Origin of the sequence: Cellulomonas sp. NPDC089187 (assembly GCF_040685135.1) — a bacterium.
Classification (GTDB): Bacteria; Actinomycetota; Actinomycetes; order Actinomycetales; family Cellulomonadaceae; genus Cellulomonas.
On record NZ_JBFBHI010000003.1, the window covers coordinates 528,408 to 643,750 of the forward strand.

The window sequence follows — 115,343 nt, forward strand, 5'->3', positions numbered from 1 at the left end:
GGTCCAGACATCGTCGAGGGAGTAGGTCCACAGCCGGTCGACGAACTGGTTCTCCCACGCGTGCGACCCCGTGGCCAGCGGGGTGTGATCGGCACCGATCAGGCAGGCCTTGATCCGGGTGGAGCCGAGCTCGATGCCCAGCCAAGTGGTGTCCTGCGCCATCGCCGATCCCTCCGTGCAGTCGATCCCCGCGCCGGATGCGACGACGGGCAGCGGCCGCTGACGGACATCGGCGGCCACAGGTGATGTTAACGCTCACATCCTGCTGCGTCGAGGGCTCGGGGTGACCTGCTGCCGAACCACGCGCAGAGTTGAGCACGGACCCTCGGAGGGGGCCACCGAGACTACGGAAATCGACGCTGGGAGGGGGCGCGAAGGTCGATTTCCGTAGTCTCGATGCGGCAGGCGTGCGCGGGGCAGGTCGGACGCGGGGGGCGTGCCCGGCACGGGGCGGGGCATGCCGGGCAGGTCAGGCGCGGGGCGGGGCGGTGCTGGCGCGGAGGACGACGGTGGCCGGGAGCGCGAGGTCGGGCGTCGGGTTGCCCGCGAGCGCGTCGACCAGGGCGGCGACGGCGGCGCGGCCGAGGGCGGCGAAGTCCTGGCGGACGGTGGTCAACGGCGGGGTGTAGAACCCCGCGCCGACCTCGTCGTCGAATCCGGTGACCGACAGGCGACCGGGCACGTCAATCCCGTGCTCCCAGCAGGCGCGCAGCACACCGAGGGCCAGTTGGTCGTTGGCGGCAAGGATCGCGGTGGGCAACCCGTCGGCGATCAGGCGCTGGGCTGCGCGGTAACCGGACTCGGCGGACCAGTCGCACCGGATCGGGTCCGGCGGGGTGAGACCGGCGGCGCGGCACTCGTCCTGCCAACCGGTCAGGCGGTCGCGGGCGTCGAACCAGTCCTGCGGACCGGCCAGGTGCACGATCTCCCGGTGCCCGAGGTCGATCAGGTGGCGGGCCAGATCGCGGGCACCCGCACGTTGGTCGACGCCGACACTGACCAGGCGCGAAGTCGCGGGGCTCAGGCTGCCACCGGAGGTCACCATCACCGTCGGCACCGGGGCGGCGAAGGCAGTGACCGCCTCGGCCACGTCGACCTGCGGCGCGATGATCACCACGCCTTCTACGCCCTGATCCATGAAGTGGTCGAGTGCGGCGTGCAGGGTGTCGGGCTCGAACCGGTCGACGGCCGCGACGCTCACGTAGTAGCCGACCTCACGGGCGGCGCGCTCGACACCGAGCAGGGTGCTGGCCGGGCCGTGATGACCGGTGGCGGAGGTGAGCACCCCGAACGCGCCGGAGCGCCGGGTGACCAGCGCTCGGGCGGCACTGTTGCGGCGGTATCCCAGCTCGGCGATAGCCGCCAGCACGCGGTCGCGGGTCTCGGGCCGGACGCTCGGGTGGTCGTTGAGCACCCGGGAGACGGTCTGGTGCGACACCCCGGCGCGGGCGGCGACGTCGCTCATCGCCGGGGGGCGCGGGTGATCGGTCATCGTGGTCAGTGGTCGGCCTGGCGGGCGGGGTCAGCGCTGAGGTCCGCGGGGTCGGGGGTCGACTGGGCGGGGTCGGCGCTGGCGTCCACAGGCTCGGGGGTCGGCTGGGCGGGGGGTGTCGCCGGTCGGGTGGCCTCACCCAGCTCACGGGAGCGATCATGGGCGGCGCGGGCGGCAGCCACGATCCCGGCGCGGACGCCGTGCGCGTCGAGCTGCGCGACACCGGCGACCGTCGTCCCACCCGGCGAGGACACCCGCTCCCGGAGCACGACCGGATGGTCACCGGTCTGGGCGGCCAGGGCCGCGGAGCCCTCAACGGTGGCGACCGCGAGCTGGGTGGCCAGGTCGCGAGTGAGTCCGAGCAGCACACCCGCCTCGGCCATCGCATCGATCAGATAGAAGGCGTACGCCGGTCCAGAACCGGAGATCGCGGTCACCGCATCCAGGTCCTTCTCCTGCACACGGACGATCAGACCGGTGGCGGCCAAAGCGCGCTCAACCAGGGCCAGGTGGTCATCGGTGGCGTGCTGTCCGGGGGCGATGGCCGAGGCACCCTTGCCGACCAGCGCGGGGGTGTTCGGCATGACGCGGACCACCGGGGTGCCCTCGGGCAACGCCTGCTCGTAGACGGCCAGCGGCACACCGGCTGCGACCGACACCACCAGGGTGCCAGGGGCGAGCGCATCGGCGATCTCGGCCAGCACGTCGGGCACTACCTGCGGCTTGACCGAGATCAGCACCAGACCGGCAGAGCGGACCGCCTTGGGGTTCGGGTCGGCGGAGCGCACGCCGTAGCGGCTGGACAGCTCATTGGCCCGAAGGGCACTGCGCTCGGTGACCGCCACATCGTCCATATCCCAGCCCGCCGTGAGCAGGGCCGAGACCAGGGCCTCCCCCATCACACCCCCGCCGAGCACGGCGACGCGGGGCTGTCCGGTGGTGGTCTGGGTCATGGTGAGGGCCTTCCGGTGGCTGCGGTCCGACCTGGCGGAGCCTAGTCCGCTGCGCGACGGCCCGGCGCGCGACGATGCCATGCCCGGTGCGTGGGGACGGCGCACCGGGCACGGCAGCTCGTGCGGAACGACGGGCCGATGGCCGCCCGTTCCGGGACCGGCGGTCGCTACCCCCCGAAGCCCTCGGGCAGCTGCCCACCGGGGAACGCTCCCCCGTCCGGCGGGGTAAATCCGCCGGAGCCGAAGTCGGAGTCGGAGGAGCTGCCGCCCAGACCGGTCAGCCCGGTCGATTCCTCGTCGCTGCCGGTGGACAGGGTCTGGCTGAGGTCCGCCAGCACCACCTCCTCACCCTCAGACAGCCCCTCGGTGATCTCGGTCAGTTCGGAGCCGACCGCACCGCGTTCGACCTCAACGTCCTGCACCGCACCGTCGCGCAGCACCTGGACCGTGGCCGTGCTCCCGTCCAGATGCACGGCGGAGGACGGCACCGTCAGAGTGTCCTGCGAGGCGGCGACCGCAATGGACACCTGCGCGGAGGACCCGTTGAACAGGGTCAGGTCTGGGTCGTCGACGGCGATGTCCACCGTGTAGGCGGGCTCGGAGGTGGTCGAGGAGTTCAGCAGACCGATGGAGCTGACCGTGCCGGTGAAGTCCCCGTCGACCGCGGTCACGGAGAGGGTGGCGGACTGGCCCACCTCCACCAGATCCACCTGACTGAGCGAGACAGTGGTGGAGACCGTGTAGCCGTCGTCGCCGATGATCGTGATCACCGCGGTGGCCGAGGAGGCGGTCACCTCATCCCCGGCGGCGAGGGAGACCGCCGCGACGGTGCCATTCACCGGGCTGGTCAGGTCGACCAGGGCGAGTTTGCTCTGCGCCAGGGCCAGCTCTGCTTCCGCCTGGTCGATGGCGGCCTGGTCGGCGAGCAGGTCCGCTGCGGTGGCGGTGGTGGAACCCCCGGCGGCACCGGTGTCGGTGCCGCTGCCGGAGCTGCCCGAGGGGGACGCCCCCGAGGCACCCGTGGAGCCGGTCGGGCCAGAACCAGACACGGCGGAACCGGTCGAGCTGGACCCGGACGCACCGGAATCCGTCGTGCCGGAGTCGGAGGCACCAGAGCCGGATGCGCCGGAGCCGGTCCCGCTGGAGCCAGTCGACCCGGAGCCCGTCGAACTGGAGCCCGTCGACCCCGCGTCAGAGCCGCTTGAGGCGGTCGCGGCGGCGGCGGTGAACGCCTCCTGCGCGGCCGAGACCGCCGAGTTCAGCGCATCCGCCGCGGCGGTCAACGCCTGCTGCGCCTCGTCCGCGGTGGTCTGCGCGGTCAGGACGGTGGTGATCGCCTCCTGGCATGCCGCCAGGCTATCCGCGGTGCTGGTCGTGGACGCCGCGGTCGAGGTGCTGAGGTACGCACTCGGGACGACCACTGCCTCGGTGGCGGCGGTGCTCTGGGCGTCGTCCTCGGTGGCACCGGCACCGCTCGTGTCGGTGCCCCCGGTGCCCGAGCCAGTACCCGTGCCAGGGCCGGAGCCGGTACCCGTACCCGCGCCGGTGTCCCCGGTGTCCGGGTCAGTGCCCGTGCCCAAGCCGGTGGACGAGCCCGCATCAGTCCCGGTGTCAGCGGTGGCGCTGAGGAACGGCTCGCAGATGGTCGCCGATTCACTCACCGCCGTGCTCGATGCCGCGAGCGCCGCCTGCGCGTTCTGGTACTGGTCGAGCAGGGTCTGCTGCGCGGCGGTGACCGCAGCGACGGCCTCGGTGAGCGCGGGGTCGACCTGCCCCGTGCCGGACCCGCCGGAGGAGCCGACCCCCGCGCCGGTGCCGCCCTGGCCAGTCGACGGGCTCTGGTCGGTCGACGGGCCCTGGTCGGTGGGGGTGGACGCATCGGTTGGCGCGGACTCGGTCGGCACCCCGCCGGAGCCACCGTCTCCTGCCGTGCTCGACCCGCCCGTCCCGCCGGTGCTCGTCGTGGTGGAACCCGTCGACGACCCGAAGGTCTGCGAGTCCTTGTCGTCCTGCAACCGCTGCTCCGCGTCGACCACTGCCTGCTCGGCGTCGTCCACGGCCTCCTGCAATGAGGTCGCGTCCAAGGAGGCGAGCACCTGCCCGGCGGTCACCGTGTCCCCGACCGCGACGTTCACGCTGCCGACCGTCCCGGCGACGGAGAATGCCCGGTCCAGGCGGGTGCTGGATGCGACGGTGCCGGTGGTGTCGATGGTCTGGTCCACGCCGTCGACGGTGGCGACCGCGGTGCGGTAGCCGGTGCTGCCCGAGCGGGTGGCGAGGGCGACTCCGCCGCCGAGCAGGCAGAGCACCAGCGCACCGGCCACCCCGCCGGTGATCAGGCGTCGACGGCGTGACACCCGACGGCGGGATGCGGAACGGCCCGGGCGGTGTCGGCGCAGCAGGTCACGCATCGGAGCCACCACCCTGCGGGCGTCCGCCGCCGAATCCGGTGGTGCAGCTGCCGTCGGTGGCGTCGGAGAGCATGAGGGTGCTGGCGGACATCTGTCCGGAGTCGTCCTGCTCGCCCTGGGCCTGCACACAGCGGCCGACGGTGATCGCGGTGGCATCGGCGTCGACGCTGGTGGTGTACGTGGTGGCGTCACCGACGGTGAGCGCGGTGGACTCGGTGGTCGGCTCGGTCGCCTCGTCGCCGGGCTCGCCCATCGACACCGCGTCCACGGTGATCGTGCTGCCGTCGACGGCGGTGACCAGTCCGGTGGTGAACTGGCCGAAGCCGCCGCCCGCCGCGCCGTCGGGCCGGTCGGTGGGCATGCCCTCTGGGGCCTCACCCTCGGGCAGGTCGGTGGGCATCCCACTCGGCACCTCCCCCTGCCGGAGTCCGCCCCCGCCGCCACCGAATCCGCCGACACAGGATCCGTCCACGGGCTGGCTGATCACGATGCTGGTGGCGATGTCGTCGTCGCCGACCGTCGCGGAGACGCACACGCCCACGGTGACATCTGTGAGCGCGGCGGAGACGGTCTGGGTGATGGTGGTGCTGTCGTCCCAGGTGACGGCGGTCTGCCCGTCGTCGCCCTGCACCTGCATCAGCGCGTCCGAGACCGCGGCGATCTCACCGGAGACACCCCCGCCGCCCTGGGGCAGCTGACCGTCCTGGGCCGGCGGGGCGCTGGCGGTGTCATCGGAGCTGGTCGTGGTGTCGGAGCCCGAGGAGCACGCGGCCAACAGGACCAAAACGGCGGGCAGTGCGAGCAGGGCGCGGGTACGGGGGATGGACATGGTTCTCCTCACAGATGGCGCGGTCACTGCGACCGCAGGGCGTCGATGGGCGCGAGCTTGGCCGCGCGGGTGGCGGGGTAGACCCCGAAGACGATCCCGATGGCGATGGCCACGGCGACCGAGCCGCCGACCGCCGCACCGGAGACGACGATGGAGGTGCCCAGCACCGAGGGGAGGGCGTAGGCACCGACGATCCCGAGCACCGCGCCGAGCAGACCACCGGCGAGGCCGAGCACGGCGGCCTCGACCAGGAACTGCCGCCGGATCGCCCAGGGCGGGGCCCCGAGAGCCTTGCGCAGGCCGATCTCCCGGGTCCGCTCGGTGACCGACACCAGCATGATGTTCATGACCCCGATCCCGCCGACCAGCAAGGACAGCGCTGCGATGCCGGTGAGCAGGACGGTCAGGGTCTGGTAGACCGAGGTGGCGGTGCTGACCAGCGAGTCCTGGGAGTCGATGGTGAAGTCCGCGGAGTCGGCGTCGGTGATGCCGTGCAGATTGAGCAGCAGAGTCTGCGACTCCTGGTATGCGGCGGAGAGCTGATCGGCGGAGGCCGCCTGCACGTAGATGGTGCTCAGCGCGTTGCGGTCCAGCCCACCGGAGACGGTGTTGGCGGCGGTAGTGAGCGGCACCACCACGATGTCGTCCAGGTCGGAGTCGGTGCTGGACCCGGCGGCGTCGAGCACCCCGATGATCTGGAAGTCGATGTCGGCGATGGTCAGGCTCTGGCCGACCACATTCGTGGTGCCGAAGAGCTCGGTGGCGGTGGTCTGGCCGATCACGGCGACCAGCGCGCCGGAGTCGTCGTCCTCGGTGGTGAAGAACTCCCCGGAGGTCATCGACCGCGAGCGCACCTCCAGCCAGTCGACGGTGCTGCCGACCACGGTGGTGGTCCAGTTGGTGTCATTGGCCTCGACGGAGGTCGATGTCTCCTTCTCCGGGGCGACCGCGCCGACATCGGGGGCGTTCACCGAGGAGGCCAACGCCTGCGCATCTGAGCGGGTGAGGGTGGACGCGGTGCCGAAGCCGCCGCGCATGCCGTCGGCGTCGGTGCTCGACCCGGGAGTGACGATCAGCAGATTGGAGCCCAGGGAGCTGATCTGCTCACTGACGTCCTTCTGGGTGCCCAGCCCCAGTCCGACGGTGAGGATCACTGCGGCGATCCCGATCAGGATGCCCAGCACGGTGAGCAGCGAGCGCAGCGTGTGCCCGCGCACCGCGGACCAGCTGGTGCGGAGGGTCTCGGACCAGCTCATCGCGGATTCACCTCATCGGACTGGACCAGGCCGTCCCTGACGAACACGATCCGTCGGGCCCGCTGGGCGACCTCCAGCTCATGGGTGATCAAAACGATGGTGCGGCCGTGCGCGTGCAGCTCGTCGAACAGCGCCAGCACGTCCTCGGTGGAGACCGAGTCCAGGTTGCCGGTGGGCTCGTCGGCCAGGATCAGCGCGGGCTCACCGACCAACGCCCGGGCCACTGCCACCCGCTGCTGCTGACCGCCGGAGAGTTCACCGGGGCGGTTGTCCAAGCGGTCGCCCAGCCCGACCCGTTCCAGCGCGGAGACGGCCCGCTCCCGACGCTCCGGGGCCGGGAGGTTCCGGTAGATCAGCGGGAGTTCCACATTGCGCCAGGCGGACAGCGCCGGCAGCAAATGGAACTGCTGGAAGACGAAGCCCAGTCGACGATTACGGACCTCGGCCAGGTCAACCTCGTCCAGGTCACCGACGTCCTCACCCGCCAGCTGATAGGTGCCCGCGGTGAGCACGTCCAGGCAGCCGATGATGTTCATCAGGGTGGATTTGCCGGAGCCGGAGGGCCCCATGATCGCCACGTACTCCCCGGTGCCGATCCTCAGGTCGATCCCGCGCAGCGCCTCGAACTCGATCGCGCCGGAACGGTAGGTCTTGCGGGCACCCGCCAGATCGATGACCGGACCGTCGGGGGTGCCACGTTCGGCGGTGTCGGCGTCCAGCAGCAGCTCAGCCATTGACGCCACCCATCGGACCGCCGCCGGGCATGCCGCCGGAGAAGTCGGGCATCTCACCGGAGCCGAAGTCCGGCAGCTCGCCGCCGCCGGGCACCTGGCCCTGCTGGCTGTCGGAGTCGTCGCCCGACCCAGCCCCGGGGGTGAAGGTGGTGACCAGCACCGTGTCGCCCTCGGTCAGACCCTCGGTGATCTCGACCATCGTGCCGGAGGTCTCCCCGACGGTGACGACGGTGGTGGTCTGCTCGCCGCCCGCGCCCTCCTGGGTGACGACGGACTCACCGTCGACCGTGGTCACCGCCGCGCTGGGCACGGCCAGGACGCCGGTCCGCCGCTGGTAGATGATCTCCGCGGTGACCGAGGTGCCGTCGCGTAGTCCCTCCGGGGAGCCGGTGACCGAGATCGACACCGGGTACGCGGCCACACCGGTGGTGCTGGTGGAGACCAGGCCGATCTCCGCGACAGTGCCGTAGAGGGTGTCGTCCAGCGAGTCGCCGGTCATCTCCACCTGGTCGTCGACGCTGATCGACGCGACATCCGTCTCATCAACACTGACGTCGACGGTCCAGGCGTCGGTGCCGATGATGACGAACTGCGCGGTGCTGGTGGTGGTCGTCCCGGTAACACCGGTGCCCATCGCACCCTCCGCGCCGCCGGTCGAGGTGGACCCCGATCCGGTCACGGCGTCACCCACCGCCACGTCAACCGTCGTCACCAGTCCGGCCACCGGCGCGGTTAGGGTGGCCGCTGCCATGTCGGATTCGGCATCGTCGTAGGCGGACTGGGCCACCTCCACCTGCGCGGCCGCCGCGGCGATCTGCGCATCCGAGCTGTCCGTGCCGTCCGCCTCCGCCTGGGCGTTGCTCAGACTCGCCTGGGCGCTGACCAGATCAGCCTTGGCGGCGAGCAGGTCAGCGTTGAGTTGCAGGGTGTCGACAGTGGCCAGCTGCTGCCCGGCAGTGACGGTGTCCCCCACCGCGACATCCACCGAGGTGACCGTGCCGGAGACCGCGAAGGACACCTCCTCCTGCACCGCGGGGGTCACCGTGCCGGTGGCGGACACCGACTGCTCGAAGGTGGTGGTGCTCGCGGTGACCGCGGTGGTGGTCGAGGTGTCAGCGGCGGATGCGGTGTCCTCACGCAGGCCGAACCAGTACACCCCCGTCCCGGCCACACCGACCAGCACCACCAGACTCACGACCCGCACCCAGGGGCGGGTCCGCCTCCACAGCGACAGCATGTTCTCCCTCACGACGATCCGGCGAGCACCGCGAGGACGATCCGGCGAGCTCGATGACCGGCACGCTAGGAACCGCCGCTGGGTCCGCCGTAGCACGACGCTGTGCCCGACCTGTGGGAGCGACCGAGCTGGTCGCGGCACCGTCCGGGCCGACGGCAACGCTGCTCAGACAGGTCGGAAGTGACCCCCGGTCGCGGCCCTTGATCACTCAGATGTCGTCGAATGGGCACTGCATCCTGCCCTGGGGGGTGAACATCGCAGCAGTCGACGCGTACGGTCACGGCAGCCCTCCCCCGGCTGTCAGCCCGGTGGAATCTCCTCCGTCAGCGTCCCGAGGTACCGCATGTCTGCCCCCGGTGGAATCGATCGCGATCCCCTGCGCCATCTCGGCCAGGACGACGCGACCCTCGCCGACCTGTGGCACCGGCACCACGACGCGATGCTGGCCACTGCGCGCGCGATCACCGGCGACCAGGACGCGGAAGACCTGCTGCAGGAGGCATTCGCCGACCTGACCGCGATGGTGCAGGCGGGGAGCGCACTCCCGGTGTCGGTGGAGCTGTTCCTGGTCGACCAGATGACCGCGGCTCACGCGCACCGTCACCTGCCCGAGCCGCCCGAACTGGACCCGGTGGCCCCCGCCGCGGACCAGGTCGTCGCCGCCCAGGCCGACCGCCACCACCTACTCACCGCGTTCCGCGCACTGCCGGAGAACTGGCGCACGGTGCTGTGGGCGGTGGAGGTGGAGGGCCGCACCGCCTCCGATCTGGGCACCGAGCTGGGGCTGTCGCCAAATGCCACCGCCGCCCTGACCTATCGGGCCCGCGAGGGTCTGCGTCACCGGTGGCTCCAGACGATGGCCGACGCCGATCAGCTGCCCGAAGAGTGCCGGGCCGCCGCCGAGCTGATGCCCGCGCTGATCCGCGGTCGGCTGTCCCGCTCCGTGCACTCCCGGCTGGAACGCCACCTGGACGGCTGTGTCAGTTGCACCCTGCTGCTGGAGTCGATGCGGGAGGAGAACTCCCGCCTCCCGGTGCTGCTGCTGCCGCTGCTAGTCGGGATGACCGTGCTGCCGGTGACCGACATCTCCGAGCCGCGGGCGACGGCCTCCGCCCGCCGACGTGGCACCACCCGACGCCGGACACCGTTCTGGACGTCCATGGGGGCGCGGTGGGCCGCCCGCGCTCTGCCCTGCGGCGCGCTGCTCGTCGGCCTGCTGGTGCTCGGCGCGCTCCTGCTCGCCCCCTCCGACCAGGGAACCGGCCCGACCACTGCCGCCACCCGCCAGGCCACGACTGTCGACCGCACCACCCCCGACACCCCCGGGTCCACCACCCCGGACAACCCGGTGCCGCCCGCCTTCACCCAGGTCGCAGCGGCCTGGGCCGAGGCCATCGCCGGGGTGGAGCTGGACACCGCCCCGGCGACGACCGGCCCGACGACGACCACCCCGGTCGCACCCGGCGACCCCGCTGTGCCGGCGGTGCCGGGGGTGCCGATCGAGACCCGGTACCTGACCCCGGCGGTCACCTGGAGCCTGCTCGATCCGACCGCGGATGTGGTGCTGGATGCCGAGCGACGGCGGGTCTACTCCACCCGCCCGGAGAGTGACACCGTGGTTGCCGTCGACGTGGACACATGGCGGAGTCCGCCTCGGCTGCACTTCTACGGCCCTGCTGCCTCGACGCCCGGGGCGTTGGCCGTCGACCCGGCCACTGGACGACTCCTGGTCGGTCTCACCGGTGGCGGCGCATCCGCGGTGGCGATCGTCGACCCGGACACCTTCACGGTGACGTCGACCGTACCGATGTCGACGGTCCCCGACACCCTCACGGTCAGCGCAGACGGCCGCACCGCCTGGGCCACCGAGGTCGGGAGCAGCACACTGACCGTGCTCGACCTGACCGGTAACCCGACCGTCAGCGGCACCCGGTCCCTGCCCGGCGCAGTCGGCACCCTGACCGAGGACGGCAGTGTCCTGCACGCCACCGCCGCGGACGGCACCGCCGTCTGGGTGCTGGACCCGGCCACCGGCGCGGTGCTGCACACCTGGACGGGCACCGGCATCCGCCAGGTGCTGACCCTGGACGACGGCACCGCCCTGATCGTGACCGCCACCAGCCTCGACCGGGTGCAGGCCGACACCGGAGCAGCCCTGGCATCCTGGCCGGTCACGGGGGCGTCGGCCGTCGATGTCGATCCGGTCACCGGCAGCATCCTGATCGCGGTGCCCGGACTCGACGGCGGATCAGTGCAGGTGCTCGACCGCGACACCTGGGAGTGGAAGCAGACGGTCGCCGTGCCAGGCGCGCAGGGCATCCTGGTCGACCCAGATGGCACCCACGTGTGGCTGGTCACCGCCGGTGCGCGTCCCTCCCTGCTGCTGATGAGCCGCGCCTGACCGGGGCTCAGCCCAGCAGCAGCCCATCGGCGAGCAACCCTCGCACCTCGGGCAGCACCTGCGCCGCCACCGCATCGGCCCCCACGCCGAGCAGCGCACCCAGCGCCCCCACGATCTGCCCGACCGACAGTTCCCCGTCGCAGGCACCCACGAACCCGGCCAGCGCCGTGCCGACCTGCACCGTCCGCCCGAAGCCGCCGCCTTGGCGCAGCAACACGATCTGCGGGTCGACCGCGCCCGGCCGCAGGTAGCGCTCCTCGGTGACATCCGGTGCCACCCGCAGGTGCAGGTCGGCCAACGCCGCGTCATCGAGGGCCAGTTGCCGGTCCTGAGCACCCAGCGCATCGGCGATCACCGGACCGAGCGGCTGCCGCACCGTGCCGGTGATCTCCTCCAGTCGGTGCCACTGCGGGCGGTCGCCGGTTGGCCGGTGCAGGACGACGATGCCAAAGCCGATCCCCTCGACATCCCGCCCCGCGAAGTCGTCCAACCAGGCGCCGTACCGTTCCCGCCAGCCAACCGGATCACGATCCGGAGAGGTGCCGCCGTCCCGGATCCAGGTCTCCGCGTACTGCGCCGGGTCCTGCACCTCGCGCTGGATCACCCAGCCGTCCAGTCCAGACTCGACCAACCACTCGCCCACCCGCTCGCGCCAGTCCTCACCGCGACGGATCTCCCAGTTGCCGAGCAGCTGCGCCACCCCGCCGGGTGCGAGCACGTCGCCCACCCCGGTGATCAGCTCCCGCACGATGGCGTCGCCGGCGCGACCGCCGTCCCGGTACTCGTACTGCGGCACATCGTCCCGGCCGCGCGGGGTGATCACGAACGGCGGGTTGGAGACCACCAGGTCGAATCGCTCCCCCGCCGCCGGTTCCAGCATCGACCCCAGCCGTAGATCCAGCTGTGTCCCGGCGAGCGCGGCGTTGAACCGCGCGAAGTCCAGCGCCCGGGCTGAGATGTCTGTCGCCACCACCTGGCCGCTGTGCCGGGTGGCGTGCAAGGCCTGAATGCCGCAGCCGGTGCCCAGGTCGAGGGTGCGCGCCCGGTGATCGCGGACAGTGACCTGCGCCAGGGTGGTCGACGCGCCGCCGACGCCCAGCACGTGATCGGTGCGCAGCGCACCACCGGTGGCCAGTTCGCCCAGGTCGGAGGCGATCCACCAGTCCACCCGGCCCGCACCGTCCGCCGCCTGGTACGGGCGCAGATCGACCCGGGCGCGCACCGCATCCTCCGGTCCGGCCCCGGCGGCAGCGACCAACCTGAGCCGGTCCGCCCCGTCGACGCCAAGGGTGGGCAGCGCAGCGGCCAACCGGTTACGGGGCACGTCGACGCCGAGCACGAAGGCGCGGACCAGGGCAGCACGGGGGTCGGCTACCTCGGTTTGCCCGTCGCTCACAGTGGCGCGCAGCGCAGGCAGCGGCTCCTCACGGTGCAGGGCGGCGGCGGCCATCGGGCCGAGCAGGTCCTCCACCCCGTCGACGGTGAACCCCGCCACCGTGAGGTCGGCGCGCAGGGCGTCGATCAGGGCGGGGTCGGCTGCGAAGGGAGCATCGTCGGGGCGCACAGGGACATCCTCCCGGATGCGAGGCCCGGACGGTCAGCGCACCGGCTGCGGCGCGGGTTGTCCCCCCGGACCGTCGCCCGGTGTCGCGGAGGTGTGCGCCACCAACTCGTCCTGCCACTGGGTGACCTGCCACCCGCCGGGTGCGCCGATCAGGCTGACCACGCCGGTGTTGTCCAACCAGCGGTCGGCGGCGGTGCTCGCGTCCAGGTTGTCAGCCCGCACCATCGCCCAGAACCGGATCATCGCGCCGTGGCTGACCAACGCCACCTCCTGCGCGCCGGTCGCGGCGACCTCGGACACCACCTGATCGAAGCGGTCCAAGGTGGCCTGACCCGATTCACCGCCGGGCAGCACCAGGTCCAGGTCACCGGCCGCCCACCGGACCATCGTGCCCAGGTACCGGGTCACGGACTCGTCATCGGTGCGCATCTCCAGCTCACCGGCCAGGATCTCCCGGAGGCCCGCCCGGATGTGCACCTCCAGACCGTGCGGCTCCGCGATGGCTGCGGCGGTCTGCCGGGTCCGGGTGAGCGGGGAGGCGTAGACCAGATCGAGTGGTCGACCGGCGAACGCCGCCCCCACCGCAGCCGCCTGACGCTCGCCCTCGGCGGTGAGCGCCGGACCGGGCTCGTCGGTGTCCAGGGCGTGGATGAGGTTGGACGGGGTCTGGCCGTGCCGGATCAGGTGCAGACGCATGGTCACTCGGTGCAGTTCTCGGCGATGTAGCGGGACACCCGGTCCGAGGCGTCGGCCAGCGAGGTGGAGTTGGCCTGCTCGGAGAAGCCGGTCAGCGCCGCCGCGACCGCGTCCTGGTCCTCGGGATCGACGGCCTGCAACTGCTCGTCCAGATCCGCGAACACCCCGCCCAACGTCCGCCAATCGTCGGCGATCTCGGACGGCGGGTCCGCCTGGGTGAAGCCATCGCTGATCTCCGACACCGCGTCGACGAACCCCGCGGTGTCGTCACCGAGCGTCCCCGCAGCGTCGACCTCGGCCAGCGTCGACTCGCTCTGCTCGCAGAAGGTGGTGGCATCGTCGCCTCCGCCGGTGCAGGCGGCGAGCGGCAGAAGCAGGGCGAGGCAGGCGGTGGCGGAAGCGAGGCGCATAGGGCCAGCCTGCCTCATGCGGTGAGCACTGTCGCTCAGGCCCGCGAGTCGACCGGGGGCAACGGATCGGCGGTGACCTCCGCGGCGGTGTCGACCCGGGCCGCACGCAGGCGGGACAGGATCACCGCCCCGAAGGCCACCGCGGCGGCCACCAGTGCGATGCCCAGCCGCAGCGCCTGATTCGCGTCGTCGCCGATGCTCACCGTGACCACCGCCGGGGCGATCAGCAGCGCCACCAGGTTCATCACCTTGATCAGCGGGTTGATCGCCGGTCCGGCAGTGTCCTTGAACGGGTCTCCGACGGTGTCCCCGATCACGGCCGCTTCATGCTCCGGCGACCCCTTCCCGCCGAACTGCCCGTCCTCAACCAGCTTCTTCGCGTTGTCCCACGCGCCACCGGCATTCGCCAGGAACACCGCCATCAGCACCCCCGCACCGATGGCCCCGGCCAGGAACCCGGCCAACGGACCGACACCCAGCCCGAATCCGACCGCGATGGGTGCGGAGGCCGCCAACAGTCCAGGGGTGGCCAGCTCACGCAACGAGTCGCGGGTGCAGATGTCGACCACCCGGCCGTACTCCGGACGCTGCTCTCCGGTCATGATCCCCGGCAGCTCACGGAACTGGCGCCGCACCTCCAGCACGATGGCCCCCGCGGCCCGGGTCACCGCGTCGATGGCCAGACCACTGAATAGGAACACGGTGGCCGCGCCGAGGATCACCCCCACCAGAGTGATCGGGCTGATGATCTGGTAGTCGGTCATCGCCAGCACGATGTCGCCGGGGATCTCGGACAAGCTCAGCCCGGCGACAGCGGTGCTCACCGCATCCGCGTAGGAGCCGAAGAGCGCGGTCGCCGCCAACACCGCAGTGGCGATCGCGATGCCCTTGGTGACCGCCTTGGTGGTGTTGCCCACCGCATCCAGGTCGGTGAGGATCTGCGCGCCCTCCTCAGTGACATCACCGGACATCTCCGCAATGCCCTGCGCGTTGTCACTGACCGGCCCGAAGGTGTCCATCGCGACGATCACCCCCACCGTGGTCAGCAGCCCGCATCCGGCGAGTGCGACCAGGAACAGCGACAGGGCGATCGACCCACCCGCCAGCAGGAACACGCCACAGATCGCCGCGGCGATGATCCCCGCGGTGTAGACCGCGGACTCGAACCCGACCCCGATCCCGGACAGCACCACGGTGGCCGCACCGGTGCGGGTGGTCCGGGCGACATGGATGGTCGGCTTGGAGGTGGTGCCGGTGAAGTACCCGGTCACCCACAGGATCAGCCCGGCGAGCAGCACCCCGATCAGCACCGCACCGGCCGCGATCCACCGCGGGTCACCCGGGTGGTCCTGCAACCCCGCCGTCCCGGCGAACTCCGCGAAGCTGGACGGCAGGTAGAGCAACGCCGCGACCCCGGCCAGCACCGCACCGGCCACCGCCGCGATGCCGAAGCCCCGGTTGATCGCGGTCAGTCCGCTCTCGCCACCGCGGACCCGGGTCACGGCCACCCCCAAGGCCGCGACCACCGCGCCGATGGCGGTCACCACCAGCGGGAACACCAGGCCGTACTCCCCGAAGGCCGCCCGCCCGAGAATCAGCGCCGCCACCAGTGTCACCGCGTAGGACTCGAAGAGGTCCGCCGCCATTCCCGCGCAGTCGCCAACGTTGTCCCCCACGTTGTCCGCGATGGTCGCAGCATTACGCGGGTCGTCCTCCGGGATGTGCTGCTCCACCTTGCCCACCAGGTCAGCGCCGACATCCGCGGCCTTGGTGAAGATGCCGCCGCCGACCCGCATGAACATCGCGAGCAGCGCCGCCCCGAATCCGAAGCCCTCCAGCACCGCCGGGGCCTCACCCCGGTAGAGCAGCACCACCGCCGCGGCACCCAACAGTCCGAGCCCGACCACGCTCATCCCGACCACACCGCCGGTGCGCAGCGCGATCCGTGCCCCCTCTGCACGACCGCCTGGACGGGACGCGGCGGCTGCCACCCGGACATTCGCCCGCGTGGCCAGCCACATCCCGAGGTAGCCGATGGAGGCCGAGAACGCCGCACCGAGCAGGAAGAACACGCACCGCCCGATCCGGACACCCGCATCCCCCGGCAGGATCGCCAGCAGCACCAGCACCACCACCGCAAAGACACTCAGGGTGCGCAGCTGCCGGGACAGGTAGGCCTGCGCGCCCTCCTGCACCGCGGTGGCGATCTCCCGCATCGAGGGGGTGCCCTCATCCGCCGCCAGCACCTGACGTCGCAGCACCACGGCCACCACCAGCGCCGCAATCGCGACGGCGGCGACCACCGACACGATGACCAGACTGCCCGGACCGAGATCGACCATCGTTCCCCCTCGCGCCGCGGCGACGGGCTGCTGCCGCTGTCGCGGATCGAGCTCGGCCCCGTTGCCGAGCAGATCAGCACTGTAGGACGAATGGCGATTTTTCGCTGTGGTGCGGTTCAGTCCCCGGTGAGGCTGGCCGCCGCCAACGCCTCGTCGCGGGTCTCCCGGATCGTGAACACCTGATCCAGGGAGGTGATCCGGAAGACCTTGAGCAGGCGTTCGGCATCGATCACCAGTTGCAGCTGGCCGCCCAGGCCACGCACCCGCTTGAGCACGCCGACCAGCAGGCCGAGCCCGGTGGAGTCCATGAACCGCACCTGAATCAGGTCGACCACCAGGTCGGTGCGCCCCACGTCGACCAGGGCGTTCAGGCGCTCGCGCAGAGCCGGTGCGGTGTAGACGTCCACCTCTCCGGTGACGTCGACGACGGTGCGGCCGTTCACCGTCGTGCTGGACACGGTGACATCCATGAGTACCCACCCCCTCCCTGCTGGGAGCATTCAAACAGACGACAGGGCACTCAGTCTGCGGTACTCAAGCACCTCATCGTGAGTGTCGGAACGCTCACGACCGGGCCACTACCCCCCGACTGGCCCCCACGGGTGAGGATGGTGCCGTGAGTTCCCTCCTGGACCGGCTGCTCGCCGACGGACGCCGCGACGGTCGACTGACCCACCTGCGGGAGCTGCCCCGACGGGAGGGCCGCACCGCCCCGTGGCCGCAGTGGGCGGACCCCGCGCTGGTGTCCGGGTACCAGACGCTCGGCGTTGCCGAACCCTGGCAGCACCAGGCCGATGCCGCACAGGCCGCCTGGTCCGGCACCCACACGGTGCTGTCCACCTCCACCGGCTCCGGTAAGTCACTGGCGTTCTGGCTGCCGTCGATCACCGCGGTCCGCGCCCACCGGCAGCTGTCCGCCGCCGACCGCGGACGCATCGAGACCGTCAGCCGCCGCGGCTCCGTGCTGTACCTCTGCCCGACCAAGGCGCTGGCGGCGGACCAACTGTCGGCGGTCGACCGGGTGCTGGGCGCTGGGGGGATCACCGACGTGCGGGTGGCCACCTGCGACGGCGACACCGCCCGGGAGGAACGCCGCTGGATCGCGGACCACGCCGATGTGGTGCTGACCAACCCGGACTTCCTGCACTTCGCGCTGCTGCCACAACACCGGCGCTGGTCCCGGCTGCTCGGGTCGCTGCGCTACGTGGTGTTGGACGAGTGCCACGCGTTCCGGGGCGTGTTCGGGGCGCATGTCGCCGCCGTGCTACGTCGGCTGCGTCGACTGGCCGGGCTGTACGGGGCGGAGCCGGTGTTCTTGCTGGCCTCCGCCACCACCGCCGACCCGGCTGCGAGCGCCGGACGACTGATCAGCGTCGACCCGGAGCAGGTGCACTCGGTGCACGAGGACGCTTCCCCCGCCGGTCGCAAGACGATCGCGCTGTGGCAGCCGCCGGAGCTGCCCGGGGCGACCGGACCGTGGTCCGACCTGCTGCCGGAGGAGGACCCGTGGGCACTGCCGCTGGCACCGACTCCGCCGCAGGTGGATCGGGGTGGGGAGGACAGTGCCGGCGATGCGGATGGCGATGTGCACGGACGGGTGGATGCGGCGACCGGGGCGGTCCCGGCTGACCCCGGTCCTGCCGACCCTGACCGCTCCGCCCACGGCCCGGTCGGCACCGGTGAGGACGTCGTCGCGGAGGACACCGACCGTCCCCGCCGCTCCGCCACCGCCGAGACCGCCGACCTACTCGCCGACCTCACCGCCGCCGGTGCACGGTCCCTCGCCTTCACCCGCTCCCGCCGCGCCGCCGAGTCCGTGGCCACCGTCACCCGCGAACACCTGCGCCCCATCGACCCCCAGCTGGCCGCAGCGGTGGCGGCCTACCGGGGCGGCTACCTGCCGGAGGAGCGCCGCGAACTGGAGGACGCGATCCGCACCGGACGGCTGCGCGCCCTGGCCACCACCAACGCGCTGGAACTGGGCGTGGACATCTCCGGGCTCGACGCGGTGGTGATCGCCGGATGGCCGGGCACCCGGGTGTCGCTCTGGCAGCAGGCCGGTCGGGCCGGACGCGCCGGGGCGGACGGCCTGGTCATCCTGGTGGCGCGGGAGGACCCGCTGGACACCTACGTGGTGCACCACCCGGAAGCTGTGCTGGACGCCCCTGTGGAAGCGACCGTCTTCGACCCGGGCAATCCGTACGTGCTCGCCCCGCACCTGTGCGCCGCCGCAGCGGAGACCCCGATCCGGGCCGAGGAGCTCGACCTGTTCGGCCCGCACACGCGGGAGCTGTTGGACGTGTTGGTGGCCCAGGGGGCGCTGCGTCGTCGACCCTCCGGCTGGTACTGGACGCACCCGGAGCAAGCGACCCGTCTCACCGATCTGCGCGGCACCGGCGGGGACCCGGTCCGGGTGGTGGAATCCGCCACCGGTCGGCTGCTCGGCACGGTGGACGCCGCCTCCGCCGACTCGACTGTGCACGAGGGCGCGGTCTACGTGCACCAGGGCGCAAGCTACGTGGTCTCGGAGCTGCACCTGGCCGATGGCATCGCCTTGGCCGAGCGCCGCGATGTGGACTACGGCACCTGGTCGCGCTGGCTGACCACCGTGGAGATCCAGGAGACCACCCAGGAGCAGCGCTGGGGACCAGTCACCTGGGGCTTCGGCGTCGTGGATGTCACCACTCAGGTGATGAGCTACCAGCGCAAACGCATCCCCGACCTTCAGGTGCTCGGTTCCCAGACGTTGGAGCTGCCCGCCCGCACCCTGCGCACCACCGGCGTGTGGTGGACCGCCCCGGCCGAGGTGTTGGCCGCCGCCGGTGTGACCCAGGAACTCGCTCCCGGTGCCCTGCACGCCGCCGAACACGCCTCCATCGGCCTGCTGCCGCTGCTGGCCACCTGCGACCGGTGGGACCTGGGTGGGGTGTCCACCGCGATGCACGCCGACACCGAGCAGGCCACGGTCTTCGTGCACGACGCCTACCCGGGTGGGGCGGGATTCGCCGAGCGCGGATTCGACCTCGGGGCGACCTGGCTGCGAGCCACCCGGGATGCGGTGGCGACCTGCCCGTGTCGCACCGGCTGCCCGGCCTGTGTGCAGTCCCCCAAGTGTGGGAACGGCAACAACCCGTTGGAGAAGGCGGCGGCGGTACGGCTGTTGGACGCGGTGCTCTCCCACACCTGAAGCCCGCTCGCTCACCGCTACGGCCCACCGGTCCGGGCGCTGGCCGGACCGGCCCTGGCCTGCGCCGTGGCAGTGCCCATCACGGTGCGCACCGACGCACTGACCCGCACCTGCCCCGCGCCCACCAGCTCGCAGCTGCCGGGGTCGGCCCGGTTGCGCCGCACCACCTCGGCAGCGCGGGCGCAGGGGTCATCAGCCGACCGCGCCGCCGTGGCCCCAGCGAGCGCCCCCAGGTCCGCCGCAGCCTGTGCCGTGCCCCGGGCCACCTGCGCCTGGGCGAGCAGCCCCAACCATCCGATCAGCACCCCGATCACCGCGACTACCAGCAAGGCCACCACGGAACCCGAGCCGCGATCCGAGCCCCCGGAACGCCGCCGAGGGTGGATCTCCGGGTCGGGCACCCTCACGGCTCCACCCATGCCGTCGCCTCCCCTCGCACCGTGATCCCACCAATCACCGGCAACCGCGGACCCAGCTCCCGGTGCACCTCGACCTGCACCCACTCCCCGCCCCGGGCCACCGCCACCACCACGTCACCGCCGACACGTTCGGCCGTCTCCACCACGACCGTGTCCGACTCCCCGAGTGCTGCGCTGCGCGCCCCCGCACGTGCCGCGTCCGCACATCGCATCTGCGCCGACGTGCAGGTGGCGATCACCAACACGGCGGCGATCAACAGCGTGACCACCGGCAGCAGCACGGCGAACTCGGCGGTCACCGCGCCACGGTCGCCGGTGGGCACCGCACGCTCGCTCACACCGTCAGGGCGTCGCGGACCAGACCGGTGAGCATCTCGCGCACCTCCGAGGAGCTCAGGATCACAATCAACAGCCCGGCGAACCCGACCGCGGCGAGCAGCACCACCGCGTACTCCGCGGTCGCCATCCCGGCATCCGCCACCCCACGACGGAGCCGTCGACGCCAGCGTCCCCTCCGCTGCACCCCGGCGGGCTCCCGCACCGGGACGACCTCGGCCAGCTCCTCCTGCGCCACCGCCACCAGCTCGTTCGACATCTGTTCCTCTCCCCGCTCCGGCACCCTGCCGGTCGACATCGACCCTCGCCGGTGCGGGCCGTCCCGCACAGTGCCGCCGTCGACGGTTGGGGACCGACAGAGGGTGTCCGTCCCTGTGGACAGTCGAACCGCGGGTCACCCGAGCCGCCCCACCAGTGACATCACCACGGGCACCACCCCCACCAGGACGAAGGCGGGCAGGAAGCACACACCCAGCGGCACCACCAGCCGCACGCCCAGCCGGGAGGAGGCCTCCCGCGCGCGCCGCCGACGCTGCTGCCGTTCCTCCACCGCCGCAGCCCGGAGCGCGGGCACCGCCGAGGCCCCGGTGGTCCACGCGGAGCCGAGTGCGCCCATCACCGGACGGACGGCTGGGGGCGGGTCCTGGCCCCATGCCGCGGACCACTCCGCGCCCAGCAGCAGCCCCGCCGACACCCGTCGCAGTCGGTCGCCCGCCACGGCGTCCACCGCATCACCGACCACCGCCAGCGCGCGGGGCAGATCCGCACCGGACTCGATCGCCACGGCAATCAGGTCGAGTACCGCCGCCGGATCGACCACGGTCACGGTCTGGTCGACGGGTGCAGCATCGACACGAACCGAACGTCGTGGCCCACCGGTCCACAGCAGCACCGCGACCAGGACCAGCGCCGCCGCGAGTTCACCCATCACCCGACCCCGGCTCCCCGGCCGCCCGCGCATCCGCCACCAACCCCCGTACCCAGCGGCGACCGGCCAGCGCACAACCCGCGCCACCGAGCAGACACAGCGACCCGACCCCGCCATCCAGCAGCACTGTCACCGGGGAGGCACCGACCAGGATGCCCAGCAGCACACCCCACAGCGGCAGCCAGCTCAGCAGACGCACCGTCTGACGGGGTCCGGCCAGCGCCGCGGCGGCCTCAGTGGCAGCCTCCTGCTCCGCTTCCAGGGTGGCGATGGCCCGGTCGAGCACCGGCGCGAGCGGGGCACCGAGCTCGGTGGCGACCCGGCAGGCGGCGATCACCTGCGGCAGCTGCGCCATCGCGGCGGGCAGGTCGGGGGCGGCGGCGCTCACCGCCTCCAAGGTGGGTTCGGGACGGCCCACCGTGGACAACCACACCTCCTGCGGGGACCGCCCAGCCCGCAACCCCGCCGCCACCGTGGACAGCAAGCGCACCAGCGCACCGGTGACACGGCGTGTCCGTCGACTCCCCGATCGGTGGCCAGGGGCTGGTCCTACCCGGGCCGGTGGCGACGCGAGCAACACCGCGGCAGCGGCCAGCGCGGCAGCGGCGATCAGCACCGTCGCCGCCCCACCGGGCAACGCCACCGCACACCGGCGTGCCTGCGCACCTGGGCGCGCGGCCCCACCCGTCGGTATCTCCACGGCCTGGGGCAGCCTCGCAGTCCCCGCCACCACCGCAGCTGAGCGGTCATCCGCCCCACCCGATCCGCTCGGCAAGTCGCGCCCAGCCCGGCCCCACCGTGGCCTCCGCTCCAAAGGGTGAGAGCACCGCCGTCTGCACCCCCAGCACCGGGCTGCCGGGCTCGTGCGTCACCACGGCGATCTCGGTCACGCGCCGTCGCCCGTGTTCGCGCCGCAGGTGGATCACCGCGTGCAGGGCACTGGCCGCCTGCGTCGCCAGCGCGTGCGGACTCATCCCGGCCAGGGCCCCCAGTGCGGCCAGTCGCGCCGGTACATCCTCGGCGGTGTTGGCGTGCACCGTGGTGCAGCCGCCGTCGTGCCCCGTGTTGAGCGCGCCCAGCACCTCGCGAACCTCAGGCCCGCGGCACTCACCGAGCACCACGCGGTCCGGTCGCATCCGCAGCGATTCCCGGACCAGGTCCTCCAGCGTGATCGCGCCCGCGCCTTCCACATTGGCCCGGCGGACCAGCAACCGCACCACATGGGGGTGCTGGGGATGCAGCTCGCCGGACTCCTCGATGCAGACGATCCGTTCGGCGGGGTCTGCGAGGGACAGCAGGGTGGACAGCAGTGTTGTCTTGCCGGTCCCGGTGGCACCGGAGATCAGGAGATTCGCCCGGGCATGGATCAGTGCCTCCACCACCTGGTCCACGCCGGGTGCGAGCGTCTGCCCGGCGACCAGATCGGCCAGGGTGAACGGGCGATGCCGCACCACGCGCAGTGACAGCAGCGTGCACCCGTCCGCCACCGGTGGCAGCACGGCGTGCAGGCGGGTGCCATCCGGCAATCGCGCGTCCACGGTGGGGCGGGCATCGTCGAGCCGCTGCCCACCGGTCGCCGCCAATCGCACCGCGAGCATCCGCACCGCCGCCGCATCCCCCAGGTCCACCTCGGTCGGCTGCAACACACCGGCACGTTCCACCCACACCTGGCGCGGCCCGTTCACCACCACATCGGTGACCTCGGGATCGTCCAGCAACGGTTGCAATGGGCCGGCACCGAGCAGCTCGGCACGCAGCACCTCCGCCACCTGATCGGCTGCTGCACTGCCGACCACCGCTCCGGTATCGCGCAGCGCCGCTGCCACCCGGTCGGGGGTGACCGGCCCCGACTCCTGGGCCAGGCGTTCGCGCACAGCCGCTACCAGGGAGCCGTCGTTCCCGCTCATCCGGCACCCGCGCAGACCCGGACCGCCCGACGCAGCCACCGCGCCGTGCGTGCACCGGGCACCGGCCCGACCCCGGCGTCCACCGACCGTGCCAGTCGTCGCCCCCCAGGCAGGTCACCCCACCAGCCGCGGTCGAGCGCCACGGCGATCTCCGCCCCACCGAGGCCACCCGGTGCGGGACCGCGGGTCACCACCCCCACCTCTGCGGTGTCCGGTAACTGACGCAGCACCGCCCGCGCCCCCGCCACGGCGGGAATGTCGCGCGGGACCATCAGCACCACCCGTTCGCAGAGTTCGACCGCGGGCCGTGGCTTCCCGCTCAGCAGCCCCGGACGGTCCAGGTCGACCACCACCCAGTGATGTCGGCGTCGCAGGGCGGTGAGCACGTCGCCCTCCACCTCGGCGTCGACCGGCTCGGGCTGCCGGTCGTCCGGGGTGAGCAGACCGCATCGCCCCCACCGCCGCAGCCGCGCACCGAGCTGACCGGGATCGACCTCACCGCGCGCTTCGCGCAGGTCGGGCCAGCGCAGACCCGCCACCTTCTCCGTCCCCAACACCGCGTCCATCGACGGCCCGGTGCCGACCTGGACCAGCACCGTCTCACCCTCCCGGGCCAGCGCATGGGCGAGCAGCGCCGCCACTGTGGACGCCCCGGCCCCGCCGCGAGCGCCCAGCACACCGATCACGCCCATACGTCCCTCCCCAGCTGCACGCGGCCACCCTCGGCGGCTGCTGAGTCCTGGTCACCCGTGGCCCCGCGGACCTGGGGACCACCGCCCGCCGAGCCGCGCTGTGGACAGGTCGTCGCCCCGCGATCACGCGGATACGCTCGACCGGGACCGACAGGAGCTCCCGCATGGCCACCGCCGCCGCGTTCTTCGACCTGGACAAGACCGTCATCGCCACGTCCAGCGCCACTGCCTTCGCCCGCCCGTTCCTGTCCGGCGGACTGCTGACCCGGCGTGCGGTGCTCCGCTCGGCCTACGCCCAGGCGACCTTCCTGTTGGGCACCGCCGACGAGGGCCGGACCGAACGCCTGCGGCTCGCACTGTCTCGCACGGTCACCGGCTGGGAGGTGGCCCGGGTCGAGGAGCTGGTCCAGGCGCATGTCGACCGCGCGATCCGTCCCGTGCTGCATGCCGAGGCCGTCGAGCGGATCGCCGCCCATCACGCCGCGGGCGAGGACGTGGTGATCGTCTCCGCCTCCGCCGCGGAGCTGGTGCGTCCCATCGCCCGCCTGCTCGGGGTGGACCGGGTGATCGCCACCGAGATGAGCGTCCGGGACGGTCGGTACACCGGGGAGATCGACTTCTACGCCTACGGCCCGGCCAAGGCGGTGGCGATGCGGGCGCTGGCGCAGCAGGAGGGGTACGACCTGGCGGCGAGTTCGGCGTACACCGACTCGACCACCGATGCGCCGATGCTGGCCGCCGTGGGGCACGGCTACATGGTGAACCCCGACCGGCGATTGCGGCGGTGGGCGCGGGAGCAGGGCTGGGAGTCGCTGCGATTCCACACCGCGCGGCACCGGGCGGATGTGCGGCGGCAGCGGACCGGTGCCGTTGTTCTGGTCGGCGTCGCGCTCGCGGCGATCGGGGTCGGCGCAGCCCGCCGTGCCCGTCGTTGATCACTCTCCGAGATGTCGTCCCAGCACGTGGTCAACGCCGGACGACGACCTGCGACTTCACCGCGACCCCTTCCGCAACGCCACCGCGCGTGCTGTGATCGGCCTCACAACTGAAGGTGCCGGAGGCACCCACGCGCGATCCGTCCACGCATAGGACGCGTCGACCGGGCTGGTCCCGTCGCGACGACTGCACTGCACGCCTGTTCACCTCCGGGACCCGACGTTCAGCGACGGCGCCTCTCACCGGGCGTCGTCGTCTGTGTCCGCACTCGGCACATCCCCGCCGGGCACCGGAAGGCCGACTCCGTCTGGCCGCTCCGCGCGGTCGTCCACCGACGCATCCCCGCGTGACGTTTCCGGGAGGCCGTCCCCCACCGACACCTCCCCGCCAGGCGATGCAAAGCCGTCCCCCACCGGCGACTCCCCCAACCGCCCCACCAGCACCGCATCGGCCACCTCGCGCCCGACCGCCGCCCCCGCCACCACGGAGCGGGCGCAGAACGCGACCCATCCGCCCACTCCGGCCGGGCTCCCGGTGGCGAACCCCGCAGCCGCAGACAGGTACATATTCGGCGACTGTGCCCACCCGCCCTCAGCCACCACCGCACCGGTCGGGTCGAGCCCGCGCACCGCCAGCACCAGCCGAGCCGCCGCCCGGGCCACCACCCCGTTCCCGGCGACGAACGGGCGCAGCGCCAGCACCTCCCCGTGCAGCACCGCAGCCGTGACCATCGCCGGAGCCCGGGTCTCGGCCAGCGTCCGCGTCAACAGTGCGATCCGCTGAGCCAGCAGCGCGCCGGTCGGTGCCGGGCCGAGTCCCGACAGGTCACGGGGCTGGTCGGTGCCCCGCAACCGACCCAGGTCAGCAGCGGGCAGCAGATCACGCATCGTCGCGGTGTGCAGTCGGGCCAGCAGCTCACCCAGCGGTGGCACCGGCGGACCACTCGACGCGCCGAGGTCAGGTCGCCACCGCCCGGCCAGCACGGTCGCCCGCAACGCCCCGGCCACCAGCCCCAGGTCCGGGCCGTCCACCGGGGAACCCACCGCCAGTCGTCGCACGGCGGTCAGCGGCACCCGCGCCCCGTCGACCGCGGCGGACCCCCGCGCTGCACGCAGATCAGCCTCGGCCCGCACCTCCCGCCACCGGCGGCGGAAGCCCTCGTGCCAGCGCAGCTCCTCGCAGGCGGTCCGGGCGGCGTCGACGGCGGCGGACACCCCCGCCAACTCCAGCAACCCCGCCAAGGGGTCCGGGCCGACCGGGCGGGCGGCGCGCGGTCGGCCGAGTCCACCGGGCATCCCGAGAGCAGCAGGTTGCGTCACCCGGCCACCCTAGGTCCGGATGCGCGCAGCGTGACACGGGCCACAATGGCGGTCATGTCGACGCCGACCGTGTCCTCCTCCATCACCGCCCGCCTGCACATCGAGGCCCGACCCACGGCGGTGAGCGAACTCACCGGTGCCATCGAGCGCACCGGCGGCATCGTCACCGCTCTGGACGTGACCGCCTCCGGGCAGCAGCGCCTCACTGTCGATGTCACCTGCGCCACCAGCGGTCAGGAGCATGCCGCGCAGATCGTCGAGGCGGTCCGCGCCCTGCCCGGGGTGGACATCGAGCGGGTCTCCGACCGGACGTTCCTCATGCACCTGGGCGGCAAGCTGTCCATCGAACCCAAGGTGCCACTGCGTAATCGTGACGACCTGTCCATGGCGTACACCCCCGGTGTCGCACGGGTCTGCGAGGCCATCGCGGCTCGTCCCGACGACGCCCGACGGCTCACCATCAAGCGCAACACCATCGCCGTGGTCACCGACGGCAGCGCCGTGCTCGGGCTCGGGGACATCGGTCCGCTGGCGTCGCTGCCGGTGATGGAGGGCAAGGCCGCACTGTTCAAGCGCTTCGCCGGGATCGACGCCTTCCCGCTGGCGCTCGACACCCAGGATGTGGACGAGATCGTCGAGACGGTGGTGCGGGTGGCCCCGGTGTTCGCCGGGATCAACCTGGAGGACATCTCTGCGCCGCGCTGTTTTGAGGTGGAGCGTCGGCTGCGCGAACGCCTGGACATCCCGGTGTTCCACGACGACCAGCACGGCACCGCCATCGTCGTCACCGCGGCCCTGACCAATGCGCTGCGAGTGGTCGGCAAGCGGATCGAGGAGGTGCGGATCGTGCTGTCCGGGGCCGGAGCGGCCGGCACGGCGGTGCTCAAGCTGCTGCTGGCCGATGGCGCACGGGATGTGGTCGTCGCCGACATCGACGGCATCGTGCACCCCGACCGCCCACTGGCCTCCCCGGAGCTGCACTGGATCGCCGAGCACACCAACCCGCGTCGCCTGACCGGCAGCCTGCGCGGCGCGGTGGCCAGGGCTGATGTGTTCATCGGGGTCAGCGCCCCGGACATCCTGTCGGGTGAGGATCTGGCGACGATGAACCCCGGCTCCATCGTGTTCGCGCTCGCCAATCCCCGCCCGGAGGTCGACCCGACGGTGGCCGCGCAGTACGCGACGGTGGTCGGGACCGGCCGCTCCGATGTGGCCAACCAGATCAACAACGTGCTGGCCTTCCCCGGGGTGTTCCGCGGGCTGCTGGACGCGCAGTCGCACACCATCACCGACGACATGCTGCTCGCCGCCGCCAAGGCGCTGGCCTCGGTGGTCACCGAGGAGGAGCTGAACCCGGCGTACATCATCCCGAGCGTCTTCCACCCGGATGTGGCTGGCACGGTCGCCTCAGCGGTCACCGAGGTCGCGTCGGCTGGAGCCGAACCGCGTGCGGACACCGGAGCCATCGCCGCACTGCCGGGGGTCTGAGGCTCCGTACGATGGCGCGGTGTCCCGCCTGATCTGCCCCCACTACGACGCCCAGCGGTGCCGTAGCTGCACGCTGATCGAGCTCGACGACGACCAGCAGCTCGCGGGCAAGCAGCGCCAGTGCGTGGAGCTGCTCGGCCCGGGGATCGACTGGTTGCCGCCGGTGCGCAGTGCGCCGAGCGGGTTCCGCAACAAGGCCAAACTCGCCGTCGCCGGGACCGTGGACCATCCGACCCTCGGCATCCTCGACCCGGGCGGCGCGGGGGTCGACCTCCGCACCTGCCCGCTGTACCCGGCATCGATGCAGGCGGCCTTCGACCCGCTGGCGCGCTTCATCACTCGGGCGCGGCTGGAGCCCTACAACCTGGCGACCCGTCGCGGTGAGCTGAAGAACCTGCTGGTGACGCAGTCCCCGGACGGCGAGCTGATGGTCCGGTTCGTGCTGCGCAGCACCGAGGCGCTATCCCGCATCCGCAAGCACCTGCCGAGCCTGCGGGACGAGCTGCCCGCGTTGGTGGTCGCCACCGTCAACGTGCTGCCCGAGCACAAGGCGGTGTTGGAAGGTGAGCGGGAGATCGTGCTCACCGACACCGATACCCTGCGGATGCGTCTGAACGGGTTGAACCTGCACCTGCGCCCGCAGAGCTTCTTCCAGACCAACACCGAGGTCGCCGCCGCGCTGTATCGCACCGGACGGGACTGGGTGGCGGAGGCGAATCCGCGCACGGTGTGGGATCTGTACTGCGGCGTGGGCGGCTTCGCCCTGCATGTCGCCGCCCCCGACCGCGAGGTGACCGGCATCGAGCTGAGCGCGGAGGCGATCGCCTCCGCCGAGCAGACCGCCGCCGACTCCGGGCTGCCCGGTCTGCGATTCGCCGCCGGGGACGCCACCGACTACGCCCTGTCTGCCCCGCACGCACCCGATCTGGTGATCGTGAACCCGCCCCGGCGCGGCATCGGCCCACGGCTGGCCGCCTGGCTGGAGGGCTCCGGGGTGCAGAACGTCCTGTACTCCTCTTGCAACGCGGTCTCGCTGGCCACGGACCTGGCGGCGATGGGGTCCCTACGCCCGGTGCGCGGTCAGCTGCTCGACATGTTCCCCCAGACCGGTCACTACGAGGTCGCGGTGCTGCTGCGCCGGATCTGAGGGGCTTTTCGTCCCATGTCTGGCGGCTCCGGGTCCGGAAGCATGGAACCCGTGCTGACCGTCTCCGAGGCCCTCGACTACCAGACCGGTGCTGCGCGGACCAAGACCGAGCTGGCCCGCCGCCCTTGGGTGTACCTGGTGAACACCATGCTGGCCGGTGCGTATATCGGCATCGGGGTCGTCATCATGACCACCGCGGGCGGCCCGCTCAAGGACGCCGGCTCCGGCTTCGCACCGCTGGTGCAGGGCATGGTCTTCGGCATCGCGTTGACCCTGGTGGTCGTCGCCGGTGGCGAACTGGCGACCAGCGCGATGATGGTCTTCGTCCAGGGGGCGCTCAAGCGGACGATCAGCTGGGCCCGCGCGGCAGTGACCCTGCTGGCCTGCCTGGCCGGGAACCTGCTCGGTGCCCTGGTGTTCGCCGGGATCTTGCACTTCTCCGGACTGTGGAATGCCGACACCCCCGCCGGTCGCGCCATCGCGAGCATGATCGAGCACAAGGCCGCGGAGTCCAACACCGAGCTGTTCTTCCGCGGCATCCTGTGCAACGTCATGGTCTGTCTGGCCATCTGGTGCGCTGGACGGCTACAGAACGAGGTCGCCAAGATCCTGCTGATCTTCCTGTGCGTGATGGTCTTCATCACCTCCGGCTTCGAGCACGTGGTGGCGAATATGACCACCTTCGGACTGGGCCTGTTCGACGGGTTGCCCGGTGCCACGGTGGCCGAGTTCGCCCGCAATGTGCTGTGGGTCGGACTCGGGAACCTGGTGGGCGGTGGCCTGCTGGTCGGCGCGGCCAATGTGGTCGCCGCTTCCCCCGCGCCCGCCACGCCGTTGCCCCGGCCGCATGAGCCGGTCGACGCCCCCGCACCCGCGACGACGGGCCGCTGAGCCCTCTCGCGGACACTCGGCCACACCTGGCTGTACCAGCCACCCCGTCCGCGACGGCCGCTCGGTACCGTTCCGAAGCGCCCGATCCGGACGAACCCGGGCGTGCCGCCGCGCATCGCACCCGTTGCCGACCTACCGTCGTGGCAGCACAGGACCTCGGGCACGCAGCCGACCCGGGGTCGCGATCGGCCCCGGGGATGCCCGGCGGCGACCCGAGGAGCCCGAGATGAGCAGCACCCCGACCCCGCCGCCCGGCCAGGACGATCGCCCCGCGGGCGATGAGCCCGTGACTGACAACCCCACCGAGGAGACCGGCACCGAGTCCGCCGAGCCCAGCGCCACGGAGCAGTCCGACACCACGCAGTCCGGCACCGCCGGACGCCGGACCACCTCCGCCCCCATCACACCCCCGTCGGTCGACACCCCGGGCCGTGGTGCCCACCTGCGCAGCCGTCAGTCCCCGGTCCCGCCGGAGCCCGACGAGGACGACGTGCCGCCCATCCCCCGCCTGGCCGGACCCGCCGACACCGCACCCACCACCACCCTGCCCGCGCTGGATGACCCATACCGATCCGGCACCGCGGACCCGTACCCGACCTCGGCGACGGACCCGCTGCACGACCCGCTCGCGACACCCACCCCGGACGCATTGCCGGACACCAGTGGTCCGATCCGACGCACCAGCTTCCGCACCGGTCAGGACGTCCCCGCGGCGACCGCCGCCCCCTTCGCCGCGACCCCGCCGCCCGCCCCGCCCTACGGCACCGATCTGCCCGGCACCGGCCCTGCGGACGACCAGGTCCCGCCCGGCGACACCACCGCGCCCACGCCGGAGCCCGCCCTGGCACCGACTCCGCCCCAGCCGGTGCAGGAGTTCCACGCCCCGGAGCGTTCCCGGGGCGGCGTGGGGCGGCTGCTACTTGGCATGCTGATCGGCCTGCTCGCGGGTGCGGTCGGGATCTGGCTGGTCGTCTTCGGCCAGTCGCGGATCCTCGGTGTCCAGGCACCGGGCTGGGACGCCTCCTACGACCCGCTGGGCGTGGTCCTGGTGACCGTCGGGGTGCTGATCCTCGCCGCGCTGATCGGGGTCGGCACCTGGTCCTCGGCTGCACCGTCGACTGCCGGGCTGTTGGCCACCGTGATCGGCGTGGTCTACCTCTACGTGCCCGCCACCACCCATGCGGACACGGTGTCCTGGATCGCCACCGACTACACCCGTGGATCGGTGGAGCGGACCGTGGTGGCAGCATCCTCGGGCACGGTATTCGTGATCGGAGCCCTGCTGCTGAGCGCAGGAATCGCCTTCGCCGCGCTGAATCGCCGTCGCACCCGACGCGGCTGAGCATCACGATTCGGACGTTTTCCCGCGCATAGGACGTAAGTCCTACTAAGGTGCAATCGGCGGTCGACAACGACCGTCGATCGGCCGCACGCGCTGGGAGGACACCGTGGTCCTGAACACCGACGACGCCACCGGGCAGACCACCCCTGCCCGCCCCGGGCTGGAGAACCTGCTCGCTGAGGATCGCCGCTTCGCCCCTGATCCCGCCTTTGCCGCGCAGGCGAATGCCCACGCCGAGCTGTACTCCTGGGCCAATGCGAACCGGCTGGACTTCTGGGCGGACCAGGCGCGCGCACTGGTGACGTGGTCGACCCCGTTCACCCAGACCCTCGACTGGTCTGACGCCCCGGTGGCCCGCTGGTTCGCCGACGGTCGCCTGAACGCCGCCTACAACGCGGTCGACCGGCACGTCGAGGCCGGGCACGGCGACCGAGTGGCGCTGCACTTTGAGGGGGAGCCCGGCGACACCCGGACACTCACCTACGCAGATCTGCAACGTGAGGTGTCCAAGGCCGCCAACGCGCTCACCACCCTCGGCGTCCGAACAGGCGACCGCGTGGCGATCTACCTGCCGCTGATCCCCGAGGCCGTGATCGCGATGCTGGCCTGCGCCCGGATCGGCGCGCCGCACTCAGTCGTCTTCGGCGGCTTCTCCGCACAGGCGCTACACACCCGAATCCTGGATGCTGACGCCCGGGTGGTGATCACCGCCGACGGCGGCTACCGACGTGGAGCCCCCAGCGCCCTGAAATCCACCGTCGACGAGGCCTTGGCCGCGGGCAGCGGCGAGATCGTGCGCAACGTCCTGGTGGTCCGCCGCACCGGGCAAGACGTCGACTGGACCGAGGGCCGCGACCAGTGGTGGCACGAGGTAGTCGACTCCGCCGACGACCAGCACACCCCCGTCGATGTCGAGGCCGAACACCCGCTGTTCATCCTCTACACCTCCGGCACCACCGGGAAGCCGAAGGGCATCTTCCACACCACCGGCGGCTATCTGACCCAGGCCGCGTGGACCCATCTCAACGTCTTTGACCTCAAGCCGGACACCGACGTCTACTGGTGCACCGCCGACGTCGGCTGGATCACCGGGCACACCTACGTCGTCTACGGCCCGCTGCTCAACGGTGCCACCCAGGTGATCTACGAAGGCACCCCGGACACCCCGGACCGTGGCCGCTGGTGGGACATCGTGCAGAAGTACCGGGTGTCCATCCTCTACACCGCTCCCACCGCGATCCGGACCTGCATGAAGTGGGGCGAAGAGATCCCCGCCGCACGCGACCTGTCCAGCCTGCGCGTGCTGGGGTCCGTGGGCGAACCGATCAACCCGGAGGCCTGGACCTGGTACCGCCGGGTGATCGGCGGCGACCGCACCCCGGTGGTCGACACCTGGTGGCAGACCGAGACCGGCGCGATCATGATCAGCCCGCTGCCCGGAGTCACCGCCGCCAAGCCCGGCTCCGCCCAGACCCCACTGCCCGGTATCGCAGCCACCGTGGTCGACGACGATGCGCAACCGGTGCCGAACGGAGCGGGCGGCTACCTGGTGCTCACCGAACCCTGGCCGTCGATGCTGCGCGGCATCTGGGGTGACGAGCAGCGGTTCCGCGATACCTACTGGTCACGGTTCCCGGGGATCTACTTTGCCGGGGACGGGGCCAAGAAGGACGACGACGGCGACATCTGGCTGCTCGGCCGGGTGGATGACGTCATGAACGTCTCCGGCCACCGACTGTCCACCACCGAGATCGAGTCGGCACTGGTCGCCCATCCGGCGGTGGCGGAAGCTGCCGTGGTCGGTGCCACCGATGACACCACCGGACAGGCGGTCGTGGCCTTCGTGATCCTGCGCGGCGATGCGGCGACCAGCGACCCGGACAGCACCGGACAGGAACTGCGCGCCCATGTCGCCCGGCTGATCGGCCCGATCGCCAAGCCGCGCACCGTGCTGGTGGTCCCCGAGCTGCCCAAGACCCGCTCGGGCAAGATCATGCGCCGACTACTCCGGGATGTCGCCGAGCACCGCCAGGTCGGGGACGCGACCACGCTGGCGGACGCCTCGGTGATGGACCTGATCCAACAGGGTCTGGCCGCACCGGCGCCCGCCAGCGAGGAGTGATCAGCCCAGCTGAGCGTCGATCACCGCGGCGAAGTTCTCCAACGGCTGCGCGCCCTGGAGCACCTCGCTTCCGACGACGAACATCGGGGTGCCGGTGATGCCGGAATCGATGGACTGCTGCGTCTCAGCCTGCGCGGCGGCGATCAGCTCCGGGTCGTCCAGGTCGGCGGTGAACTGCGCGACATCCATGCCCGGGATCGACTCGGCGATGCCGACCAGCGCATCCCGGTCCCAGACAGTCTGACCGGTGGGCTCGGTGGCGTAGATCGCCTCGATGTACTCCCAGAACAGGTCCTGCTGTCCGGCAGCGCGGGCGGCCACGGCGGCGTCCGCCGAGGTGTCACCCAGCACGACCGCGCTGTGCCACTCGATCCGCAGCAGCCCGGCATCCACGTACTCGCTGATCAGGCCCGGCAGCGTCTCGTTGGCGAACACGCCGCAGTAGTGGCAGCGCAGATCCGCCCACTCGATCATCAGCACCGGCGCATCGATGTCACCGATCGCCATCGGGTCGTCCGGGAGGTTCCGGGCGAAGGTCGTCGCATGGACCGTCGACTCCGGGCTGGTCTGCTCGGTCGGGGTGGTCTGCTCTGCCGTGGGCGTGGTGGACGGGCTGGCCGTCTGGTCTGCGGAACCCGAGGGCAGCAGCACGATGGCGAGCACCAGCCCGATCACGATCACCACCGCCACGGCGATTCCGGTGCCGATCAGCATCGGCTTGCGCTGGTTCATGGTGCATCCCTCCGTCGTCAACGTCCCGACCACGCTAGAGGCCGCCTCCGCCCCCATCGGGGCCGACAGTCCTGCTCCGAGTACGAATCGCCCCGCCATGCGGTAGCGGGGGCACTGCACCGAGTGGTCACACACCCCCACCTGGGCGAAAAATCGCCTGAGCCGGTTCGTGCGGACCCACCCCACCCCGCCGATGTGCCAGTTTCTGAGCCGCATACCACCCGAATCGCCTCAGGTTCTGACACATCGATGCCGACGCCGACCTGCGGGTGGTGGGCGTGCGGGGGCTCCGCGCAGGGCACAGGTCGGGCGGGGTGGGTCGGGTGGGGTGGAGCAGAGCGGGTGCGCGCGGGTTGGGCGGGATGGGTGCGCGTGGGGTTGGGCGGGGTGAGTGCGCGCAGGGTTGGGCGCGGTGGGTACGCGCGAGGGCGGGCAAGGCAGTTGTGGGCGGGGTTGGGCGGGCTGGGTGCGCGCGGGGTCGGGCGGTGGGCGCATGCGGGGTCGGGCGCGGTGGGTACGCGCGGGGTCGGGCAGAGCGGGCGTCCGCGGGAGCCCGGGTGGGTGGGCGCGGACTTCGTGTGGAGTGGCCACGTAGGCTGGTGCGGCGCGCGATCGGAAGGACCGCCATGCCCTCCCCCTCTTCGGACGCCCGGTTCCGGCTGGCACTCACCCCCGGGATGACCCCGACCTCCTGGACCCGCACCTGGGCGGACCGGCTGCCCGACCACCCGCTGGACCTGGTGCAGCTCACCGCCGCTGAGGCCCCCTCGGCGCTGATCGACGGGTCGGTGGACGCCGCACTGCTCCGGCTGCCCGTGGACCGCGACCGGCTGCATGCCATCCCGCTGTACACCGAGGTCACCGTGGTCGTCCTGCCCAAGGACCACCTCCTGACCGCCCTCGATGAGCTCAGCCCCGACGATCTGGCCGAGGAGACACTGCTCACCCCCGCCGATGACGTGCTGGCCTGGACCGACCCGCCCGGCGAGCCCTCGTTGCTGCCCACCCCGGCGACGACCGCCGACGCGGTGGAGCTGGTGGCCTCCGGCGTCGGGGTGCTGATCGTTCCGATGTCGCTCGCCCGGCTGCACCACCGCAAGGACCTGACCTACCGTCCGATCACCGACGCGCCCACCTCCCAGACTGCCCTCGCGTGGTCCCGATCCCGCGAGGACGACCCGCTGATCGAGGAGCTGATCGGCATCGTCCGCGGGCGCACCGCCAATAGCTCTCGCGGTCGTGCCCGCACCGAGTCCGCGCCCGCGTCGACACCCGCATCCCCCGCGAAGCGCCCCACCGCTGGCCCCCGCACCACCGCCGCCCAGCGCCCGCGACGCAAGCCGGCCCCACCCCGGCGCGGTTCTTCCCCCCGCCGACGAGGCCGCTGACCCTCCTGCACCCACCGGGCCGCGCAGCCCGCAACCCGGGCCACGCCAGCACAACGGCGAGCCGACACCGCGTCACACCGAGCCCCCACCCGAAGCGCAACGCAGTCACACTCTGCCCGCGCCGGGCCGATTCGGGCCACGTCCACGGCCGAGTTCGAGCGCCGCACCCACACCGGGCTGGTTCGCGCCACGCCCGCGGCCGAGTTCGGTGCGGGTGTCGCTAGGTCGATGCTGCCGCCTCCGAACTCGACGCCCACGCACCGAACTCGTCGGGGGCGCAGCAGGCACGGCGCTGCGGTGCCCAGGCCTCGGGTCGGGGGTCGCAGGTCGCGGGTCACGCGTCGCGGGTCGCGGGTCACGCGTCGCGGGTCGCAGGTCGCGGGTCACGGGTCGCGCTGCGGTCGCGCACAAAAGAATGAGGCGCCCCCGCGTGTGGCGGGGGCGCCTCGGTCGTCCGGGTCCGGTCGTGGGACGGGGATGGTCCTGACTCAGGAGGGCATCGGACGACGACGACCCTGGGCACGGGCCGTCCATCGGTGGGCCAGGCTGTCCGCCCAGCCGGTGAGTGCCGCGGCGGCTACGCCACCGACCAGCACAGCGAGAGCACCCATCACCTGGGCACCCGAGAAGTCCCACTGGGCGCAGAACGCGGTCCAAGCCAGGGACAGGGCCAACACCAGCACGCCGAGCGTCGACGACCACACGCGCTGCCGCACCGGCTCGCCGCGGGTCCCGACGATCACGACCAGCGCCAGCGCGAGGTACAGCACGACCACCGTGGGCAGCACGGTCGCGCCGCAGATCGCCACGGCCACCGCCACACCCAGGGTCACGAAGGACAGCACCAGTGCCACCGCCACCCGCTCGGGGCGCAGACCGGTGCGCTGAATCCCCCGCAGCACCCGGGCCACGGTGGGCCAGGCGTCGTCGGTGTCCCGCCACCAGCGCTCGGCCCAGCGGAGCACCACGTACGCCGCGCCCAGCACCACCAGGGTGAGGACGCCGACTGCGATCAACTCACGCATCGATGGCCACCGCGAACCGACTGCTGCTGGACGATCGTCCAGCGGTGATCCGGTCGTGGAAGCCCTGGACGGCCTCCGCGTCGGCGTCAACCATCTGCGCGATCACGACCACGTCGCCGTTGAAGACGTGCACGTAGCCGAAGGCCGCCCACACCACGCGGGCGTCGTCGGACTGGATGACGGTGATCTCGGTCAGGTCGAAGATCCCGACAAAGTCGCCGTGCTCGGGCAGGATCACCCGGCGACCCTCGATGGTGTCGATCACGACCGCGTCGATGGTGCCGCTGAACTCCTCGCCGAAGGGGGAGGTCGCCGTCAGCTTCATGCCGCGTCCTCGGCGTCGTCCTCGAATCCGGTGGGCTCCTCGGTGAAGTCCGCCGCGCGGGCGTCCTCGGGGGCACCGGACAGGTAGAGGAAGTCGTGGTCGGACAGGTGGTCGTAGCGACCGGCCATGATGCCCTCGATCACGTCCAGGCTGGTCGCCAGGTCGGAGTAGACGCCGGGCTTGCCGGTGAACCGCTCCGAGACCACGAAGGCCTGCGAGAAGTACGCCCGGAGCATCCGAGCCCGGTACACGGTCTGCTGGTCCTCGATGGCCAGCTCCTCCATGCCGAGCACGTTGACGACTTCCTGGAGGTCGACATAGCGCTGCAGGGTGGAGCGGGCCGCAGTGGCCAGGTCATAGTGCCGCTGACCGACCAACTGCGGGTCCAGTGCGCGCGACGTGGTGGCCAGCGGGTCGACAGCCGGGAAGATGCCCGACGCGGCGATCTGCCGGGACAGCACGATGGTGGAGTCCAGGTGCCCGAAGGTGACCGCAGCGGAGGGGTCGTCAGCGTCGTCCGCGGGCAGGAACACCGCCTGGATGGAGGTGATCGCACCGTCGTTGGTGGAGACGATGCGCTCCTGCAGCTCGCCCATCTGCTGGGCGAGCGTCGACTGGTAGCCGCCGACGATGGGGGTCTTACCCATCTGGACCGCGATTTCGGCACCGGCCTGGACATAGCGGTAGACGTTGTCGACGAACAGCAGCACGTCGGTCTTCTGCACGTCCCGGAAGTACTCCGCCAGGGTCAGACCCGAGTAGGCGGCGTGCATCCGGGTGCCGGGCGACTCGTTCATCTGGCCCAGCACAATGGCGGTCTGCGCAAGCACCCCGGAGTCACGCAGCTCCTGGTAGAGCCCGACACCCTCACGGGAACGCTCACCGACACCGGTGAACACCGAGGTGCCGCCCATCGCGCCGAAGTTGTGGATCAACTCCTGCATCAGCACGGACTTGCCCACACCGGCACCACCGAACAGGCCGGTCTTGCCACCACGGGTGATCGGGGCCATCACGTCGAGCACCCGGATGCCGGTGGTCAGCACCTGGCGCTCGGCGGCGATGTTCTCCAGCGCGGGGGCGGAGCGGTGCACGGACCAGTGCTCGTCCGGCTTCACCGACGGTCCGCCGTCGGTGGGGCTGCCGTAGGCGTCGACCATCCGGCCACGGAGCGCGCCGCCCACCGGGAAGGTGCGCGGACCGCCCAGGGCGCGGACGACCTGTCCGCGGCGCACACCGGAGACCTCACCGATGGCGACGGCCTGCACGGTGTCCAGGCCGATGTGTGCGGCCACCTCGGCCACATACGTACGGTCTGGGGTGCTGTACTCGATGGCGTCGCCGACCGCGGGCAGACGCCCGGCCTCGAAGGTGATGGTCAGGACGAATCCGTTGACGGCGACGATGACGCCGTTGCTGCTGGTGCCGGTCGGGGTGTTCATACGGGCCTCCTCCGGCGGATGCCACCGGAACTCTGGGTGTTCACGATCTCGAGCAGGGCATTGGTGCGGTGTTCCATCACCAGGTGCTTGAGCTGGGTACGGGTGGCGCCGAGCTCGTCGTCGATCCCGCGGCTGGCCTGTTGTAGTGCCTTACGGCGCTCGGAGTACTCCGAGGCGACCGAGTAGCGCAGCAGGCTGTAGAGCATCCCGACCACGTAGCTGTCGACCAGCCGGGTGACCAGGTTGGCGGCCTCCCCCTCGAAGTCGAGGATGGACAGGCCCTTGTCGTCGTCACGCTGATGGGACTCAGAGGTGAGCGGGAGCAGCTGCATGGTGGTGGGCTGCGAGTGCATCGCGTCGAGGTACCGGGTGTAGACCACGAAGACCTTGCGGTAGGTCCCGCCGCGGCTGTGGTCGAGCAGCCAGGAACCCAGGTCGGCCATCTCCTCCAGGGAGATGTCCTCCAGGCCCTTGTCCACCGCGAGCACCACGTTCGCACCGGCCCGCTCCAGGTACTGCCGACCCTTGGTACCCAGCACCGCGAAGTCCGCCTCCTGGAAGCCCGCTCCAGACTCCGCAGCGGCGAACTCCTCCAGCTGGTCGAAGACGTTCCGGTTGTACGGCCCGCACATCCCCCGCGAGGAGGTGATCACCAACGTGAGCACCTTGCCCTCACCGGTGGTCCCCGCCATCAGCTCGCGCAGCTCACCGGTGTCGGCGATGTTGGCGAGCGAGTCGAGCACGTGGTCGTAGTACGACACCGCGTTCTCGGCCTGGCGGCGCAGCTTGGGCAGCATCGCCAGGGTAAACAGCTCGGTGGCGTGCACCCGCTTACGGGCCGAGGTCAGCGACTCGACCCGGTGCCGGATCTGCTTCTCGGCTCCGGAACTCATGACATCTCCGCCCGGGCGAAGTCGAGCAGCTCGGTCATCGCCTGGGTCTGAGCCTCGGACAGGAAGCGCTCGCCGCCGGGCACCAGCTGGGGAGCCAACATGGTGGTGAGGTACTCAGCGTTCAGCTCGGCCACCGCGACCAGGCGCTCGGTGAGCACCGCCGCGTCCGCGGAGGAGAACCCGTTGAACGCCCCGGCCCGGAACGCCCAGAGCAGCAGGATGGTGGTCGCCGGATCACGGGGTGCACCGGCGGGCTGCTTGAACAGCTCGACCAGGCACTGACCGTCGGCGACCAGGGAACGCTGGTGCTCGGAGAGCGCGCCGTCGTACATCAGCAGCTCCTGCAGCTCCGCGTACTGCGACAGCGTGAAGGAGATGCCCTTGGACAGCTGACTGATCACCGGCAACTGGGCGTCAGAGCCGACACGGGACACGGACAGGCCGATGTCGATGGCCGGCATCCGGCCCTGGTTCGCGAGCTCGGAGCGCAGGTAGATCTGACCGTCGGTGATCGAGACGATGTTGGTCGGGATGTAGGCCGACAGGTCGTCCGAGAGCGTGGTGACCACCGGCAGCGCGGTGATCGAGCCGCCGCCGTGCAGCTCGGAGAGCTGGGCCGCGCGCTCGAGCAGCGAACCGTGGATGTAGAAGATGTCACCGGGGTAGGCCTCGCGGCCCGGCGGGCGACGCAGCAGCAGCGAGATGCTGCGGTAGGCGTCGGCGTGGTTGGTCAGGTCGTCAAAGACCACCAGCACGTCCTTGCCCTTGGCCCGCAGCGCCTCCGCCAGTGCCATGCCGTAATACGGGGCGATGTACTGGCTGGTCAGCGTGGCGTCGGCCGGGGCGGCGACGACAGTGGTGTAGCTCAGCGCGTCCGCGGCGCGCAGCCGGGTCACGATAGAAGCGATCTCGGCCATCTTCTTGCCGATGGAGACGTAGAGGCAGACCACGTCCTGGCTGCGCTGGTTGATGATCGCGTCGATCGCCAACTGGGTCTTGCCGGTCTGCCGGTCACCGAGGATCAGCTGACGCTGCCCGCGCCCGACCGGGATCACGGCGTCCACCGCGAGCAGACCAGTGGCCAGCGGGCGGGAGACCCCCTCGATGGTCGACAGCGGCGGCGACGGGGCGAACACCGGGACAGTGACATCGGTGGCCGGGGCCGGCATGCCGTCCAGGGGCATCCCGGCGGAGTCCAGGACCCGTCCGCCGATCTCGGTGGAGACCGCGGCGCTCAGGGTCTCGCCGACGAGCTGCGCCGGGGCGCCCTCAGCCAGCTCACCGTGTGCGAGCAGCCCGACGCCGACCCGGTCCTCGTCCAGCTTCAGCACGATGCCGGGGATGTTGTCCCCCAGCACCACCGCGTCGTTGATCCGCGCGTCGCGCAGGCCGGAGCAGACCGCGATGCCGTCCGCCACCTCCTCGATGCGACCGGCGCTGGGGTCCAGCGCGTCGCTCTGGGCGTAGACAGCCTCGTAGCTCAGGTCAAGCAGCTCAGCCATGGCTCTCTCCTTCATCGTCAAAACCGGCGCTGAGCGCCGCATGAGCCCAGGACTCGTCCTGGTAGGTCAGGTCGCTGGTGAGCACCAGTCCGCCGATCAGCTCGGGCGAGACAGTCACCTCCAGCGGCGCGTTGCCGGCCGTCTCACGCCAGACCTGAGCGATCAGCTCGCCGGCCCGGTCGTTGGCCACCCGCGCGGTGGTGAGGGCGGTCGCCAGCGTCACGGATTCCTCCAGACGCTGGGCGAACTTGCGCAGCTCGACCGGGGAGTACCGGCCCACCAGGGTGACCAGCGCGGGCTCCAGCGTGGGGTCCACGCCGGTGGTCGCGCCGAGCCGCCGCAGCAGATCGGTCCGTTCGGGCTGCTCCAGCCACCTGTCCTCGACGATCGCTCGCGCCTGCGGATCGGCCAGCGTCTGGTTGAGCTGGGCGAGCGCGGTGGCGAAGGCGGCCAGCTGTCCCGCGCTCAAAGTGCGCAGGATGAGCGGGATCTCCTCGAAGGGCAGGGTGAAGCGGTGCAGGTGGGTCTCCCGCTGCTTCAGGTGCTCGGCCGCGGCGGAGCGGAATCGCTCCTCCTCGGTCTGCAGCAGCCGCGGCAGCACCCGGCCGAACAGGTCGGCGATCACCGGGGCGCGGTCGGCGACCAGCGCCGACGATTCCTCGGTGGCCTCGGGGGCCGCGACGGTGGTGGTGACCGTGGACGGCTGCCCCAGCGGGGTGGCGTACGCGGTCTCCAAGGTGTCGAGTTGCCGTAGCGCCCGGCGCAGCTCGCCGTCCAGCGAACTGCGCGCGACACGGCTCTTGTCCAGTGCCTCGGTGGTCGAGCGCAACTGCCCCTCCACCCCGGCCAACCGGACACGGGTGGCATCCAGCTCGGTCCGGGTGGCGGACAGCTCGCGCCGCGCCGCGGCCAGGCGGTGTGCATCGTCCCGCTCCACCGCGGCGAAGCCCCGGCGGATCGGGCCCAGCACAGCCAGGAACAGGCGGTAGATCAGGTAGCCGATGACGACAGCTGCGATCAGCTGGGTCGGGAACTCGAACCTGACCGTATCGAAGGAGGTGTCCAGCACGGCCCGGGCCTCAGTTGATGAACGGGTTGAAGTAGATCAGCACCGCGGCGATGGCCAGCGCGAAGATGATCAGCACGACCATCGTGACCAGACCGATCACCATGATGTTGATGATCTCCGGCTTCACATGCGGGTTCTTGCCCAGGGCCTCGGTGGCCTTGGAGACCGCGATGCCCTGGCCGATGCAGGCGCCGAGCACCGCGAGACCGACGGCGAGGGCGGCGCCCAGCACCGAGAGGCCGACGACGAGCTCGTTCATGACTGTGTCCCTTCAGAGGCGCTGTCCTCGGTGGACAGCGAGATGGTGAGGAGGTCGGAGCCGTCGCGCACCACGACGGCCTGGAAGGTGGACCCGCTGGTGAACGGCAGATCCTCCGCGGGGAAGACCCAGCGGGCCTCGGTGCGCTGATCGGCGGCGACGGGCTGTAGCTCGCCGACCGTGGTCCACGCCGAGTTCGCGGCCAGAGCCGCCTGCTCGAATCGGACGGTCACGCCCTCCTGGTCCGCGGCTCCGGCGGGGCCGGTGAGGACGAGTTCGGTGTCGGTCAGCTCCAGGGCCCAGCCGTCGGTCCAGGTGACCGCGGGCAGGGATTCACTGAACTGCCGTTCCTCGCCCGCCTCGTTGACGGCGGTGACCACCACGGACCCGGTGTAGGTGCCCTCGGACTCGGGCAGCAGCTCGATGGTGCCGGCGCCCTCGGCGACGACGGTGGCGGCCACGGACCGACCGAAGAGGCCAGGCGTGCTGAGGCGGACCTCGACATCGGTCATCCGGTATTCCTCCGAGGACCAGTCGTAGTCGACCGCCAGGGTGTTGACCGGTGAGACTGCCGCGGATGCCGACAGCGAGGTGACCGCCGAGGTGACCAGGTTCGGCGAGTTGGCCATGGTCAGCCACTCACCACCGGGGGTCAGCTGGATCTGCGCCTGGGTGTAGTACTTGGTCTCCGGGTCCAGTCCGCTGATCAGGACCGAGCTACCACCGGCAGCCAGGTCCGCGGCGGACAGTGCGACCTCCTGAACGACACCGTCGCTCAGGCCGAGGAAGCTCCCCGTGCGGTAGATGGTCAGCTTGGCGGCGGCGATGGTCGGCACGGTGGTGTCCAGTGACACCCGGACGCGGGCACTGGCCGACTTCACGTCGCTGATCGTGTACAGCGCGTGCACCTGGAGGGTGGTGAACGTCAGCTCGGAGCCGACGGTGCCGGACTGCTGGCCGGTGCCGTTGCCAAAGTCGTAGGTGAAGGAGCCGCGCAGGGTGTAGGTCGCGCCCGGGGTGAGCGGGCCGAGCTGCACCGCGCTGATCCCGGCCGGAGCGGTGGTCGAGTCGACCACGGTGCCGGAGGAGTCGACGACCTCGACGGTGACCGGACCCACCAACGCCGCGGACGGGTCGGCGACGGTCAGCGTGGCGCTGACATCCGAGGCACCGGCGGTCACCTGCGTGAGGGTCGCGGTCGGGGTCGCGGTCTGCTGGCGCTCAGCGTTGATCTGGTTGATCTGGTCGGCCATCTCCTCGTACCGACGCAGCGTCTCCTCGTCGATGCCACTGCCGCCGTCCCCGGTGCTCCCGCCGGTCGGGGCGGTGCCACCGGTGCCACCGGAACCGTCACCACCCGCACCCGCGGTGGACCCCGCAGGTGCGTCGGCGGAGCCGGAGTCGCCGTCGGTGCCGCTGGTGGGCTCGGCGGTCGGCTCCTGCGTGGGCTCCTCGGTGGGCTCGGCCGTCGGCTCCGCTGTCGCGCTGGGCGTGGGCTCGCCGTTCGCCAGCACCAGCATCTCGTTGTCCGAACCGCCGAAGGCGGTCAGGTCGATGGCCTGGTCCTCGACGTGGAACATCTCGGCGCTGACATCGAGGATGTGCCCCGCGTCGGCGACCAGCTGGACGTGACCGAGGTAGCGCTGACGCACGTTGTCGGCACCGGTGAGGGTGGCGGCACCGGTCCTGTCGATGGCGATCTGGGTCTGCGACGTGCTGCCGACCTCGACCCCATCCACCAGGACGGTGGCCTCCGGTGCCCAGAAGTAGCGGCGCTGGGCCAGACGCAACACGTCGTAGTGCCCGACCTCAGCGGACTCGGCGACGTAGGACTGGTCGGACTGCGCCTCGAGCACCTGCCGAGCGGCGATGTCGGTGCCCGCACCTGCCTCGTCGACGGCGACGCCGTCCTGGGTGAGCAGCAGGTCACCGTCGGCAAAGCGGACCAGCGCGGCCGCGCTGAGCTGGGTGTCATCGGACGAGGCCAGCTCGACATGCGCCGACCCGTCCCAGCTGCGGTACAGCAGGTCCCCCTCGGCCACCTGGACCGGCAGCTCATCGGTGCTCTGGCTGACGCCGTCACCGGGTAGCACCACCGGGTCGAGTCGGATCTCCTGCCCGGAACCCCAGTAGACCAGGCCACCGGCTCCCACACAGGCCACGGTCAACACCGCGGCGATCACACGAACCTTCACAGGGAGGCTCCCATCGTGCCAGCACCGGACAGCAGACCGCTGCCCAGCGCGAATCCGGAGGACACCGTGACGCCGCTGACCCGGGAGACCGTGCCCTCGGAGTCGGTGACCTGGACGGTCACGTCGCTGGCGTCGGAGGGCAGTGCCACCACGGCGGTGCCCTGATCGGCGTTGGTGGAGGTGTCGGTCAGGACATTGCCCGCCCGGTCGGTGACCACCACGTCGACGGCACCATCCGCCATGTCGTCCCCGCTCAACCAGAGCAGGGAACCGGCGGCCCGGGCCGACACCGGCGAGGCGCTCGGCATGTAGTCGCGACCGATCGAATCGCGGGTGTAGGTGTACTCGCTGCCGGAGGAGGTGTACGTCAGCACCAGGCGGACGTAGTAGATGCCCTCGGGCAGGGAGGACATGTCCAGGTCGGCCTGCACCGTGCCGCCATCGGCCGGAACCGTGGCAGGAACGGTGTTCACCAGGGTCTCCTCCTGGTTGCTGGCACCGTAGTTGTCGATCCGGTAGAGCTCGAACCGGGCTGCGGTGATCGCGTCGGCGGAACCCTTCTGGACGTTGGTGGCCCGGGCGGTGCCGGTGCTGCCGCTGATCGAGAAGGTGACCGCGTTGGTAGTCACGAACTGGTCGGCGGTGGCGAAGGCCTTGCTAATCGACCAGGACCGAACACCGTTCTCCCGCAGGTCATGCGCGGCGCTACCGATCACCAGGGTGTACCCGGTGCCCGGGGCCAGCTCGGTGAAGGTCAGTGCCGGCGGGCCGGAGGCGGTCCGGGCGACGGTGAAGCTGCCGGTGTCCACGACCTCGTCGGTGTCGGTCTTCTTCAGGGTGTAGCTGAAGTTCATCGGCGAGGCGCAGGTCAGGTAGGAGGTCGGGTCCGCGATGGTGAAGGTCGCGGTCGCCGAGTTCTGTGAGACCGAATCGATGCTCAGCGTGCCGGTGGGCGCGCTGGGCCCGGTGATGGCCAGCTGCTTGCCGGAGACCAGGTACTCCGGGGAGTCCGGCAGCTCGGTGACCATCGAGGCGGCGATCACATAGGTGACCCCGGCGTAGTAGTTCTGGTTCGAGCCGTTGAACATCGGCATTGCCGTGTTGCCGTTCAGTCCGGCGTCGAAGCTGTAGACCGGTGCCTGGCCGTTGGCTGCGATGGCAGCCTCGAGCTGTGCGGTGTTGGTCAGGTCCACGCCGTCAAAGGCCGCGGTCTTGACGTACCAGTCGTAGCGGATGCCGGTGAGCACCTGGCTCGGGTCGTCCCAGGTGGCGACGACGGTGGTCGAGCGCCCGTTGGCGCCACAGCCCTGGATCCAGGTCAGCGTCGGACCGGTCACCAGCGACGGCAGCGACTTGGCGGTGGTGATGGTGTCGGTGAACCACACGTGCTCCACGTCACCGGCACCGTCACCCAGGTTGTAGGTGCCGTGCACGCGCAGGTCGTAGTCGACGCCGCCGACCAGACCGCTCAGCGTGACACCGGTCGCCGACAGGGCGGGGACCTGCACCTGCTTGACCAGAGTACCGTCGTCGCTGCGGTAGATCGAGACCCAGAGCTGGGCCTGGTTCTGTGCGTCGCGCAGCATGGTCGCGTCGGGGTCGGACCCGGTGACGTCCAGCACCACGCTGGTGTCACGGACCTGCAGGTTCGAGGCCACCACAGTCGGGGCCTGGAGCGCCGGGATCGACAGCGGCTGGACGTTCTGACCCGTGACCTGCGCGGTGTCGTAGACGAACAGCGGGGTGGCCAGGTCGGTGGTGGTCACCAGCTGGCTGCCGGAGGTGCTCAGCGCGACGTAGCGGCCGTTGACCGACAGCACATGGGTGCCGTTGCCGAGCTTGACCAGGCGGAGCTGGCTGGCGCTGGTCGCGGTGTCGTTGAGGTAGCTGCTGTAGCCGACGTATCCGCCGGTGACCGCGTTGACCAGCTCGAGGCCGTCGACATCGCCATTAGCAGCCAGCGAGGCGGACTGCACCTGGTAGGCGGTGCCCGAGGCACCGATCTGCAAACGGCCGCTGCTGGAACCGACCAGCGAGCTGCCGTCCGCGGTGGCCAGGTACACGGTGGAACCGGTCAGGGCGTCGTAGCCGAGGTGGTTCTGGCGGTACCGGGCAGTGATCGTGGCGTCGACCTGGTAGTCGGCCCCGGTGACCATCGACCCCTGCGGCAGCGTGAAGTTCTGCGCAGCGTAGGAGCCGGTGCCCTGGCCGATGCCCGACCAGTCCGGGGTGGTTGCGCCGTCGGCGGTGACCGTGGTGGCGGTGTCCAGCGTGATGTCGGACAGGTCGGCACCGGCGGAGGGTGCCACCTGCACGATCCGGCCACCGGACCAGCTCACTGTGGCGCTGGGCTCGGAGGTGGAACCGTTGATCGGCAGCACGGAGCTGCGCTGCAGCACCTCTCCGACTGTGGGCTGGTCGCTGGCGAGCACCTGGTAGTCCGCGATCACCTGCACGGTGAGCGCACCCGGGCCGGCCGGGACGGTGACGGTCTGCGTGCCGACGACCAGGTCGACGGTGGTGCCGTTGACATCCAGAACCGGGGCCGAGGTGACGGTGGTGTCCGCGTCGACCACGGTGACGCGGACGGTGAGGTTGTCGCCGTCACGGGACAGGTAGGTCAGGTCAGCGGTCGGGCCGGACTTCGGCACATCCACCGTGGTGGAGTCCAGGGTCAGGCTGTCCGAGGCGTAGTTGTCCGACCAGTTCATCACGGCGCGGACCAGGTAGGTCTTACCGCGCCCCGCACCCTCGATGCCCAACAGGTCGAAGGTGACCTGGGAACCGCTGGCCGTGACCGTGCGCTCGGAGATCGGGGTCTGGGTCGGGTCGTCGGCGTCGATCAGTTGGTACACGATCGAGGTGACGGCCGCGTCCGGGTCGGTGACCGCGGCGGCACCGTTCTGCATCCGAGCGGTGATGGTCGCGGCGGCGACATCCGCGGACATCGCGACCTGCGTCGCCTCGGGGGCGCGCTTGCGGGTGATCAGGTCCATGCTGCCGTTCACCGGGATGGCGTTGCCACCGGAGTCGGAGCCCTGCACCACGGTGAGCTGGTACCGGTTGTTCGGCAGCAGGTTGGCCAGGTCGATCGCGGACCAGTCCGGGGTGATCGCCCCGTTGATCAGGTCATCGATGTCAAGGGTCTGCACGACCTCGCCGGTGGATACCCGGGTCACCTGGAGGCGGGCGGTGGCCAGGTTGGTGCCTGCCTCGGAGAACTGGAAGTCGACCTGCGCGGTGGTGGTGGTGATCAGGCTGCTGTCCGCGGGCAGGGCAAAGGTGACCTGCACCGGGTCCACATCCGTGGTGGTGAACACCTCGGAGGTGCCGATCACCTGGTCGACCTGCTGGCCCTCACCGATGTCGTAGGTCGCGGTCAGGACGACGCGGTAGCCGGTCAGGCGCTCCAGCCCACCGAAGGTCCAGGTGCCGCGCTCCAGCTCGGCGGCGGTCAGCAGATCGACCTGCCCCACCGGGGAGCCGACGATCGCGCCGGTGGCGTCGACCTTGTACAGCTTGGCGACCGGGTGCGTGGACCCGTCCAGGATGATCGTGCTGTCCTGGTCGTTGATCACGTACCGGATGCCGAGGGTGTCGGCACCGGCGGAGTCCAGGCTGAACAGTGCGGCCGGGATGTGCTTGGCGGCCACGGCGATGGAGTCGGAGGGCCCGACCAGGATCTGCTGGTCGTCGATGCCGTCGTGCGAGGTGATCAGCGCGACGAACAGGTACTCGCCTTCACCCATCGAGGTCGGCAGCGGCAGCACCACGTCCTGGGCGGCGCGCTCCGGACCGACCACCAGAGAGGCCTTGATGGTGGCGTTCAGCCCGTTGGCCGCGTAGTCACTGGCGGAGAAGGCCAGGTAGCGGACCTGGGTCAGGGTGCTGTCCGGGTCGCTGAGCCCGACCAGGGAGAGGGTGAACTCCTGGGTGCTCGCGGAGTACACCGCCTGCACGCCGTCAGCGGTGAGCGCGGTGGCCCGGGTGGAGACCACGGTGCTCCAGTCGGCGACCAGGTCCACACCACCGGCGCGGGCGGTCTCGACCTCGATCACGTAGGAGGACTGCGGGTTCAGGCCCGGGATGGTGACGGTGGCAGTGCCGCCGCCGCGCAGGGCGGCGGGGTCGACCGTCACGGTGCCGAGGGTCGGGGAACCCTCCGCGTTCGCCCGGTACCGGAGCACCAGCTCAGTGAGGGTGTCCCCGTTGGCGACGGCACGCAGGTCCAGCGTCGCGTCGGTGGAACCGATCTGCGTGGTGGTGGAGGTCAGCTGCAACGCACCGACGGTCAGCGGCACCGTGCCGAACACGGCCTGCTGGGCGGTTCCGGTGGAGTCGGCGTAGGTCCCGGAGGCCTGCACGACGTACTGCTGTCCTGGGGTCAGCGCGGCGCTGCTCCACGGGTGCTCACCGGAGGCGATGTCGATGTCACCGGAGGCGACCACCGCGCCGGACAGATCCGTCACCTGGATCTGCAAGGTGCGCAGTGCCAGCGAGGGGTCCACGACGGTCAGTGCCGCGTCGATGGTGTTCACCGGTGCGATGGCGGTCAGCAGGACGCTCGGGACCTGCGCGCGGCCGTCGACCAGCTCGGGCAACTCGGGCAGCTCCGTGTCGGACCCATCGCTCGGGTCCGTGCCGGCCGGGGCGTTCTGCCCGTCACCGCCCCCAGCGCCGTCCGCACCCGCAGCGCCGGCCGGGCTCGCACCCGCACCGGAGTCGTCAGCGGCGGAGACGTCCGACGTCGGGTCGTCGCTCGGCGCGGCCGTCGGCTCGGCGGTGGCCTCCTCGGTGGGCTCCGCGCTGGGGTTGCGGTCGACCGATCCGGCGGTGGGCTCGTCATCGAACTCCACCAGGACCTCACCCAGCGCCAGCTCAGCACCGGTGGTCGGGTCGATCAGGATCTCGCGGGAGAGGTCAAAGATGTAGCCGGAGGTGTCCAGCACCAGGCGCAGCCGGTCGCGGATCTGCTGGGTGGAGGTCTCTCCGTCGTAGAACGTGACCGTCCCGGAGGAGTCGAGGGCAACCAGGACCTCGGAGCCGATGGTGCCGATCTGCTCAGTGGATTCGCCCTCACCGTGCTCCATCACCGCGGTGTCCATCACCAGGTAGCGGCCGTCGGCGGTCTTGACGAGCGATCCGGCGGGCACCGGCTGCTGCTCAGCGAGAACCGGGCTGCTGACGGTGTAGCGCTCGAGCCCGTCGCGGGCGAGCAGCGACTTGGAGACCAGGTCGAAGACGGTCTGCGGGGACGTGATGGCGACCGCGGAGTTCAGCAGGCGGACGGAGCCGTCCTCGACGCGGATGACTTTGGCGGCGTCCAGCTCGGTGACCTTCTTGTCCTGCACCAGCACCGGCCGGGACTTCTGGACGTCGTAGCGCGCACCTTCGGACACCGGGACAACCGAGCCGTCCGCCGCGTAGGTGTAACCGGCGTCCTCAATGGCGTAGCCGGACTCCCGGCTGATGCCCAGGACGGCGATGGTCGCCACCAGGGCAACCACGACCGCACCGGCGATCGCCGCGTACATCTTCCTCACGAACTGCTCCTCAAGGCAGGTGTCCGCGAGGGCCGGGCACAGGGGCGCTCGTCCCGCGGATCGGGTGGTGCAGGGGTGCGGGCCGGATGCCCACCGGACTTTCCGCACCCGAGCGCAGCCGACGCTCCGAACCGCGGAGGCGGCACGGGTGGCCCGACTCCACCCGGGTGCCCCGGGACATCACGCACGACCTGCCCCGCCGATGCCCGCCCGTCGTGCGGGTGAGGGTGTCGATGGTTTCCCCGCAGGCCGCGGAGATATCTCGATGAGTGGCCATCTTCGGCCCCCCACTGAGGCTGCTCGGGACACATGGCAACTGTTGAGTAGCGCCAGGAACACCGTGAGTAAGAAACCTGCACCGTCAAGGTGGTCTGATGACCCTCGAGGGGTAGTTCGGGCTCCCAGGGTCAGCACCGTGGTTCGGGCGGATTAGGCTCTGCCGCCATGCACCAACGTCGACCCGGATCCCACCTGACCGTACTGACCGGGGCGGGGCTGTCGACGGCCTCGGGAATCCCGGACTTCCGCGGCCCGCAGGGCACCTGGACTCAGCATCCGGAGCAGGCCGACCTGCTGGAGATCGATCGTCACGTCAACGACATGGCGATCCGGATGGCCGGCTGGGCGATGTGGCAGGACCACCCCGCCTGGGCGTCCGCACCGTCGGACGCGCACCGCGCTCTGGTGGAGCTGGAGCGTGCGCAGCTGCTGGAGGCGGTGCTGACCCAGAACTTCGACGGACTGCACCACGCAGCCGGGCACAGCCCTGAACTCGTCGTCGAGCTGCACGGCGGGATGCGCACCACCAGCTGCCTGCGCTGCGGGGCGCGGCAGGCCACCACGGCCGTCCTGGCCCGACTGGAGCGCGACCGTGACCCGGGCTGCCTGGAGTGCGGAGGGGTGCTCAAGCCGGACGTCGTCTACTTCGGTGAGTGGTTGCCGGAGCAGGCCCTGGGGCGGGCGGTCGCAGCCGCACAGGACGCGGATGTGTTCCTGGTGATCGGTAGCACCCTGACCGTGCAGCCGGTGGCAAGTCTGACCGAGGTCGCCGCGGATGCCGGGGCGGAGGTGGTGATCGTCAATGCCGAACCGACGCCCTACGATCACCTCGCATCCCGGGTGGTGCGCGAACCCATCGAATCGGCGGTGCCGGAGCTGGTGCGTGAGCTGATCGCCCGGGGCTGACCTCCGCACGGGACAATGGGGTATGCCCACCCCGGTGATGTCCCCACCCGCCTTGCCCGACACCGATCAGATTCGGTTGATCGCCACCGACATGGATGGCTCCTTGCTGGACGGTGATGGCCGGATCCCGACGGAGCTGTGGCCGCTGCTGGACGAGCTGGACCGGCGAGGGATCGCCTTTGTCCCGGCCAGCGGACGGCAGTACGCGAACATCCGGGAACAGTTCGGCGAGCGCGGGAAGGATCTGGTCTGCATCGGTGAGAACGGTGCCTACGTCGGCCGTGGCGAGCAAGTGCTGTCCACCACGGCACTGCCGGAGGGCATCGTGCCGCGCGCCGTCCAGCACACCCGCGAACTCGCCGCAGCAGGCCTGCCGGTCGGGGTGGTGGTTTCGGGCGCACGTTCGGCCTATGTCGAACACTTCGACGGGGAGTTCGCGGCTCAGGTCCGCAAGCACTACGCCCTGGTGACCGAGGTTCCGGACCTCACCCGGATCGACGACGTGCTGCTCAAGGTCGCGGTGCACGATGCCGGGTTGGTGGAGGAGCGGACCGCCGGGGTGTTCGCCGATGTGGAAGGACCCGTGCGGGTGCTGGTCTCCGGGCAGCACTGGCTGGATCTGATGAGCCCGGACGCGGACAAGGGCGTGGCACTGCGTGCGGTGCAGGAGGATCTGGGGATCGGACCGGAGCACACGATGGCCTTCGGCGACTACCGCAACGACCTGGGCATGCTCGCGGCTGCCCGGTGGTCCTGCGCGATGGACAACGCCCACCCGGATGTGCGGACGTTGGCGCGCTACGTCGTCCCGGCGAACACACAGCACGGTGTGGTGGCGACAATCGCGGCGACGCTCGGACTAGGCCGCTGATAGCACGGTGGCCCGGATGCCGAAGCATCCGGGCCACCGTCAGGTCAGACGCGATGCGCCTCAGTCGCGGGCGGTCAACCGGGACCGCAGCGAACGGGCACCCACCGCCAGGCCGAGGCCTGCGACGGTGGCCAGGCTGCCGATCAGCAGACCGTGCGAGGACTCCGAACCGGTGGTGGCGAGCTCGGTGAGCGTGCCGGTGCCCTGAGTCGGAGCCGCAGGGGCCGCGGTGACCGTGCCGGCGTTACCGGGGTCGACCACGGTACCGGCCAGCACGTGCAGCAGGAACGAGGACACCGTGCCGCTGGTGGCACCCTCGAAGTACAGCAGGTAGTCCGCCGGGTTCATCCCCGCGGGAACCGCGTACGTGTAGGTCAGGCCACCGCTCGCGTCAGCAGTAGCGGTCAGCGTGTCCGCGATGCTGCCGTCGGCGGCGAACAGGTAGACGGTCACCTGCTCATTGGCGTCGAAGCCGGAGTTGATGATCGTGATCGACTCACCCTGGTAGCGCGTGTCCTCGTACGCGCCGGAGGCGGCGGTGTCGGTCCAGACCAGGTCGACCGTCTCCGCACGGGTCAGCACGGTGGACGTGACCGACTGGACGGCCGAGGCCACCAGCGTCGAGCCCACGGTGTTCTGGTAGGAGGCACGCACACCGATGGTGTTCTCGCCCTCGGCCAGCCCCTCGATCAGGAAGGTGCCGTCAGCAGCGGGGGTGAAGGGGATCTCGGTCCCCCCGTTCACGGTGTAGACGAAAGTGACATCCGCGGTCATCCCGGGGAACTGCGTGATCGTGCCATCGACGACGCCGACACCGATCACGTCGGAGATGGTCAGCAGCGCGCTGTACTCACCCGACGTGTGCCAGAACTGCTCGGCGGGCTCGATGTAGCCCTCCACCAGCAAGCCATTGATCTCCACGTCGACCGGAGCGGCCGCCTCGGTGACCTCGCTGCCCTCTGCCGGGGTCGTCTCCGCCGGGGTCGCGACCTCGTCGACCGGGGTGGTCGGCTCCTCGGCGGGGGTCTCCTCCTCGGCCGGAGTGGTCTCGTCGACCGGGGTGGTGGCGTCATCCGCCGGGGTGGTGGCCTCGTCGGCCGGGGTGGTCGACTCCTCGGCCGGAGCCTCGGTCGCGACCTCGGCGGTCTCCGCGGTGGCGGTGGCCGGCTCGGGGGCCACCTCCGCGGCGGCGACACCGGCTCCGATCGGGGCGACCAGCAGCGCCGCGATGAGCGCGCCGCCGGCACGCACGGTACGAATCTTCATTGGGGTGAGCCCTCCGTCATCCATTTTCCGACGGATGCACACCGCGCCCGCCGCCGCCCCTTGCGCTCTGGTCACCGACTTTGGTGCTCAGACAGGAGACGTCGCGCACGTTAACCGGCACGAACGAGCGCTTACGCTTGCCGTGAGTAGGAAATCGCAGTTCCTAGGGTGCTCCGTCGAGCAAAGCGTGGGGAAATCGCGCTTGGCTGTGAGATCGGCATGGGTGAGCCGTGCGTCCGGTCACCAACCGTGCAGCTCAGGCCCCTCGCCGGGGAATCGCTCGAACACCGCGCGCTCAGAATCGGTGAATGCGCGCGGGGCGAGTGTGCGCCGATCCAGCTGGACCATCCGGGACCGCGCGCGCAGGTACACGGTGCGATCAGGTGTCGTCGGTTCGGTGTCCAGGTCGACGATCTCGTAGGCGAAATCAACCGACGAGCGACCGATTCTCGGCACCCACACCTCGACGACGACCGGTTCCGGGCGGAACGCCAACGGGGCCAGGTAATCGATCTCATGTTTGACCACGACCAGCATGGAATCGGTGGGGCGTCCGGCAGGGTCGACGCCCATGCTCGGGAACAGGGCGAAGCGCGCGTCGTCCAGGAACCGGAGGTAGGCCGCGTTGTTCACATGCGCGAAGAGGTCGACGTCGGACCAGCGGACCTGCATCGGGACGCGGCCTCGGCGGGAGGTGGTGCTCACCGGATCAGGGTAGGCGTCAGCCTCCGTCGACCGCAGCGATCAGGGTGGCGATGTCGATCTTGCCCATGGTCATCATCGAGGCGGCGGCTCGGGCTGCGCGCTCGGGGTCGGCCATCAGCTGGTTGAGGATGGCCGGGGTGATCTGCCAGGACAGGCCCCACCGGTCACGCAGCCAGCCGCACTGGCTCGGGGTGCCACCGTCGGCGATCAGCGCCTCCCAGAGCCGGTCGACCTCCTCTTGGGTATCGACCTCGACTGACAGCGAGAACGCCTCGTCCAGGGTGAAGGTGGGTCCGCCGTTCATCGCGACGATGCGCTGGCCGTTCAGCTCGAACTCGACGGTCAGCACGCTGCCGGGGTGGGCGCCGGGGATCGGTTCGGTGGCGTGGACGGTGTGCAGTATCCGGGAATTGGGGAACAGCGAGACGTAGAAGGCGGCGGCTTCTTCGGCCCGCTCGTGGTACCAGAGAAACGGCGTGATGCGGGGCATGGCTGACCTCCCAGACGGCGACGGCACCGAGGGCCAGTGTGCGCCTGCGCGACGACGCCCGCCCGGTGACTGGGCGGGCGGCGGGGCTCAGCTCCGGGGAAGCAGCCGCGTCACCGGCAACGCGCCGTCACCCGCGCCCAGGAGGGCTGCCGGTTCAGGTCCGGCCCGCGCAGTCCCGACAGGTACGGACGGTGGGCAGCGCGCGCAACCGGTCGTCGGCGATCGGGCCGCCGCACCGCTCGCACACCTGGTACTCGCCCGCAGCGAGGCGACGCTCGGCGGTGTCGACGTCGGCGAGAGTCTGCCGTTGGCGTGCGCTCAGCACGTCGAGCATCCCGCGCTCGTAGGCGATGGTGGCGCCCTCCGGGTCGTGCTCGTCATCGGTGGCGGACTCCCGGGCGGCCAGGACCACGGCGGCGCGCTCGGCGGAGGTTCCGGCCAGGCGACTCTCGGCCTCCCGACGGCGCTGCGCGAGCAGCTCAAGAACCTCCGGCCTGGGGATCACTGTCGGAGCACCGCAGCCTTCGCCGCCTGGAACTCGTCCTCGGTGAGCGCACCGCTGGCGTGCAGCGCGGACAGCCGCTCCAGCGCGGTGGTGACATCGGTGGCGGTCTCGGTGGCGGCACCAGAGCTGGCGCTGCTGGTGCTCCGCACCGTGCGGGTGCCGTCAGGCCCGACGATCGTGGTGGTCCGCACGCCGTCCGGAGTGACGACGGTGGTGCGGGTGCCGTCCGCACCGGTGCTGGTGGTGGTGCGGGTGCCATCAGCGGCGACCTGCATCGTCGCGTGCTCCTGGGCGATGTCCCCGGGGAGCGGCAACATCTGCTTGACCGCGGCCAGCTGCTCCGCGCGGGCCTTGGCGGTCAGCGGCCGACCGGGCAGGCCGATCCGCAGACGGCCGAGGTCGGTGGGGGCCACCGGGTCGTAGTAGACCCGGGGTGGGCGCGCGAAGGCGTCCCGGGGCACCTCCATCCGCACCTGGTGTCGGTTGCCCGCCTCATCGGCGAAGTGCACCGTGCCCGTGCAGCGCCCGCCATCGCCGTTCTGGTAGTCGGTGACCCGTCCCCAGGCCGAGCGCAGTCCGAGCAGCACCCAGTACGCCGACGACCGGCGCAGTTCCCGGACCGAAGTCAGCACCGTCAATACCAGCGCGACGGACAGCACTAGGCCGGCGGCGATCAGCCACCACCGGATCGACTCCACGTGGACCAGCCCCTGGTCGAGTGCGGAGCGCCAGCCGAGCAGCGCCCCGGCCGCACCGGCCACGACCATCAACGGGGCTGAGGCCGTGCGCAGTGTCCGACCGAGGAGCGTCCCGGCCAGCGCCAACGCCAAGACCCCGATCATGGGCGCGACCCCTCGCGGATCATTGGTGCCGCAGGTGGCCACCGCGCACTCCCACTCGACCAGCGAGGCGTCCCGCGCTCCGATGAACAGCAACCAGGCGGCGACTACGGCGAGCACGGCACCGACTATCGTCGAGATTCCGCCGCGAGAGTGCAGCACTGAGGGGATCGGAACGTCCGGCATCCCGCCATTCTGCCTCCCGATCACAACCGGATGAGATCTATCAGCTTGTAGGCTCCGAGCGTGTCATCCGACCCGACTCCCGACGCCCGCCCGTTGCGCGCCGATGCCGCCAGGAATCGGGACCGCATCATCACCGCCGCCCGGGAGCTGTACGCCACTCGGGGGCTGAGCGTCGGACTCAATGAGATCGCCCACCACGCCGGGCTGGGCGTCGGCACCGCGTACCGGCGGTTCCCGGACAAGCAGCAGCTGGTCGAGCTGGCCCTGGCCGAACCGCTGCGGGAGATCACTGAGGTCGCCGCCGAGGCCCAGCGAGCGGCTCGCGCCTGGGACGGACTCATGCTGGTGCTGGAGCGCGGTGCCGCCCTGCTCGCCGCCAACCTCGGTCTGCGCGATGTCGCCCTGGGCCCCGATGGCGATCTGGAGGGGCTGACCCCGCATGTCGAGGGCTTCGCGGAGATCGTCTGCGGCCTGATGGACCGCGCCCGGGCCGAGGGCGACCTACGGCAGGGGGTCACCCACGACGATCTGACACTGATCCTGTGGATGGTCAGCGAGCTGGCCGCGCACAGTGTGGAGGTCGAGCCCGAGGCCTACCGGCGGTACCTGCGGCTAGTGACCGACGGCCTGCGTGAGGGTCCGGGTCTGGCGGAGCTGGCACCGGCGCTGACCACCGAGCAGGTCACCGAGATCGCACGGCACTGGGCGGCGCACTGATCGTCCTGGACAGCACGGAGGCCGGCCACCCTGGTGGGTGACCGGCCTCCGTTGTCGTCGGGCCTAGGCCTTGTGCGAGGGACCGTGCGGGTGGGTGCCGGACGGTGCCGCGTCCACCGGCCCGGCCGCATGTGCACCGACGTGGGCGGAGTTGGCCGGAGCGGTGTGGTGCGCCCGCTCCAGGTTCGCGCCCTCCACGTCGACATTCGGCAGAATCCGGTCCAGCCACCTCGGCAGCCACCAGGCCTTCTCCCCGAACAGGTGCATCAGCGCGGGCATCACCAGCATCCGGATGACGAAGGCGTCGACCAGCACACCGAAGGCCAGGCCGAAGCCCATCGGCCGGATCATCGCGGTGTGCGAGAACACGAAGCCGCCGAAGACGCTGATCATGATGATCGCCGCTGCGGTGACGACCGCGCGCCCGGCACGGACACCCTCGGTGACTGCCAGCCGCGCCGGGGAACCGTGGGCGTAGGCCTCGCGCATGCCGGAGGTCAGGAACAGCTGGTAGTCCATCGCCAGCCCGAAGAGCACGCCGATCAGGATTGTCGGCAAGAAGCTCAGCACCGGGCCGGTCTCATGCACACCGAACATGCTGCCCAGCCAGCCCCACTGGTAGATCGCGGTCACCCCACCGAAGGCCGCGAACACCGACAGCACGAAGCCCAGCGTGGCGATCAGCGGCACGATGATCGACCGGAACACGATGATCAGAATGATCAGCGACAGCCCGATCACCACCGCCAGGTACAGCGGCAGCACGTCGGCCAGCTTCTCCGAGATATCGATGCTGCCTGAGGCCATGCCGGCGACCCCAAGGGAATCGGTCGCACCGTCCGGGGTGAAGTCGCGCAGGGTGTGCACCAGGTCCTCGGTGGACTCGGACGTCCCACCGTCGACCGGGATCACCTGGAACGCGAGCATCGTGCCGGACTCGGAGACACCGATCGGCACCACCGCGGTCACGTCGTCCTGGTTCATGATCTGCTGCCCGATGGTGGCCTGCAGATGGGTGGCTGCCGCCTCATCCTGCGGTGCCTCGACATCGGCGACGACCAGCAACGGACCGTTGATCCCGGCACCGAACTTCTCCGCCGTGATCGAGTACGCCCGGTACTGAGTGGTGCTCGGCTCCTCCTGGGCACCATCCGGCAGACCCAAGCGCATGCCCAGCGCGGGCAGGGCGATCACAGCGAGCGCCGCGATTCCGGCGACCACACGCAGCACGGCGGACCCGGTGGACATCGGCTTGAGGCCGGACTTCACCGGCACCGGCTCCGCATCGCGCTGCTTCTTGGGCAGCACCCGCTTGCCGGCCAGACCCAGCAGTGCCGGGGTCAGGGTGATCGCCACCAGCACCGCGATGGCCACCGAGGCTGCCGCCACCGAGCCCATCAGGCCCAGGAACGGGATGCCGGTGATGTTGAGCGCCAGCAGCGCGATCAGCACGGTCGCCCCGGCAAAGACCACGGCGTTGCCGGAGGTGCCGTTGGCCAGGCCGATCGACTCGTGCACCTGTGCACCCTCACGAAGCTGACGGCGGTGCCGGTTGAGGATGAACAACGAGTAGTCGATGCCGACCGCCAACCCGAGCATCACGCCCAGGATCGGGGTCACGGACATCATCTCGATGCTGCCGGACAGCGCCAGAGCGCCCAGCGCACTGACCCCCACACCGATCAGCGCAGTGACCAGCGGCAGCCCGGCGGCGACCAGGGTGCCCAACATGACGAACAGCACGATGGCGGCGACCACCACACCGACGATCTCGGCCACCCCACCGATGCTCGGCACCCCCGCGGCCAAATCGGAGGAGAAGTCGACGGTCACACCGGGGATGTCCGCACCCGAGGCGGTGTCCTCGACGGCCTCCTTGGTGGCCGGGTCGACCTCCATCAGGGGCTTGTCGAAGGAGACCGTGGCCACTGCGGCGGAGCCGTCCTCGGCGACGGTGCGGTACTCGGCGGCCATCGTCAACAGCGCCTGACCGTCCTCCAGCAGCGGCGCATTGGCGTCGAGCTCACCGGCGGAAGCGTTCAGGGTCTCCTGCTGGGTGTTCAGCTCCGCCTGCTGCGCGTCGATCTGCGCCTGCTGGGCGTCGAACGGGGCCAACGTGGCGGCATCTGCACCCGCGGCCTCGGCGGCAGCCCTCGCCTGGTCGAGCTGCTGCTGACCGGCGTCGATCTGTGCCTGGCCGGCGTCGATCTGCGCCTGCCCCTGCTCGACCTGGGCGCGTCCGGCCTCGACCTGGGCCTGCCCCTGCTCCAGCTGGGTGGCCTGCTCGGCACGCTGCGCCTCGGTGGCGAAGGGGTCCACCGTGCCCGCGACCCCGTCGATGTCGGCGATCTGCGCCAGCACATCGGTGATGGCCTGCTGCTGCTCGGCGGTGAAGGCGGCGTCGTCCTCGGTGGAGAACACCATGGTCCCGGTGCCACCGCTGGCGGTCTCGAAGTCCTCGGCCAGCCGATCGGTGACCGCGGAGGTCGGAGTGTCCGGGATGTCCACCGTGGAGCTGAGCGTGCCACCCCAGGTCAGGTAGGAGCCGGCTGCGACCGCCAGGGCCAGCACCCAGCCCACGATCACGATCCAGGCCCGGCGGGCGGAGAACCGGCCCAGCCGGTAGAGCAGCTCTGCCATGAACGTCCTTCTTCTCACTCAGGGGGTCGAGGCTGTGGCAGCCTATGTGCCGATGTTGATAACGGCCATCCGCTTCATCCGGTTCCGGGTGTGAGCTGGATCATGGTGGGGCGTGTCCGGGCGTTCCGTTCAGCTCGCCTTCGAATGTCGCCAGCACCGCAGGGGAGAACAGCACGAATCGCACGAGGTCGACCTCGCCGAACCAGCTGCGAACCGCCTCCACGGCGACCCGTGCCACGTCCTGCGCCGCCCAGCCGTACACCCCTGCCGATACCGCGGGCATCGCCACCGTCCGTGCCCCCACCCGCGCCGCCTCGTCCAGGCTGTGGGCGAAACAGGCGCGCAGCAGCGCCGGGTCAGTCTGCCCCCGATGCGCATTCGGGCCCACCGTATGGATCACCCACCGGCACGGCAGGTTTCCGGCCCCGGTCGTCACTGCCTCCCCGACGGGCAGCCCATCCGGCAGGCGGGTGCGCCTGAGCTCACGGCACTCGGCCAATAACTCCGGCCCGGCGGCCGCATGAATCGCCCCGTCCACTCCGCCGCCGCCGAGCAGGGAGGAGTTCGCCGCATTGACGATGGCGTCGACGGCCTCACGCGTGATGTCACCACGGACAGCCTGAATCTGCATGGCCCCACGGTGACAGGTACTCGATGCGGAGGGCGTGGGATTCGAACCCACGAGGACGGGGTTGTCCCGCCCCAACGGTTTTCAAGACCGTCGCTTTCGGCCGCTCAGCCAGCCCTCCTGTGGTGCGCGGTGAGACTACCAGCGGCCGGTCAGGGCAGGATCGAATCGACGTAGCCGCCGTCCACGCGCAGCGCGCCGCCGGTGGTCGCGGAGGCCAATGGGGAGGCGAGGTACGCGACCATCTGCGCGATCTCCTCCGGCTCGATCAGCCGCTGCAACAACGACTGTGGACGATGCACGCGCATGAACTCCCGCTGCGCCTGCTCCCAGGGCAGCTCCCGGTCGACCAGCTCGTACACGAAGTCCTCGACGCCGCCGGTGTGCGTGGGACCGGCGATCACCGAGTTGACCGTGACCCCGGTGCCCGCGGCCTCCTTGGCGAAGCCACGGGTGACGGCGAGCAGGGCGGTCTTGCTGGTGCCGTAATGAATCATCTCCGCTGGGATCACCACCGCCGAGTCGCTGGCGATGGTCAGCACCCGGCCCCAGCCCGCGGCGGTCATGCCGGGCAGGGTGGCGCGGATCAGTCGCACTGCGGACAGGACATTCACCTCGAAGTACCGTCGCCAGTCGTCGTCGGTGATCTCCAGCGCAGGGGTCGCCCCGAAGATGCCGAGGTTGTTGACCAGGATGTCGACATGGCCGACCGCGTCGAGCACGGCGGCGGCACCATCCTCGGTCGTGACATCACCGGGGGCGGCGATCAGGTCGCCCTCCAGCTCCGCAACAACCTGCTGCACCACCTGCGGACGACGGCCGTTGACGGCGACCCGTGCGCCCGCCTGGGCCAGGGTGGCGGCGATGGCGCGACCGATTCCCTGAGTGGAGCCGGTGACGAGGGCGGTGCGACCCGTCAGGTCGAGGGTGAGGGCCATGGGGTGACGGTAGGTCGACCGTCATCGCCGCGCGAGGTCACGCGGCGAACCACTGATCAGCGAGCCCCGGACTGACCACCCGCAGGTGATACATCTGAGCCACCTGCGCGAGTCGGGCGTCGTAGGTGGCGAGGGTGTCGACCTCTGGATGCGCGGCCGCCACCCCGAGGTGCAACGCCCCGAAGGACGACAGCACCCCGGTCACCATCGACGCCACCCGCAGCGCTTGGTCGAAGTAGCGGACCTCGGTCAACCGGTCCGCGACGTCGAGTGCGCGCAGGCGGACATCCGTCGGCTGCCCGGCGGCCGCAGCACGCAGCTCGCTCAGGGACAACGACGTGACAAGGAGGTCCGCCTCCCGCTCCGCTGCCCACCGGTTCCACTCGTCGGACTGCGGAACGCCTGCCAGGTAGCGGATGAGCGCCGAACCATCGGCGTAGATCCGCACGTCCCGCAGCGTATCGGGACCGTCCGGCCTCAGGCCGCCCGCAACCGCTGCATCGCCACCTGCACCAGCTGGATCAGACTCTGCTTGGTGGCGGTCCGGGACCGGGCGTCGGTGTAGAGCACCGGCACATGCTCCGGAATGGCCAGCGCCTCGCGGACGTCCTCCAGGCGGTGCTTGGCCACCCCGTCGAAGCAGTTGACCCCCACCACGAACGGGATGCCCCGCGACTCGAAGTAGTCCACCGCGGGGAAGCACTGGTCCAGCCGGTCGGTGTCGACCAGGACGACCGCACCGATGGCCCCACGCACCAGGTCGTCCCACATGAACAGGAACCGGTCCTGGCCGGGGGTGCCGAACAGGTACAGCCAGAGCGATCCGGGCAGGGCGATCCGACCGAAGTCCATCGCCACCGTGGTGGAGGTCTTCCGGTCGGAGACCCCACCGGCGTCATCCACGCCCACCGAGTGCTCGGTCATCGCCGCCTCAGTGTTCAGCGGCTCGATGTCGGAGATCGACCCGATGAAGGTGGTCTTGCCAACGGCAAAGCCACCGGCGACGACGATCTTGACCACCGTGGGCGCGGCACCGGGCTGCTCGCCGGGTCCGGCGGTGCGGGCAGCGGGCACCGTCACATCCACGGTGCCGAGGCCGGGGTCAGAGGGCGGAAATGCCATTGAGAACACTCTCCAGCACGCGCAGGGACAGGGCGGGCGATTGGCCGGTGCGGACCTCGGCCGGGGTGGAGCCGTGTACCCGCACGTACCCCGCCTCGACTAGATCGGACACCACGACACGGACCACCCCGAGGGGCAGGTGCAGCAGCGCGGACAGCTCGGCGATCGAGATGTAGCCGTGGGAGGCGTGCTGGAGGATCGCGCGCTTCTCCGGGGTGAGGCCCTGACCGGCCACCCCGTCGGGCAGCAGCTCCACGAGCGCCTCCACCGGGTAGTCCGACCGGTCCGACCGCACCCGGCCACCGGTCACGGCATAGGGCCGGACCGTGCGGGTCTCGAACTCGTTCTCGCTCATCACGGCCTCACACCAGTCGGGTGGCACCGTCGATGGGCAGCGACGAGCGCATCTCGGTGATCAGCTGCGGGGTGAGCGTCGCCTCCGTGCGGGACACCAGCATCGCCATCTCGTAGCCGATCAAGCCGACGTCGCAGGTGGCATCGGCGACGACTGCCAGCACCGACCCGTTGGACACGCTCATCAGGAACAGGAACAGGTGGTCCATCTCCACGATGGCCTGGCGCACGTCACCGGCGCGCAGCTGACGGGCGGCGCCCCGGGTCAGGCTGGACATACCGGAGACGATGGCCGCGAGCTGGTCGCCGCTGGTCCGGTCCAACTGCTCGGACATCGCCATCAGCAGACCGTCGGCGGAGACCACCAGGGTGTGCCGGGTGCCGGGCACGGTCCGGACGAAGTTGTCCAGCAGCCAGCCGAAGTTGGCTGCCTCGGTGCTGAGCGTGGTCACGCATCCTCCTGGTGGATGGCAGCCGGGGCTGCGGTAGCGGGCGCCGGGCGAGCGGCGGTCACGGGATCGGGGTGGGGTGAACGGGTGCGGGGCCGGTGTCCGCGTCGGCGGGGCCATCGCCCTGGGCTCGACGTCCTCGACGGGTGCCGGACTGGAAGCTGGCGAGCCGGTCGCGCACCGCATCCGCGTCCCGGGGCGTGGTGGAGGCTGCCGGAGCGAAGGCCGGAGCCTCGGGCACCGCATGCGGCACGCGTCGGGTCAGCGAGCCGGTGGGCCGGTCGACCGAGGTGGGCCGGTACGCGGACAGCTGGCTCAGCTCGCTCAACGCCTGCTCCTGGATGTCGGCTCGCATCGCGAGCATGGCGGCGCCCTGCTGGTCGACGGCGGCCACTCCGGTCGGGGACTCGACCTGCTGCGGTGCCCAACCGGTGATGCTCGCCCCCTCGGCAGCGGTGGCACTCGTCGCGGGCTGTGCGGCTGGTGTGGGTTCTGCCGGCTCTGGTGCCCAGGCCTGCTCGGCGGCGACCCAGTCGGCACCGGCAGGGACCGGGTCGGTGCCGGGCTGTGACCAGCCGAGGTCGGTGGCGGGCGGGGCGAGTGCTGCGACGGCCGCGCTCGGTGACCAGGCCGAGGGGATGGCCCCGTCGGCCTGGTCGCTGCGGGGCTGCCCCCCGACTGCCTGGGACGGCTCCGGCTCAGTGGACCGCGCGGGGGACCAGCCCGACCGTGCCGGGGCACCCTGCTCGGGTGTCGGCTCGGTCTCCTGTGGCGACCAGCCCGTCGACGGGCCAGCGGCACGGCCGGCCGCGAACGGCGTCAGTGTCGGTGTCGGCTCGGAGGGAACCGTCGACGCGGGTTCAACCGTCGACGCCTCCACCGCAGTGGCCACGGAGCGGCGCACCGGGGCGGGAGCAACGGCACCGGCTGGCGGGGTGACCAGGGCGTGCGCGCCGGTGACCGCGCGGGGCTCCGTCCCCCGTCGACGACGAGCGGAGAACCACGACGCTCGACCGCGGCGTGCCCGGTCCCGACGGGGCGCAGCCGGGTCATCCGAGCTGTCACCGCGCACCACAGTGGCGAAGTCCGGCACCGACACCCGCTCGACCGGCCGCGACGGCGCTGCGGCGGGCTCGTCCTCGGCGCGCAGAGTGCTGTCCCCCGCATGCACCGCGATGTCCGCGACCGGTTCCGGGGCCGCGCCGGTGTCAGCGGTGCCGGGGCCCTCCGGCGTCGAAACCGGGACCACCGGGTCGGATGCGCTGGTCAGCGGCGGGTCGAAGGGCTCCGGGACGCTGAACGGCAGCGGACGGAACGCGGTGTTACCCCCCTCTGCCTCCAGTGGCTCGTCCTCCTCCGGCATCAGACCCGGGACGACGAACCCGTCGACCGGCACCTGCCCGGCATCGACCGACTCAATGGCCGACCCGGCCGGCGACTCCGCCGCGGTGGGACCGGTGGTGACCGCACGCCCCCGGAATCCGGCGAACAGCCCGGCGCGCGGAGCGCTCGGCACCGGTGCCGCCGCGCGGTGGGCGTCGGGGAGTGCGGTCGCCTGATCGGGGCTCTGCGTCGGCAACCCGCTGGTCCGGCTCGGGAGTGAGATGTCCCGGGTCGGCAGCCCCGGCTCTCGGCTCGGCAATACACCACCCTCGGCCGCAACCTCCGGTGCCCATCCCATGGACGCGGCGGCGACCTCGGGGGCCAGCGTGGCCGCGGCGGGGACCGGCAGCACCACCTCGGGTTCGGAGGACACCGGCGGGCCGGCCTCCCGGCGACGACGGGGCAACCCCGTGTCAGTGGCACCGTCGGTCAGCGCCGCCAGGTCGACGGGCACCGCGGCCGCAGGCGGCTGGTCGACCAGCGGCAGCGACCCGGTGGTGGTGACCAGACCTGTGGTGGCCGGCTCGGTGGTGAACAGCGCGCCGGGAAGGGCCACCGTGGCCACCGTGCCCGATCCGCCATCGGTCACCCGCGACAGCGTGACGGTGGCCCCGAGCCGGGCGGCCAACCGCGCCACCACGAACAGCCCTAACCGCTGGGCACCGATCGCGTCGGTGGCCGCGGCGGAGCCGATGGTGGCATTCGCCTCGTCGAGCTCCTCGTCGCTCATGCCCAGGCCCTGGTCGGTGATCGTGACCAGCACCTGACGGTCCCCGCTGCGCTCGGCGGCGACCTCGCCGGTCCGGACCGCCACCGGGGTGCCGGGCTCGGAGAACAGGGTGGCGTTCTCCAGCAGCTCGGCCATCAGATGGGCGGCGGCCAGGGCGTTGAAGCCGTGCATCAGCGGGTCGACGCCCAGGTCCAGCTGCACCCGGTCGTACTGCTCGATCTCCGAGGACGCGGTGCGCACCACATCGGACAGCGGCATGGCCTCGCGCAGTCGTCGCCCGGAGTCGATCCCGGCCAACACCAGCAGGGACTCGGCGTTGCGGCGCATCCGGGTGGCGAGGTGGTCTAGGCGGAACAGGTTGGCCAGGGTGGCCGGGTCCTCCTCGGAGCGTTCCAGGGAGTCGATGAACGCCAGCTGGCGACCGAGCAGCACCTGGTCGCGGCGGGCCACATTGACGAACATCTCCGCGATGGAGCCACGCAGCGCGGCCTGGTCGCGGGCCACCTGGATGGTGGTGGCGTTCACCGAGTTGAAGGCCTCGGCCAGCCGACCGACCTCGTCCTGGGACGTCACCGGGATCTCGGCCAGGGACAGGTCCGGCGCACGCCCGGGCTCCGCCACCTGCTCGACCAGACGGGGCAGCTCCGCACGGACCTCACCAGCGGCCGAGGTCAACCGGCGCAGCGGGACGACGATCCCCCGGGACACCACGAACGCGATCACGATGGACAGCGCCGTGGCAGCCACGGTCAGACCGATGGTGAACGCCGACTCCCGCTGGGCCGCCGAGGCCAACGCCCCGGCACGAGCATCCGCGGAGGCCAGCAGGTCATCGGAGGTCGCCCGCAGGATGTTCAGCTCGGTGTTGACCAGCGTGTTCCAACGGACCGGGTCCATCGACTGAATGTTCAGCTGGTTGCCGTTGCTGAGCGCGATCTGCATCGCCGTGAGGTCGGCGCTGCGCGAGGCCAATTGGATGTCGTTCAGCCGCAGGTTGTTGGTGGTGGTGCGGGCGGTGGCACGGGCCTCGTCCGCCACGGCGAACAGGGCGGACATCTCCCGGATCTCATCCGGGTCGGTGCCCTGGTCGTCCAGCACCTCCAGCACCGCGGGCTGGGTTCGCAGCACCCGCTCGATGGTGCCGGCGACCTGACCGTAGGCGCTCAGCCGGGAGGCCAGTGAGCGGTCGGACAGTGTCTCCGCCACCAGGGCCGGGACGGTGTTGTGGGCCGCGATGATGTCGGTGACGTTCGACTCGATGACCGCCGCGGAGGACACCGTGTCCGCGTCCACCTGCTCGCGCATGCTGGTGAGGCGACCGCGCGCCAGGGTCGCCGCCTCGATGGCCTCACCGACGCGTGGGTCCAGACCGGACACGTCCAGCTCGGCCAGGGTATCGGCCAACGTCGCCAGGGTGGCGTCGGTGTTGGTGCGGGCGGCGGGCAGGCTGCCGGACAGGTCGTCGCCGCTCACGGTCTGCATGGACAGCGTGCGCTCCTGCTGCAACGCCTGGATCGCGTCGGCGTACTCCGGCAGCACCTGCACCACGCGGCTGACCGCGGCGGCGGTGCGTGCCTGGGACACGGACTGCACCGCGATGTACCCGCTGGTCCCCAGCAGCACCAGCACGGGCAGCGCGAGCACCGCCAGCACCTTGGTGCGGATGCCGAGCCTGCGCAGCATGTCGACCTGCCTCCCGTTCCCCGCGCGACCCGTCGGTCGGCGGCGGGCGTCGCCAGGACACCCGTTCCCAGCCCATCGGCCGATCGGCGGGCCGACATGAGCCCTCCGCGTGGATTCATCCGTGCGTACCCTCGACGAATGCGCGTGATGCAGGTGAATGAACCCGGCGGTCCGCAGGCTCTGGTGGCGGGCGAGCAGCCCGATCCGGTGCCGGGGCCCGGTGAGCTCCTGATCCGGGTAGCCGCCGCCGGGGTCAACCGCGCGGATCTGCTGCAACGGCAGGGGCACTATCCGCCGCCGCCAGGTGCGCCCCTGTGGCCGGGCCTAGAAGTATCCGGAACCGTGGTCGGACGGGGTGCCGGTGTTGATGGCGACCGCTGGCCCGACGGGCTCGCGGTGGCGGCACTGCTGGGCGGTGGCGGCTACGCCGAGCTGGTGACCGTCCCGGCCGCGCAGACACTTCCGGTCCCCGCCGGGATCGACCTGATCGCTGTCGCCGGTCTGCCGGAGGCCGCCTGCACAGCCTGGACCAATCTGATCGACTCCGGTGGCATGACCCCCGGTCAGACGGTGTTGGTGCAGGGCGGCTCCGGCGGTGTCGGTTCGGTGGCGGTGCAGATCGCCGCGGCGTTGGGGGTGCGGGTGCTGACCACCGCCGGTGGCCCGGAGCGCGCGGATCGGTGTCGGCAGCTGGGCGCGGATGTGGTGATCGACCACCGTGGTCAGGATGTCGCCGCCGCCGTGCATGAGGCCACCGACGGGCGCGGGGTCGACGTCGTGCTGGATGTACTGGGTGCGGGCGGCCTGGAGGTCAACCTCGACTGTCTGGCCACCGGTGGGCGGTTGGTGGTGATCGGCACGCAACGCGGCTCCCGCGGCACCCTCGACCTGGCCCGGCTGATGGCCAAGCGCGCCTACGTCACCGGCTCGACCCTGCGTGGGCGGTCCCCGCAGGAGAAGGCCCGCGTGGTCGCCGGTGTCGCCGAGCACGTGTGGCCGCTGCTCGCCGCCGGACGGGTCCGCCCGGTGATCCATGCCCTGCTGCCGCTCGATCAGGCCCCGGAAGCGCACCGGCTGATGGACTCGGGCGAGGTGTTCGGCAAGGTCCTGCTGGTGCCCTGACCGCACCGACGCCCCGAGCCGCCGCACCGCGGGACGACCTGGCCGCGCGCGGTCGACCAGTCCGGGGCAGCATCGGGGCATGACCGAAGACCGCAGCCCCGACCGACCGCGGATCGTCCTGCCCGGTGACGCCCCTGTCCCTGTCGACGACCAGGACCCGGTCGTGCAGATCGATCAACCCGCGAAGGTGATGCGGATCGGCACCATGATCAAGCAGCTGCTCGACGAGGTCCGCTCCGCTCCGTTGGACGAGGCCGCCCGTGCCCGGCTGGCCGAGGTGCACGAGCGGTCGCTGACCGAGCTGGAGGACGGCCTGTCCCCCGACCTGGTCGAGGAACTGCACCGGATCACCCTGCCGTTCGGCGACGAGCAGACCCCGTCGGACGCCGAGCTCCGGATCGCGCAGGCGCAGCTGGTCGGATGGTTGGAGGGGCTGTTCCACGGCATCCAGACCGCGCTGGTCGCCCAGCAGATGGCGGCGCAATCACAGCTGACCCAGATGCGCCGTGCCCTGCCCGGCACGCAGCAGAATCCTGGGTCGGGCCCAGGCCAGTACCTCTGAGGGGAGCGGCTCACCGGGGGCGGGGCGTCAGCGTCATGCCCTGCGCCCCCGGTGGCGCGAACGCGCCTTGTGAGCGCGGTGTCCGGTCATCGGGAGAGTGGAGGTTGTCAGCGCCCGTCCCATCCCTGCGGACTGGGACGATCTTGCCTCGTCCGCCGCCATTGTGAGTGGAATCGACACGGTGGCAGTGAGTGATCGAAGCGTCATAGAGCAGTAGCTAGATGCTCCGTAGGCGGCATATGTATGCGAAGTAGGCGGTCAGCGCCGCATACCGGGGCGTGAGGTCAGCACGATCGCCGCCGAGACACAGGCCAGCCCGAGCACCTCCCAGCCATGCGGCCACTGACGCAACGCCACCGCCCCCACCGCGGTCGCCGTCGCCGGCAGCAGGGCGAGCAGCACCGCGAAGCTCGCCGCGCTCACCCGACGCAGCACCACCTGCTCGATGGCATAGGGCACCACCGACGACAGCACGGCGATCCCCAGCACCGCGGCTGCCAGGGCCGGGTCGTGCAGCACCGGAGTCGCCCCTGCCGCCAAGAACGGCGCGCCGACCAGCGCACCCGCAACCATCCCGACCGCCAGCGAGGCCAGACCGTCCGGCGCGGGCCGCACCTGCGCCGACCCACTGCCCGGTCCCTCACGACCGCCTGCCCGCGCGGCACCGACCGCCACTCGACGCCCGAGCATGATGTACCCCGCCCAGAACACCGCCGCCGCGCCGATCGCCACCAGCCCGTGCAGCACCCGCGGATCCTCTCCCGTGCCCCGCTGCACCCCCGCCAACGCCACCACACCGAGCCCCGCCACCAGGATGCCCAGCCGTTCCCGCCAGCCACGCCCGGTGATCGCCGCCACCGCCACCGGGCCCAGGAACTCGATCGCCACCGCGGTCCCCAACGGCAGCACATCGATCGCCAGATAGAACGACACGTTCATCGCCGCCAGCACCACGCCGAACAGCGCCGCCGTCCCCAGACTCCGCCCGGTCCAGCGCGCACGCCATGGACGACGCCATGCGAGCAGCACCACCGCCGACACCGCGATCCGCAACCACGCCACCGTCGGCGCGGCCACCTGGACGAACAGGCCCACCGCCAGTGCCGCACCGGCGTACTGGGTCAGGCCGGACAGGACGAACAGCACCGGCGCGGGGATGCTGGCGCGGTTGGTCACCCGGTCAGCGTAGGTGGGCGATGACCCGCGCCGCCCCTCGCCCGGGCACAGGTCGGCCCCGGCACCCACCGCGGAGTGCCAGGGCCGATCCGGGAGGTCGTCAGCCCTTGACCGACCCCGCCAGCAGCCCTCGCACGAAGTACCGCTGCAACGCCACGAACACGATCACCGGCACGATGATCGACACGAACGCCCCGGCGGACAGCAGGTGCCAGGCCGTGCCGCGGGTGCCGGTCAGGTTGAACAGCGCCACGGTCAACGGGTTGACGTTCGGCTGTCCACCGAAGGTGAGTCCGACCAGCAGGTCGTTCCACACCCAGAGGAACTGGTAGATGCCGAAGGCCGCCAGCGCGGGCTTGAGCATCGGCAGCATCAGCCGGAAGAAGATCGTGACGTGCCCGGCACCGTCCACCCGGGCGGCCTCGATCAGTTCACCGGGGATCTCCCGCATGAAGTTGTGCAGCAGGAACACCGCCAACGGCAGGGCGAACATGGTGTGCGCCAACCAGATCGGCCAGAACGTCCGGTTGATGCCCATGTCGACCCACAGCTCCAGCAGCGGGAGCAGGGTGACCTGCAACGGCACCACCTGGAGCGCGAACACCGCGACGAACAGGGTGTTCTTGCCCGGGAACTTCATCCACGCGAAGGCGTAGGCGGCCAGCGCGGCGATCAGCAGCGGTGCCAGCACGGCGGGCAGTGTGATCGCGATGGAGTTGATGAAGTACGGCGCCAGGTTGTCTTGGCCGGTGGAGCCGAGCACCGCCTGGTAGTTGTCCAGGGTGAAGCTCGGGTTGGTGAACACCGTCCACCAACCGGAGTTCTTGATGTCCGCCTCGGGCCGGAAGGACGTGACCAGCAGACCGAAGGTCGGCAGTGTCCACAGCACGGCGAGCACCACTGCGGCCAGTGACGCCCACGGGGAGGTGAGCCGCTTGCGCGCGGTCGCGGCGACCGAGCCACCGCCACGGCGACGACGACGGCCGGAGCCGGTGTCGACGCCCGGGTCGGCCGGGATGACGGGAACGGAGAGCTGGGCCATCAGTGGGCCTCCGATGCACGCAGCTGGCGGACGTTGTACACGATGATCGGCACCACCAGGATGAACAGCAGCACGGCCAGCGCCGCACCCAGACCCTGGTTACCGGCGGAGAAGGACTGGGTGTAGAACTCGTTCGCCACCACGCTGGTACCGAAGGAGCCACCGGTCATCGTCCGGATGATGTCGAAGACCTTCAGGCAGCCGATGGCGATGGTGGTCAGCACCACCACGATGGTCGGCCGGATCGCCGGCAGGGTGATGAAGCGGAACATCTCGAAGGCGCTCACCCCGTCCAGCCGTGCGGCCTCGGTCATCTCCGCCGGGATCGCCTTGATCGACGCGGACAGGATGGTCATCGCGAATCCGGCCTGGATCCAGATCATCACCACGATCAGGAAGAACGTGTTCCACGGCGAGTTGATCAGGAACTGTTGTGGTGACCCGCCCAACCAGACGATCACCTGATTGAGCAGACCGATCTGCGGGATCTGTTGTTGGCCTGGCAGCAGGTTCTCGATGTGGTCGCGGTACTCGTAGACGAACTTCCAGATGATCGACGCCCCGACGAACGAGATCGCCATCGGCAGGAAGATCAGCGCCTTGGCGAAGGATTCCCCGCGCGCCCCGTCGACCAGGATCGCGTAGATCAGGCCGATGATGGTGGCGATGAACGGCGTCACCAGCACCCAGAGCACGGTGTTGCGCAGCACGACCAACTGCTCGTCGGAACTGAAGATCGTCAGGTAGTTGCTGAGCCCGATGAACTGCGATCCGGCCGCGTCGTAGAGCGAGCGGACGACGGTGCGCCCGGCCGGGTACACCAGCCCGACCAGCAACAGGACCACGGTCGGGGCGAGGAACAGCCAGGCGACGTTGCGGCGACCACGCCGCTCGGCCAGACCGGCCAGGAACAGGATGATGCCGACCACTGCCGCGAAGGCGAGCAGGGCGATCACCATGGTGAGGAGCTTGCCGCTCGTGGTGGTGGCGGCGGAGACAGCCAGATGCACGGGCCCTCCCGGGACGACGCTGTGACAGGTGGAGTGAGGTTCGGCCCGGGTGCTGGGTGAGCACCCGGGCCGAACCTCGGTCAGATCAGGAGGCCGGCCAGGCCGCCTCGATCTTGTCCAGCGTGTCCGTGGTGGACTGGCCGGTGATCCAGTTGGTCGCCTGCTTCCAGAACGCGTTCGACCCGACGGCGGCCGGCATCATGTCCGACCCGTCGAAGCGGAAGACCGTGTTCGGGTCCTGGAGGATCTCCGCCGACAGCTTGTCGATCGGGTTCACCAGGTTCGCAGTGTCCAGCCCCTTGTTCGCGGTGATCCAGCCACCGGAGGTGATGTCCGAGGAGGCGATGGCCTTGTTGTTCGCCCAGGTGTCCGTGGACAGGTAGGTCTGGAACGCCTGCACCTCGGGGCGGTCGGAGAACGCGAGGTTGAACTCGCCACCACCGAGCACCGGCTTGTCGTCCGCGGTCTCACCCGGCAGGTAGAACGCGAAGGCGTTGCCGTCCTCGGCGACGGTCACCGAACCGTCGGTCGGGAAGTTAGACGCGTAGAACGAGGCCATCCGGTGCAGGAAGCAGGTGCCCTGCGGGATACCAAGCCCGGCGTCCTGGAAGGTGGTGGTGGCGATGGAGTTCACGTCACCGAAGCCGGCGTTCACGTAGTCCGGGTTCTTCAGGTAGTCACCGACCGCGTCCAGGGCCTCGGTCGGGGCCTCGGAGTTGAAGGCGACCTCGTGGTTGACCCACTGGTCGTAGACCTCGGGGCCACCGCTGGGCACGCGCAGGACCATGTCCTCCATCCAGTCGGTGAGCGGCCAGCCGGTGGCCTCACCCGACGCGATGCCGGCGCACCAGGGCTTCTGCCCGGTGTCGGAGATGGTGGCGGTCAGCTCGGACAGCTCGTCCAGGGTGGTCGGCACCTCCCAGCCGTTCGCCTCGAAGATCTGCGGGTTGTACCAGACCAGCGACTTCACGCTGGCACCCGACGGAGCGGCGTAGAACGTGCCGTCGACGGTGCCGTAGGCCTTCCAGTCCTCACCCCAGAACTCGTCGACGTTCGCGGCGACATCCTCCGGTGCGGCGACGGCCTTGCCCGTGGCGACCAGCTGCTGGAGCAGACCCGGCTGCGGCACGATGGCGATGTCCGGTGCACTGCCCGCCTGGGCCTGCACCAGGATCTGCTGCTCGAAGTTCTTGTCCGAGGTGTACTCGATGGTGGCCCCGGTGCACTCCTCGAACGGCTTGTACGACTCGACGTACGGCTCGTCCTCCGGTGCAACGATGCCCGAGTACACGGTCACGGTCTTGCCGGACAGGTCGCCGTACTGCTCGAAGTCGGCGCAGTCCGTAGTGGTCGACCCGCCGCTCGCGGTGTCGTCGCTTCCGGAGTCGCCGTCGCTGGAACAGGCCGCCAGGGCCAGCGCGACGCCGAGCCCTCCGGCGATGACGGCACTCTTGCGGTGCCGACGGATGCTGGTCATCCTCGTCCTCCCACATCCTCGTGGTGCTCGCCGAACCTCGTTGCCCGGCGTGATGGGGTTCATGCAAGCGTTTACACGGCTCGCGCACAAGCGGTTGCGACGATTTCAGCGTCACGATTCGGTCACGCGGGGTCGTTCTGGGCGGACCAGGCGTTTCGCCCCGCGGACGGATGCGACCGAGCGGGTGAACTCAGTCCCGTGGTGGTGCCGTCGAGCCCCGCTCCACCAGCGTCGCCTCGAACACCACCTCGGAGGGCACCGGAGCGCCGGTGATCAGTTCCAGCAGCATTGTGGCCGCCGTCGCCCCCTGGTCACCCGGGTCCTGCACCAGGGTGGTCAGCCCGAGGTGCTCACCGATTTCGATCCCGTCCACCCCGATCACCGAGACATCCTCCGGCACCCGCAGCCCTCGATCCCGACAGCCGAGCACCGCGCCCAGGGCCATCTCATCCGAGGCAGCGAACACCGCAGTGATATCCGGCCGAGCGTCCAGCAGCCGGTGCACCGACGCGCGGCCGCCAGCCACATCGAAGCCCTCATGCGCGGTCAACCCCGGGTCGGTCGGCAAACCACGGCGGCGCATCGACGCGCGCCACCCGCGCTCGCGCCGCACCCCCGGCGACCAGGCCAACACGTCATCCGGCTCCCCGGAAATGTGCCCGATCACCCGGTGCCCCAGCCCGGTCAGATGCGCCACCGCCTGCTCGGCAACGTCCTCGTCGTCCAGACCGACCACCGCATGCCCCGGCGTGCCCGGCCCGACGAACACCAGCGGATAGCCGAGCGCATCGAGTCCGGCGATCTCCGCTCGTTCCAGCGGCAGCCCGACGACCAGCACCCCGTCCACCCGACGGCGTAACGTCCCCGGGTCCAGTTCCACCCTGCGCGGACGGTGCGCCACCTCGAAGGTGTGCAGCAGCGCGTTGAAGCCCTCGGCCCGCAACGCACGCTCCGCCCCCTCCAACACATGAGCGAAGAACCACTGCGACACCCACGGAGTCAGCAGCCCAATGGTCCGGGTCTGACCACTGGCCAAGGACGAGGCCGAGGGCGAGGCCACATAGCCCAGTTCCTCGGCCACCCGCCGCACCCGCTCGCGGGTCGACTCGGTGACATTCGGCAATCCGCGCAGGGCTCGGGAGACCGTCGCGGTGGAGACCCCCGCCGCCCGGGCCACGTCGACGATGCCGTGCGCCATGGCCGCGATTCTGCATCGCCGGGCGGGGCGGGGTCCACCGGATGGGTGCTGCCCCCGAGTTCAGAGGGTCAACATCACCTTGGTCGCTCGGCGCTCGTCCATCGCCCGATACCCCGCGGCAGCCTCCTCCAGCGGCAGCACCAGGTCGAAGACCCGGCCCGGGTCGATCTGGCGGTCCCAGATCCGCTGCACCAGGTCCGGGAGGAAGCGCCGCACCGGTGCCGGTCCGCCATGCAGGTGCACCCCGGCACCGAACAGCACGTCACCGGGGATCGCGACCTCGTGCGACACCCCCACGAATCCGATGTGCCCACCGGCCCGGGTGGACGCGATGGCCTGCATCATCGCCTCCTGGGTGCCCACTGCCTCGATCACCGAGTGCGCACCGAGACCGCCGGTCAGCTCCGTGATCCGGGCCGCCCCCGCCTCGCCGCGCTCGGTGACAATGTCCGTGGCGCCGAACTCCCGAGCCAGCGCCTGCCGGTCCGCGTGCCGACTGAACGCGATGATCCGCTCCGCGCCCAGCTCCCGCGCCGCCAGCACCCCACACAGTCCGACCGCGCCGTCACCGACCACGGCCACGGTCTTGCCCGGCCCGGCCTCGGCGGCCACCGCGGCGAACCAGCCAGTGCCCAGCACGTCGGAGGCCGCCAGGAACGACGGGATCAGATCCGCGCTCGGCATCCCCGGCGTCGCCACCAACGTGCCGTCCGCCAGCGGGATACGCGCCTTCTCCGCCTGCGTGCCGATCAGCCCCATCAGGGTCCGGTGCACGCAGTAGGCCTGGTACCCGGCCTGGCAGATCTCACAGGTGTTGTCCGAGGACCAGAACGACCCGACCACAAAGTCGCCGACCTTGACGTCGCGCACCTGCGGCCCGATCTCCTCCACGACCCCGACGTACTCGTGTCCCATCGGGGCGTGATCGACATGCTCCGCACCGCGGTACGGCCACAGGTCCGACCCGCAGATGCAGGTGGCAGTCAGCCGGATGATCGCGTCGGTGGGCTCCTCGATCCGCGGGTCTTCCCGCTCCTCGACCCGGACGTCGCCGGGGGCGTGCATCACTACTCCGCGCACGTGCTTGCTCCTTGCTCGTCGATGACTTCAGCAACGACGGTAGGAGCGGCGAGCCCTCTGTGGGAGGCCCGGTCACTACCCCCCGGTCAGGACCCCGCCGGCAGCAGGTCCTCGGTCCACGGATCGATGACCCGAATCCCGAGCGGGGCGAAGTGCCGGACATTGCGCGTGACGACGGTCATCCCGTGTGCTTGGGCGGTCGCCGCGATCAGCGCATCGTCATAGGGCGCGCGTTCCGGCACCCGGTAGCCAGCGAGAATCCGGGCGGCGCTCAGTGTGAAGGGCAGCACCCGACCGGAGAACGCGGGCAGCACCGACTGAGTGAACCAGTGCCGCAGCGCAGCACCCTGGGCGGCGTCGGTGCGTTCGATGCCGTAGATCCCGCGTTCGATCTCCGCAACAGTGAGTGCAGCCACGGCGAGGTCGGCCACCGGGATCTTCGCGATCCGACCGGCCACGTCCGGGTTGCGGGCCGGCACCCTCAGCGCCGACACCACATTCGTGTCCAGGACAAAGCTCATAGGTCCACCGGGCGACCGGTCAAGCCCAGGCGACCGGGCTCGAACTCGATCGACTCGCCACCGTCCATCGCCAGCAGGTCCACCATCGTGACCCTGTCCTGCTCGAGCGCACGTTCGACGATGGCTCGCGCTTCAGCCTCCATCGACCGGTCATGACGTCGGGCCAGATCCTTCAACTTGGCCTTGGTGCCACCCGGCAGATTCCTGATCAGCAGCTGCTCCACTGCCATCACCTCCGATATCACCTCGATGATATCGGAGGCGAAGAGGGCGACACCAGGGTCATCCCTCGGCCAGCACCGACCGCAGCACGTCGACCAGCCCGTCGTCCTCGATGGTCCCGGTGACCTCGTCCGCCGCTGCCCGCACGTCGTCGCCCGCGTGGCCCATCGCCACACCGCGCGCCGCCCAGTCGAGCATCTCCACGTCGTTCGACCCGTCACCGACCGCCACTGTCGCGAAGGGTTCCACACCGAGGTCCCGACGCAAGTCCTCCAGCGCCGAGCCCTTGTTCACCCCGCCCGGGGTCAGGTCCAGCCAGGCCGACCAGCCCACCGCATAGGAGACCTGGTGCAGACCGACCCGGCGCACCAGCTCGCGGAACTCCTCCGGGGTCCGGCCCGGGTCGCGGACCACAACTCGGGTCGCCGGGCGGGACACCAGCTCCTCGAAGTCACAGACCCGCTGGTCACCGGTCAGCTCCCCCTCGGGGAACGGGCGGGTCACCTGGAATCCGCGGCCCAGGTCCTCCACCGCGAAGAACGCGTCCGGGAGTTCCATCTGCAACACCCGCAGCGCCGGCTCGGGGTCGAAGGTGGTCAGCCGGGTCACCTCGTAGCCGTCGTCCAGCTCGGGATCGAGCCGCACGGTCACCGCACCGTTGGAGGAGATCGCCCACCCGGTGGTCAGCCCCAGGTCATGGGCGACCGGCACCGTGGCGCGCACCCCGCGTCCGGTGGCCAGCACCACGTGGGCGCCACCGTCCCGCAGGGCCGTGATGGACTCACGCACCGCGTCGGAGATCACCCCGTCGTAGGTCATCAACGTGCCGTCGACATCCAGGGCGACCAGGGTTCCGGCCACGGTGCGCGGGTGGGTCATCGCGATGCTCCTCCGGTGGGCTCGAGCAGCTCCAGGCCGCCGAGGTAGGGACGCAGACCCTCGGGCACCCGCACCGAGCCGTCGGCCTGCTGGTGGTTCTCCAGGATGGCCACGATCCAGCGGGTGGTGGCCAGCGTGCCGTTCAGGGTGGCGACCGGACGGACCTCACCGTCGGCGGTGCGCTCGCGGACACCGAGTCGACGTGCCTGGAAGGTGGTGCAGTTGGAGGTGCTGGTCAGCTCCAGGTAGCGCTGCTGGCTGGGCAGCCACGCCTCGCAGTCGAACTTGCGGGCGGCGCTGGAGCCCAGGTCGCCCGCCGCGGTGTCGATCACCCGGTAGGGCAACTCGGCCAGCCCGAGCATCTCTTCTTCCCACCCGAGGATCCGCTGGTGCTCGGCTGCGGCGTCCTCAACGGTGGTGTAGCTGAACGCCTCCACCTTGTGGAACTGGTGCACCCGGATGATGCCGCGGGTGTCCTTGCCGTAGGACCCGGCCTCCCGGCGGTAACAGGCCGACCACCCGGCGTAGCGCTTCGGACCGTCGGACAGGTCGAGGATCTCCCCCGAGTGGTAGCCCGCGAGCGCCACCTCACTGGTGCCGACCAGGTACAGGTCGTCGGCCTCCAGCCGGTAGATCTCGTCCGCGTGCGCGCCGAGGAACCCGGTGCCCGCCATGATCTCCGGCTTGACCAGGGTCGGGGTGATCACCGGGGTGAAACCCACCGCGAGCGCCCGGTCGACGGCGGCGTTCAGCAGGGCCAGCTCCAGGCGGGCACCGATTCCGGTCAGGTAGTAGAACCGCGCGCCGGAGACCTTCGCCCCGCGCTCGGTGTCGATGGCGGACAGCCCCTCGCCCAGCTCCAGGTGGTCGCGCACCCGGAAGTCGAACTCGGGCACCGTGCCCTCGTGCCGGAGCACCACATAGTCGTCCTCGCCGCCGGCGGGCACACCCTCGGCGACGATGTTGCCGATCCGGCGGGACAGCTCATTCGCCTCGGTCTCGGCCGCATCGGCGTCGGCCTGCAACGCCTTGACCTGCTCGGCCAGGGTCTTCGCGCGGGACAGCAGCTCCTGCTTCTCCTCGCCCTGCGCGGAGGCGACCAGCTTGCCGAGGGACTTCTGCTCGGCCCGCTTGTTCTCGAAGTCGGTCAGGGCGGCACGGCGACGCGCATCCGCATCCAGCACCTGGTCAACCAGCCCCGGGTCGTCACCGCGGGCCACCTGGCTCGCTCGTACGACGTCGGGGTCCTGGCGCAGCAGCTTGAGATCGATCACCGGACGAGCGTACCCAGCGCGGCGACCGAGCCACCCGTTATCCACAGTCCTGGGCGGAAGCCGTCGGATGTGCGTAGATTCTGCTGTCATGACCTGGGAGGGATGGCTAGCCGTCGCCGCACTGCTCGTGGCGGTCTCCGCCCTGACACTGGCGCTGGCCACCCGTCGAGCGACGCTCCCGGCCCGAACCCCGTTCCGTGGCACCGTGACCGCGCCGGTGCCGGAACGCGAGGAACCGACCCGGCCGCTGATCGCGTTCGTGGCGAACCCGTCCAAGACCGGTGTGCCGGATCTGCGTCCCCAGCTGCGCCGCCTCTGCGCCGAGCAATACCTGCCCGAACCGCTCTGGTTGGAGACCACCCCCGAGGACCCGGGTGTCGGTCAGGCCAAGCAGGCGGTGGAGCGCGGTGCCGACCTCGTGGTGGCGCTGGGTGGCGACGGCACGGTGCGCGCAGTGGCCGAGGCACTGGTCGGCTCCGGCGTCCCAATGGGCCTGGTCCCGGTCGGTACCGGGAACCTGCTCGCCCGCAACCTGGACATCCCGATCGGCGACCCGCTCGCCGCGTTCCAGCTGGCCCTGGACGGCATCGACCGGACCATCGACGTCGGCTGGCTCCGGGTCCTGAAGTTCGAATCGGACGTCGACGACGACATCGCCGAGGCCAATGACGAGCTGCCCGAGGACACCGACATCCCCCGCGACCACATCTTCCTGGTGATCGCCGGGGTGGGGTTCGATGCTGCGATGGTCGCGGACGCCGATGACGACCTCAAGGCCAAGGTCGGCTGGGTGGCGTACTTCGTCGCCGGGATCAAGCACCTGCACGGTCGTCGACTGCGGACCCAGGTCACCCTGGACGACAGCACCGAGGAGCCCGCCCGGGTGCGTTCCCTGCTGATCGGCAACTGTGGCCGACTGCCCGGCGGTATCACCCTGCTGCCGGACGCCGAGCTGGACGACGGTTGGCTGGACATCGCCGCCATCGACACCCGCGGCGGCGTGGCCGGATGGGCGCAACTCTTCGGCGAGGTCGTGCTCCAGGGCGTCGGCGTCCACCCGCAGTTGCCTGCCAAGATCGGCCGGATCGACCACGCTCGCGCCCGTGAGGTGCATGTCCGCATCGCCGGGGGCGAGTACGTGCAGGTGGACGGTGACGTGATCGGTCAGGTCACCGAGTTGTCTGCACGGGTGGACCCGGGCGCCCTGGTGGTGCGGGTCGGCCAACACTGACCCGGGTTGTTCGGGGGCACTGTCAGGCCCTCCCTCGATCCGCACCCTCCACCTAGCGTCGAGCCCATGACCGACATCCCCACTCTCACTCTGAACAATGGCGTCACCCTGCCTGCCCTCGGCCTGGGCGTGTTCCAGAGCGCCCCGGAGGAGACCACCTCCGCCGTGGAGACCGCGCTGCGCCTCGGCTACCGCCACCTGGACACCGCCGCGGCCTACGGCAACGAGCGCGAGGTCGGCGCGGGCATCGTCGCCTCCGGAGTCCCCCGCGAGGAGATCGTCGTCGAGACCAAGGTCTGGGTCTCCGACTACGGCCGCGACCAGACCCTGCGCGCCGTGGACAAGGCCACCGGCAAACTCGGGCTGGACGTGATCGACATCCTGATCCTGCACCAGCCGCTGGCCGACCACTTCGACCGAACCATCGCCGCCTACCAGGCACTGGAGGAGGTCTACGCCGCCGGACGGGTCCGGGCGATCGGCGTCAGCAACTTCACCGTCGCGCATCTGGACCGGCTGGCCGAGCACACCGACATCGTCCCGGCGCTGAACCAGGTGGAGCTGCACCCGCACTTCCAGCAGAAGGCACTGCAGGCGGCACATGCCGAGCGTGGCATTCTCACCCAGGCGTGGTCGCCGATCGGCGGCATCACCTTCTACCCGGGCTGGGGCGAGGACCGTCAGTCGGTGATGGACGACCCGGAGCTGCACACCATCGCCGCCGACCACGGGGCCTCACCCGCTCAGGTGATGTTGCGCTGGCACCTCCAGCAGGGCCGCTCGGCGATCCCCAAGTCCACCAACCCCGACCGGATCCGGCAGAACATCACCCTCGACCTGACCCTGTCCGCCGAGGAGCTGGCCCGGATCGATGCCCTCGACGCCGGGCGGCGCAGCGGGCCGGACCCGGACCACAGGGATTCCTCGGCCCTACTCAACCGGACCATCCCGGACGCCTAATGCGCGCTCTCGGTGGTCGCCGCAGGACATACTGACCTGCGGCGATCACCGAGCAGGCACACAGGAAGGCCCTCCATGACCGACGGCGACACCCGGATCAGCGAGCGGGAACTGCAGCACGCTCAGGTGCTGGTGGGGCAGATCGGCAGCTTCTTCGACCAGCGGGTGGTCGGTCAGCGCAATCTGCGCACCGCCCTGCTCTGCACGGTCATGGCGGGCGGGCACATCCTGTTGGAGTCGGTGCCCGGTCTGGCCAAGACCACTGCCGCGCAGGCGCTCGCCGCGTCGATCTCCGGCAGCTTCCACCGGATCCAGTGCACCCCGGACCTGATGCCGAATGACATCGTCGGCACCCAGATCCTCAACTACTCCACCGGGGCGTTCAGCACTCAGCTCGGCCCGGTGCACGCCAATGTGGTGCTGCTGGACGAGATCAACCGTTCCTCCGCCAAAACCCAGTCCGCGATGCTGGAGGCGATGCAGGAGCGGCAGACCTCCATCGGCGGCGAGGTGCACCCGCTGCCCCGACCGTTCGTGGTGTTGGCCACCCAGAACCCCATCGAGGAGGAGGGCACCTACGTGCTACCCGAGGCCCAGATGGACCGGTTCCTGCTCAAGGAGGTGCTGGACTACCCGGCACCCCCGGAGGAGATCGAGGTGCTGGGCCGGATCTCCTCCGGCGCCCAGTCCGCGCCGATGACCGGCGCGCCGGTGGCCTTGGACGATGTCCGCTTCCTGCAGGACCTGACCCGCCGGGTGTACGTGGATGACGCGATCCGCCGGTACATCGTCGCGCTGGTGGCCACCACCCGCGGTGGCGGGCCCGCCCCGATCCCGGGTCTGCAGCGGCATGTGCGGGTCGGTGCCAGCCCCCGTGGCTCGATCGCCCTGATGCAGATCGCGCAGTCGCTGGCGGTGCTGGCCGGGCGGGCCTACGTGATCCCGGAGGACGTGAAGGCGCTGCGGCACTCGGTGCTGCGCCACCGTCTGGTCCGCACCCTCGACGCGCTGGTGGACGGGGTGAGCGCGGAGAGCCTGATCGACGCGGTCTTCGCCGCGGTGCCGACCCCCTGACGACGATGACCGAGCAGGAGGGCTCGCCGCTGGACGCGGTGGCCGCACGTGTCGACCAGGCCAGGGCCGTCCTGGCGCTGCCGACGGTGCGTCGTGCCCTCAGCCTGCGCGACGGTCTGCACGCCTCGACGCTCCAGGGTCACGGGCAGGACTTCGACGATCTCGCGCTGTACACCCCGGGCGATGACGTCGGGGACATCGACTGGAAGTCCTCGGCGCGCACCGGTGTGCCGGTGATCAAGCGGTTCCAGCGGGATGCCGCCGCGCCGGTGCTGTTGGTGGTCGACTCCGGCCGGACGATGGCGGCCACCGCGGCCTCCGGCGAGTCGAAGACTGAGATCACCCGCTACCTAGCCAGCATCGTCGGCACCCTGGCACTGGACCGTGGCGACCCGGTCGGGTTGATCGCCGGGGATGCCGAGCGGCTGGTCCGGGTGCCGCCCCGCAGCGGTCGGGCCAATCTGGAGCTGCTGCTGCGCCGACTGGACGAGGTGTTGACCGCGGACGGTCCGGCACCGGACTTCGGGCGCGCCCTCCAGCGGGTGCGTGCGCTGGCCACCTCCCCCGCGTTGATCGTGCTGCTCACCGATGCGGCCTCGCTCATCCCGGAGCGTGCACCGCAGATCACCCGTCTGCTGGGTGGCCGGCACCGGGTGGTCGCGCTGGTGGTCGCCGACGCCGACCCGCTGGACCCGCAGGCCGACCCGTCGCGGGACGTGCTGGACGGGTGGTCGGTGCCCGCTGTGCTGCGTGGCAGTCGCAAGGCCCGCGAGGCGCTCGGTCGCCATCGGGCGGAGCAGACGATGTTGCGTGACGGGATGCTGCGCCGACTGGGCGTGCCCCAGGCCACCGTCGTCAGCACCGAGCATGCGATCACCGCCTTGGCCTCGGCGCTGGATCGGAGGCGTCGTGGGACCCGCTGATCTGGTCGACCCGAAGCCCTACGGCGCCTGGTGGCTGTGGGGCAGCGCTGCGGTGCTGCTCCTGGTGCTGGCGTGGCTGGTCGCGGCCTGGTTCCTTGGCCGTCGCCGGTCGGACGGCACGCCGGTGGACGCCGAGCGCGTCGACCCGCTCGCCGGGGCCACCAGCGCCGACCCCTACGCCGGTGCTCGGGCACGACGACTGGCCGATCTGGACGAGATCGCCGGTCGACTGGAGGCCGAGGAGGTCGAACCCCGAGTGGCTGCCCTGGAGGTCGCCGCGGTGCTGCGCGAGTTCGCCACCGCGCGCCGTGGTGTGAAGGCCGAACCGCTGACCGCCACCGAGCTGCGCCGCCTCGGCTGGACCGGTGGCACCGGTGAACTGATCGCCGCACTGCTCGACCCCGCGTTCTCCGCACACGGGGCCACCCCCGCCTCCGCACGGCAGGCGATCGGCCGGGCTCGGGAGGTGATCAGCCGATGGTGACCTCCGGACTCGTGTGGCCCTGGGTGCTGGCCGTGATCGGCGTGCTGGCCCTGGTCGTCGGTGCCGTGGCGTGGCTGCGGCGGGACCATCGCAAGGCCGGTCCCTCGCGATGGGTCGCCGCCACCGCGGACCTGGACGCCATCCCCGAGGTGCGCACCGCCCTGCGTCGCTACACCTGGCTGCGGGCGATCGGTGCCGGGGCACTGGTGCTCTGCCTGCTGTGCGCCGCGATGCTGGTCGCCCGGCCGATGCACCAGCGGACCATCTCCGAGCGGCTGGGCACCCGGGACATCGTGATCTGCCTGGACGTCTCCGGGTCGATGGTCGACTATGACGCCGCGGTGCTGGAGAGCTTCACCGAGCTGATCGAGAACTTCCGCGGCGAACGGGTCGGCCTGTCGATCTTCAACTCGACCAGCCGCACGGTCTTCCCGCTGACCGACGACTACCCGATCGCTCTGGATGAGATCGAGCACGGCGCGCAGGTGCTCGATGGCGTCTCCGGCACCTTTTTCAGCGACTCCGCGCTGGCGGCCTACGAGCGGTGGACGGCCGGGACGGTGAACCTGGGGATGGACCAGGCCTCGCTGATCGGTGACGGGTTGGCCTCCTGCGGGCTGCTCTTCGACCAGGAGGACGACCAGCGTTCCCGCTCGATCATCCTGGTCACCGACAACCAGCTGATGGGTGACCCGGTGTACACCCTGTCCCAGGCCATCGACCTGACCTCCGAGCGGGAGGTCACGCTCTTCGGGCTCTACGGCGGACCGTCCCAGCTGCGCGGCACCGCGCTGGAGACCGAGTTCACCACGCTGATCCGTGACTCCGGCGGCAGCAGCTGGTTCGCCGACGACGCCGCCGCGATCCAGGGCATCGTGGACCAGGTGATGGCTCAGCAGACCCAGGTGTTGGACGCCGACCCGGAGATCCGGATCTCGGACACCCCGCGCACCTGGTTCTTGGCCCTGGTGCTCGCGTTGGCCGGGTTCTGGGTCCTGCAGTGGCGGGTGAAGTCGTGATGCACCTCGAACCGTTGGTCCCCTGGGCGCTGCTGGTCGTCCTGATCGTCCCGCTGCTGGCGTTCTGCGTCTGGCAGGCCTTCGCGAACCGCGCCACCCCGCGTTCGACCGGTGGCAGCCTGCACTGGACGATCCGGGCGGTGGCCGTGCTGGCTCTGGCCGTGATCGGTGCCGGTCCGGCCCGCAGCGAGGCCAGCAGCCAGGAGGTCGGTGTCGGGGTCGACGTGTTCCTGGTGGTCGACCGCACCGGATCGATGGTGGCCGAGGACTATGTGGACGGCACCCCCCGGTTGGACGGGGTGCGCGCCGACCTGCCCGGGCTGGTGCAGGCGGTGCCCGGTGCGCGGTACTCCATCGTGTCCTGGGATTCCACCGCCAGCCGTCAACTGCCACTGAGCAGCGACGGTCAAGCAGTCGCGAGCTGGGCGGACACCCTGCGCCAGGAGCCGACCGGGCAGTCCACCGGCTCCAATGTGGGCCGCCCGGTGGAGGTGCTGGCCGAGGCGTTGGAGAACGCCGCCGAGGCCCAGCCCAGCCACGTGCGACTGGTGTTCTTCCTGTCCGACGGTGAATCCACCGACGACGAGGAGGTGCCCTCCTACGCCTCGATGGCCACCCTGGTCGACGGTGGCGCGGTGCTCGGCTACGGCACCCCCGAGGGCGGTCGGATGCTCAAAGACGACGGCAGCGGATACATCCAGGACCCGAGCACCGGCACCGACGCCCTGTCCGTGCTGGATGAGACCGCGCTGCAGACCGTCGCCGACCAGCTCGGCATCCCCTACGTGCACCGCACCGGTCCCGATCAGGCACAGCTCGACGGTCTGGTCGGTGACGTGCAGGGTGAGAGCGAGCTGCGCGCGGAGGGTCGTCAGATCCAGATCTGGAACCCGGTGGTGTGGCCCGCCGCCCTCGTCCTGACCCTGATCCTGCTGATCGAGGGGTGGTTGCTGGTGCGCGGCTGGGTGCCGGTGCGCCGCCGCCCGGTCGGTGCGACTGCCCCCGCTGCGTCACACGCGGACACTCCCACCGTCGGCTCGGAATCGTCATCCGCGGACCCGGTGGTCGATGCCGTCGATGCCCGCGCCTGGGCCACCGGATCGGCCCCGGAGACTGCCGACACCGTTCCCTCGCCCGGGGAGGCACGATGAAGCGCCCGCAGCTGCGACCCCGCGACCGCCGTCCCACCCGCGGAGCCCTGATCGGCTGGTCCGCCTTCGTGTGGGCCCCCGCCCTGGTGATCGCCGGGCTGTTGTTCGGCATGACCGTGGCGGCACAGAGCGCGGTCGGTGACTACCGCGCGCAGCGGGGCGACCACGGCGCGACCACCTTCGCCTGGCTGGATCAGTGGGCCCCGATGGAGGATTGGAAGGCCCCCTTCAACGAGGGCACCGCCCGGATCGCCGACGGCCGGTCCCCGCGGCTGGCGATGTACTCCCTGGACCGGGCCCTGCGTCTGGCCCCCGAGGGCGCGCGCTGCGACGTGCAGACCAACCGCGCCGTCGGCCTGTCCGCCATCGGCGACGAGGCGAAGGCCGAGGCCACCGACTACGTGCGCTGGATCCAGGAGCTCTCCGCCCTGCGCGGGACGGGTGACCCCCTCCCGGCGAACCCAGAGTGGGGTGACCGCACCCTCGGCGAGCTGGTCGACGCCGGGCAGGGTCTCACCGAGCAGGCCCAGACCTCCTACGAGGCCGCCGCCGAGGCGCTGCTCGACCCGGCTTGCGAGGACCAGCGCTCCGATGAGGAGCAGCAGCAAGCCGAGGACCAGGCCGAGGAATTGCAGGGCCAGGCCGGTGAAGCCGGCGAGATGGGCGAGCAGATGAATCCGGACTCCGGCAACGGCGGCGACTCCGAGCAGGGCGAACAGTCCGAGCAGGAGCAGCAGGAACAGCAGCAGCAAGAGGAGCAGGAACGCCAGGAGGAGCTCCAGGAGCGCAACCAGGGCGGCGGGTCGGACTCCGAGGGGGAGGGCGACGAGGAAGGCTCTGGCGGCGGGGTGGATCGGCCGTGGTGAGCCGGGTCCGGTGAGCGGCCCGACGGCCTAGAACGCCTCGCCCGCCCGCACCGCCCGCACCCACGCCATCGCCCCGTCATACGCCTCGCCACCGGTGCCCCGGGCGACCTCGTTCGGTTTGTGGTCCGCCCGCGGGTACGACCCGAGGAATCGGACGTGGGGGCAGGTGCGGTGCAGACCCATCAGCGCCTCCGCCACCCGGGGTTCGGCGACGTGGCCCTCGATGTCGAGGGAGAACGAGTACCGCCCGAGCTCGTCGCCGATCGGCCGGGACTCGATCCGGGACAGGTTCACGCCGCGGGTGGCGAGCTGGTCGAGCATGGCCAGCAGGGCACCGGCCTCGTTGCTGGGCAGGTGCACCACGAGGGTGGTCTTATCCGCGCCGGTGGGCTCCGGGACGACGCCGGGGCGGCCGAGGAGCACGAACCGGGTCACCGCATCCGGGTTGTCCGCGACCCCGTCGGCCAGCACGTCCAGGCCGTAGTGCGCGACCGCGGGCGGCGGCACCAGTGCCGCGTCGAAGCCGAGCGCACCGGCACCCTCCGGGTCCTGGGCGATCAGCGCGGCGGGGGCGGTGTTGGAGGTCGCCGGGACATGGGTCGCGTCGGGCAGGTGCTCGGCGAGCCAGCGGCGGCACTGCACCCAGGCGTGCGGGTGCGCGCTGATCCGGCGCACGTCGCTCAGGGCGATGCCCGGGCGGGCGACCAGAGTGAAGGCGACCGGGACCAGCATCTCGCGCTGCACCACCAGCGGGCTGCCGACCGCGAGCGCGTCCAGGGTTGCGGTCACGCCGCCCTCGCCGGTGCTCTCGATGGCGACCACCGCGTGGTCGGCGACGCCGCTGCGCACCGCCTCGATGGCGGAGGTGACATCGGTCTGTGGCAGGTACTCGGCCTCGGTGTCGGAAACCACCTGCCGGAGCGCCGCCTCGGTGAACGTCCCGGCCGGGCCGAGGTAGGCGTACCGGGGTCGGGCGGCGGAGGCGGTCATCGCGGGGCTCCTGGGTGGTTCGTGTGCAGGCGGTGCGCGCGCGGTGGGACCGGCGTGCCGATGTCGTCACCGGTCACAACGGGTGACGGTGCCGAGCGTAGTGCGCCCGTAGGCTGGGCCGGTGCCGACGTCCATCCCGCCTGCCGCCATGCCCCGACGACGACTCCGGGCCGTGCTGGCTATCGTGCTCGCCGCCGTGGTGCTGGTGACCGGATGGTCGACCGGGCGGGCCTCGGCTGCGGAGACGGAGAGCGGATCGCCGGTGGTGCTGATCGGCGTGACCGGTCTGCGCTGGGACGACATCGGGTCGTTGACCACCCCGGCGCTGTGGTCGCTGTCCCGCGAGGGGTCGGTGGGCACCAGTGTGGTGCGATCGACACGCTCCTTCACGTGCCCGTCGGCGGGCTGGTTGGCGGTGTCGGCCGGGGGCCGCTCAGACGACCTGTCGGTGGCGGACGGCACCTGCCGCACGCTGCGCGACCCGCTGCCCGACGGCGCGGTCCCGGGCTGGGAGGACTACCAGGCCGCCACCAACGCCTCGGCCTACGACTCCCGACTCGGGCTGCTGGGCGAGACGGTGTCCGCCGCCGGTCTGACCGCCACCGGCATCGGCCCGGGTGCGGCTATCGCGCTGGCGGACGCCGAGGGCACGCCGGTCGGCACCCACCTCCGCACCCCCTCCGACACCGACGAGCTGCGTACCCAGGTGACGTCCGCGCTGGAGACCACCGATCTGCTGGTGGTGGACGCCGGCACGGTGCGCGACCCGGGGTATCAGACCCGCGGACGTTCCGGTGAGGACGGCGCTCCGGCCGAGGGCGAGGGTGCGGCACCGGATGTGTCCGGCACCGATGTGGTGATCGAGCCGACCCGGGCCGAGCAGGTGCAGGACATCGACGCGCAGATCGCCGCCGTGCTCACCGCGGTCCAGCGCTCGGCCGACGACCCCACCGTGTACGTGATCTCGCTCGCCGACTCCTCCCGTCGCGCCCACCTGCAGCTCGCCGCCGCCACCGGACCGGCGGTCGGCGGTGGTCAGTACGCGGGCGGGATGCTCAGCTCCGGCTCCACCCGGCAGGACGGGTTCCTTCAGGTCACCGACGTGACGCCGACGCTGCTGTCCGCCCTCGGCATCCGGGATCAGGCACCGTCCGGCGCGCTGGTCGGCAGTGTGGTCAGCCAGCGGCTCGACGACGACACCGCCACCGCGCGGGTTACCTACCTGATCGACCAGAACCGGCACGCCCAGGCCGCCAAGCCGCTGGTCAGCGGGTTCTACGTGTGGTGGGTGGCCCTGAACCTGGCGCTGTACGCGCTGGTCACGGTCGGGTTGAACAACCGGGTGCGGCAGTGGTTCGTCCGGTTGCTGGACCGCTGGCGGCCCAACCGGGTGCGTGGACGGCTGCGGGTCACGCCGGAGCGGGTACTGCGCACGCTCCGGATCGCGGCGGTCGTGGTCTCCGCGGTGCCGGTGGCGACCTTCCTGGCGAATCTGCTGCCCTGGTGGCGGTCCATGTCGCCAGGGTGGGCCCTGTGCGGGACGGTCACCGGGATCTCCGTGTTGATCGCACTGCTGGCCCTGCTGCCCCCGTGGCGCAGTAGCTTCCTGGGTCCGCTGGGCACGGTGGCCGGGATCACCGCCCTGGTGCTGGCCTGGGATGTGGCCACCGGGGCCCGCCTCGCCCTGGACTCGATGATGGGTCCGGGGTCGCTGGTCGCCGGACGGTTCTACGGCTTCGGCAATCCGGCCTTCGCCCTGTTCGCCACCGCGATGGTGCTGGTGGCCATCGCGCTGGCGAATCCGCTGGCCCGCCGGGGTCGACGCTGGACCGCCGCCGGTGTGGTGCTCCTGGTCGGGCTCATCGCCACCGTGGTGGACGGGATGCCGTCCATTGGCGCGGACTTCGGCGGACCGCCCGCGCTGGTGCCCGGCTTCGGGATCATGGCGCTGCTGGTCGCCGGGATCCGACTGAACTGGCGGCGGGTGCTGGCGGTGCTGGCCGCAGGCGCCGTCGTGGTGATCGGGATCGCGATGCTCGACTACGCCCGCCCCGCTGATGAGCGCACCCACCTGGGCCGGTTCATCGAGACCGTGCTGGACGGCGGACTGTGGACGGTGCTGCTGCGCAAGGGCCAGGCCAACCTCGGCATCCTGTTCGGCAGTGAGCAGACCCTGCTGGCCATCGGTGGGCTGCTGCTGGTGGTGCTGCTGCTCGGGCGTCCGGCCCGCAACGCGGTGGACGCCCCGGACGGTGGTCCCTACGCGTGGCTGTCCGCGGGTGCGCCGCTGCGTCGACTCAGCACGGACGCCCCGGTGTTGATGCCCGGTCTGGTGGGGCTGGCGGTGACGCTGTTCCTCGGCTTCGCGCTGAACGACTCGGGTGTGGTCGTCCCGGCCACCGGGATCGGGATGGCGGTGCCGCTGCTGGTGGCCGCGTCGGCGACCTGGATGCTGACCTTGCAGCCGAAGGGGACGGTCGTGGCCACCGCGGCGAGCTGACCGGGTCGACCTGAGGGCCCGGCCAAGCAGACTCGGCTGATCCCCGGGGTGGCCCACGAGCAGCCGACCCCGTAGAACCAGCGGGTCAGCCCTGGCGACGCGCCCCGCGACCGCCCACCGCGCGCACCCGACGGGCCGCCACCGCGAGCTGCACATCCCGGTACTGCGCCGCCCGGTGCAGCTGACCGCGCAGGTCCGAGCCGGAGGGCCGGTGCCGTAGATCGCAGGGCACCTCCACCGCGACGAATCCCTTGCGGAGCAGGTCGATGGTCATGCCGGTCTCCACCCCCCACCCGCGGGCCAGCGGGGTCGCCGCCTCGAATGCCTCGCGGGTCAGGCAGCGCATGCCGGACAGCGGCTGGGTGGGCGTCCACCCGGTCAACGACTGGATCGCCCGACGCGCGGCACCGACCACGATCCCGCGCCCACCGGCACCGGGCTGGGGCGGCAGCAGTGCGATGGACACGTCGGCGGTGCCCTCCAGCACGGGCGGAACCAGCGGTGCGGTGTTGACCGCGGTGTCCCCCAGGTCGCCGTCGATGAACAGCAGCAGACGGGGCGGACGGTCCGGGGCGTCGCGCATGGCGACCACGGCGGCCCCGGTCTCCATCGCGGCGGCCTTGCCCCGGTTGTGCGAGTGCCGGACCACCACGGCACCCGCCTCGCGGGCGACGTGCTGGGTGTTGTCCTCGGAGCCGTCGTCGACGACCAGGACCAGGTCCACATGCGGGATGGCGCGGGCGGAGCGGACGGTGGCGGCGATCCGGCGGGACTCGTCCTTGGCCGGAATCACCACGGCCACCCGCTGACGACTGCGTCCGGTGCGCGGGGCCGGATCGACAGCGGCACCCGGTGTCTGACCGCGGCGCTTGGTCGGGGAGGCGCTTGCCGCCCGGTCCTCGCGCAGGTCGTCGCCGGTCCGCTGTTCTCCTTCGCCCGTCACGAGGGTCAGCCTAGCCACGGAGCAGGCCGGAGGCTGAGACACGCGCGGTACCTTCTCGGTTCGTGCACAGACGACGACGCCGCGGCCGGATTGTCTCGGCCGCGGCGTCGTCGCGTCGTCAGTGTCGAGTGGTCAGCGCAGCGTGACCTGACGGGCCACGATGCCCGCGCGGGCCCGGCGCTCGTTGGCGTCCAGCGCGTCAGTGGTGGCCAGCGCCGCGGCGAAGGTCGGCGCGAAGGCGGTCAGCGCGGACTCGATGTCCTCCGCCTCGGAGCCCTTGGCCAGCTCCCACACCGGCACGACCAGCCCGGTGGACCGGAAGTAGCCGATGAACTTGGACCCGTCGAAGCCGGCCTCCCGCTTGGCATGCAGCCGGGCGAGAGCGTCGATCACCTGCTGCTCGTCATGCGGCTGCGCCCAGCGCAGGAACTCCTTGGCACCCATCCGCACCCAGTAGGCCGCGTCGACGCCCGGCAGCTTCTTGGTGTCGATGATCCCGGCGTCCGCCTCCTCGACCGCATGCTTGAGGTCGTCGGTCATCTCCGTGTCCGGGGCGATCCAGTAGCCGAAGGTGTCCAGCACGGTGACCTCAAAGGGGACGGTCAGGTCCAGCACGTCCTGCAGGCGCGGGCCGGGCTCGGGCAGACCGACCGTCTCGATGGCGGTGCCCGGCTCGGAGTCGATGGCCTCCAGCAGCGCGGCGGCCAGGTCCCGGCTCGGGTCGCCGGAGCCGCCCACGGTCTGCAGCGCCAGCAGGATCTCCCCGTCGGCGCGGTGCAGAGCGGCCCAGCCGTCCGGGAGCACGGTGGTCACGGTGATGTCCTTGCCGCCGTGCTCGGCGGTGGTCCGCGCGGTGGCGGTGGCGGCGGGGACCAGCTCGCGCAGGGCGACCCAGTCCGGCTCGCCGGGAAGCCCCTCGAAGGGACGCAGCACAAAGTCGATGGATGCGGTGGCCATGTCGTCCAGGCTACCGGGGCCGCCGGTCGTCCACAGGGCACGGTTCGTGACGACGGTCCCCAGGCCGGACGTTCCGCCCTGCTCGACCGCCGATCCGGTGGCAGGATCAGCCGGTATGGACCCCCGCGCCGGAACCCCAGCCCAGCCCAGTGACCTGATCGACGTCGACACGCTGCTGTCGGCCTACTACGACCGCCGTCCGGACCTGGACGACCCGGCGCAGCGGGTGGTCTTCGGCACCAGCGGCCACCGCGGTTCAGCGCTGGACGGCGCCTTCAACGAGGCGCACATCATCGCGATCACCGCCGCCATTGTGGAGTACCGGCGAGGGCAGGGCACCGACGGGCCGCTGTTCATCGGCCGGGACACCCACGCCCTGTCCGAGCCCGCCTGGCGGACCGCGCTGGAGGTGCTGGCCGCCGCGGGGGTGGAGGTCCGGATCGACGCCCGGGACTCCTGGACGCCGACCCCGGCCGTGTCGCACGCGATCCTGCTGCACAACGGCGCCGCGACCTCGGAGGGCGTGCGGGCGTCCGGACCGGGTCTGGCGGACGGGATCGTCGTCACCCCGTCGCACAACCCGCCCCGGGACGGTGGCTTCAAGTACAACCCGCCGCACGGTGGACCGGCGGGTTCCGAGGCCACCGGCTGGATCGCGGACCGGGCCAACCAGATCCTGGCCGAAGGGGTGGACCGGGTGCCGCGGGCGCAGATCGACGCCGCGCTGGCCGCAGACACCACCCGGCGGCACGATTTTCTGGGCGCGTATGTCGATGACCTGTCCTCGGTGATCGACCTGGACGCGATCCGGTCGGCCGGGGTGCGGATCGGCGCGGACCCGCTGGGTGGCGCGTCGGTGGAGTACTGGGGTGCCATCGCCGAGCGCTACGGCCTGGACCTGACCGTGGTGAACCCGCAGGTCGACCCGCGCTGGTCCTTCATGACGCTGGACTGGGACGGCAAGATCCGGATGGACTGCTCCTCCCCGTCGGCGATGGCTTCGCTGGTCAACGCCATGCACGGTGACGCGCCCTACGACATCGCCACCGGCAACGACGCCGACTCCGACCGGCACGGGATCGTCACCCCGGACGGCGGGCTGATGAACCCGAACCACTACCTGGCGGTGGCGATCCGCTACCTGTTCTCCGGCGCGCGTCCTGGCTGGCCGGATGCCGCCGCGGTGGGCAAGACGCTGGTGTCCTCCTCGTTGATCGACCGGGTGGTCCGCAGCACCGGGCGGTCGCTGCTGGAGGTGCCGGTCGGTTTCAAGTGGTTCGTGCCCGGGCTGTTGGACGGGTCGGTCGGATTCGGCGGCGAGGAGTCCGCCGGGGCGTCCTTCCTGCGCACCGACGGCACGGTGTGGACCACAGACAAGGACGGCATCATCCTGGCGCTGCTCGCCTCGGAGATCCTGGCCACCACTGGTCGCAGCCCATCGGCGCATCACGCGGAGCTGGTCGCCGAGTTCGGCGAGTCCTGGTACGCCCGGGTCGACGCGCCCGCCTCGCTGGAGCAGAAGGCCGCGCTGGCCAAGCTGTCACCGGAGCAGGTCACCGCCACCACGCTGGCCGGGGAGCAGATCACCGCCAAGCTGACCGAGGCACCGGGCAACGACGCAGCCATCGGCGGGCTCAAGGTCACCACGGAGAACGCCTGGTTCGCGGCCCGCCCGTCGGGCACGGAGAACGTGTACAAGATCTACGCGGAGTCCTTTGTCAGCGCGGACCATCTGACCCAGGTGCAGGAGGCGGCACGATCCGTGGTCGGGGACGCGCTCGGGGGCTGACCAAAACGATTCGGCCGGTGTCGGCGATGTACCGCACACTGTGCCGGTGGGTCCCTATCGCGCCGTCCTCTCCCGTCCGGGGGCACTGAACTTCTCCGCCGCAGGCTTGCTGGCCCGACTGCCGATGTCCATGGTGGGCATCGGCATCGTGCTGATGGTCCGCGCGCTCTACGACTCGTACTCGCTGGCCGGCACCGTCTCGGCGGTGTACGTCCTGGCGCAGGCGGTGTGCTCCCCGCAGATCGCCCGGTTGGTGGACCAGTACGGCCAGGCGCGGGTGATGCGTCCGGCGGTTGCTATCTCTGCCAGCGGGCTGGTGGCGCTGATCGGCTGCGCGCTGATCGGTGCGCCGTCGTGGAGCCTGTTCGTCTTCGCGGTGTTGGTCGGCTCCTGCATCGGCTCCTTCGGCGCGATGGTCCGCGCCCGGTGGTCGCATCTGGTGCACGACGGTCGCCAGTTGCACACCGCGTACTCGTTGGAATCCGCGCTGGACGAGGTCGTGTTCGTGATCGGGCCGGTGCTCGCCACCACCCTCGCCACCAGCGTCGCCCCGGCCGCCGGGCTGGTCGTCCCGGTGGTCGGCATGGTGGTCGGCGGGTACTGGTTCCTGTCCCAGCGCGGCACCGAACCGCCCGCGGTCCCCCGTCAGACCGGCACGGATGCCGCGCCCCGCCGCTCGGTGATGCGCAACCCCGGCATGATCGTGCTGGCCATCGTCTTCATCGCGATGGGGTCGATCTTCGGTGCCACCGATGTGGCCACCGTGGCCTTTGCCACCGAGCACGGCAAGGAGGGCCTGGCCGGTGTGCTGCTGGCGATCTTCGCCTGCGGGTCGCTGATCTCCGGGCTGCTGTACGGCGCGCGGCACTGGGTCAGCCCGCTGTGGATCCGGTTCGCGGTCGGCACCGTGGCGCTGGTGCTCGGCACGGCGTTGTTCGTGCTGGTGCACACGATGGTGATGCTGGCGGTGGTCATGTTCATCACCGGATTCGCCATCGCCCCGACGCTGGTCAACGGCAACGCACTGGTGCAGCACTTTGTGCCCCGGGCGCGGCTGACCGAGGGACTGACCTGGGTCGGCACCTCCCTGGGCGTGGGGGTGTCCGCGGGGTCGGCCATCGCCGGTCCGATCCTGGACGTGCACGGGTCACACGGCGGGTATCTGGTCGTGCTCGGTTCCGGGATGCTGGCGGTGGTCGCGGTGCTGGTCGCGCTGCGGACCCTGCGGGCGGGGACGGCGACGATCACCGCATCGCGCGAGGTGAACCCCAGCACTCCCCCAGCCGACGATCCCGAGCCCACCGACCACTAGCCTGATGCGGTGCCCGATGACCTGCGCACCGCGCCGCTCGACGATGCCCTCCGCGCCGCACTGACCGAGGTGCTCGCGCCACTGGGCGACGTCACCGGCCTCACCCCGCTCAGCGGCGGCATGTTCGCCACCAGCATCCGGGTGGACTTCGCCGACGGACGGGTGGCCGTCGCCAAGACTGCCCCGGCCGACGACGACCGCCTGCTGCGCTACGAGCAGGACCTGATCCGGACCGAAGCGCTGGTGTACCGACTGGCCGGGGACGATCCCGCGCTGCTCATGCCGCGGCTCCTGCTCGCCGACACCACCCGTCGGCAGCTGCCCGGCGACCTGGTCGTGGCGAGCTGGCAGTCCGGGGTCCGCGCCGACACAGTGCCCGAGCTCGCACAGGCGACGGCGGACCGGCGGGGCCGCGGGCTGGGCCGGATGATGGCCGCGCTGCACCGGCACACCACCGACCGCTTCGGGTACCCCTCCGGGCCGGAGGAGCTGCGCGGCGCGGACTGGGCGTCGACCTTCGAGTCGATGGTCGAGGCGGTGTTGGCCGACGCGGACACCTGGTCGGTGGAACTGCCGGTGTCGGCCATCCGAACCGCGCTGCGGCGGCATCACGCGGCGCTGGCGGAGGTGGAGACGCCCGCGCTGGTGCACGCCGACCTGTGGCCGGGGAACCAGTTCATCGACGCGGTCTCCGGTGAGTTGACCGGGGTGATCGACCCGGAGCGGGCGTTCTGGGGCGATCCGGTGTTCGACCTGATCGCCTGCGACCCGTTCCGGGCGGGCGCTCCGGACCCGAGCCTGCTCGCCGGGTATCGCGAGGGTGGCGGCAGCGTCGACCCGGACAGTCCTCGGCTGGCGCTGTGCCAGCTCTACCTGGCGTTGATCATGCGGGTGGAGATCCAGCCCCGGCAGTACACCGGCGACTGGCTGGCCGAGCACGTGGCCCAGGTCGACCGGTGGCTGACCGACGCACTCGACCGGCTCGGCTGATCACAGCAGCGATTTGCGTGGCACGCCCTCCCCCGGCTTGCGGCGCTCGGCGTAGATCCCCAGCACCAGCAGCAGGCCACCGGCAGACATCAGGGTCAGCAGCCACGGTCCGGCGGAGATGGCACTGCCCAGCCGGGACCCGAAGACGCTCAGCACGGCCAAGCCCAACGCGATCGACCCGATCAGCAGCGGGGCCCGCAACAGCTCACGCGCACCGGCCACCATGAACAGCAGGCACAGGCCGACCACCAGGATCGCCCGCCAGGTGACCGGGTCGGTCCAGATCGCCAGCAGCGACGGCCCGAGAGTCGCCGCCACCCCCGGGGCCAGCGTGGTCATCGACGTGGTGAAGCCGACCGGCCAACTGCGCGGGGTCGGCCGTTCCTTGGCCCCGCGCAGGGCGAGCACCCCGGCGGCGGTCAGCGCCAGCCCGAGCGGCAACGCGAAGGCCTCGACCCGCAGCTCCCGCAGGCTCCACCCGCCGATCGCCCAGGCCACGGCGACCAGCCAGCAGAACCACGCGGGCGGCAGAATCGCCAACGCCGACGACGGACCCCCGTTGCGGTGCCGGGACACCGCCAGCGCGGAGCGCACGCTCAGCACGGTCAGACCCAGCACACCCAGCTCGATCGCCAGTGCCACCCACACCACGGTCCAGGTCGGTCGCACCGCGCACAGTCCGGCGACGGTGAACACCGCGAGCGCCGGGGCCAGCGACCACCGCCGCCACGCCTCCACCCGGGGGCGCGGTCGCCGATCGGCCAGCAGCGCACCGACCATCGCCAGCAGCACGGCACCGATGGCCGCCCAGGCGAGGGCCGCGCCGAACAGTGCCGCATTGCGGGGCTCGGAGCCGACCGCGGTGGTCGCTGCCAACCAGACCGCCCGGATCGGACCGGCCAGCGCCGCCGCACCCGCTGCCCAGGCGAAGGCATCGGCCAGCACCCCGAATCGCGGTCGCAGTCGCGGCCGGTCCAGCCAGAACGCCAGCCCGGTCGCCACACCAGCACCGGCCAGCAGCGCGGTCGCGCGCAGCTCCACCCGGACACCGGCCAACACCAGCACCAGGCTCGGCACGATCATCAGCGCCAGCCCGGAGGCGACCAGCGACCACCACCGGGTGTTCCGCCGGGTCAACCATCCGCCGACCAGCACCGCCGCCACCGCCGGGGGCACCGTGTACGCCTCGACCAGGCCGACCCGGCCCCAGGTCAACGCGGTCCACAGCACGCCGGTCCACAGCGCCCCGGCCAGCCACCAGATCGCGTGCCGATCCGCGCGCACGGCCACCACACTCGCCCCGGCCGCCAGCACCGCGCAGATGATCAGCACGGTATCCGCGCCGGTGGTCGGCCAGGCCAGCGCCACCAGCAGCGCGATCCCGCCGGTGCACAGCGCGGACCATTCCCACACGGTCCGGGTGCGCGACATGCCCCGGCGGTCGAGCCCGGCCGACAGTGACGCCGCCGCCACCGCAACGCCGGCGGACAGCACCGCGATCACCGGCAGCAGCACCGGCGACGCGGAGCCCGGCATCAGCAATGCACCGGCGTTGACCAGCGCCAACGCCACCGTCGGCAGGATCAGCGCACCGATGATGACGCGCAGCTCGCGGGGCACCGGACGGGTCCGGGTGATCAGCACCATGCACTCGGTCACGGCCAGGGCGGCGCCGGTCCACGCAGCCGCCCAGCTGCGATCCGTCACGCTCCACCCACACACCAGCAACACCGGCACAGCCGCCACCGTCAGCACCGCGGCCCAGGACCCGGTGTCCACCCGGCGCAGCGGTGTCAGCGCCACGGTCAGCGCCAACAGCACCAGTGCCAGCAGCCCGGCGATGGTCGACCCCGACCAGCCCAGCCAGCTCAGCGCCACCGGGGCGACCGCCGCCGGATAGGCCACCGCCGCCGCGGTCAGCAACCAGCGCAGCGCCGGTGCCGTGCGCCCCCACAGCCGCAGGACCAGTGCGGGCACCAGCACCGCACCGATCAGCACCGTTGGGCGCGACACCCAGCTCAACGCCGCGAGCAGGACGAACTCCCCGACGGCCCCGATCAGCAGCACCGTCCACCACAGGCGGTGCCGGCCGATCCGCCGCACGGCCTCGACCAGCGCCACGGCGAGCAGCAGCTCGGCGGTCAGCAGCGCCGGGGACCAGGGCGCGAGCAGGGCGGGCAGCATCACCGCCGCGATCAGGGCACCGACCGGGGCCAGCACCCGCGCGAAGGACAATTCCAGCGCCGGACGCAGGGCAGTGTGGAACTGTGGCGTGCCCATCGGCTGTGGCACCACCACCGAGACCTCCCTCGGCGGCCACTGGCGGCGCTGCACCACGAGGGACAGCGCCAGCACGCACAGCGCCGCGACCAGGGCCTGCACCGCACCGCCGGGCACCCCGCTGAAGGCGTCGACCGGCAACAGCTCGGCCACCGCGGAGCGCTCCACCCGCTCCAGCAGCGCCAACACCACCGGAACCGACCCGAGCACCGGCAGCGCACTCAGCAGCACGGCGACCCCACCGCCGAAGACCGCCGCACGGATCCACGGTCGACTGGGCCGCCGGAGCAGGACCAGCACCAGCCACACCACGCAGGCCCCCACGGTCACCGCACACGAGGTGGGGTCGACCTCGCCGACGCACGCCCCAGCGGCCACGAGCAGGAACCCGACGAATCCCCACCAGGTGCGCGCGCCCTCGGACCACGCCTGCGCAGCCGTCAGCCCAGCGGTCACCACCAGACCGAGGGCCAATCCCAGCGCCAGCGGGATCGACAGGTTGCCCGAGGCCGCGATGATCGGGTCACGCTGCGCCACCGAGCCCGCGATCAGCCAGGGCAGCATGAACAGCAGCAGCCCTGCCCAGCAGACCAGCAGCACCGATTCCACCGGGGTCCGCGCGCCCACCGCCGGTGCGAACACCCCGCGGAACGGCCGCCGCACCAGGGTGACCGCAGCGGCGACAGCAGTCCCCACCGTGATGCCGACGAGCTGGTCGGTGGCACCACCGAGCAGCAACGGAACCAGCGGTGCCAGCACCACCACCGACGACCACGCACGCATCCCGGTGCGCCGAGCCAGCAGGACTCCGGCCGCGATGGTCACCGACAGCGCCGCCGCGATCACCACCTCGCGGCCGCTGCCCTGCGCCAGCAGACCGATCACCCAGCAGTCGACCACCGCCAACGCCGTGGTCAACCACGCCACCGCCTGGGCCGAGGCGCGCAACCCCCGGCGCAGCAGGAGCACCGTGCCAGTGGCGGACAAGCCCGTGACCAGCAGCAGCACACCGACCCGCAGCAGCGGACTGTCGTCCACCAAGAAGAACGCGAACACCAGCGCGGCCACGGCGAACAGCCCGGCTCCGGCCAGGCCGAAGACGGCGGCCAGGTCGAGCGGAGCACCGGCGGGGCGCGGGGGCGCGTGAGTTGGGCGCGCAGGTGCGGGCGGGTAGGGGGCGGCCATCCGCGGGGCGGAGCCGAGGGGGTAGCCCGGTGGGAACGGCGCGGGGTGCTGGCCGTAGGGATGGGGCGTCGCCGGCTGGTGCGGCTGGTACGACGCAGCGGGCTGGGCCATCGGCGCGGTCGCATACGGCGGGGTGGGCCGGCTGAGGCGGGGATCGACCTGCCCGGGTGCGCTCGGTGGGGCCGCGTGGCTCGGTGGGGCGGGATGCGGGCCGGACTGGGTGGGATGCGAGCCGGACGGGGTGGGCCGTGGCGGCGGGGTCGGGTGCGGGCCCAGCTGATCTGGTGCGGCGGATTGACCGGGCGCGGGGCCGGGCGCGGGGGCTGCACCGTGCTGCGGCCCGAACGACCCAGGCGTCGCGGACGCCCCGGGGCTCTCGGTGACGGACGGCACCTGCGCGGCACCCTGCCCTGCGGTCGGCACACTGGAGTCTCTGGCCGGGGCAACCACGGGCGACGACGGCAGCGTCAACGCCGTCCACGGCGTCCCACCCCGCGGGTCCAACCCCTGGTGTCCGCGTGCAGCACCGATCGTGCGGTCATGCTCCCCGAGGGCATCGGCGAGCGCCTGCGCAGCCCGGGCGATCGCGCCGCCGTCGTCGCCGTCCAGCCGCAGGCCACAGCGCTCGCAGACCGGCCCGGTCAGGGGCGCGACACAGTCCGGGCACCGGGTGTAATCGAGTACACCGCGGTGCAGGGCCGACTGCCAGGAGTTCTCTCGCACGCAGGGAGCGTCCCATCCCGACGACTCATGAACGGCGTTATCCACAGTTTCTGCCCAGGTTTGCCTGACGATTTGGCCGTTCACTGCCGTTTTGGGCGACGTGATCGCGCGGGTCGTCGTCGACCGGGGCAGGGTGGAGGGGCGAACGGGGTGACCGATCAGACACCGGCTCCGGTGGCCCCGACCCAGACATGGGATGACTATCGAGTCAGCGGACCGACGACCCCAGGGAGCACACCGTGGCACGGACCATCAGCATCGCCGACCAACTCGTCTCGCAGATCGTGGCGGCCGGAGCTCGGCACATCTACGGCATCGTGGGTGACAGCCTGAACCCGGTGGTGGACGCGGTCCGCCGCGCGCAGAAGGACGGCGTCGACATCAGCTGGGTGCATGTCCGACACGAGGAAGCCGCCGCCTTCGCTGCCGCCGCGGAGGCCGAGATCACCGGCACGCTCGCGGTGTGCGCAGGCTCCTGCGGTCCGGGCAACCTGCACCTGATCAACGGCCTGTACGACGCGAACCGCAACCGGGTCCCGGTGTTGGCCATCGCCTCGCACATCCCCAGCGCGCAGATCGGCACCCAGTTCTTTCAGGAGACCCACCCGGACCGACTGTTTTTGGAGTGCTCGGTCTACTCGGAGATGATCTCCAGCCCGGCACAGGCCAGCCGGGTGATCCGCTCCGCCATCCACCATGCCTACGGCGCCCCCGGTGTGGCCGTGCTGACCCTGCCCGGTGATGTGGCCGACATGGAGTCGCCGACCCCCGCCGCCGACATCCTGACCCGTCCCGCCCGGCCGCGGGTGGTGCCGAACGCCGCCGAGGTCGCCGCGCTGGCCGCCGCCATCGACGACGCGAAGAAGGTCACGATCCTGGCCGGTGCCGGGGTCCGCGGCGCGCACGATGAGGTGATCGCCCTCGCCGAGCTGATCGGCGCGCCCGTGGGTCACAGCCTGCGCGGCAAGGAGGTCATCCAGTACGACAACCCCTACGACGTCGGCATGACGGGCCTGCTCGGCTACGGCGCGCTGCAATCGGCGATGGACGAGGCGGACATGCTCCTGCTGCTCGGCACCGACTTCCCCTACGACCAGTTCCTGCCCACCGATGTCCGCACCGCGCAGGTCGACATCGACCCCACCCGACTCGGTCGTCGCACCCGGATGGATCTGGCCGTCGTCGGCGATGTCGCGGAGACCCTGCGCCTGCTGCTGCCCCAGATCCAGCGCAAGACCTCCCGCCGGTTCCTCGACTCGATGCTCAAGAAGCACCACAAGGCGATGTCCGGCGTGGTCGGCGCGTACACCAAGGACGTCGAGCACCACACCCCGATCCACCCCGAGTACGCCGCCGTCCTGCTGGACGAGGAGGCCGCCGACGACGCGGTCTTCACCGTCGACACCGGTATGGGCAACGTCTGGGCCGCTCGCTACCTGACCCCGAACGGCAAGCGCCGGGTGATCGGGTCCTTCCTGCACGGGTCGATGGCCAACGCCGTGCCGCACGCCATCGGTGCCGCCTTCGCCGCCCGGGACGATAGCGAGGCCCCGCAGAAGCACGTGGTGGCCATCGCCGGTGATGGCGGTCTGTCCATGCTGCTGGGCGAGCTGATCACCCTGGTGCACTACAACCTGCCGGTGAAGATCATCCTGTTCGACAACGCCACCCTCGGCATGGTCCGACTGGAGATGCTGGTCGACGGCCTACCCAGCTTCGGCACCGACTCCCCCAGCATCGACTACGCCGCCGTCGCCCGAGCGGTCGGCATCCCCGCCGTCCGGGTCGAGGACCCCACCCAGATCCGCACCGCCCTCCGCGAGGCATTCAGCCACGACGGCCCGGCCCTGATCGACCTGGTCACCGACCCACGCGCGCTGTCCCTGCCACCCAAGATCACCCGCCAGCAGGTCACCGGCTTCACCGCCGCGATGAGCAAGGAGATCCTCGGCGGCGGGATGGGTGAGGTCATGGCGATGGCGCGGTCGAACCTGCGGAACGTGCCGCGGCCCTGACTGCCCACCGCCCGTCCCCACCCCGCAGCCGCCGCCACCGAAACTACTGAAACCGACGCTTCGAGGGCCTCTATGCGTCGATTTCCGTAGTCTCGACGAGGTGGGAGCCGCGGGGAGCGAGCCGCGGGCCGGGAGTGACCGGCCGAACGCGGAGGGCCGGAGGGGCGCGGTCAGCCGAGCTCGCCCAGGGCGCTGCGGATCTCACGCGTGATCCGCCCCATCGCCGCCTCGGCCGCCTCCGGGTCGCGGGCGCGGATCGCGGCGGCGACCGCCTCGTGCGCGGACAGGGCCTCCTCGCGGGGGTGGTGCGGCATGAGGCCGTGTCGGGTGCGACCGGCCAGGACCTCGGCGACGACGTCGGTCAGTGCACCGAACATCTCGTTGCCGCTGGCGCACAGGATCAGGCGGTGGAACTCGATGTCGACGGCCAGGAACTCCGCGGAGTCGCCCGCCTCGCCGAGGGCGCGCAGTCGGGCGGCGAGCGTCACGAGTCGGTCGGCCTGATCACCGTCGGCGTTCCAGGCGGCGGAGGCGGCGGCGACGGGTTCGACCGCGGCGCGCAGTTCGGTGAGCGAGCGCAGCTGGGTGACACGGTGCGGGCCGGCCAGTCGCCAGCGGATCACCTGCGGGTCGAAGACGGCCCAATCCTGCGCGGGGCGGACGACCAGTCCCACGCGGCGGCGGGAGGTAACCAGGCCGAGGTGTTCGAGGGAGCGCATGGCCTCGCGGGCGACGGTGCGGGAGATGCCGAATCGCTGCTGGATGCCATCGAGGGTGAGGGCGCTCCCCGGGGTCAGCTCGCCGGAGGTGATCTGCGCGCCGAGCGCGTCGGTGACGCCGCTGTGCAGCACCTCTGCCACGAGTCTCCTCCTCTGAGCAGGCTCCAGCGCTGCGGCTCACCTGCATGATCGCGCGCCGACGGGCGGCACTCGGATGAGCATGCCAGGGTCGCAGCGGGAGCGCCCAGCCGATGCCCTGCAATCTGATAGCACCTTCCGGTTCCAAAGATCGTACTTTTGTGCGACAGTGACCGGCACACCGAGCGCACCGCCCGGACAATGACGTTCAGAGGAGGACACCCATGTCCGACGTCCAGCACCTTGTGGTGATGGGGGTCGCGGGGTCAGGAAAGACCACCGTGGCGACGATCCTCGCCGACCGACTCGGCTGGCCCTATGCCGAGGCGGACACGTTCCACCCGCAGGCCAACATCGACAAGATGTCCGCCGGCACCCCGCTGACCGACGACGACCGCTGGCCCTGGCTGGGCGCGATCCGCGACTGGCTGACCGAGCGGACCCGCTCCGGGCAGAGCGCGATCGTGACCTGCTCGGCGCTCAAGGTGGCCTACCGCGACGTGCTGCGCGAGGCCGAGGGCCGGGTGCGGTTCGTGCACCTGGACGGGAGCCTGGAGCAGATCGGCGAGCGGATGGCCGGACGCTCCGGGCACTTCATGCCGCCGTCGCTGCTGCCCTCGCAGTTCGAGACCCTGCAACCGCTGGGCGAGGACGAGGACGGAGTGGTCATCCCGGTCGGCGTCTCCCCCCAGTCAGTGGCCGACGCCGCGCTGCGCGAGCTCGGGATCGGGGCGACCCGATGAGCGCCGCCGCCCTGCTGATCACCGCGACCGACGGCGCACCGGTCGCCTCCACCGGTCGGCTGGTCACCGCAGCGATCATCGGCATCGTCGTGCTGGTCGCGCTGATCGTGTGGCTGAAGCTGCACCCGTTCCTGTCGCTGATGATCGGCGCGGCGGTGTTGGCCGTCGTCGCCGGGCTGCCCTACACCGACGCCTTCGGCTCCTTCACCTCCGGACTGGGCGAGACGGTCGCGGGGGTCGGCATCCTGATCGCCCTCGGCGCGATCATCGGCAAGATGCTGATCGACTCCGGTGGGGCCGATCAGATCGTCGACACGATCCTGGCCAAGACCCCGGCCAAGCGACTGCCCTGGGCGCTGGCGTTCGCCGCGTTCATCATCGGCATCCCGCTGTTCTTCGAAGTCGGCGTGGTGCTGCTGATCCCGGTAGTGATGCTGGTCGCCCGCCGGTCCAAGCTGTCGATGATCGCGGTCGGTATCCCCGCGCTGGCCGGACTGTCCGCACTGCACGGGCTGGTGCCCCCGCACCCCGGACCGCTGATCGCCATCGACGCGCTGCGCGCCGATCTCGGCCTGACACTGGGACTCGGCCTGCTGGTGGCCATTCCGACCGTCGCGGTGGCGGGTCCGCTGCTGGCCAAGCCGCTGAGCCGCTGGGTGCCGTTGGAGCCGCCGACCGAGATCCTCGGTACGGGCGACCGGGATGAGAACGCCAAGCGCCCGTCCTTCGCGATCGCGATCACTGTGGTGCTGCTGCCGGTGGTGCTGATGCTGGCCAAGACCCTGGCCGAGACCATCGGGTTCCAGGACTCCGCGGTCGGTGGCGTGCTGGACTTCATCGGGACGCCGCTGGAGGCACTGCTGATCACCACGCTGGTGGCGCTGGTGCTCTTCGGCGCGTTGCAGGGCCGCACCCGCAGCCAGGTCAGCAAGCTGGTCGACTCCTCCTTCGCGCCCATCGCCAGCATCCTGCTGATCGTCGGTGCCGGTGGCGGGTTTAAGCAGACCCTGGTCGACACCGGGGTCGGCGACGTGATCGCCAACGGGCTGGCCGACGCCCCGATCTCCCCGCTGCTCGCCGCCTGGCTGGTTGCGGTCCTGATCCGGGTCGCCACCGGGTCGGCCACCGTGGCGACCGTCACGGCCGCCGGCATCGTCGCACCGCTCGCCGAAGGGCTGCCCGCCAGCCACGTCGCACTGATGGTGCTGGCCATCGGTGCTGGATCGGTGTTCCTCAGCCACGTGAACGACGCCGGGTTCTGGCTGGTCAAGGAGTACTTCAAGATGACCGTCGGGCAAACCTTCAAGACCTGGTCGCTGATGGAATGCGTCCTGTCGGTCACCGCACTGATCGTCATCCTGCTCCTCGGTCTGGTGGTCTAACACGCCCGCAGACGAGTCGGCGGGTCCCTCGCTGGACCCGCCGACTCGCATCCGGACCACCGTTTGGGGCACGCTGGCCCGCATGTCCTTCCTCGATCGTCTGCGTCGTCAGGAACCGCAGTCGCTCCCCGCCCCCGGCGACGAGCTGCACCCCGGTTACCGTCCGCGCTTCACCAACGAGTGTCAGAGCATCTGGACCGAGCTGGTGCCCGAGCAGGGTGCCTGCACCACGCTGCAGGGTGAGCTGCTCCGGGCGGTCCAGGCGCTCGCCGAGGAGGCCCAGCAGAACGGCAACATCAACTGGGACCGTGACTTCGAGCGGTTCTGCGATCTGCTGCACACCCACCTGCATGACGAGGCCCTGCACGCCGACGAGTGGAACGCCGCCTGCCGCGACCTGGACGTGCTGCGCCGCTTCGGTCGGGTCGCCTACGCGATGAAGCCGGAGTGGGCCCGGGACGAGGACTACCCGGACCCCGCCGTGCCGGAACCGCTGCCGGAGGATCTGGAGTCGGAGCTGCCCGCCTACGTCAACGCCGACCTCTACGACCACCTCGCGGACTGCGTGGCCCAGGTCGCCCGCGCACACCCGCGCCCGCTGCACTACGCCGCGCCCGTCGACCAGCTGCGGTGATCGCAGAGGGCAGCTCAGCCGCCGCTCCCTCTGACCGGACCGACGCGTGCGCGCCTAGCTCACGCGGCGAGTTCGGTGCTCACGCGCCGAGTGACGCACCCGCGCACCCGAACTCGGTGCCGAACCCCCGAACTCACGCCAGCGGGTCAGCGCTGGACCAGCTGGCGCGGGCGGCATGCACGGTGGGACAGCCCGCTGGCAGCGTGCCGGTCGGCTGCCTGCTGCTTGGCTGGGCGCTGGGCGGCAGCCCGCTGTGGGGGTTACTCACAGTGACCGCGCTGGCGGTGCTCCCCGTCGCCTCGGTGCTGGCGTTGCGGGCGTTCGGGGTGGTCGACACCCTGCGGATCACTGGGCGGACCCGGCTGATCCTGCTGGCCGGTGGAGCGGCGTGGGAGCTGATCGCTGTCGCGCTGCTCTGGTCATGGGGCGCGCAGGCTCCGCTGCGGGCAGGGCTGATCGGGGTGTTGGCCGCACTGGTGGCCATGCTGGCCCTGCATCCGACCGGGGTGAGTGCGCACACCAGCATCCCGGCATTGTTCGCCGGGGCGCTCCTGCCCGGTGCACCGGTGTGGGGCGCATTGATGGTCGTCGCCGCCGCGGTCGCCGGCTGGGCTCGGCTGCGGGTTGGAGCGCACACGTTGGCGCAGGTGGCGGCCTGGCCTCCGGTGGTGGGGGCGGCGGGGCTGGTCGGGGCCGTGCTGGCCGGTTGAGCCTCGACCTCTCAGCCGTGCAGCGACCCCGACGGCGTGGTCCCGTCTGGTGGGGTGGTCCGCACCTGCGGCTCCGGATCGCGTGACACCGTGGACTTCACCGCGTCAACGGCCTTGTCCTTCAGCGCGGACGCCTGGTCCTTGGCGAACTGCGCGGCACCCGCCTCAAGGTCGTCGACCCGGGACTGCACCCGTGGGTCGTGCCACAGGCTGGACGCCCAGCCCTTGATCTGCTCGTAGCGGGCACGGCCGGCGCGGGTTCCGAGCACGTAGCCCAGGGTCGCACCGACCACGAATGCGCTCTTCGCCTTCACCGTGGACCTCCCTCGATTCGGGTGTCCACGCTAGGCGAGCCGCGCCGGGTGCGCGCGTTCAGGGTCAGTCGGTGACCACCAGTCGTCGGCGCAGCGCCGCGATCAGGTTGTCGGTGAGGCCGCCGCCGCGCAGCACCTCGATCAGCCCGCCGTCCTCGGCCTGTGCGGCATCCAGCATCGCGGCCATCGACCGGGGGTCGGCACCCAGCATCGGGGGCAGCTCGGTGACCGGGGTGGACATCAGGGTGGCCATCATCGACGCCTGACCCTCGGAGAGGGCGTCGGCGGCGACGGCATGCGCGGCCATCATCCGGCCGTAGATCGCTTGCAGGTTGTCCGCCGTGCGGCCGTAGTCGGCGACGATGGTCTGCGCATCGGCACCCAGCGCGGTGAGGATGCTGGCAACCAGCACCCCGGTGCGGTCCTTCCCGGCAGCGCAGTGCACGACGGTGGCACCGGTGGCGGCGGACAGCAGCCCGAGCAGCGCGACCACGGCGGGGGCGGTGGACCGCAGGATGTCCAGGTAGGCGCGCCCGACGGTGTCAGTGTCCGCCTGCGCCATCCGTGCCAGGGTGTCCTGATCGGTGCCGCCCGCACCACCCACGGTGTCGACCAGCGGGATGTGGTGGTAGCTGACCGGCAGCCGACCGAGCGGTCCCCGGCCGGTGGACTCGGCCTCCGCGGCGGAGCGCAGGTCGACCACATGCGTCAGACCGTCCGCCACCGCCTGGCGTGCCCAGTCCTCGGTGACGCAGGACATGTCATCCGCCCGCCAGAGCATCCCGGCGCGGACGGTGCCGCCCTGGACCGGGGTGCCCCCCAGATCACGCAGGTTGACCGGCGGGGACAGGACGGGGGACGTCGACATGCGGGGACCTTCCAGCTCCGGCGTGCGGCCCGACGGCGGACGACCGGGTGGTCGACGGGCGACGACGCGCGTGTCCCCAGGGTGTCAGACGGGCGGGCCCGCTCTCGACCGCGCCGCGCCCGCCCGTTACCGTCCGACCATGGCGAAGCTCTCCACCGAGGCGTATGAGGCCGAGCTGTACCGCTTACAGTCCGAGTTGGTGACGCTGCAGCGCTGGGTGCAGGCCACCGGTGCCCGGGTGGCGGTGATCTTCGAGGGACGGGATGCCGCGGGCAAGGGCGGGACGATCAAACGGATCACCGAGTACCTGAGCCCCCGGGTGGTCCGGATCGCCGCGCTGCCCGCCCCCACCGACCGCGAGCGCGGACAGTGGTACTTCCAGCGATACGTGCAGCATCTGCCCGCCGCCGGGGAGGTCGTGCTCTTCGACCGGTCCTGGTACAACCGCGCCGGGGTGGAGAAGGTGATGGGCTTTTGCACCGACGAGGAACACGCGAGGTTCCTGCACCAGGCACCGACCTTCGAGCGGATGTTGATCGAGGACGGGCTCCTGCTGCGCAAGTACTGGTTCTCCGTGTCGGACACCGTGCAGCTCAAGCGGTTCCGCTCCCGGCTGGATGACCCGCTGCGGCAGTGGAAGCTCAGCCCGATGGATCTGGAGTCGATCCGGCGCTGGGAGGACTACTCGCGGGCCAAGGACGAGATGTTTGCGCACACGGACACCGAGGACAGCCCGTGGTTCGTGGTCGAGTCGGACTCCAAGAAAGCCGCGCGGCTGAACATGATCCACCACCTGCTGTCGACCATCCCGTACACCGATGTGCCGCATCCGCCGGTGGCGCTGCCGGAGCGTCCGGTCGGGACCGGGGACTACCGCCGTCCGCCACGCGGGCAGTTCACCACGGTGCCGGATCACGCGGCCCGGATCGTCGAGCGCGACTGACCGGGAGGAGCGCACCACTCGTCGGTACGTGGCACCGCTCAGTGCACCGGGCCGGGGTGACCCGGGGATGACCAGGGATCACCCACCCCCGGGGCATGTGCCACTCAGCGCCGCGCCCCAGGCACCCAGGGGTGGGGCCATCTGCCTACGCTCACAGGGCAGTCCGGTCGTCCATCCGAGGAGTCACGTCATATGTCCACCCGCCGCACCGTCGCCACGCTGACCGCCGTCGCCGCACTGGGGCTGCTGACCGCGTGCTCGGGCACCGACGAGCCGAAGCCGACCGCGACGGTGACCGTGACCGCTCAGCCGGAGCAGCCCGCCACGCAGAGCCCGCAGGCCACTGGTGACGCCGACACCTCTGCTGCGACCAGCGACGATGCTGTCCAGGCGTTCATCGACGCGCAGACCGCCTTCATCGACTACAAGCAGAGCTGGACCGGCGGCAACCTCGGCGCGGACCCGGAGTTCCAGCGCCTGAAGCAGGAGTTCATCCAAGCCAAGCAGGCCATCAACCGCACGGATCTGTGGCTGGGAGCGAACAGCGATGTCACCGGATCGGGGATGGCGATCCCCGCCGATGAGGCGGTGCGACTCGGCCAGGAGGTCGTCCGGGCGAACGCCACCCCGGTCGAGGTGACGCTGGACGAGGACGACGGCCGGCTCACCTGGGAGATCGAGTACGACAACGGCGACGACGCGACCATCGATGCCGACACCGGTGCCGTGGTGGAGTTCGACCTCAACGACTGATCAATCCGACGGGGTGGTGCGCCGCTGCCGGTGCTCGGACCAGGCCCCGGTGGACCACAGCGCCCACAGCACCAGCAGCGGCTGGAACAGCAGACGCACTCCGCGCTTGGTGTCGGTGTCCAGCCCGAAGCCGTCGGTGTGCGTCAGGTACTGGGAGATGTTCCCGGGGAAGATCGCCACAAAGAACGCCGCAGCGAGCCAGCCGACCAGTCCACGGTGCCGGGGCGGGGTGGCGATCAAGGCCGAACCCAGCGCGATCTCCACCACCCCGGACCCGAGCACCGTTGCGTCGTCGCCGACCGGGAACCACTCCGGGACCTGGGCCTGGAACTCTTGCCGGGCGAAGGTGAGATGACTCGTCCCGGCGAACGCCAGGAATCCACCGAGCAGCACCCGTCCGATCGTGCGTCCACGCCCTGTGCTCGTCATCCGCCCATCAGAGCACGTGGGCGATCATCCCGCGCGGGCTCGGCTCCCTGCCGACGGAAGGGCGCGATGAGCGTCGGCAGCAGCTGCCGCCGGTGCACCGCCATCACCACCGCGGCGATCACCAGGTAGATCCCGGACAGGATGAACCGGCCGGTGGTGCCGGTGACCACGAACTGCACCGCGAACAGCGCCAGCAGCGTCCACGCCGACCACCGCCAGAACCGCAGCGAGAGCAGGATCGCCACCCCCATCAACGTCTGCGCGGCGGTGAGCAGCATCTCCTCGGTCTGCCGGGTGTCCAACACCAGCGCCGCGGGGCCGCCGCCAGCCAGATAGGCGATCGGCAGCGAGCCGACCAGCAGCGTCCACTGGTTGATCTTCGATGAGATCAGGGTGGCGATCGCGGCGGTGCCCTTCCCGCGCCAGGCGAACAGGATGGCGACAATGAACTCCGGCGCCTCGGAGGCCAACGGTGCCAGCCACTGCACCAGCAGAAACTCGTCGATGCCGAGCTTCGTGCCAGAGGCGACCAGTGACTCGGCGAAGGGTTCGGCACTGACCAGGATGACGGCTGCGGCCAGCACAAAGAGCGCGACCACCAGCGGGCGACGACGGCGGCGGGGCAACCCGCCGATCACCGCGGCGGTGCCGATCAGGTCCGGCTCCTCCGCCTCGCCCCGGGTCAGTCGGTACAGGTAGAAACCGAACCAGGCGATCATCGCTAGCCCGAACACCAGGTGGATCTGACCGGTGGCCGGGATGACGAAGGCGGCCACACCGGCGATCAGCAGGAATCCGAGTTCCATCCGGTTGCCGGGTTCGAGTGCCAGCGCTCGGGTTGGCTTCTTGGCGACGCGGCCTGCGACATAGATCGAGACCAGCACCACCAGCGGCCAGCCGAGGCCGAGCAGCAACCGGTTCGATCCGGTCATGTTGGCCGCGGCGTATTGCACATAGTCCGGGTCGCTGCCCGCGGTGTAGGCGTAGAACAGGTCGACGGCGTACTCGGGCAGCACCGCGATCAGTGCCAGCACGGCGATGGCGAAGCCACCGGAGACGTCGACCTGCGCGGCCTCGGCGGCCCATGCCAGCACGAAGGAGGCCGCGACCACCGCCGCGCCGTACAGCGCAAGCTGAATCAGCGGGTCCGGGTCACTGCCGGACAGCCGCAGCACAACAGCGGGGATCGCGATGAGCACCGCGATCAGCAGAGAACGGATCAACACCCGCAGCGGCGGGGCGTTCTGGGTCATGGCGGGGGCCTTTCGGGCTCCGGCGCCCAGCCGAAGCGCCGCAGGGCTCCGGCCAGCCGCGAACAACGACGGACTGGCCGAAGGTCTCGCCCACCGGATCGGCGCGATGACCGGGTGCCTGAGCACCAGCATGTCGATCATCGCTGCCGGTCAGGAACTGACCGGCCGGGCTACTCCCCTTCGCGGCGCACACAGTAGGCAGACATTCTTAAATTGCGCAACGCTCATGTTGCCCTATTTCTACGGGCTGATATCCGGACATTCGTGATCGGGTGTCCGAACTTGATTCAGCGGGTCACCGTGAGGGTCGGCAGCTGCAACGGCGCGACGTTCTCGATCGGCTGCGCCAGCTCCTGGACCAGACCGGAGAGGTCGTTCACGACCAGACCAGTAGTGGCCACGGCACAGGGGGTGACCGTGATCAGCGCCTCGCCGGACTGACCGGGCTTGATGCTCTCGGTCACGAACCGCTGGGCGGTCGCCTCGCTCGGCGGTGTCGGAGCGGTAGGCCTCACCGCGCGTCGTCGTCGGCGTCGGCGTTGACCACGGTCGCGGTCGGCGCGTTGGCGGCGGGCCACGACCCGGCGATCAGCGAGACGCTGGCGGGCATGGTGACGTCCACCGACGCATTCGACGCCACACCGGTGGCCCCTCCGGCACCGTCGCCGCGGGCTGCACGGTGACGGTCCGGATCACTCCGGGGTCGGAGGTGGCCACGTCCCCGGTGATGTCGACCGAGGCCTCCGTTACCGCGATCAGTGCGCGACCGCCGGTACTCGCGGCGGTGGTCGTCTCCGGGACGACGTTCGACTTGACCAGGGCAAAGCCGTCCGTGCGGAGCTGGAAGAAGACCGACAGCGGGGTGCCGGTGGCCGGGACCTTGTCGGTGCGGGTCAGCTCGACCGCGCTATACGGGAAAGTCGCGCTCGGGAGGGTGCCCTACACGTAGTCAGCGGGTGACCGTGAGAGTCGGCAGCCGTGCAGCGGTAACGTCCGTGACCCGCACACCGACCCGTCCTCGCATCGGCTCCCCCTCAGACAGCGGACCCAGTCCGGGGCAGACCAGTTCGGTACCGGACTGGGTGCAGAAGCCGTAGGTGTCGGCGATCTCGACGCCCGCGCCGTGCCGCACGGTCAGGGTGAAGGGGCCTGTGCCGTGGCCGGTGGCCTCGATCTGGAACCACAGGTAGACCACGTCGCCCTGGGCTGCGCCGCTCAGGGTGGTGCCCGGACGCCAGCTCGCGTGCAGGTCGATAGGCCCGGCAGCGGCAGTAGGTGCAGACCCGAAGGTGCTGCTCACCTGGCTGGTCGGCGTGGTCGGCGGCTCGTGGGAGACCTGCGCGGGCGCGGCGACCATGGTCACCAGCACCACCACGACCTCGGCCAGGCCGATCCCGGCCCACATCACCGCCCGGTGGGTCCATCCGACGGGGGCCGGGTGGCGACGCCGCCACCACAGCGGAAGCAGCGCGAACCAGCTCAGCGCCGCGGAACGTCGGGCGGGCACAGTGCGCCGTTCCAGGTCAACCAGGTCGACCCGGCGTCGACACTCGTCGCACGCCGCTACGTGCGCATCGACCCGTCGGCGTCCGCGGACACCGTGGTTGCCCGTGATGTGCCGCGCGATTTCCAGGCCGGTGGGGTGGTCCTGCGGCTCGCGGGCCGGAAGCACGTGTTCGGCCACCCAGGCGTCGAACAGGGAGCGGCGTCCCAGGTAAAGCGAGCGTCCGACACCGCCGACTGTCATGCCGAGCGCGTCCGCCGCTTCCCGGTAGGAGGCACCCTGCACGTCGACCAGCTCGATCAGCTGCCGTTCCCGACCGGTCAAGCGGTCCAGCGCACGGAAGGCCGAGGCCTCCTCGTCCCGGTCGAGGATCGTATCTTCCGGGGAGCCGGTGGACTGCTGGTCGACAGCCAGTGCATCCGCCCCGTCCTGCAACAGACTCAGGCTCTCCGCGGGGATTTCCCGGTTCTCCCGCAGATGCCCGGACAGTCGGCGCATCACCGCTCGTAGGTAGCCGCGTACCCCTCCGACCGGCCCGCCCCCGCGACGCAGGGTGCCGAGTAGGGAGACGAAGGTATCCGACACGATGTCTTCGGCGTCATCGGGGCCGATCATCCGGACGGCCATCTGCCGCGCCCAGCCGACATGTCGACGGTAGAGCTGCTCGAACGCGTCCTCGTCACCGCGGCGGACGGCGACGCACAGGGCCAGGTCCTGGATGGCCGCCCGTTGCTGGGCCGTCAGCCCCTCCGACCCCGGTGCCGGGTCGAGCACCGCGACCGCCCCGTCCTCCACCCCGTCAGCGGGCACGGCGACGGCCGCCCCGTCACTGAGGACGGGGCGGCCGATCCGGGTACGGCTGCGACTCATGAGCGGTGTCGACGCCCCTTCGCCCGCGCCCACGACCCCGCTGCGATCACGACCAGCGCCAGGAGCAGGAGCGCCCACGGCGTCGAGCTTCCGGTCCAGGCCAGCACACCCGACCGCGGCCCGGAGTCACCCGTGCCCGACGGTGTGGCCGTGGGCTCGCCGGTCGGCTCCTGGGTCGGCGGCACCACCGGCGGCTCACCCACCGTGACCGTGACCGTCGCAGTGGCGACCTGGCCGAGGTCGTCGGTGTACGTCACCGTGAAGGTGTCCACGCCGGAGAACCCCGCGGCGGGGATGTAGGTCACCACGCCGTCCACGACGCGTGCAGTGCCGTGCGCCGGAGTACCGACCTCGATGTCCACCACCGTGGAACCCTCGGCCAGCGCCAGCACGTCGACGTCGACCGCGGTCTCGTAGGCGGTATCCACCGTGGCGTCGGTCGCGGTGAGGGCGATCACGACGATGGTGACCGTGCCGGTGGCCGTCTGGCCGAAGGTGTCCACCACGTCGTAGGTGAAGGTCGCCTCACCGGTGAACCCCGCCGCCGGGGTGAAGGTGATCGTGCCGTCCGGGTTGAGCAACACCTGGCCCGCCTCGGTGGTGCCGACCGCGGTGATGGTCCACGGGGCCAGCAGCAAGCCGGCCTGCGTGTCCTGCTCCGCTGCCGGGTCGATGACCAGAGCCATCTCCACCCCGGTGCGTCCGGTCAGCGTCGGCGGCTGCGGGGCGGCGTACACCGAGATCCGCAGCACCGCGGTCGCGGTCTGACCCACCGCGTCGGTGATCGTGTAGCTCACCGAGTCCGGCCCGGAGTACCCAGCGGCCGGGATGTAGTGGATCCGGCCGTCACCGGTCAGCTCGGCGGTGCCGAACATCGGCTCACCCAGCGCGGTGAGGGTGATCGCGTCGCCCTGGTCGTTGGCCAGCACGTCGACGGTCACGTCCACCCCTTCCAGGGTGTCCACCGCGTCATCGTTGGCGACCGGAGCGTCCACGACCTCAACGTCCAGGGTGACGGTCACGGTCTGGCCGACCGAGTCGGTCCAGGTCAGCGTCACCTGATCGGTGCCCACATACCCGGCCTCCGGGGTGTAGGTCACCGTGCCACCCGAGACCGTCGCCGTGCCGTGCTCGCCATCCGTGCTCACCGCGAGGGTCAGCGAGTCACCGGACGCCACCATGTCCACGGAGATTGCCGTGTCCAGACCGGTCCGCACCGAGGCGTCCTCACCGGTCGGGCGAGCCACCACCGTCACGGTCACATTCGCCGTCGCCGACTGACCCGCACCGTCGGTGATCGTGTACGTGAAGGTGTCCGTGCCGGAGAAGCCCGCAGCCGGGGTGTAGGTGATGACCCCATCGGTGCCGACCACGATGGTCCCGTTCGCCGGGTCGGTCGTCCCGGTGATCCCACCGTTCGTCACCACATCGTTGACCAGCACCGGGATCTCCACCGCGGTCTCCATCCCCGTGCGGGCGGTATCGACCGTCGCCGTGACCGCCTCGACCACGATCACCGTCACCGTGGCGGTCGAGGTCTGACCAGCCGGGTCCGTGAGCGTGTACGTGAAGGTGTCCGTGCCGGTCCAGCCCGACTCCGGGGTGTAGACCAAACCCGCCTCAGTGACCGTGGCGGTCCCCTGCGTCGGAGCAGTGGAGATGGTGACCGTGGAGTCGTCCGTGTTCTGGTCATTGACCAGCACCGGAACGGTCACCGCCGTGTCCACCAGCGTCCACGTGCTGTCATCGGTCGCAGCCGGAGTCGCGTACACCGTCACCGTGACGGTGGCGGTCGCGGTCGTGCCCGCGTTGTCCTGCACCGTGTAGGTGAAGGTATCCACGCCGATCCCAGTCGGGGCGTACACGACCTTCCCGTCGGCGATGCTCACCGAGCCCAACGAACCCTGCGTGACACCGGTGATCACACCACCGGTCGCCACGTCATTCGACAGGACGTCAATCGTCACCGCGGTGGCCTCACCGGTCACCGCCTCGTCATCGGTCAACGCGATCGGGTCCACCACAATCACCGTCACCGTTGCCGTGTCGGACTGACCCGCCACGTCGGTCACCGAGTAGGTGAACGTGTCCGTGCCGGTCCAGCCCGCCTCCGGGGTGTACACGACATGCGTGTCGTCCCACGTCGCGGTGCCATGGCCCGGCTCCGTCTCGACCACCAGCGTCCCCGTGCCGACGAACGCGTCATTCGTGGTCACGTCGATGTTCACGGGGGTGTCCGTGAGGGTCGAGGCTGCGTCATCCGACAGGTCAGGGGCCTGCAACACGACCACGGTGATGGTCGCCGTCGCGGTCTTACCCATCGAGTCGGTCACCGTGTACGTGAACGAGTCCTGGCCCGCGAAGTCCGCAGCCGGGGTGTAGGTCACGGTCGTGCCCGACACCGACGTGGCCGCCGAGGTCGTGCTGACCACCAGTCCGTCACCGGTCACCAGACCGGACAGGTCGATGGCGGTCGGCTCCTGACCGATGGTCACCGTGGAGTTCGCCGCCGTCGGCAGCGGAACGACCGTGACGGTCACGGTGGCCGTGCGGGACTGCCGGGCCTTGTCGGTCACCGTGTAGGTGAACGTGACATCGCCGGAGCCGTCGCTCGCCGCGATGTAGTCGATGGTCGTGTCGCCCTCGGACCAGGACATCGTGCCCGAGTCCGGGGTCGACACCTCGGTGATCACACCCGAGGCGTCGAAGGTGTCATTGGTCAACACGTCCAGGGTGAGGGAGTCACCGGCGGACAGTCGCACCTCATCGTCGGTCAACACCGGAGGATCGATCGGGTCCATGTACCCGAAGTCGACCCCCGTGATCCCGTCGGCCGGGGCCAGGACGATGGGCTGCGAGGGAACCTCAGCCGCGTCCAGACCCGCCACACCCGCCGACGACGGGTCCGCCGTCAACGTCCACTTGCCCGGCGACATCCCGTCCAGCACGTACGTGCCATCCGCCTCCGTGGTCACCGACAGGTCATCAGCCTCGGTCACCACGATGTCGTCGCCCGCGCCGCCCT

At 71.1% G+C, this 115,343-nt stretch carries 99 protein-coding genes and 1 tRNA gene (2 of these 100 cut by a window edge); 33 read left to right on the forward strand and 67 right to left on the reverse strand.

The features are described 5' to 3' along the window. From AB0N78_RS10725 to AB0N78_RS10760, 8 genes are all read right to left on the reverse strand, one after another. Positions 1–162, reverse strand: partial view of an FGGY-family carbohydrate kinase gene (locus AB0N78_RS10725; protein ID WP_363389581.1) — the 5' end (the start) only. 1,377 nt of this gene lie to the left of the window's left edge; 162 of the gene's 1,539 nt are visible here — the first part of the coding sequence; it begins with the start codon at positions 160–162; the stop codon falls past the left edge of the window. A gap of 307 nt (positions 163–469) precedes the next feature. Next, positions 470–1,465 (reverse strand): LacI family DNA-binding transcriptional regulator, encoded by a 996-nt coding sequence (locus tag AB0N78_RS10730; RefSeq protein ID WP_363389584.1) that lies wholly within the window; start codon positions 1,463–1,465, stop codon positions 470–472. 32 nt (positions 1,466–1,497) lie between these two features. Further along, complete coding sequence (gene proC / locus AB0N78_RS10735) at positions 1,498–2,445, reverse strand: pyrroline-5-carboxylate reductase (protein ID WP_363389587.1); 948 nt, start codon at positions 2,443–2,445, stop codon at positions 1,498–1,500. Between the two features lie 167 nt (positions 2,446–2,612). Continuing rightward, on the reverse strand, positions 2,613–4,856 hold the full coding sequence (locus tag AB0N78_RS10740) for an HlyD family efflux transporter periplasmic adaptor subunit (protein ID WP_363389590.1): 2,244 nt from the start codon (positions 4,854–4,856) through the stop codon (positions 2,613–2,615). After that, complete coding sequence (locus AB0N78_RS10745; protein WP_363389593.1) at positions 4,849–5,685, reverse strand: hypothetical protein; 837 nt, start codon at positions 5,683–5,685, stop codon at positions 4,849–4,851. The genes AB0N78_RS10740 and AB0N78_RS10745 overlap by 8 nt, the downstream gene beginning before the upstream one ends. A 23-nt stretch (positions 5,686–5,708) precedes the next feature. After that, a complete protein-coding gene (locus tag AB0N78_RS10750; RefSeq protein ID WP_363389596.1) occupies positions 5,709–6,941 on the reverse strand; it encodes an ABC transporter permease in 1,233 nt (410 codons plus the stop codon). Continuing rightward, the gene (locus AB0N78_RS10755; RefSeq protein WP_363389599.1) at positions 6,938–7,675 is read right to left on the reverse strand and encodes an ABC transporter ATP-binding protein; all 738 of its coding nucleotides are present in this window, start codon (positions 7,673–7,675) and stop codon (positions 6,938–6,940) included. The genes AB0N78_RS10750 and AB0N78_RS10755 overlap by 4 nt, the downstream gene beginning before the upstream one ends. Then, positions 7,668–8,870 carry an HlyD family efflux transporter periplasmic adaptor subunit gene (locus AB0N78_RS10760; RefSeq protein ID WP_363389602.1) on the reverse strand — a complete coding sequence of 401 codons (1,203 nt, stop codon included), beginning with the start codon at positions 8,868–8,870 and terminating at the stop codon, positions 7,668–7,670. The genes AB0N78_RS10755 and AB0N78_RS10760 overlap by 8 nt, the downstream gene beginning before the upstream one ends. A 385-nt stretch (positions 8,871–9,255) precedes the next feature. On the opposite strand from AB0N78_RS10760, the gene AB0N78_RS10765 reads away from it, so the two are divergent. Then, positions 9,256–11,313: a zf-HC2 domain-containing protein gene (locus tag AB0N78_RS10765; protein WP_363389605.1), complete on the forward strand. Its 2,058-nt coding sequence runs from the start codon at positions 9,256–9,258 to the stop codon at positions 11,311–11,313. 7 nt (positions 11,314–11,320) lie between these two features. Here the strand turns inward: AB0N78_RS10765 and AB0N78_RS10770 are convergent, their stop codons facing one another. From AB0N78_RS10770 to AB0N78_RS10790, 5 genes are all read right to left on the reverse strand, one after another. Further along, entirely contained in the window at positions 11,321–12,877 is a 1,557-nt protein-coding gene (locus AB0N78_RS10770; RefSeq protein WP_363389608.1) for a methyltransferase, read from the reverse strand. A gap of 33 nt (positions 12,878–12,910) precedes the next feature. Next, positions 12,911–13,573: a histidine phosphatase family protein gene (locus tag AB0N78_RS10775; protein ID WP_363389611.1), complete on the reverse strand. Its 663-nt coding sequence runs from the start codon at positions 13,571–13,573 to the stop codon at positions 12,911–12,913. 2 nt (positions 13,574–13,575) lie between these two features. Next, complete coding sequence (locus AB0N78_RS10780; RefSeq protein WP_363389614.1) at positions 13,576–13,983, reverse strand: hypothetical protein; 408 nt, start codon at positions 13,981–13,983, stop codon at positions 13,576–13,578. 35 nt (positions 13,984–14,018) lie between these two features. Further along, a complete protein-coding gene (locus AB0N78_RS10785; protein WP_363389617.1) occupies positions 14,019–16,325 on the reverse strand; it encodes a sodium-translocating pyrophosphatase in 2,307 nt (768 codons plus the stop codon). Between the two features lie 116 nt (positions 16,326–16,441). Further along, positions 16,442–16,795, reverse strand: a complete 354-nt coding sequence (locus AB0N78_RS10790; RefSeq protein WP_363389620.1) for an STAS domain-containing protein — start codon at positions 16,793–16,795, stop codon at positions 16,442–16,444. A gap of 146 nt (positions 16,796–16,941) precedes the next feature. On the opposite strand from AB0N78_RS10790, the gene AB0N78_RS10795 reads away from it, so the two are divergent. Further along, a complete protein-coding gene (locus tag AB0N78_RS10795; RefSeq protein WP_363389623.1) occupies positions 16,942–19,512 on the forward strand; it encodes a DEAD/DEAH box helicase in 2,571 nt (856 codons plus the stop codon). 17 nt (positions 19,513–19,529) lie between these two features. Here the strand turns inward: AB0N78_RS10795 and AB0N78_RS10800 are convergent, their stop codons facing one another. The 7 genes from AB0N78_RS10800 to AB0N78_RS10830 all read right to left on the reverse strand — a co-directional run bounded on the left by AB0N78_RS10800 (position 19,530) and on the right by AB0N78_RS10830 (position 23,794). After that, a complete protein-coding gene (locus AB0N78_RS10800; RefSeq protein WP_363389626.1) occupies positions 19,530–19,919 on the reverse strand; it encodes an Rv3654c family TadE-like protein in 390 nt (129 codons plus the stop codon). Beyond that, positions 19,916–20,269, reverse strand: coding sequence for a TadE family type IV pilus minor pilin (locus AB0N78_RS10805; RefSeq protein ID WP_363389629.1), 354 nt, complete (start codon positions 20,267–20,269; stop codon positions 19,916–19,918). The genes AB0N78_RS10800 and AB0N78_RS10805 overlap by 4 nt, the downstream gene beginning before the upstream one ends. Next, positions 20,266–20,526, reverse strand: coding sequence for a DUF4244 domain-containing protein (locus tag AB0N78_RS10810; protein WP_363389632.1), 261 nt, complete (start codon positions 20,524–20,526; stop codon positions 20,266–20,268). Before AB0N78_RS10810 ends, AB0N78_RS10805 begins: the two co-directional genes overlap by 4 nt. Before the next feature lie 135 nt (positions 20,527–20,661). Beyond that, positions 20,662–21,195 carry a type II secretion system F family protein gene (locus AB0N78_RS10815; RefSeq protein WP_363389635.1) on the reverse strand — a complete coding sequence of 178 codons (534 nt, stop codon included), beginning with the start codon at positions 21,193–21,195 and terminating at the stop codon, positions 20,662–20,664. Then, positions 21,188–21,895 carry a hypothetical protein gene (locus tag AB0N78_RS10820; protein WP_363389638.1) on the reverse strand — a complete coding sequence of 236 codons (708 nt, stop codon included), beginning with the start codon at positions 21,893–21,895 and terminating at the stop codon, positions 21,188–21,190. The genes AB0N78_RS10815 and AB0N78_RS10820 overlap by 8 nt, the downstream gene beginning before the upstream one ends. Before the next feature lie 46 nt (positions 21,896–21,941). After that, entirely contained in the window at positions 21,942–23,102 is a 1,161-nt protein-coding gene (locus AB0N78_RS10825; RefSeq protein ID WP_363389641.1) for a TadA family conjugal transfer-associated ATPase, read from the reverse strand. After that, positions 23,099–23,794, reverse strand: a complete 696-nt coding sequence (locus AB0N78_RS10830) for a cellulose synthase operon protein YhjQ/BcsQ (protein ID WP_363389644.1) — start codon at positions 23,792–23,794, stop codon at positions 23,099–23,101. Before AB0N78_RS10830 ends, AB0N78_RS10825 begins: the two co-directional genes overlap by 4 nt. A 164-nt stretch (positions 23,795–23,958) precedes the next feature. Between AB0N78_RS10830 and AB0N78_RS10835 the strand changes: the two genes are divergently transcribed. Then, positions 23,959–24,729, forward strand: a complete 771-nt coding sequence (locus tag AB0N78_RS10835; RefSeq protein WP_363389647.1) for an HAD-IB family hydrolase — start codon at positions 23,959–23,961, stop codon at positions 24,727–24,729. A gap of 240 nt (positions 24,730–24,969) precedes the next feature. On the opposite strand, the gene AB0N78_RS10840 is transcribed toward AB0N78_RS10835, so the two are convergent. Then, positions 24,970–26,049: a Fic family protein gene (locus AB0N78_RS10840; RefSeq protein ID WP_363389649.1), complete on the reverse strand. Its 1,080-nt coding sequence runs from the start codon at positions 26,047–26,049 to the stop codon at positions 24,970–24,972. 54 nt (positions 26,050–26,103) lie between these two features. Here AB0N78_RS10840 and AB0N78_RS10845 point away from each other — a divergent pair, with 54 nt between their 5' ends. From AB0N78_RS10845 to acs, 5 genes are all read left to right on the forward strand, one after another. After that, a complete protein-coding gene (locus AB0N78_RS10845) occupies positions 26,104–27,537 on the forward strand; it encodes an NAD-dependent malic enzyme (RefSeq protein WP_363389652.1) in 1,434 nt (477 codons plus the stop codon). Between the two features lie 28 nt (positions 27,538–27,565). Then, positions 27,566–28,684: a 23S rRNA (uracil(747)-C(5))-methyltransferase RlmC gene (gene rlmC / locus AB0N78_RS10850; protein WP_363389907.1), complete on the forward strand. Its 1,119-nt coding sequence runs from the start codon at positions 27,566–27,568 to the stop codon at positions 28,682–28,684. Between the two features lie 42 nt (positions 28,685–28,726). Continuing rightward, on the forward strand, positions 28,727–29,575 hold the full coding sequence (locus AB0N78_RS10855; protein WP_363389655.1) for a formate/nitrite transporter family protein: 849 nt from the start codon (positions 28,727–28,729) through the stop codon (positions 29,573–29,575). A gap of 226 nt (positions 29,576–29,801) precedes the next feature. Next, a complete protein-coding gene (locus AB0N78_RS10860; protein ID WP_363389658.1) occupies positions 29,802–30,917 on the forward strand; it encodes a hypothetical protein in 1,116 nt (371 codons plus the stop codon). A 112-nt stretch (positions 30,918–31,029) separates the two neighbouring features. After that, the gene (gene acs, locus AB0N78_RS10865; protein WP_363389909.1) at positions 31,030–33,039 is read left to right on the forward strand and encodes an acetate--CoA ligase; all 2,010 of its coding nucleotides are present in this window, start codon (positions 31,030–31,032) and stop codon (positions 33,037–33,039) included. On the opposite strand, the gene AB0N78_RS10870 is transcribed toward acs, so the two are convergent. Further along, positions 33,040–33,771 carry a DsbA family protein gene (locus AB0N78_RS10870; protein ID WP_363389661.1) on the reverse strand — a complete coding sequence of 244 codons (732 nt, stop codon included), beginning with the start codon at positions 33,769–33,771 and terminating at the stop codon, positions 33,040–33,042. A gap of 626 nt (positions 33,772–34,397) precedes the next feature. Here AB0N78_RS10870 and AB0N78_RS10875 point away from each other — a divergent pair. Continuing rightward, positions 34,398–35,159 carry a LysR family substrate-binding domain-containing protein gene (locus AB0N78_RS10875; RefSeq protein ID WP_363389663.1) on the forward strand — a complete coding sequence of 254 codons (762 nt, stop codon included), beginning with the start codon at positions 34,398–34,400 and terminating at the stop codon, positions 35,157–35,159. A gap of 488 nt (positions 35,160–35,647) precedes the next feature. Here the strand turns inward: AB0N78_RS10875 and AB0N78_RS10880 are convergent, their stop codons facing one another. Genes AB0N78_RS10880 through AB0N78_RS10920 form a run of 9 tightly spaced genes read right to left on the reverse strand, consistent with a single transcriptional unit; the run spans position 35,648 to position 49,412 of the window. After that, positions 35,648–36,184 (reverse strand): hypothetical protein, encoded by a 537-nt coding sequence (locus tag AB0N78_RS10880; protein WP_363389666.1) that lies wholly within the window; start codon positions 36,182–36,184, stop codon positions 35,648–35,650. Then, positions 36,177–36,509, reverse strand: coding sequence for a hypothetical protein (locus AB0N78_RS10885; protein ID WP_363389668.1), 333 nt, complete (start codon positions 36,507–36,509; stop codon positions 36,177–36,179). Before AB0N78_RS10885 ends, AB0N78_RS10880 begins: the two co-directional genes overlap by 8 nt. Further along, positions 36,506–37,951, reverse strand: a complete 1,446-nt coding sequence (gene atpD / locus AB0N78_RS10890) for a F0F1 ATP synthase subunit beta (RefSeq protein WP_363389671.1) — start codon at positions 37,949–37,951, stop codon at positions 36,506–36,508. The genes AB0N78_RS10885 and atpD overlap by 4 nt, the downstream gene beginning before the upstream one ends. Beyond that, positions 37,948–38,844 carry a FoF1 ATP synthase subunit gamma gene (locus AB0N78_RS10895; protein ID WP_363389673.1) on the reverse strand — a complete coding sequence of 299 codons (897 nt, stop codon included), beginning with the start codon at positions 38,842–38,844 and terminating at the stop codon, positions 37,948–37,950. The genes atpD and AB0N78_RS10895 overlap by 4 nt, the downstream gene beginning before the upstream one ends. Next, the gene (locus AB0N78_RS10900) at positions 38,841–40,346 is read right to left on the reverse strand and encodes a F0F1 ATP synthase subunit alpha (RefSeq protein WP_363389676.1); all 1,506 of its coding nucleotides are present in this window, start codon (positions 40,344–40,346) and stop codon (positions 38,841–38,843) included. The genes AB0N78_RS10895 and AB0N78_RS10900 overlap by 4 nt, the downstream gene beginning before the upstream one ends. Then, positions 40,339–41,415, reverse strand: coding sequence for a F0F1 ATP synthase subunit delta (locus AB0N78_RS10905; RefSeq protein ID WP_363389679.1), 1,077 nt, complete (start codon positions 41,413–41,415; stop codon positions 40,339–40,341). The genes AB0N78_RS10900 and AB0N78_RS10905 overlap by 8 nt, the downstream gene beginning before the upstream one ends. Positions 41,416–41,425: 10 nt before the next feature. Continuing rightward, positions 41,426–41,674 (reverse strand): ATP F0F1 synthase subunit C, encoded by a 249-nt coding sequence (locus AB0N78_RS10910; RefSeq protein WP_363389682.1) that lies wholly within the window; start codon positions 41,672–41,674, stop codon positions 41,426–41,428. Beyond that, positions 41,671–43,869, reverse strand: coding sequence for a PT domain-containing protein (locus tag AB0N78_RS10915; RefSeq protein WP_363389685.1), 2,199 nt, complete (start codon positions 43,867–43,869; stop codon positions 41,671–41,673). Before AB0N78_RS10915 ends, AB0N78_RS10910 begins: the two co-directional genes overlap by 4 nt. Then, a complete protein-coding gene (locus tag AB0N78_RS10920) occupies positions 43,866–49,412 on the reverse strand; it encodes a hypothetical protein (protein WP_363389688.1) in 5,547 nt (1,848 codons plus the stop codon). Before AB0N78_RS10920 ends, AB0N78_RS10915 begins: the two co-directional genes overlap by 4 nt. A 444-nt stretch (positions 49,413–49,856) precedes the next feature. On the opposite strand from AB0N78_RS10920, the gene AB0N78_RS10925 reads away from it, so the two are divergent. Further along, the gene (locus AB0N78_RS10925) at positions 49,857–50,597 is read left to right on the forward strand and encodes a Sir2 family NAD-dependent protein deacetylase (RefSeq protein ID WP_363389691.1); all 741 of its coding nucleotides are present in this window, start codon (positions 49,857–49,859) and stop codon (positions 50,595–50,597) included. A 22-nt stretch (positions 50,598–50,619) separates the two neighbouring features. Beyond that, entirely contained in the window at positions 50,620–51,468 is an 849-nt protein-coding gene (locus AB0N78_RS10930; protein ID WP_363389694.1) for an HAD family hydrolase, read from the forward strand. Between the two features lie 60 nt (positions 51,469–51,528). Here AB0N78_RS10930 and AB0N78_RS10935 read toward each other — a convergent pair whose 3' ends face one another. The 5 genes from AB0N78_RS10935 to AB0N78_RS10955 all read right to left on the reverse strand — a co-directional run bounded on the left by AB0N78_RS10935 (position 51,529) and on the right by AB0N78_RS10955 (position 55,393). Further along, positions 51,529–52,734, reverse strand: coding sequence for a hypothetical protein (locus tag AB0N78_RS10935; RefSeq protein WP_363389697.1), 1,206 nt, complete (start codon positions 52,732–52,734; stop codon positions 51,529–51,531). Positions 52,735–52,974: 240 nt separating this feature from the next. Then, positions 52,975–53,439, reverse strand: coding sequence for a thioesterase family protein (locus AB0N78_RS10940; RefSeq protein ID WP_363389699.1), 465 nt, complete (start codon positions 53,437–53,439; stop codon positions 52,975–52,977). 16 nt (positions 53,440–53,455) lie between these two features. Further along, entirely contained in the window at positions 53,456–53,929 is a 474-nt protein-coding gene (locus tag AB0N78_RS10945) for a VOC family protein (protein ID WP_363389702.1), read from the reverse strand. 154 nt (positions 53,930–54,083) lie between these two features. Further along, entirely contained in the window at positions 54,084–54,434 is a 351-nt protein-coding gene (locus AB0N78_RS10950) for a TraR/DksA C4-type zinc finger protein (RefSeq protein ID WP_363389705.1), read from the reverse strand. Then, a complete protein-coding gene (locus AB0N78_RS10955; protein WP_363389707.1) occupies positions 54,431–55,393 on the reverse strand; it encodes an SHOCT domain-containing protein in 963 nt (320 codons plus the stop codon). The genes AB0N78_RS10950 and AB0N78_RS10955 overlap by 4 nt, the downstream gene beginning before the upstream one ends. Before the next feature lie 126 nt (positions 55,394–55,519). Between AB0N78_RS10955 and AB0N78_RS10960 the strand changes: the two genes are divergently transcribed. Next, entirely contained in the window at positions 55,520–56,176 is a 657-nt protein-coding gene (locus tag AB0N78_RS10960) for a helix-turn-helix domain-containing protein (protein WP_363389710.1), read from the forward strand. Between the two features lie 63 nt (positions 56,177–56,239). Here the strand turns inward: AB0N78_RS10960 and AB0N78_RS10965 are convergent, their stop codons facing one another. The 9 genes from AB0N78_RS10965 to AB0N78_RS11005 all read right to left on the reverse strand — a co-directional run bounded on the left by AB0N78_RS10965 (position 56,240) and on the right by AB0N78_RS11005 (position 66,103). Then, complete coding sequence (locus AB0N78_RS10965) at positions 56,240–58,816, reverse strand: MMPL family transporter (protein ID WP_363389713.1); 2,577 nt, start codon at positions 58,814–58,816, stop codon at positions 56,240–56,242. A gap of 100 nt (positions 58,817–58,916) precedes the next feature. Next, a complete protein-coding gene (locus tag AB0N78_RS10970; protein WP_363389715.1) occupies positions 58,917–59,447 on the reverse strand; it encodes an O-acetyl-ADP-ribose deacetylase in 531 nt (176 codons plus the stop codon). A 26-nt stretch (positions 59,448–59,473) separates the two neighbouring features. Continuing rightward, positions 59,474–59,565, reverse strand: a tRNA-Ser gene (locus AB0N78_RS10975). A 31-nt stretch (positions 59,566–59,596) separates the two neighbouring features. Beyond that, complete coding sequence (locus AB0N78_RS10980) at positions 59,597–60,382, reverse strand: SDR family oxidoreductase (RefSeq protein WP_363389718.1); 786 nt, start codon at positions 60,380–60,382, stop codon at positions 59,597–59,599. A 37-nt stretch (positions 60,383–60,419) separates the two neighbouring features. After that, positions 60,420–60,830, reverse strand: a complete 411-nt coding sequence (locus AB0N78_RS10985; protein ID WP_363389721.1) for a PIN domain-containing protein — start codon at positions 60,828–60,830, stop codon at positions 60,420–60,422. A gap of 29 nt (positions 60,831–60,859) precedes the next feature. After that, a complete protein-coding gene (locus AB0N78_RS10990) occupies positions 60,860–61,504 on the reverse strand; it encodes an ATP/GTP-binding protein (RefSeq protein ID WP_363389724.1) in 645 nt (214 codons plus the stop codon). Beyond that, entirely contained in the window at positions 61,485–61,859 is a 375-nt protein-coding gene (locus AB0N78_RS10995; RefSeq protein WP_363389727.1) for a DUF742 domain-containing protein, read from the reverse strand. Before AB0N78_RS10995 ends, AB0N78_RS10990 begins: the two co-directional genes overlap by 20 nt. A 7-nt stretch (positions 61,860–61,866) precedes the next feature. Beyond that, positions 61,867–62,310: a roadblock/LC7 domain-containing protein gene (locus AB0N78_RS11000; protein ID WP_363389730.1), complete on the reverse strand. Its 444-nt coding sequence runs from the start codon at positions 62,308–62,310 to the stop codon at positions 61,867–61,869. Positions 62,311–62,368: 58 nt separating this feature from the next. Then, positions 62,369–66,103, reverse strand: a complete 3,735-nt coding sequence (locus tag AB0N78_RS11005) for a nitrate- and nitrite sensing domain-containing protein (protein ID WP_363389733.1) — start codon at positions 66,101–66,103, stop codon at positions 62,369–62,371. Between the two features lie 138 nt (positions 66,104–66,241). On the opposite strand from AB0N78_RS11005, the gene AB0N78_RS11010 reads away from it, so the two are divergent. Continuing rightward, complete coding sequence (locus tag AB0N78_RS11010; RefSeq protein WP_363389736.1) at positions 66,242–67,225, forward strand: NAD(P)H-quinone oxidoreductase; 984 nt, start codon at positions 66,242–66,244, stop codon at positions 67,223–67,225. Positions 67,226–67,304: 79 nt separating this feature from the next. Next, the gene (locus AB0N78_RS11015; RefSeq protein ID WP_363389739.1) at positions 67,305–67,787 is read left to right on the forward strand and encodes a bacterial proteasome activator family protein; all 483 of its coding nucleotides are present in this window, start codon (positions 67,305–67,307) and stop codon (positions 67,785–67,787) included. A 258-nt stretch (positions 67,788–68,045) separates the two neighbouring features. Here the strand turns inward: AB0N78_RS11015 and AB0N78_RS11020 are convergent, their stop codons facing one another. The 10 genes from AB0N78_RS11020 to serS form a co-directional block, all read right to left on the reverse strand. After that, positions 68,046–68,945, reverse strand: a complete 900-nt coding sequence (locus AB0N78_RS11020; protein ID WP_363389912.1) for an EamA family transporter — start codon at positions 68,943–68,945, stop codon at positions 68,046–68,048. A 118-nt stretch (positions 68,946–69,063) separates the two neighbouring features. After that, complete coding sequence (locus AB0N78_RS11025) at positions 69,064–70,005, reverse strand: carbohydrate ABC transporter permease (RefSeq protein WP_363389742.1); 942 nt, start codon at positions 70,003–70,005, stop codon at positions 69,064–69,066. Then, entirely contained in the window at positions 70,005–70,964 is a 960-nt protein-coding gene (locus tag AB0N78_RS11030) for a sugar ABC transporter permease (RefSeq protein WP_363389915.1), read from the reverse strand. Before AB0N78_RS11030 ends, AB0N78_RS11025 begins: the two co-directional genes overlap by 1 nt. 136 nt (positions 70,965–71,100) lie before the next feature. Then, the gene (locus AB0N78_RS11035) at positions 71,101–72,492 is read right to left on the reverse strand and encodes an ABC transporter substrate-binding protein (RefSeq protein WP_363389745.1); all 1,392 of its coding nucleotides are present in this window, start codon (positions 72,490–72,492) and stop codon (positions 71,101–71,103) included. A gap of 190 nt (positions 72,493–72,682) precedes the next feature. Next, a complete protein-coding gene (locus AB0N78_RS11040; RefSeq protein ID WP_363389748.1) occupies positions 72,683–73,690 on the reverse strand; it encodes a LacI family DNA-binding transcriptional regulator in 1,008 nt (335 codons plus the stop codon). Positions 73,691–73,750: 60 nt separating this feature from the next. Then, positions 73,751–74,770: a zinc-dependent alcohol dehydrogenase family protein gene (locus AB0N78_RS11045; RefSeq protein ID WP_363389751.1), complete on the reverse strand. Its 1,020-nt coding sequence runs from the start codon at positions 74,768–74,770 to the stop codon at positions 73,751–73,753. An 86-nt stretch (positions 74,771–74,856) separates the two neighbouring features. Continuing rightward, positions 74,857–75,291, reverse strand: coding sequence for a type II toxin-antitoxin system VapC family toxin (locus AB0N78_RS11050; protein WP_363389754.1), 435 nt, complete (start codon positions 75,289–75,291; stop codon positions 74,857–74,859). Further along, positions 75,288–75,515 carry an Arc family DNA-binding protein gene (locus AB0N78_RS11055; protein ID WP_363389757.1) on the reverse strand — a complete coding sequence of 76 codons (228 nt, stop codon included), beginning with the start codon at positions 75,513–75,515 and terminating at the stop codon, positions 75,288–75,290. The genes AB0N78_RS11050 and AB0N78_RS11055 overlap by 4 nt, the downstream gene beginning before the upstream one ends. Positions 75,516–75,573: 58 nt before the next feature. Further along, positions 75,574–76,392, reverse strand: coding sequence for an HAD hydrolase family protein (locus tag AB0N78_RS11060; RefSeq protein WP_363389759.1), 819 nt, complete (start codon positions 76,390–76,392; stop codon positions 75,574–75,576). After that, positions 76,389–77,666 carry a serine--tRNA ligase gene (gene serS / locus AB0N78_RS11065; protein WP_363389762.1) on the reverse strand — a complete coding sequence of 426 codons (1,278 nt, stop codon included), beginning with the start codon at positions 77,664–77,666 and terminating at the stop codon, positions 76,389–76,391. The genes AB0N78_RS11060 and serS overlap by 4 nt, the downstream gene beginning before the upstream one ends. A gap of 88 nt (positions 77,667–77,754) precedes the next feature. Here serS and AB0N78_RS11070 point away from each other — a divergent pair, with 88 nt between their 5' ends. From AB0N78_RS11070 to AB0N78_RS11105, 8 genes are all read left to right on the forward strand, one after another. Further along, entirely contained in the window at positions 77,755–78,897 is a 1,143-nt protein-coding gene (locus tag AB0N78_RS11070) for a diacylglycerol kinase family protein (protein WP_363389765.1), read from the forward strand. Between the two features lie 66 nt (positions 78,898–78,963). After that, positions 78,964–79,857 carry an aldo/keto reductase gene (locus AB0N78_RS11075; protein ID WP_363389768.1) on the forward strand — a complete coding sequence of 298 codons (894 nt, stop codon included), beginning with the start codon at positions 78,964–78,966 and terminating at the stop codon, positions 79,855–79,857. Positions 79,858–79,932: 75 nt separating this feature from the next. Further along, positions 79,933–80,931 (forward strand): MoxR family ATPase, encoded by a 999-nt coding sequence (locus AB0N78_RS11080; protein ID WP_363389771.1) that lies wholly within the window; start codon positions 79,933–79,935, stop codon positions 80,929–80,931. 5 nt (positions 80,932–80,936) lie between these two features. Then, positions 80,937–81,854 carry a DUF58 domain-containing protein gene (locus AB0N78_RS11085; protein WP_363389773.1) on the forward strand — a complete coding sequence of 306 codons (918 nt, stop codon included), beginning with the start codon at positions 80,937–80,939 and terminating at the stop codon, positions 81,852–81,854. After that, positions 81,841–82,338, forward strand: a complete 498-nt coding sequence (locus AB0N78_RS11090) for a hypothetical protein (RefSeq protein ID WP_363389776.1) — start codon at positions 81,841–81,843, stop codon at positions 82,336–82,338. The genes AB0N78_RS11085 and AB0N78_RS11090 overlap by 14 nt, the downstream gene beginning before the upstream one ends. Beyond that, on the forward strand, positions 82,335–83,357 hold the full coding sequence (locus AB0N78_RS11095) for a vWA domain-containing protein (protein ID WP_363389779.1): 1,023 nt from the start codon (positions 82,335–82,337) through the stop codon (positions 83,355–83,357). The genes AB0N78_RS11090 and AB0N78_RS11095 overlap by 4 nt, the downstream gene beginning before the upstream one ends. After that, entirely contained in the window at positions 83,357–84,508 is a 1,152-nt protein-coding gene (locus AB0N78_RS11100) for a VWA domain-containing protein (RefSeq protein ID WP_363389782.1), read from the forward strand. Before AB0N78_RS11095 ends, AB0N78_RS11100 begins: the two co-directional genes overlap by 1 nt. Then, the gene (locus AB0N78_RS11105; protein WP_363389785.1) at positions 84,505–85,374 is read left to right on the forward strand and encodes a hypothetical protein; all 870 of its coding nucleotides are present in this window, start codon (positions 84,505–84,507) and stop codon (positions 85,372–85,374) included. The genes AB0N78_RS11100 and AB0N78_RS11105 overlap by 4 nt, the downstream gene beginning before the upstream one ends. Before the next feature lie 27 nt (positions 85,375–85,401). Here AB0N78_RS11105 and pheA read toward each other — a convergent pair whose 3' ends face one another. After that, a complete protein-coding gene (gene pheA / locus AB0N78_RS11110; RefSeq protein WP_363389788.1) occupies positions 85,402–86,364 on the reverse strand; it encodes a prephenate dehydratase in 963 nt (320 codons plus the stop codon). A gap of 121 nt (positions 86,365–86,485) precedes the next feature. Between pheA and AB0N78_RS11115 the strand changes: the two genes are divergently transcribed. Beyond that, positions 86,486–88,864 (forward strand): hypothetical protein, encoded by a 2,379-nt coding sequence (locus tag AB0N78_RS11115; protein WP_363389791.1) that lies wholly within the window; start codon positions 86,486–86,488, stop codon positions 88,862–88,864. A gap of 85 nt (positions 88,865–88,949) precedes the next feature. Here AB0N78_RS11115 and AB0N78_RS11120 read toward each other — a convergent pair whose 3' ends face one another. Together AB0N78_RS11120 and AB0N78_RS11125 are read right to left on the reverse strand one after the other, a co-directional pair. Beyond that, a complete protein-coding gene (locus tag AB0N78_RS11120; RefSeq protein WP_363389918.1) occupies positions 88,950–89,666 on the reverse strand; it encodes a glycosyltransferase family 2 protein in 717 nt (238 codons plus the stop codon). A 273-nt stretch (positions 89,667–89,939) separates the two neighbouring features. Next, complete coding sequence (locus AB0N78_RS11125; protein ID WP_363389794.1) at positions 89,940–90,764, reverse strand: DUF5926 family protein; 825 nt, start codon at positions 90,762–90,764, stop codon at positions 89,940–89,942. 115 nt (positions 90,765–90,879) lie between these two features. Here AB0N78_RS11125 and pgm point away from each other — a divergent pair, with 115 nt between their 5' ends. From pgm to AB0N78_RS11140, 3 genes are read left to right on the forward strand one after another with little or no spacing between them, the layout of a single operon-like run. Further along, positions 90,880–92,553 carry a phosphoglucomutase (alpha-D-glucose-1,6-bisphosphate-dependent) gene (gene pgm / locus AB0N78_RS11130; RefSeq protein ID WP_363389797.1) on the forward strand — a complete coding sequence of 558 codons (1,674 nt, stop codon included), beginning with the start codon at positions 90,880–90,882 and terminating at the stop codon, positions 92,551–92,553. Between the two features lie 46 nt (positions 92,554–92,599). Then, positions 92,600–93,865: an MFS transporter gene (locus AB0N78_RS11135; protein ID WP_363389800.1), complete on the forward strand. Its 1,266-nt coding sequence runs from the start codon at positions 92,600–92,602 to the stop codon at positions 93,863–93,865. A gap of 9 nt (positions 93,866–93,874) precedes the next feature. Then, positions 93,875–94,855 carry an aminoglycoside phosphotransferase family protein gene (locus AB0N78_RS11140; RefSeq protein WP_363389803.1) on the forward strand — a complete coding sequence of 327 codons (981 nt, stop codon included), beginning with the start codon at positions 93,875–93,877 and terminating at the stop codon, positions 94,853–94,855. Here AB0N78_RS11140 and AB0N78_RS11145 read toward each other — a convergent pair whose 3' ends face one another. Further along, on the reverse strand, positions 94,856–98,431 hold the full coding sequence (locus tag AB0N78_RS11145) for a hypothetical protein (protein ID WP_363389806.1): 3,576 nt from the start codon (positions 98,429–98,431) through the stop codon (positions 94,856–94,858). Between the two features lie 851 nt (positions 98,432–99,282). Between AB0N78_RS11145 and AB0N78_RS11150 the strand changes: the two genes are divergently transcribed. Further along, a complete protein-coding gene (locus tag AB0N78_RS11150; RefSeq protein WP_363389809.1) occupies positions 99,283–101,058 on the forward strand; it encodes a pyruvate dehydrogenase in 1,776 nt (591 codons plus the stop codon). A 170-nt stretch (positions 101,059–101,228) separates the two neighbouring features. Here AB0N78_RS11150 and AB0N78_RS11155 read toward each other — a convergent pair whose 3' ends face one another. Further along, positions 101,229–101,918, reverse strand: coding sequence for an FCD domain-containing protein (locus tag AB0N78_RS11155; RefSeq protein WP_363389811.1), 690 nt, complete (start codon positions 101,916–101,918; stop codon positions 101,229–101,231). 221 nt (positions 101,919–102,139) lie between these two features. On the opposite strand from AB0N78_RS11155, the gene AB0N78_RS11160 reads away from it, so the two are divergent. The 4 genes from AB0N78_RS11160 to AB0N78_RS11175 all read left to right on the forward strand — a co-directional run bounded on the left by AB0N78_RS11160 (position 102,140) and on the right by AB0N78_RS11175 (position 105,384). After that, positions 102,140–102,658, forward strand: coding sequence for a gluconokinase (locus AB0N78_RS11160; RefSeq protein WP_363389814.1), 519 nt, complete (start codon positions 102,140–102,142; stop codon positions 102,656–102,658). Continuing rightward, on the forward strand, positions 102,655–104,040 hold the full coding sequence (locus AB0N78_RS11165; protein ID WP_363389816.1) for a gluconate:H+ symporter: 1,386 nt from the start codon (positions 102,655–102,657) through the stop codon (positions 104,038–104,040). Before AB0N78_RS11160 ends, AB0N78_RS11165 begins: the two co-directional genes overlap by 4 nt. An 82-nt stretch (positions 104,041–104,122) precedes the next feature. Then, positions 104,123–104,674 (forward strand): hypothetical protein, encoded by a 552-nt coding sequence (locus AB0N78_RS11170; protein WP_363389819.1) that lies wholly within the window; start codon positions 104,123–104,125, stop codon positions 104,672–104,674. Positions 104,675–104,856: 182 nt separating this feature from the next. After that, positions 104,857–105,384 (forward strand): hypothetical protein, encoded by a 528-nt coding sequence (locus tag AB0N78_RS11175; protein ID WP_363389823.1) that lies wholly within the window; start codon positions 104,857–104,859, stop codon positions 105,382–105,384. 11 nt (positions 105,385–105,395) lie between these two features. Here AB0N78_RS11175 and AB0N78_RS11180 read toward each other — a convergent pair whose 3' ends face one another. Next, entirely contained in the window at positions 105,396–105,698 is a 303-nt protein-coding gene (locus tag AB0N78_RS11180) for a YtxH domain-containing protein (protein WP_363389826.1), read from the reverse strand. 64 nt (positions 105,699–105,762) lie between these two features. Beyond that, positions 105,763–106,566, reverse strand: a complete 804-nt coding sequence (locus AB0N78_RS11185) for a tyrosine-protein phosphatase (RefSeq protein WP_363389828.1) — start codon at positions 106,564–106,566, stop codon at positions 105,763–105,765. Between the two features lie 139 nt (positions 106,567–106,705). Here AB0N78_RS11185 and ppk2 point away from each other — a divergent pair, with 139 nt between their 5' ends. Continuing rightward, the gene (ppk2, locus tag AB0N78_RS11190) at positions 106,706–107,509 is read left to right on the forward strand and encodes a polyphosphate kinase 2 (protein ID WP_363389831.1); all 804 of its coding nucleotides are present in this window, start codon (positions 106,706–106,708) and stop codon (positions 107,507–107,509) included. 192 nt (positions 107,510–107,701) lie between these two features. Further along, the gene (locus tag AB0N78_RS11195) at positions 107,702–108,262 is read left to right on the forward strand and encodes a PepSY domain-containing protein (RefSeq protein ID WP_363389833.1); all 561 of its coding nucleotides are present in this window, start codon (positions 107,702–107,704) and stop codon (positions 108,260–108,262) included. Here the strand turns inward: AB0N78_RS11195 and AB0N78_RS11200 are convergent, their stop codons facing one another. From AB0N78_RS11200 to AB0N78_RS11220, 5 genes are all read right to left on the reverse strand, one after another. Continuing rightward, positions 108,263–108,691: a hypothetical protein gene (locus tag AB0N78_RS11200; RefSeq protein ID WP_363389836.1), complete on the reverse strand. Its 429-nt coding sequence runs from the start codon at positions 108,689–108,691 to the stop codon at positions 108,263–108,265. Then, a complete protein-coding gene (locus AB0N78_RS11205; protein WP_363389839.1) occupies positions 108,688–109,944 on the reverse strand; it encodes a sodium:proton exchanger in 1,257 nt (418 codons plus the stop codon). Before AB0N78_RS11205 ends, AB0N78_RS11200 begins: the two co-directional genes overlap by 4 nt. 287 nt (positions 109,945–110,231) lie before the next feature. Continuing rightward, a complete protein-coding gene (locus AB0N78_RS11210) occupies positions 110,232–110,408 on the reverse strand; it encodes a hypothetical protein (RefSeq protein WP_363389842.1) in 177 nt (58 codons plus the stop codon). A gap of 485 nt (positions 110,409–110,893) precedes the next feature. Then, positions 110,894–112,318, reverse strand: a complete 1,425-nt coding sequence (locus AB0N78_RS11215; protein ID WP_363389845.1) for a sigma-70 family RNA polymerase sigma factor — start codon at positions 112,316–112,318, stop codon at positions 110,894–110,896. Next, a protein-coding gene (locus tag AB0N78_RS11220; RefSeq protein ID WP_363389848.1) for an Ig-like domain-containing protein crosses the window boundary here: on the reverse strand, positions 112,315–115,343 show its 3' portion. 2,842 nt of this gene lie beyond the right edge of the window; only the last 3,029 of its 5,871 coding nucleotides appear in the window; its start codon lies off the right edge, out of view — the gene reads right to left on this strand; it ends in the stop codon at positions 112,315–112,317. Before AB0N78_RS11220 ends, AB0N78_RS11215 begins: the two co-directional genes overlap by 4 nt.

Excerpts from the sequence above, each read along its gene's own strand:
- AB0N78_RS10875 (WP_363389663.1), top strand. The coding sequence starts at position 34,398 with ATGCCCTCCCCCTCTTCGGACGCCCGGTTCCGGCTGGCACTCACCCCC.
- AB0N78_RS10835 (WP_363389647.1), top strand. The coding sequence starts at position 23,959 with ATGGCCACCGCCGCCGCGTTCTTCGACCTGGACAAGACCGTCATCGCC.
- AB0N78_RS11070 (WP_363389765.1), top strand. The coding sequence starts at position 77,755 with ATGACCTGGGAGGGATGGCTAGCCGTCGCCGCACTGCTCGTGGCGGTC.
- AB0N78_RS11035 (WP_363389745.1), bottom strand. The coding sequence starts at position 72,492 with ATGACCAGCATCCGTCGGCACCGCAAGAGTGCCGTCATCGCCGGAGGG.
- AB0N78_RS10980 (WP_363389718.1), bottom strand. The coding sequence starts at position 60,382 with ATGGCCCTCACCCTCGACCTGACGGGTCGCACCGCCCTCGTCACCGGC.
- AB0N78_RS10740 (WP_363389590.1), bottom strand. The coding sequence starts at position 4,856 with ATGCGTGACCTGCTGCGCCGACACCGCCCGGGCCGTTCCGCATCCCGC.
- AB0N78_RS10755 (WP_363389599.1), bottom strand. The coding sequence starts at position 7,675 with ATGGCTGAGCTGCTGCTGGACGCCGACACCGCCGAACGTGGCACCCCC.
- AB0N78_RS10845 (WP_363389652.1), top strand. The coding sequence starts at position 26,104 with ATGTCGACGCCGACCGTGTCCTCCTCCATCACCGCCCGCCTGCACATC.
- AB0N78_RS10750 (WP_363389596.1), bottom strand. The coding sequence starts at position 6,941 with ATGAGCTGGTCCGAGACCCTCCGCACCAGCTGGTCCGCGGTGCGCGGG.
- AB0N78_RS10810 (WP_363389632.1), bottom strand. The coding sequence starts at position 20,526 with ATGTCGAACGAGCTGGTGGCGGTGGCGCAGGAGGAGCTGGCCGAGGTC.
- AB0N78_RS11010 (WP_363389736.1), top strand. The coding sequence starts at position 66,242 with ATGCGCGTGATGCAGGTGAATGAACCCGGCGGTCCGCAGGCTCTGGTG.
- AB0N78_RS10885 (WP_363389668.1), bottom strand. The coding sequence starts at position 36,509 with ATGAAGCTGACGGCGACCTCCCCCTTCGGCGAGGAGTTCAGCGGCACC.
- AB0N78_RS11215 (WP_363389845.1), bottom strand. The coding sequence starts at position 112,318 with ATGAGTCGCAGCCGTACCCGGATCGGCCGCCCCGTCCTCAGTGACGGG.
- AB0N78_RS11085 (WP_363389773.1), top strand. The coding sequence starts at position 80,937 with ATGACCGAGCAGGAGGGCTCGCCGCTGGACGCGGTGGCCGCACGTGTC.
- AB0N78_RS10775 (WP_363389611.1), bottom strand. The coding sequence starts at position 13,573 with ATGCGTCTGCACCTGATCCGGCACGGCCAGACCCCGTCCAACCTCATC.
- AB0N78_RS10945 (WP_363389702.1), bottom strand. The coding sequence starts at position 53,929 with ATGCCCCGCATCACGCCGTTTCTCTGGTACCACGAGCGGGCCGAAGAA.
- AB0N78_RS11030 (WP_363389915.1), bottom strand. The coding sequence starts at position 70,964 with ATGGTGATCGCCCTGCTCGCCTTCGCGGCAGTGGTCGGCATCATCCTG.
- AB0N78_RS11125 (WP_363389794.1), bottom strand. The coding sequence starts at position 90,764 with ATGGCCACCGCATCCATCGACTTTGTGCTGCGTCCCTTCGAGGGGCTT.
- AB0N78_RS11185 (WP_363389828.1), bottom strand. The coding sequence starts at position 106,566 with ATGTCGACGTCCCCCGTCCTGTCCCCGCCGGTCAACCTGCGTGATCTG.
- AB0N78_RS10780 (WP_363389614.1), bottom strand. The coding sequence starts at position 13,983 with ATGCGCCTCGCTTCCGCCACCGCCTGCCTCGCCCTGCTTCTGCCGCTC.
- AB0N78_RS10830 (WP_363389644.1), bottom strand. The coding sequence starts at position 23,794 with ATGGGCGTGATCGGTGTGCTGGGCGCTCGCGGCGGGGCCGGGGCGTCC.
- AB0N78_RS11005 (WP_363389733.1), bottom strand. The coding sequence starts at position 66,103 with ATGCTGCGCAGGCTCGGCATCCGCACCAAGGTGCTGGCGGTGCTCGCG.
- pgm (WP_363389797.1), top strand. The coding sequence starts at position 90,880 with ATGGACCCCCGCGCCGGAACCCCAGCCCAGCCCAGTGACCTGATCGAC.
- AB0N78_RS10870 (WP_363389661.1), bottom strand. The coding sequence starts at position 33,771 with ATGAACCAGCGCAAGCCGATGCTGATCGGCACCGGAATCGCCGTGGCG.
- AB0N78_RS10935 (WP_363389697.1), bottom strand. The coding sequence starts at position 52,734 with ATGAAGATTCGTACCGTGCGTGCCGGCGGCGCGCTCATCGCGGCGCTG.
- AB0N78_RS11165 (WP_363389816.1), top strand. The coding sequence starts at position 102,655 with ATGAGCGCCGCCGCCCTGCTGATCACCGCGACCGACGGCGCACCGGTC.
- AB0N78_RS11170 (WP_363389819.1), top strand. The coding sequence starts at position 104,123 with ATGTCCTTCCTCGATCGTCTGCGTCGTCAGGAACCGCAGTCGCTCCCC.
- AB0N78_RS10730 (WP_363389584.1), bottom strand. The coding sequence starts at position 1,465 with ATGAGCGACGTCGCCGCCCGCGCCGGGGTGTCGCACCAGACCGTCTCC.
- AB0N78_RS11160 (WP_363389814.1), top strand. The coding sequence starts at position 102,140 with ATGTCCGACGTCCAGCACCTTGTGGTGATGGGGGTCGCGGGGTCAGGA.
- AB0N78_RS11025 (WP_363389742.1), bottom strand. The coding sequence starts at position 70,005 with ATGGCCCAGCTCTCCGTTCCCGTCATCCCGGCCGACCCGGGCGTCGAC.
- pheA (WP_363389788.1), bottom strand. The coding sequence starts at position 86,364 with ATGACCGCCTCCGCCGCCCGACCCCGGTACGCCTACCTCGGCCCGGCC.
- AB0N78_RS10930 (WP_363389694.1), top strand. The coding sequence starts at position 50,620 with ATGCCCACCCCGGTGATGTCCCCACCCGCCTTGCCCGACACCGATCAG.
- AB0N78_RS11080 (WP_363389771.1), top strand. The coding sequence starts at position 79,933 with ATGACCGACGGCGACACCCGGATCAGCGAGCGGGAACTGCAGCACGCT.
- AB0N78_RS10965 (WP_363389713.1), bottom strand. The coding sequence starts at position 58,816 with ATGGCAGAGCTGCTCTACCGGCTGGGCCGGTTCTCCGCCCGCCGGGCC.
- AB0N78_RS11105 (WP_363389785.1), top strand. The coding sequence starts at position 84,505 with ATGAAGCGCCCGCAGCTGCGACCCCGCGACCGCCGTCCCACCCGCGGA.
- AB0N78_RS10745 (WP_363389593.1), bottom strand. The coding sequence starts at position 5,685 with ATGTCCATCCCCCGTACCCGCGCCCTGCTCGCACTGCCCGCCGTTTTG.
- AB0N78_RS10910 (WP_363389682.1), bottom strand. The coding sequence starts at position 41,674 with ATGAACGAGCTCGTCGTCGGCCTCTCGGTGCTGGGCGCCGCCCTCGCC.
- AB0N78_RS10790 (WP_363389620.1), bottom strand. The coding sequence starts at position 16,795 with ATGGATGTCACCGTGTCCAGCACGACGGTGAACGGCCGCACCGTCGTC.
- AB0N78_RS11015 (WP_363389739.1), top strand. The coding sequence starts at position 67,305 with ATGACCGAAGACCGCAGCCCCGACCGACCGCGGATCGTCCTGCCCGGT.
- AB0N78_RS11195 (WP_363389833.1), top strand. The coding sequence starts at position 107,702 with ATGTCCACCCGCCGCACCGTCGCCACGCTGACCGCCGTCGCCGCACTG.
- atpD (WP_363389671.1), bottom strand. The coding sequence starts at position 37,951 with ATGAACACCCCGACCGGCACCAGCAGCAACGGCGTCATCGTCGCCGTC.
- AB0N78_RS10855 (WP_363389655.1), top strand. The coding sequence starts at position 28,727 with ATGGAACCCGTGCTGACCGTCTCCGAGGCCCTCGACTACCAGACCGGT.
- AB0N78_RS10880 (WP_363389666.1), bottom strand. The coding sequence starts at position 36,184 with ATGCGTGAGTTGATCGCAGTCGGCGTCCTCACCCTGGTGGTGCTGGGC.
- AB0N78_RS10815 (WP_363389635.1), bottom strand. The coding sequence starts at position 21,195 with ATGGGTGAACTCGCGGCGGCGCTGGTCCTGGTCGCGGTGCTGCTGTGG.
- proC (WP_363389587.1), bottom strand. The coding sequence starts at position 2,445 with ATGACCCAGACCACCACCGGACAGCCCCGCGTCGCCGTGCTCGGCGGG.
- AB0N78_RS10825 (WP_363389641.1), bottom strand. The coding sequence starts at position 23,102 with ATGAGCGGGAACGACGGCTCCCTGGTAGCGGCTGTGCGCGAACGCCTG.
- AB0N78_RS11205 (WP_363389839.1), bottom strand. The coding sequence starts at position 109,944 with ATGACCCAGAACGCCCCGCCGCTGCGGGTGTTGATCCGTTCTCTGCTG.
- AB0N78_RS10785 (WP_363389617.1), bottom strand. The coding sequence starts at position 16,325 with ATGGTCGATCTCGGTCCGGGCAGTCTGGTCATCGTGTCGGTGGTCGCC.
- AB0N78_RS10860 (WP_363389658.1), top strand. The coding sequence starts at position 29,802 with ATGAGCAGCACCCCGACCCCGCCGCCCGGCCAGGACGATCGCCCCGCG.
- AB0N78_RS10900 (WP_363389676.1), bottom strand. The coding sequence starts at position 40,346 with ATGGCTGAGCTGCTTGACCTGAGCTACGAGGCTGTCTACGCCCAGAGC.
- AB0N78_RS10970 (WP_363389715.1), bottom strand. The coding sequence starts at position 59,447 with ATGCAGATTCAGGCTGTCCGTGGTGACATCACGCGTGAGGCCGTCGAC.
- AB0N78_RS11060 (WP_363389759.1), bottom strand. The coding sequence starts at position 76,392 with ATGACCCACCCGCGCACCGTGGCCGGAACCCTGGTCGCCCTGGATGTC.
- AB0N78_RS11050 (WP_363389754.1), bottom strand. The coding sequence starts at position 75,291 with ATGAGCTTTGTCCTGGACACGAATGTGGTGTCGGCGCTGAGGGTGCCG.
- AB0N78_RS10995 (WP_363389727.1), bottom strand. The coding sequence starts at position 61,859 with ATGAGCGAGAACGAGTTCGAGACCCGCACGGTCCGGCCCTATGCCGTG.
- AB0N78_RS11040 (WP_363389748.1), bottom strand. The coding sequence starts at position 73,690 with ATGGCGCACGGCATCGTCGACGTGGCCCGGGCGGCGGGGGTCTCCACC.
- AB0N78_RS10990 (WP_363389724.1), bottom strand. The coding sequence starts at position 61,504 with ATGGCATTTCCGCCCTCTGACCCCGGCCTCGGCACCGTGGATGTGACG.
- AB0N78_RS10765 (WP_363389605.1), top strand. The coding sequence starts at position 9,256 with ATGTCTGCCCCCGGTGGAATCGATCGCGATCCCCTGCGCCATCTCGGC.
- ppk2 (WP_363389831.1), top strand. The coding sequence starts at position 106,706 with ATGGCGAAGCTCTCCACCGAGGCGTATGAGGCCGAGCTGTACCGCTTA.
- AB0N78_RS11200 (WP_363389836.1), bottom strand. The coding sequence starts at position 108,691 with ATGACGAGCACAGGGCGTGGACGCACGATCGGACGGGTGCTGCTCGGT.
- AB0N78_RS10895 (WP_363389673.1), bottom strand. The coding sequence starts at position 38,844 with ATGAGTTCCGGAGCCGAGAAGCAGATCCGGCACCGGGTCGAGTCGCTG.
- AB0N78_RS11100 (WP_363389782.1), top strand. The coding sequence starts at position 83,357 with ATGCACCTCGAACCGTTGGTCCCCTGGGCGCTGCTGGTCGTCCTGATC.
- AB0N78_RS11145 (WP_363389806.1), bottom strand. The coding sequence starts at position 98,431 with ATGGCCCAGCCCGCTGCGTCGTACCAGCCGCACCAGCCGGCGACGCCC.
- AB0N78_RS11075 (WP_363389768.1), top strand. The coding sequence starts at position 78,964 with ATGACCGACATCCCCACTCTCACTCTGAACAATGGCGTCACCCTGCCT.
- AB0N78_RS10925 (WP_363389691.1), top strand. The coding sequence starts at position 49,857 with ATGCACCAACGTCGACCCGGATCCCACCTGACCGTACTGACCGGGGCG.